The organism is Natronobacterium haloterrestre, assembly GCF_900112205.1.
Lineage (GTDB): Archaea > Halobacteriota > Halobacteria > Halobacteriales > Natrialbaceae > Natronobacterium > Natronobacterium haloterrestre.
This window is the reverse complement of the sequence record NZ_FOKW01000001.1, coordinates 504,818-617,371: the sequence shown is the minus strand read 5'-3', so window position 1 is coordinate 617,371 and position 112,554 is coordinate 504,818. Positions and strand designations below refer to the sequence as shown.

105 protein-coding genes and 1 pseudogene (2 of these 106 only partly in view) are annotated in these 112,554 nt (G+C 67.8%); 40 read left to right on the top strand and 66 right to left on the bottom strand.

Annotation, left to right across the window (positions count from 1 at the left end):
* Positions 1–566, bottom strand: partial view of a hypothetical protein gene (locus tag BM113_RS02950; protein ID WP_089785182.1) — the 5' portion only. The gene continues 34 nt to the left of window position 1, outside the view; the window shows 566 of its 600 coding nt (coding positions 1–566); its start codon is at positions 564–566; its stop codon lies off the left edge, out of view.
* A 15-nt stretch (positions 567–581) separates the two neighbouring features.
* Here BM113_RS02950 and BM113_RS02945 point away from each other — a divergent pair, with 15 nt between their 5' ends.
* A complete protein-coding gene (locus BM113_RS02945; protein WP_089785180.1) occupies positions 582–1,703 on the top strand; it encodes a hypothetical protein in 1,122 nt (373 codons plus the stop codon).
* A gap of 103 nt (positions 1,704–1,806) precedes the next feature.
* Positions 1,807–2,802: an NAD-dependent epimerase/dehydratase family protein gene (locus tag BM113_RS02940; protein WP_089785178.1), complete on the top strand. Its 996-nt coding sequence runs from the start codon at positions 1,807–1,809 to the stop codon at positions 2,800–2,802.
* Between the two features lie 36 nt (positions 2,803–2,838).
* Here BM113_RS02940 and BM113_RS02935 read toward each other — a convergent pair.
* Positions 2,839–3,198 (bottom strand): annotated as a pseudogene (locus BM113_RS02935) (MFS transporter); the annotation flags it as partial.
* A gap of 165 nt (positions 3,199–3,363) precedes the next feature.
* Between BM113_RS02935 and BM113_RS02930 the strand changes: the two are divergent.
* From BM113_RS02930 to BM113_RS02920, 3 genes are all read left to right on the top strand, one after another.
* On the top strand, positions 3,364–4,425 hold the full coding sequence (locus BM113_RS02930; RefSeq protein WP_089785177.1) for an NAD(P)-dependent glycerol-1-phosphate dehydrogenase: 1,062 nt from the start codon (positions 3,364–3,366) through the stop codon (positions 4,423–4,425).
* Positions 4,426–4,503: 78 nt separating this feature from the next.
* Positions 4,504–6,330, top strand: a complete 1,827-nt coding sequence (locus BM113_RS02925) for an aldehyde ferredoxin oxidoreductase family protein (RefSeq protein WP_089785175.1) — start codon at positions 4,504–4,506, stop codon at positions 6,328–6,330.
* Positions 6,327–7,097 (top strand): DUF7124 domain-containing protein, encoded by a 771-nt coding sequence (locus BM113_RS02920; RefSeq protein ID WP_089785173.1) that lies wholly within the window; start codon positions 6,327–6,329, stop codon positions 7,095–7,097. Before BM113_RS02925 ends, BM113_RS02920 begins: the two co-directional genes overlap by 4 nt.
* A gap of 83 nt (positions 7,098–7,180) precedes the next feature.
* Here BM113_RS02920 and BM113_RS02915 read toward each other — a convergent pair whose 3' ends face one another.
* The 5 genes from BM113_RS02915 to BM113_RS02895 form a co-directional block, all read right to left on the bottom strand.
* Positions 7,181–7,360, bottom strand: coding sequence for a hypothetical protein (locus BM113_RS02915; RefSeq protein WP_089785171.1), 180 nt, complete (start codon positions 7,358–7,360; stop codon positions 7,181–7,183).
* Between the two features lie 102 nt (positions 7,361–7,462).
* A complete protein-coding gene (locus BM113_RS02910; RefSeq protein ID WP_089785170.1) occupies positions 7,463–8,557 on the bottom strand; it encodes a cytochrome b/b6 domain-containing protein in 1,095 nt (364 codons plus the stop codon).
* Entirely contained in the window at positions 8,554–9,198 is a 645-nt protein-coding gene (locus tag BM113_RS02905) for a hypothetical protein (RefSeq protein WP_089785168.1), read from the bottom strand. The genes BM113_RS02910 and BM113_RS02905 overlap by 4 nt, the downstream gene beginning before the upstream one ends.
* Positions 9,195–9,890, bottom strand: coding sequence for a 4Fe-4S dicluster domain-containing protein (locus tag BM113_RS02900; protein ID WP_089785166.1), 696 nt, complete (start codon positions 9,888–9,890; stop codon positions 9,195–9,197). The genes BM113_RS02905 and BM113_RS02900 overlap by 4 nt, the downstream gene beginning before the upstream one ends.
* Entirely contained in the window at positions 9,887–13,204 is a 3,318-nt protein-coding gene (locus BM113_RS02895) for a molybdopterin-dependent oxidoreductase (protein WP_089785165.1), read from the bottom strand. Before BM113_RS02895 ends, BM113_RS02900 begins: the two co-directional genes overlap by 4 nt.
* A gap of 253 nt (positions 13,205–13,457) precedes the next feature.
* Here BM113_RS02895 and BM113_RS02890 point away from each other — a divergent pair, with 253 nt between their 5' ends.
* Both BM113_RS02890 and BM113_RS02885 read left to right on the top strand, forming a co-directional pair.
* The gene (locus tag BM113_RS02890; protein ID WP_089785163.1) at positions 13,458–15,608 is read left to right on the top strand and encodes a hydrogenase iron-sulfur subunit; all 2,151 of its coding nucleotides are present in this window, start codon (positions 13,458–13,460) and stop codon (positions 15,606–15,608) included.
* On the top strand, positions 15,605–16,237 hold the full coding sequence (locus BM113_RS02885; protein ID WP_089785162.1) for a TorD/DmsD family molecular chaperone: 633 nt from the start codon (positions 15,605–15,607) through the stop codon (positions 16,235–16,237). Before BM113_RS02890 ends, BM113_RS02885 begins: the two co-directional genes overlap by 4 nt.
* Positions 16,238–16,259: 22 nt before the next feature.
* Here BM113_RS02885 and BM113_RS02880 read toward each other — a convergent pair whose 3' ends face one another.
* The 5 genes from BM113_RS02880 to BM113_RS02860 form a co-directional block, all read right to left on the bottom strand.
* On the bottom strand, positions 16,260–16,457 hold the full coding sequence (locus tag BM113_RS02880) for a hypothetical protein (RefSeq protein ID WP_089785160.1): 198 nt from the start codon (positions 16,455–16,457) through the stop codon (positions 16,260–16,262).
* Positions 16,458–16,550: 93 nt separating this feature from the next.
* Positions 16,551–16,916 carry a hypothetical protein gene (locus tag BM113_RS02875; RefSeq protein WP_089785159.1) on the bottom strand — a complete coding sequence of 122 codons (366 nt, stop codon included), beginning with the start codon at positions 16,914–16,916 and terminating at the stop codon, positions 16,551–16,553.
* Positions 16,917–17,023: 107 nt separating this feature from the next.
* Positions 17,024–17,284, bottom strand: a complete 261-nt coding sequence (locus BM113_RS02870; RefSeq protein ID WP_089785158.1) for a hypothetical protein — start codon at positions 17,282–17,284, stop codon at positions 17,024–17,026.
* A gap of 88 nt (positions 17,285–17,372) precedes the next feature.
* Positions 17,373–17,771, bottom strand: a complete 399-nt coding sequence (locus BM113_RS02865) for a hypothetical protein (RefSeq protein ID WP_089785156.1) — start codon at positions 17,769–17,771, stop codon at positions 17,373–17,375.
* A gap of 136 nt (positions 17,772–17,907) precedes the next feature.
* Complete coding sequence (locus tag BM113_RS02860; RefSeq protein ID WP_089785154.1) at positions 17,908–19,830, bottom strand: S9 family peptidase; 1,923 nt, start codon at positions 19,828–19,830, stop codon at positions 17,908–17,910.
* 233 nt (positions 19,831–20,063) lie between these two features.
* On the opposite strand from BM113_RS02860, the gene BM113_RS02855 reads away from it, so the two are divergent.
* From BM113_RS02855 to BM113_RS02840, 4 genes are all read left to right on the top strand, one after another.
* Positions 20,064–20,774 carry a hypothetical protein gene (locus BM113_RS02855; RefSeq protein ID WP_089785152.1) on the top strand — a complete coding sequence of 237 codons (711 nt, stop codon included), beginning with the start codon at positions 20,064–20,066 and terminating at the stop codon, positions 20,772–20,774.
* A 431-nt stretch (positions 20,775–21,205) separates the two neighbouring features.
* Positions 21,206–22,450: an AAA family ATPase gene (locus BM113_RS02850; protein WP_177209081.1), complete on the top strand. Its 1,245-nt coding sequence runs from the start codon at positions 21,206–21,208 to the stop codon at positions 22,448–22,450.
* A gap of 312 nt (positions 22,451–22,762) precedes the next feature.
* On the top strand, positions 22,763–23,824 hold the full coding sequence (locus BM113_RS02845) for a glycosyltransferase (RefSeq protein WP_089785150.1): 1,062 nt from the start codon (positions 22,763–22,765) through the stop codon (positions 23,822–23,824).
* A 91-nt stretch (positions 23,825–23,915) separates the two neighbouring features.
* Positions 23,916–24,356 (top strand): HIT family protein, encoded by a 441-nt coding sequence (locus tag BM113_RS02840; RefSeq protein ID WP_089785149.1) that lies wholly within the window; start codon positions 23,916–23,918, stop codon positions 24,354–24,356.
* A gap of 25 nt (positions 24,357–24,381) precedes the next feature.
* Here the strand turns inward: BM113_RS02840 and trpB (BM113_RS02835) are convergent, their stop codons facing one another.
* The 7 genes from trpB (BM113_RS02835) to BM113_RS22180 all read right to left on the bottom strand — a co-directional run bounded on the left by trpB (BM113_RS02835) (position 24,382) and on the right by BM113_RS22180 (position 30,903).
* The gene (gene trpB / locus BM113_RS02835) at positions 24,382–25,548 is read right to left on the bottom strand and encodes a tryptophan synthase subunit beta (RefSeq protein WP_089785147.1); all 1,167 of its coding nucleotides are present in this window, start codon (positions 25,546–25,548) and stop codon (positions 24,382–24,384) included.
* Between the two features lie 236 nt (positions 25,549–25,784).
* Complete coding sequence (locus BM113_RS02830; RefSeq protein ID WP_089785145.1) at positions 25,785–26,678, bottom strand: phosphate ABC transporter ATP-binding protein; 894 nt, start codon at positions 26,676–26,678, stop codon at positions 25,785–25,787.
* Between the two features lie 8 nt (positions 26,679–26,686).
* Positions 26,687–27,547: a PstA family ABC transporter permease gene (locus BM113_RS02825; RefSeq protein WP_089785564.1), complete on the bottom strand. Its 861-nt coding sequence runs from the start codon at positions 27,545–27,547 to the stop codon at positions 26,687–26,689.
* 5 nt (positions 27,548–27,552) lie between these two features.
* A complete protein-coding gene (pstC, locus tag BM113_RS02820) occupies positions 27,553–28,494 on the bottom strand; it encodes a phosphate ABC transporter permease subunit PstC (RefSeq protein ID WP_089785143.1) in 942 nt (313 codons plus the stop codon).
* 8 nt (positions 28,495–28,502) lie between these two features.
* Positions 28,503–29,483: a PstS family phosphate ABC transporter substrate-binding protein gene (locus BM113_RS02815; protein ID WP_089785142.1), complete on the bottom strand. Its 981-nt coding sequence runs from the start codon at positions 29,481–29,483 to the stop codon at positions 28,503–28,505.
* 269 nt (positions 29,484–29,752) lie between these two features.
* Positions 29,753–30,751, bottom strand: a complete 999-nt coding sequence (locus BM113_RS02810) for a YeiH family protein (RefSeq protein WP_089785141.1) — start codon at positions 30,749–30,751, stop codon at positions 29,753–29,755.
* An 11-nt stretch (positions 30,752–30,762) separates the two neighbouring features.
* On the bottom strand, positions 30,763–30,903 hold the full coding sequence (locus BM113_RS22180; RefSeq protein ID WP_177209080.1) for a hypothetical protein: 141 nt from the start codon (positions 30,901–30,903) through the stop codon (positions 30,763–30,765).
* A 109-nt stretch (positions 30,904–31,012) separates the two neighbouring features.
* Between BM113_RS22180 and BM113_RS22560 the strand changes: the two genes are divergently transcribed.
* Positions 31,013–31,330, top strand: coding sequence for a DUF7553 family protein (locus BM113_RS22560; RefSeq protein ID WP_245757960.1), 318 nt, complete (start codon positions 31,013–31,015; stop codon positions 31,328–31,330).
* Positions 31,331–31,351: 21 nt separating this feature from the next.
* Here BM113_RS22560 and BM113_RS02800 read toward each other — a convergent pair whose 3' ends face one another.
* From BM113_RS02800 to trpC, 6 genes are all read right to left on the bottom strand, one after another.
* Positions 31,352–33,049, bottom strand: a complete 1,698-nt coding sequence (locus tag BM113_RS02800) for an NADH-quinone oxidoreductase subunit D (protein WP_089785139.1) — start codon at positions 33,047–33,049, stop codon at positions 31,352–31,354.
* 336 nt (positions 33,050–33,385) lie between these two features.
* A complete protein-coding gene (locus tag BM113_RS02795; RefSeq protein ID WP_089785137.1) occupies positions 33,386–34,201 on the bottom strand; it encodes a hypothetical protein in 816 nt (271 codons plus the stop codon).
* Positions 34,202–34,391: 190 nt separating this feature from the next.
* A complete protein-coding gene (locus BM113_RS02790; protein ID WP_089785135.1) occupies positions 34,392–35,189 on the bottom strand; it encodes a 2-amino-3,7-dideoxy-D-threo-hept-6-ulosonate synthase in 798 nt (265 codons plus the stop codon).
* A 24-nt stretch (positions 35,190–35,213) separates the two neighbouring features.
* Positions 35,214–36,140 (bottom strand): tryptophan synthase subunit alpha, encoded by a 927-nt coding sequence (gene trpA, locus BM113_RS02785; RefSeq protein WP_089785133.1) that lies wholly within the window; start codon positions 36,138–36,140, stop codon positions 35,214–35,216.
* The gene (gene trpB, locus BM113_RS02780; protein ID WP_089785131.1) at positions 36,137–37,492 is read right to left on the bottom strand and encodes a tryptophan synthase subunit beta; all 1,356 of its coding nucleotides are present in this window, start codon (positions 37,490–37,492) and stop codon (positions 36,137–36,139) included. Before trpB (BM113_RS02780) ends, trpA begins: the two co-directional genes overlap by 4 nt.
* Positions 37,489–38,301, bottom strand: coding sequence for an indole-3-glycerol phosphate synthase (gene trpC / locus BM113_RS02775; RefSeq protein WP_089785129.1), 813 nt, complete (start codon positions 38,299–38,301; stop codon positions 37,489–37,491). The genes trpB (BM113_RS02780) and trpC overlap by 4 nt, the downstream gene beginning before the upstream one ends.
* A gap of 105 nt (positions 38,302–38,406) precedes the next feature.
* On the opposite strand from trpC, the gene BM113_RS02770 reads away from it, so the two are divergent.
* Entirely contained in the window at positions 38,407–38,889 is a 483-nt protein-coding gene (locus BM113_RS02770) for an MGMT family protein (RefSeq protein ID WP_089785127.1), read from the top strand.
* Positions 38,890–38,910: 21 nt separating this feature from the next.
* Here BM113_RS02770 and BM113_RS02765 read toward each other — a convergent pair whose 3' ends face one another.
* The 8 genes from BM113_RS02765 to lonB form a co-directional block, all read right to left on the bottom strand.
* The gene (locus tag BM113_RS02765; protein ID WP_089785125.1) at positions 38,911–39,534 is read right to left on the bottom strand and encodes a helix-turn-helix domain-containing protein; all 624 of its coding nucleotides are present in this window, start codon (positions 39,532–39,534) and stop codon (positions 38,911–38,913) included.
* A 218-nt stretch (positions 39,535–39,752) separates the two neighbouring features.
* Positions 39,753–40,301: a TorD/DmsD family molecular chaperone gene (locus BM113_RS02760; protein WP_089785123.1), complete on the bottom strand. Its 549-nt coding sequence runs from the start codon at positions 40,299–40,301 to the stop codon at positions 39,753–39,755.
* Positions 40,298–41,674: an NrfD/PsrC family molybdoenzyme membrane anchor subunit gene (nrfD, locus tag BM113_RS02755; protein WP_089785121.1), complete on the bottom strand. Its 1,377-nt coding sequence runs from the start codon at positions 41,672–41,674 to the stop codon at positions 40,298–40,300. Before nrfD ends, BM113_RS02760 begins: the two co-directional genes overlap by 4 nt.
* Entirely contained in the window at positions 41,671–42,408 is a 738-nt protein-coding gene (dsrO, locus tag BM113_RS02750; RefSeq protein WP_007139893.1) for a sulfate reduction electron transfer complex DsrMKJOP subunit DsrO, read from the bottom strand. The genes nrfD and dsrO overlap by 4 nt, the downstream gene beginning before the upstream one ends.
* A complete protein-coding gene (locus tag BM113_RS02745) occupies positions 42,405–44,894 on the bottom strand; it encodes a molybdopterin-dependent oxidoreductase (protein ID WP_177209079.1) in 2,490 nt (829 codons plus the stop codon). The genes dsrO and BM113_RS02745 overlap by 4 nt, the downstream gene beginning before the upstream one ends.
* Positions 44,887–45,147 carry a 4Fe-4S ferredoxin N-terminal domain-containing protein gene (locus BM113_RS02740; protein ID WP_010546512.1) on the bottom strand — a complete coding sequence of 87 codons (261 nt, stop codon included), beginning with the start codon at positions 45,145–45,147 and terminating at the stop codon, positions 44,887–44,889. The genes BM113_RS02745 and BM113_RS02740 overlap by 8 nt, the downstream gene beginning before the upstream one ends.
* 112 nt (positions 45,148–45,259) lie before the next feature.
* Positions 45,260–46,369: a CPBP family intramembrane glutamic endopeptidase gene (locus BM113_RS02735; protein WP_089785117.1), complete on the bottom strand. Its 1,110-nt coding sequence runs from the start codon at positions 46,367–46,369 to the stop codon at positions 45,260–45,262.
* Between the two features lie 3 nt (positions 46,370–46,372).
* Positions 46,373–48,613, bottom strand: coding sequence for an ATP-dependent protease LonB (lonB, locus tag BM113_RS02730; RefSeq protein ID WP_089785115.1), 2,241 nt, complete (start codon positions 48,611–48,613; stop codon positions 46,373–46,375).
* A gap of 242 nt (positions 48,614–48,855) precedes the next feature.
* On the opposite strand from lonB, the gene BM113_RS02725 reads away from it, so the two are divergent.
* From BM113_RS02725 to BM113_RS02715, 3 genes are all read left to right on the top strand, one after another.
* A complete protein-coding gene (locus BM113_RS02725) occupies positions 48,856–49,374 on the top strand; it encodes a nicotinamide-nucleotide adenylyltransferase (RefSeq protein WP_089785113.1) in 519 nt (172 codons plus the stop codon).
* Positions 49,375–49,451: 77 nt separating this feature from the next.
* A complete protein-coding gene (locus BM113_RS02720) occupies positions 49,452–50,288 on the top strand; it encodes an SAM hydrolase/SAM-dependent halogenase family protein (RefSeq protein WP_089785111.1) in 837 nt (278 codons plus the stop codon).
* 36 nt (positions 50,289–50,324) lie between these two features.
* Positions 50,325–50,825, top strand: a complete 501-nt coding sequence (locus tag BM113_RS02715) for a GNAT family N-acetyltransferase (protein WP_089785109.1) — start codon at positions 50,325–50,327, stop codon at positions 50,823–50,825.
* A 31-nt stretch (positions 50,826–50,856) separates the two neighbouring features.
* Here BM113_RS02715 and BM113_RS02710 read toward each other — a convergent pair whose 3' ends face one another.
* Positions 50,857–51,222 carry a HalOD1 output domain-containing protein gene (locus BM113_RS02710; protein ID WP_089785107.1) on the bottom strand — a complete coding sequence of 122 codons (366 nt, stop codon included), beginning with the start codon at positions 51,220–51,222 and terminating at the stop codon, positions 50,857–50,859.
* Positions 51,223–51,339: 117 nt separating this feature from the next.
* Positions 51,340–52,884, bottom strand: a complete 1,545-nt coding sequence (gene thsA / locus BM113_RS02705) for a thermosome subunit alpha (protein WP_089785105.1) — start codon at positions 52,882–52,884, stop codon at positions 51,340–51,342.
* A 225-nt stretch (positions 52,885–53,109) separates the two neighbouring features.
* On the opposite strand from thsA, the gene BM113_RS02700 reads away from it, so the two are divergent.
* Positions 53,110–53,973, top strand: a complete 864-nt coding sequence (locus BM113_RS02700; RefSeq protein ID WP_089785103.1) for an amidohydrolase family protein — start codon at positions 53,110–53,112, stop codon at positions 53,971–53,973.
* Between the two features lie 182 nt (positions 53,974–54,155).
* Entirely contained in the window at positions 54,156–55,118 is a 963-nt protein-coding gene (locus BM113_RS02695; RefSeq protein WP_089785101.1) for a DUF368 domain-containing protein, read from the top strand.
* Positions 55,119–55,158: 40 nt separating this feature from the next.
* On the opposite strand, the gene BM113_RS02690 is transcribed toward BM113_RS02695, so the two are convergent.
* Entirely contained in the window at positions 55,159–56,064 is a 906-nt protein-coding gene (locus tag BM113_RS02690; RefSeq protein ID WP_089785099.1) for a glycosyltransferase family 2 protein, read from the bottom strand.
* Between the two features lie 153 nt (positions 56,065–56,217).
* Positions 56,218–56,925, bottom strand: a complete 708-nt coding sequence (locus tag BM113_RS02685; RefSeq protein ID WP_089785098.1) for a class I SAM-dependent methyltransferase — start codon at positions 56,923–56,925, stop codon at positions 56,218–56,220.
* A gap of 233 nt (positions 56,926–57,158) precedes the next feature.
* On the opposite strand from BM113_RS02685, the gene BM113_RS02680 reads away from it, so the two are divergent.
* From BM113_RS02680 to BM113_RS02665, 4 genes are all read left to right on the top strand, one after another.
* On the top strand, positions 57,159–57,440 hold the full coding sequence (locus tag BM113_RS02680; RefSeq protein ID WP_006672122.1) for a MarR family transcriptional regulator: 282 nt from the start codon (positions 57,159–57,161) through the stop codon (positions 57,438–57,440).
* A 109-nt stretch (positions 57,441–57,549) separates the two neighbouring features.
* On the top strand, positions 57,550–58,347 hold the full coding sequence (locus BM113_RS02675) for an MBL fold metallo-hydrolase (protein WP_089785095.1): 798 nt from the start codon (positions 57,550–57,552) through the stop codon (positions 58,345–58,347).
* 29 nt (positions 58,348–58,376) lie between these two features.
* A complete protein-coding gene (locus BM113_RS02670; protein WP_089785093.1) occupies positions 58,377–59,261 on the top strand; it encodes a YkgJ family cysteine cluster protein in 885 nt (294 codons plus the stop codon).
* 147 nt (positions 59,262–59,408) lie between these two features.
* Positions 59,409–60,173: a geranylgeranylglyceryl/heptaprenylglyceryl phosphate synthase gene (locus BM113_RS02665; protein WP_089785091.1), complete on the top strand. Its 765-nt coding sequence runs from the start codon at positions 59,409–59,411 to the stop codon at positions 60,171–60,173.
* Positions 60,174–60,392: 219 nt separating this feature from the next.
* Here the strand turns inward: BM113_RS02665 and BM113_RS02660 are convergent, their stop codons facing one another.
* Together BM113_RS02660 and BM113_RS02655 are read right to left on the bottom strand one after the other, a co-directional pair.
* The gene (locus BM113_RS02660) at positions 60,393–60,803 is read right to left on the bottom strand and encodes a TRAM domain-containing protein (protein ID WP_089785089.1); all 411 of its coding nucleotides are present in this window, start codon (positions 60,801–60,803) and stop codon (positions 60,393–60,395) included.
* Positions 60,804–60,944: 141 nt separating this feature from the next.
* Positions 60,945–62,717 carry a radical SAM protein gene (locus BM113_RS02655; protein WP_089785087.1) on the bottom strand — a complete coding sequence of 591 codons (1,773 nt, stop codon included), beginning with the start codon at positions 62,715–62,717 and terminating at the stop codon, positions 60,945–60,947.
* 193 nt (positions 62,718–62,910) lie between these two features.
* Here BM113_RS02655 and BM113_RS02650 point away from each other — a divergent pair, with 193 nt between their 5' ends.
* The gene (locus tag BM113_RS02650; RefSeq protein ID WP_089785085.1) at positions 62,911–64,275 is read left to right on the top strand and encodes a winged helix-turn-helix transcriptional regulator; all 1,365 of its coding nucleotides are present in this window, start codon (positions 62,911–62,913) and stop codon (positions 64,273–64,275) included.
* Between the two features lie 109 nt (positions 64,276–64,384).
* Here the strand turns inward: BM113_RS02650 and BM113_RS02645 are convergent, their stop codons facing one another.
* Positions 64,385–64,798, bottom strand: a complete 414-nt coding sequence (locus BM113_RS02645; RefSeq protein WP_089785083.1) for a HalOD1 output domain-containing protein — start codon at positions 64,796–64,798, stop codon at positions 64,385–64,387.
* Between the two features lie 125 nt (positions 64,799–64,923).
* Between BM113_RS02645 and BM113_RS22175 the strand changes: the two genes are divergently transcribed.
* Both BM113_RS22175 and BM113_RS02640 read left to right on the top strand, forming a co-directional pair.
* A complete protein-coding gene (locus tag BM113_RS22175; RefSeq protein WP_007143794.1) occupies positions 64,924–65,082 on the top strand; it encodes a DUF7559 family protein in 159 nt (52 codons plus the stop codon).
* 304 nt (positions 65,083–65,386) lie between these two features.
* On the top strand, positions 65,387–65,884 hold the full coding sequence (locus BM113_RS02640) for an Hsp20/alpha crystallin family protein (RefSeq protein ID WP_089785081.1): 498 nt from the start codon (positions 65,387–65,389) through the stop codon (positions 65,882–65,884).
* Positions 65,885–65,894: 10 nt separating this feature from the next.
* On the opposite strand, the gene BM113_RS02635 is transcribed toward BM113_RS02640, so the two are convergent.
* From BM113_RS02635 to BM113_RS02610, 6 genes are all read right to left on the bottom strand, one after another.
* Complete coding sequence (locus BM113_RS02635; protein ID WP_089785080.1) at positions 65,895–67,100, bottom strand: NAD(P)/FAD-dependent oxidoreductase; 1,206 nt, start codon at positions 67,098–67,100, stop codon at positions 65,895–65,897.
* Entirely contained in the window at positions 67,097–67,882 is a 786-nt protein-coding gene (locus tag BM113_RS02630) for a creatininase family protein (RefSeq protein WP_089785079.1), read from the bottom strand. The genes BM113_RS02635 and BM113_RS02630 overlap by 4 nt, the downstream gene beginning before the upstream one ends.
* A 74-nt stretch (positions 67,883–67,956) precedes the next feature.
* Positions 67,957–68,739: a DUF7388 family protein gene (locus tag BM113_RS02625; RefSeq protein ID WP_089785077.1), complete on the bottom strand. Its 783-nt coding sequence runs from the start codon at positions 68,737–68,739 to the stop codon at positions 67,957–67,959.
* A gap of 144 nt (positions 68,740–68,883) precedes the next feature.
* Positions 68,884–69,504: an NUDIX hydrolase gene (locus tag BM113_RS02620; RefSeq protein ID WP_089785076.1), complete on the bottom strand. Its 621-nt coding sequence runs from the start codon at positions 69,502–69,504 to the stop codon at positions 68,884–68,886.
* A gap of 3 nt (positions 69,505–69,507) precedes the next feature.
* On the bottom strand, positions 69,508–69,981 hold the full coding sequence (locus BM113_RS02615; protein ID WP_089785073.1) for a DUF7109 family protein: 474 nt from the start codon (positions 69,979–69,981) through the stop codon (positions 69,508–69,510).
* 30 nt (positions 69,982–70,011) lie between these two features.
* Complete coding sequence (locus BM113_RS02610; protein ID WP_089785072.1) at positions 70,012–71,619, bottom strand: alpha,alpha-trehalose-phosphate synthase (UDP-forming); 1,608 nt, start codon at positions 71,617–71,619, stop codon at positions 70,012–70,014.
* 109 nt (positions 71,620–71,728) lie between these two features.
* On the opposite strand from BM113_RS02610, the gene folP reads away from it, so the two are divergent.
* Positions 71,729–72,910, top strand: a complete 1,182-nt coding sequence (folP, locus tag BM113_RS02605; RefSeq protein WP_089785070.1) for a dihydropteroate synthase — start codon at positions 71,729–71,731, stop codon at positions 72,908–72,910.
* A gap of 240 nt (positions 72,911–73,150) precedes the next feature.
* Positions 73,151–73,321, top strand: coding sequence for an HVO_0758 family zinc finger protein (locus BM113_RS22170; protein WP_007143785.1), 171 nt, complete (start codon positions 73,151–73,153; stop codon positions 73,319–73,321).
* Positions 73,322–73,458: 137 nt separating this feature from the next.
* Here the strand turns inward: BM113_RS22170 and BM113_RS02600 are convergent, their stop codons facing one another.
* The gene (locus BM113_RS02600) at positions 73,459–74,682 is read right to left on the bottom strand and encodes a DHH family phosphoesterase (RefSeq protein ID WP_089785069.1); all 1,224 of its coding nucleotides are present in this window, start codon (positions 74,680–74,682) and stop codon (positions 73,459–73,461) included.
* Between the two features lie 79 nt (positions 74,683–74,761).
* Entirely contained in the window at positions 74,762–75,652 is an 891-nt protein-coding gene (locus tag BM113_RS02595) for an SDR family oxidoreductase (RefSeq protein ID WP_089785067.1), read from the bottom strand.
* Positions 75,653–75,805: 153 nt separating this feature from the next.
* On the opposite strand from BM113_RS02595, the gene BM113_RS22165 reads away from it, so the two are divergent.
* Positions 75,806–75,955: a hypothetical protein gene (locus BM113_RS22165; protein WP_177209078.1), complete on the top strand. Its 150-nt coding sequence runs from the start codon at positions 75,806–75,808 to the stop codon at positions 75,953–75,955.
* Positions 75,956–76,082: 127 nt separating this feature from the next.
* Here BM113_RS22165 and BM113_RS02590 read toward each other — a convergent pair whose 3' ends face one another.
* Positions 76,083–76,520, bottom strand: a complete 438-nt coding sequence (locus BM113_RS02590; protein WP_089785065.1) for a DUF5791 family protein — start codon at positions 76,518–76,520, stop codon at positions 76,083–76,085.
* Between the two features lie 140 nt (positions 76,521–76,660).
* Here BM113_RS02590 and BM113_RS02585 point away from each other — a divergent pair, with 140 nt between their 5' ends.
* The 7 genes from BM113_RS02585 to BM113_RS02555 all read left to right on the top strand — a co-directional run bounded on the left by BM113_RS02585 (position 76,661) and on the right by BM113_RS02555 (position 85,416).
* Positions 76,661–77,743, top strand: coding sequence for a tubulin/FtsZ family protein (locus BM113_RS02585; RefSeq protein WP_007143777.1), 1,083 nt, complete (start codon positions 76,661–76,663; stop codon positions 77,741–77,743).
* Positions 77,744–77,829: 86 nt separating this feature from the next.
* Positions 77,830–79,791: a glycoside hydrolase family 2 protein gene (locus tag BM113_RS02580; protein ID WP_089785063.1), complete on the top strand. Its 1,962-nt coding sequence runs from the start codon at positions 77,830–77,832 to the stop codon at positions 79,789–79,791.
* Positions 79,792–80,136: 345 nt separating this feature from the next.
* Positions 80,137–81,018 carry a coiled-coil protein gene (locus BM113_RS02575; RefSeq protein WP_089785062.1) on the top strand — a complete coding sequence of 294 codons (882 nt, stop codon included), beginning with the start codon at positions 80,137–80,139 and terminating at the stop codon, positions 81,016–81,018.
* Positions 81,019–81,407: 389 nt separating this feature from the next.
* On the top strand, positions 81,408–82,403 hold the full coding sequence (gene sppA, locus BM113_RS02570; RefSeq protein WP_089785060.1) for a signal peptide peptidase SppA: 996 nt from the start codon (positions 81,408–81,410) through the stop codon (positions 82,401–82,403).
* A gap of 227 nt (positions 82,404–82,630) precedes the next feature.
* A complete protein-coding gene (locus BM113_RS02565) occupies positions 82,631–84,091 on the top strand; it encodes a DUF373 family protein (protein ID WP_089785058.1) in 1,461 nt (486 codons plus the stop codon).
* 45 nt (positions 84,092–84,136) lie between these two features.
* Positions 84,137–84,865 (top strand): diphthine--ammonia ligase, encoded by a 729-nt coding sequence (locus BM113_RS02560; RefSeq protein ID WP_089785056.1) that lies wholly within the window; start codon positions 84,137–84,139, stop codon positions 84,863–84,865.
* Between the two features lie 80 nt (positions 84,866–84,945).
* Complete coding sequence (locus BM113_RS02555; protein ID WP_089785054.1) at positions 84,946–85,416, top strand: YciE/YciF ferroxidase family protein; 471 nt, start codon at positions 84,946–84,948, stop codon at positions 85,414–85,416.
* A gap of 34 nt (positions 85,417–85,450) precedes the next feature.
* On the opposite strand, the gene BM113_RS02550 is transcribed toward BM113_RS02555, so the two are convergent.
* The 3 genes from BM113_RS02550 to pyk form a co-directional block, all read right to left on the bottom strand.
* Positions 85,451–86,161, bottom strand: coding sequence for a hypothetical protein (locus BM113_RS02550; RefSeq protein WP_089785560.1), 711 nt, complete (start codon positions 86,159–86,161; stop codon positions 85,451–85,453).
* A 108-nt stretch (positions 86,162–86,269) separates the two neighbouring features.
* Complete coding sequence (locus tag BM113_RS02545; protein ID WP_089785052.1) at positions 86,270–86,743, bottom strand: DUF7312 domain-containing protein; 474 nt, start codon at positions 86,741–86,743, stop codon at positions 86,270–86,272.
* Positions 86,744–86,801: 58 nt separating this feature from the next.
* On the bottom strand, positions 86,802–88,619 hold the full coding sequence (gene pyk, locus BM113_RS02540; protein ID WP_089785050.1) for a pyruvate kinase: 1,818 nt from the start codon (positions 88,617–88,619) through the stop codon (positions 86,802–86,804).
* 117 nt (positions 88,620–88,736) lie between these two features.
* On the opposite strand from pyk, the gene BM113_RS02535 reads away from it, so the two are divergent.
* Positions 88,737–89,024, top strand: a complete 288-nt coding sequence (locus BM113_RS02535; RefSeq protein WP_089785048.1) for a GYD domain-containing protein — start codon at positions 88,737–88,739, stop codon at positions 89,022–89,024.
* A gap of 83 nt (positions 89,025–89,107) precedes the next feature.
* On the opposite strand, the gene fdhF is transcribed toward BM113_RS02535, so the two are convergent.
* Complete coding sequence (gene fdhF, locus BM113_RS02530) at positions 89,108–91,198, bottom strand: formate dehydrogenase subunit alpha (RefSeq protein ID WP_089785046.1); 2,091 nt, start codon at positions 91,196–91,198, stop codon at positions 89,108–89,110.
* A 228-nt stretch (positions 91,199–91,426) separates the two neighbouring features.
* Here fdhF and BM113_RS02525 point away from each other — a divergent pair, with 228 nt between their 5' ends.
* On the top strand, positions 91,427–93,142 hold the full coding sequence (locus tag BM113_RS02525) for a formate--tetrahydrofolate ligase (RefSeq protein ID WP_089785044.1): 1,716 nt from the start codon (positions 91,427–91,429) through the stop codon (positions 93,140–93,142).
* Between the two features lie 166 nt (positions 93,143–93,308).
* Here BM113_RS02525 and BM113_RS02520 read toward each other — a convergent pair whose 3' ends face one another.
* The 10 genes from BM113_RS02520 to BM113_RS02475 all read right to left on the bottom strand — a co-directional run bounded on the left by BM113_RS02520 (position 93,309) and on the right by BM113_RS02475 (position 103,709).
* The gene (locus BM113_RS02520) at positions 93,309–93,689 is read right to left on the bottom strand and encodes a DUF7344 domain-containing protein (protein ID WP_245757959.1); all 381 of its coding nucleotides are present in this window, start codon (positions 93,687–93,689) and stop codon (positions 93,309–93,311) included.
* A gap of 399 nt (positions 93,690–94,088) precedes the next feature.
* Positions 94,089–94,559 (bottom strand): Lrp/AsnC family transcriptional regulator, encoded by a 471-nt coding sequence (locus tag BM113_RS02515; RefSeq protein WP_089785041.1) that lies wholly within the window; start codon positions 94,557–94,559, stop codon positions 94,089–94,091.
* Between the two features lie 282 nt (positions 94,560–94,841).
* Positions 94,842–96,956 carry a methionine--tRNA ligase gene (gene metG, locus BM113_RS02510; protein ID WP_089785038.1) on the bottom strand — a complete coding sequence of 705 codons (2,115 nt, stop codon included), beginning with the start codon at positions 96,954–96,956 and terminating at the stop codon, positions 94,842–94,844.
* A gap of 269 nt (positions 96,957–97,225) precedes the next feature.
* Complete coding sequence (locus BM113_RS02505; RefSeq protein WP_089785036.1) at positions 97,226–97,546, bottom strand: hypothetical protein; 321 nt, start codon at positions 97,544–97,546, stop codon at positions 97,226–97,228.
* 100 nt (positions 97,547–97,646) lie between these two features.
* Positions 97,647–97,862 carry a YgaP family membrane protein gene (locus BM113_RS02500; protein WP_007143762.1) on the bottom strand — a complete coding sequence of 72 codons (216 nt, stop codon included), beginning with the start codon at positions 97,860–97,862 and terminating at the stop codon, positions 97,647–97,649.
* 113 nt (positions 97,863–97,975) lie between these two features.
* Positions 97,976–99,127, bottom strand: a complete 1,152-nt coding sequence (gene mfnA, locus BM113_RS02495; protein ID WP_089785034.1) for a tyrosine decarboxylase MfnA — start codon at positions 99,125–99,127, stop codon at positions 97,976–97,978.
* A 144-nt stretch (positions 99,128–99,271) separates the two neighbouring features.
* A complete protein-coding gene (gene ppsA, locus BM113_RS02490; RefSeq protein ID WP_089785032.1) occupies positions 99,272–101,623 on the bottom strand; it encodes a phosphoenolpyruvate synthase in 2,352 nt (783 codons plus the stop codon).
* Positions 101,624–101,857: 234 nt separating this feature from the next.
* Positions 101,858–102,052: a cold-shock protein gene (locus BM113_RS02485; protein WP_006672078.1), complete on the bottom strand. Its 195-nt coding sequence runs from the start codon at positions 102,050–102,052 to the stop codon at positions 101,858–101,860.
* 224 nt (positions 102,053–102,276) lie between these two features.
* On the bottom strand, positions 102,277–103,191 hold the full coding sequence (locus BM113_RS02480) for a PhzF family phenazine biosynthesis protein (protein ID WP_089785030.1): 915 nt from the start codon (positions 103,189–103,191) through the stop codon (positions 102,277–102,279).
* A 74-nt stretch (positions 103,192–103,265) separates the two neighbouring features.
* Positions 103,266–103,709 carry an SPW repeat domain-containing protein gene (locus tag BM113_RS02475; RefSeq protein WP_089785028.1) on the bottom strand — a complete coding sequence of 148 codons (444 nt, stop codon included), beginning with the start codon at positions 103,707–103,709 and terminating at the stop codon, positions 103,266–103,268.
* Positions 103,710–103,917: 208 nt separating this feature from the next.
* On the opposite strand from BM113_RS02475, the gene BM113_RS02470 reads away from it, so the two are divergent.
* Complete coding sequence (locus BM113_RS02470; RefSeq protein ID WP_089785558.1) at positions 103,918–105,087, top strand: zinc-dependent alcohol dehydrogenase; 1,170 nt, start codon at positions 103,918–103,920, stop codon at positions 105,085–105,087.
* Positions 105,088–105,178: 91 nt separating this feature from the next.
* Here the strand turns inward: BM113_RS02470 and thiC are convergent, their stop codons facing one another.
* A complete protein-coding gene (gene thiC, locus BM113_RS02465) occupies positions 105,179–106,651 on the bottom strand; it encodes a phosphomethylpyrimidine synthase ThiC (protein WP_089785026.1) in 1,473 nt (490 codons plus the stop codon).
* Positions 106,652–106,824: 173 nt separating this feature from the next.
* Between thiC and BM113_RS02460 the strand changes: the two genes are divergently transcribed.
* On the top strand, positions 106,825–107,523 hold the full coding sequence (locus tag BM113_RS02460; protein ID WP_089785024.1) for a phosphoribosyltransferase: 699 nt from the start codon (positions 106,825–106,827) through the stop codon (positions 107,521–107,523).
* 75 nt (positions 107,524–107,598) lie between these two features.
* Here the strand turns inward: BM113_RS02460 and BM113_RS02455 are convergent, their stop codons facing one another.
* Positions 107,599–110,385 carry a heavy metal translocating P-type ATPase gene (locus BM113_RS02455; RefSeq protein WP_089785022.1) on the bottom strand — a complete coding sequence of 929 codons (2,787 nt, stop codon included), beginning with the start codon at positions 110,383–110,385 and terminating at the stop codon, positions 107,599–107,601.
* 142 nt (positions 110,386–110,527) lie between these two features.
* Between BM113_RS02455 and BM113_RS02450 the strand changes: the two genes are divergently transcribed.
* On the top strand, positions 110,528–111,214 hold the full coding sequence (locus BM113_RS02450) for a glycosyltransferase family 2 protein (RefSeq protein ID WP_089785020.1): 687 nt from the start codon (positions 110,528–110,530) through the stop codon (positions 111,212–111,214).
* 54 nt (positions 111,215–111,268) lie between these two features.
* On the opposite strand, the gene BM113_RS02445 is transcribed toward BM113_RS02450, so the two are convergent.
* A protein-coding gene (locus BM113_RS02445; RefSeq protein WP_089785019.1) for a PAS domain S-box protein crosses the window boundary here: on the bottom strand, positions 111,269–112,554 show its 3' portion. 1,030 nt of this gene lie beyond the right edge of the window; only the last 1,286 of its 2,316 coding nucleotides appear in the window; its start codon lies off the right edge, out of view; it ends in the stop codon at positions 111,269–111,271.

The window sequence follows — 112,554 nt, the reverse complement described above, 5'->3', positions numbered from 1 at the left end:
GTCCGATCCTCGACGTCGTCGGTCGGCGGCCGATCGTGGACGTGCCGGCGGTTGCTCATGTCGTCGTCTGTCCCCTCCTGACGGTCGCCGCGCGTGTCACGCTCGTGGTCGCGGTCGTCGGAACCGGGTTCCGAGTCGGTCCAGTGGCCGCTCTCGTCGCGGTGGCCACGCTGTCGATACCGGAGGCCGCCCCCGGACTGGGGAGTGTCCCCTTGTCGCCCTTCCGGTCGCCCGGATTCGAACTCGTCCGTTCCGGTGTCGCCTCTGCCGCGGTCGTACTCGCCACGGCCCTCGCCGCGGCCTCGAGAGCGGTGCTGGTCTCCCTGCCCGCGGTCGTTGCCGCGGCGGCCTCCGCCCCGATCGCGGGAGCGGGGCTGGTCCTCTCGCCCTCGCCCTCGCCCGCGGTCCTGGCCACCGCGGTCGCCGCGTTCGTGGCGGGTCCCCCGCTCGCCGCGTCGCATGGATCGCTCGTCGTCGCGGTCGCGTCCGCGGTCCCCGCCCCGTTCCGGCGGCCTGCCGGCCGGTTCGCCGCCGTATTCGGTCGGGACGTCGTCGCGGTCGGGCATCCCCTGACTACGCTGGTGGCGGCCGCCCCGGGGCTGTCCCTGTCGCGGGCGTCCCTCGCGCCCGCCGCCTCGCTCGTGACCGCCGCGCTGTTCGACCTCGCCACGGGGCCAGCGCTGTTGCATGCCGCGTCGCTGATCGCCCTCGCGACCGCGGTGCTCGTCTCGGCCGCGATCGGACCGACCTCGAGGCGGCCGCATCTCGTCGTGCGAGCGGGTCTCGTGCCCGCGCCGGCGTGTCTGGCCCTGCCGTCGATCGCGGTCGCGATCGCGGTCCTGGTCCTGACGACCGCCGCGTTCGTACCGTCCCTCGCTGGGCCGCCCGGGCGCCTGGGCGTGTCCCTCGCGGCCCGATCCGCGTTCCCGTCTGTCTCGGTCACCGTGGCCGCGTTCCTGCCCGCCCTGGACCCTGCGGCCGCGTTCCTGCTGGCGCGGACGGTGACGCGACCGGCCGCGGTCACGTCCGCCGCCCCCGCCTTGCGTTCGGCCGCGGTCGCGACCCATGTCGGCTTCCTGCCCCCGACCTCGAGTCCGGTCTCGAGGCCGCGACTCCGAGCGCCCGGAGTCCCGACCGCCTCGAACCTCCGCACGATCATCGCGCCGGTCGTCGTGCCGTGCTTCGCCGCCGTACTCGAGCGTCCCCTCCCTGCGCGCGTTCGTCTCGAATCCACTTCGATCGCCGCCGCGGCCGCCCGATCCGGAACGCCGCCGATCGCGGTCGCCGCCGCGGCCCTGGATGTCGCCGTGCCCGCGGCCGGACCCGCGTCCGCCTTCGCGTCCCCGTCCGCCTTCGTGTGTCCGTCCGCCGCCTTCGCGGCCGCTCCCGCGCGGCGAGTGGTGCATCCGTCCACGGCGGTCCTCGCCGCGGTCACGGCCGCGATCCCGGTGCCGGTCGCCCTCGCCGACGTTCCCGCGCTCGGACCGCATCGGGCCGCGGTCCCGATCGGATCGTCGATCGCCTTCCCGACCGCGGTCCCGTTCGGATCGTCGGCCCCGTCGGTCGCGCTCGTCCGCTCGATGCTCCCGTTCGCGCTCGTCCCGCCGCCGATCGTCGTTTCGGTCGCTCATGGTTGTAGTGGAATGGTCGACGCGCTGCTGATGGCGCTTCGGCGGTATCGGCTACCCCGAGCGAGCGGTTAAATCCGGAGCGTGCGTTCGCTTGCATCGCGGGAGGACGCCGCCCCGTCTCGAGTCCGGCGGCGCGGTCCGTCGTCTTTTTCTCCCGAAGCGACGACCCTCCGACATGGACGACGCACTCGTCATCGGCGGCACGCGATTCATCGGCCGCCACCTCGTCGACGAACTGCTCGCACACGACTACGAAGTCACGCTGTTCAACCGCGGCAACCACGAGAACCCGTTCGCCGACGACGACCGCGTCGATCACGTCGAGGGCGACCGGACGGACGACGACGCCCTCGAGGCGGCCGGGCGCGAGGTCGATCCCGACGCCGTCTTCGACTGCGTCGCCTACTACCCCGACGACGTCCGGACCGCGACCCGGATCTTCGCCGACTGCGAGGCGTACGTCTACGTCTCGAGCGGCGCGGCATACGGCCGCGAGGACATCCCCAAGCGGGAGGACGAGACGCCCCTCGCGGACTGTACGGACGAGCAGGCGACCGACGACTCCCACGCGACCTACGGCAACCGGAAGGCCGAAGGCGACCGTGCCGTCTTCGAGGCCGCCGAAAACGGAGTGAACGCGATGTCGCTTCGCCCGCCGATCGTCTACGGCCCCCACGACTACACCGAGCGGCTCGACTTCTGGATCGACCGCGTGAACCGCTTCGACCGGGTGGTCGTCCCGGGCGACGGGACGAACCTCTGGCACCGCGTCTACGTCGAGGACGTGGCAAGCGCCCTGCGGATCGTCGCCGAGCGCGGCGACCCCGGCGAGGCGTACAACACCGGCGACCGACGGCTCGTCACCATAGAGGAGATGGTCGAGTTGATCGCCGACCAGCTGGATGGCGCGGCCGACCTCGAAGTCGTCCACGCCGGTCCCCGCGAACTCGCCGCCGGCGGGATCGAACTCGATGACTACCCCCTCTACCGGGAGTACCCCCACGTCATGGCGACGAACAAGCTCGCGGACCTGGGGTGGGAGTCGACGCCGCTCGAGGAGGCGATGAGCCGCGCCGTCGCGGATCACCTCGAGAGCGACCGCGACGGCCGCGACCAGGGGCCGGACCGCGAGGACGAGGAGCGAGTGCTGGGCGTGTTGGATACGCTCTGAGGTGCTTCCGGGACGCACACGGGTTCAAGCGTCGAGCTACCACGACGACAGTGCGGACCGCCCGTGGACCCGCCACAGCGCCGCGAGGAAGAGCACCGCTCCCACGAGGACGAACGCGCCGCCGAAATAGAAGGCATAGGCCACGCTGTAGTCGGTCAGCACGCCCGCGATCATCGGTCCCGCGACGCTGCCGGGACGCCAGACCAGTTCTCGAACGCCGAAACTCGAGGCGACGCCGCCCCCGTCGCTTGTCCCTTCGTCGGCGAACAGCGCCATGCTGGCCGGTTCGCGGAACGCGTCGGCGACCCCGAGCAACCCGCTCAGCCCGACCAGCGGGAGAAAGCCCGGTCCGAGCGCGGCGACCGCCGCGGCAGCGGGGACCCCGGCCGACTCTCCCGACCTCGCGGATCGCCTCGAGTCGCCCGCCGCCGTTCAGTCGTTCGAATCCGGCACGACCACCACTCTCGAGGGGTCGCCATGGCAATTGCGGTTCGAAACAGGGTCCCGTCGGAGCCGCGACGAGGAAAAACACGTATGGTCGCCGCGTGAGTCGGTCAACGTATGTTCGACAAGTCGACGTGGATCCGGCTCCCGCGAAACGTCGTCGTCGGTCACGGCGTCGTCGACCAGGTCGTCGACGTCGTCGACGACGTCCACCTGCAGGGACGCCCGCTGTTCGTGACGAGCCCGACCCCCAAGGAGGTCGCGGCGGATCCGATCGCCGCCGACTTCGAGGCCGCCGGGATCGACCCCGCGGTCGTCACGGTCGAAACCGCGACCTTCGACGCCGTCGAGCGGGTGATCGGGACCGCCGAGGCCGAGGAGGCCTCCTACCTTGTCGGGATCGGCGGCGGCAAGGCCATCGACATCGCGAAGATGGCCAGCCACCACCTCGAGATGGGCTTTCTCTCGGTCCCGACGGCGGCGAGTCACGACGGAATCGTCAGCAACCGCGGCTCGGTCCCGGACGGCGACACCCGCCACAGCGTCGCGGCCGAACCGCCGCTGGCCGTCGTCGCCGACACGGAGATCCTCGCGGACGCCCCCTGGGAACTGACGACCGCCGGCTGTGCCGACATCATCTCGAACTACACCGCCGTGATGGACTGGCGGCTGGCGAGGCGGCTCAAGGACGTCGAACACTCCGAGTACGCCGCCGCGCTCTCCGAGATGACCGCGGAGATCCTGGTCGACAACGCCGACCTCATCCGGCCCGGCCTCGAGGAGTCGGCCTGGATCGTCACGAAGGCGCTGATGTCCTCCGGCGTGGCGATGAGCATCGCCGGCTCCTCGCGGCCGGCCAGCGGGGCCGAACACCTCTTCTCCCATCAACTCGACCGGCTGGCCCCGAACGCGGCGCTGCACGGCCACCAGGTCGGCGTCGGTTCGATAATGACCGCCTACCTCCACGGCGGCGAACGTGGCTTCTGGCGTGACATCCGGTCGGCCCTGGAGAGCATCGACGCGCCGACGACCGCCGCGGAACTCGGGATCGACGAGGAGACGCTCCTCGAGGCGTTGACGACCTGCCACGAGATCCGGGACCGGTACACCATCCTGGGCGACGGCATGAACGAGCGCGCCGCCCGCGAGGTCGCGACGAAGACGGGCGTCATCGACTGAGTCGACCGGTCGGCCCAGGCGCTTGCCGCCGCCAGCGAATACTTCATTGCCGGCCGCCGTTTAGACCCCTGGAACCACATGGCACGGCGAGATGCGATCGTCCGCGTCGATCTGGGCGACGAGTCCGCGACGAGCGAGCCGGTGCCCGAGGCGTGGCTCCGGTCGTATCTCGGGGGGAAGGGACTCGGCGCTCGCTACCTCTACGAGGAACTCGAGCCGGGGACCGACCCGTTCGGCGACGACGCCGTCCTCCTCTTCCTCGTTGGCCCGCTGACGGGCTACCTGCCAGGCGAACAGCGGTACGTCGTCGTCACCCGGTCGCCGCTGACCGGCACCTTCCTCGACTCCTACGCGGGCGGGGAGATGGCGAGTCGGCTCGCGGGCTCGCTCGAGGACCACGTCGGCGTGCTCGTGACCGGGCGGGCGGAGCGGCCGGTCGCCCTCTCGGTCGCCGCCGGCAAGGTGACGGTCGAACCGGCCGGCGACCTGTGGGGGCTCGACGCGCGCGAGACCGACGAGCGGTTCCCGGACGCGGCGGTCGCGTGTATCGGCCCCGCCGGCGAGCGACGCGTCTCGTACGCGACGATCGCGTCCGAGGGCGGCGACCACCACGCCGGCCGCGGCGGCGCGGGCGCGGTAATGGGCGCGAAGCGCCTGAAGGCCGTCGTGGCCCGGGACGGGCCGCCGACGCCGACCGACGACCTTCGTACGCTTCGCCGACGGGACGAGGCCGCCTTCGCCGACGACGACATCGGTCGCTGGCAGGCTGCCAGCGAGACCCTCGAGACTGTCGACTTCGCGGACGAGGTCGGCGTGCTCCCGACCCGGGGGTGGCAGGAGGGCGCGTTCGACGGCGCGGAAGACGTCGGAATCGAGGCCGCTCGCGCCGCCGCGTCCGGGCGGGAACGGGGCGACGACCCGGTTCCGGGCGGGTTCCGGGTCCGGAGCGCGAGCGGAGCCGACGGCGAGTCCGGGGAAGGGGAGGACGGAGAGGAGACCGTCCCCCGCGGCGCGACCCCCATCTCCCTCGGCTCTGGGCTCGGGATCGACGACTTCGACGCCGTCGCGGCGCTCGGATCGATCTGCGATCGGCTCGCTCAAGACGTGATCTCGAGCGGCAACGCGGTCGCGTGGGCGATCCGCGCGAGCCAGGAGGACCACCTCGAGCGCGATCTCGAGTTCGGCGACGAGGCGGCGGCCCGCGACCTCATCGAGGAGATCGCCGAACGGTCGACCCCGCTGGGCGACGCCCTCGCAGACGGCGTCGAGGCGGCGGCCGCGGAGTACGGCGGCGAGGACCTGATCCCGTCGGTCAAGGGGATGGCCCTCTCCTCCTACGATCCCCGCGGCGCGTCGGCGATGGCGCTCGCGTACGCGACCAGCGACCGCGGGGCCTGCCACCGGCGGGCGCGGCCGGTCGAAGCCGAAGCGCTCGCGGGCGCGGACTGGACGACGGCCGACCGCGTCGCCGCGGTCGTCGAGGAGCAGAACCGGCGGGCCCTGTGCTGGAGCCTCGTTGCCGACGACTTCGTCGCCGATGCGCTCCCGCCCGCACACATCGCGGAGTGGCTCGAGGCCGTCGGCCGCGAGCGTGAACCCGCCGCCCTCGAGCGTATCGGCGAGCGGGTCTGGACGCTCGTCCGCCTGTTCAACGTCCGCGAGGGATTCTCCCGCGCGGACGACGCCCTCCCCGAGCGGTTGACCGAACCGCTCGAGGGCGGCCCCAACGACGGGGCCGCGATCGATCCCGACGCGTTCGAGACGATGCTCGATCGCTACTACGAGCGACGCGGCTGGGACGAGCGGGGGCGGCCGACCCGGGCGACGCTCGAGCGACTGGGGCTGGCGGATCTCGCGGTGCCGGAGTCGATCGGCGACGGGGAACCCGGAGGTGACCGCCCGTGACCGACCGAATCGACCTCGACGACCTCGAGACCGACGCCGACGAAGAGGAAGAGCCCGACGCGAACCGCGGCGACTGGTTCTGGCGCGGCGAGGGAACGCCGGAGGAGGAACCGGAGCCGACCCGCACGGCAGGTGCCACGACGGAACCGGGGACGGCCGATTCCGGGGACGACGACGTGGACGCGACCGAGCCCGACTCCCAGCCAGCGCCCCGGGTTCCGCGGGACGACGCGAGCAAACCGGCCGGCATCCCGACCGAGCACGGCGGGGCCGGTGCGGGTGCGGTCGCCGGAACCGGGACCGGAACGGACGTCGGAACCGGAGGCGAACCGAACGGCGAACCGCGAGCCGCCGGCTCGGCCGCCGAAGGGCCGCACGGCGGCGGCGTCGACGACATGACGATGGCGTTCACGTACGACGCGCTCGGGCGACTCGCCGACCCCGCGGCAGTCTTCGCGGCCGCATCGGGGTGGGCCGACTGGATCGGCATCGTCGGCGACGTCGAGACCCACCGCATCACGAAGTTCCAGCGAACGCACGGCGTCGACGCCGACTTCTTCACCGGCAGCGGCAGCGACCCCGCCGAGCGACTCCGGGGGATCGACCGGACGTCGATGTTCTACGCCGAGCGGATGGTCGTCGTCGGCCTCGAGGACGCCGACAACGATCGGCCCGACTCGAGCGATGAGGCGATCGCGGACGCCGCCGACTGGGAGTTCGTCCCGCTCGAGACGGCCGCGGAGAAGGCGGACTGGGAGCTAGAGTAGCCGGGAGTCGGCCGTCTTCCCGGCGGTCCACCCTCTCGAGATCGGCTCCGCTTGCGGCGCGAATTCGTCGCCTGCCTCGAGCCCTACAGCAGAAAGCTCCCGACGAGCGCGACGACGAAGAGCGCTCCGAGGACGCCGAGTAGCTTGGAGCGGTAGCCCGGCCCATCGCCGGCGGTCGGGGTTCCGAAGACCACGCCGAGGAGTCCGACGACGGCCACGATCAGTACCGCGACGGCGTAGACCGAGTACAGGAGGCTCGCCATGGGCGCCATTCCGCATCCGATCACGTAAACCCCAGCCCGGCAAGGCGAGGGTCCGACGCTGGCACTCGAGGGGGGACGGACGAAAAGGGGCCGGATCGGGGGTTAGCCGTCGCTGGTGCCGTCCTCCCCGTCACCGGGGTCGCCGCGCTCGTCCCGTTCGGTTGGTTCGCCGCCGTCGGATCGCGCCGTTCCGCCGGGGTCGCCGCCGTCGGCGGCCGTCCCCGAGGGCTGTCGTTCCCGCTCCCGTTCCCGTCGCTGGCGCAGGTACCGCGCCCGCAACACGTTGCCGTACATCGAGAGCACGAGGCCGAGCAGCAACACGAAGATGCCGGCGTTGATCCCGATCGTCCGGAGGACGCTTCCCTCGCCGAACACCAGCCTGTCGGGGACCGGATAGCCGCCGTACTCGAGGCTCGCCATCATCACGCTGACGATCCCGACGACAGCCAGTACGGCCGTCACGTTCATCGCCCACCCCCAGGAGGGGCGGCGGCGGAGCCGTTCGATCCCGGTCGTCTCGTACTCGTCGGGGTCGTCGTGGAAGTTCGGCGTCTGGTCTTTCGGGAGGAACGCCTTCATCTCGACCGGGTAGAACGCGGGGTGGAGCCCGTGCTCGAACGTGTGGAACATCACGCCCATCAGCATGATGATCCCGAGCAGACCGTGGAACGCCACGAACGCCATCGCGGCCGACTGGGAGTTGTAGGCGTCGATCAGCCAGGTCTTGCGCCAGATGAGCAACCCGGTGATCATCAACAGGATCAGCTCCACGGTGAAGATCCAGATGACGCCTTTCCCGATGTAGGATATCAGCGGCGTCTCTTCGGCCTTGAACCCCGCGAACTGGCGTGCCGCGGGGTGGCGCTCGTCGGCCATCCCGAGGGCGAACTTGACGTCCTGGAGGAACGCCCACAGGTCGTCCGGGCTGGGGAGGATCGCACTGAAGTTCCCCCTACTCGAGGATCGGAGCAGCATGAACGGAACCCAGAACCCGGTGAGGGCGATCAGCGCGAAGCCGGCCGCCCGGTGGATCGAGAGCACCCCCTCGTTGCCGCCCATCAGTTCCACCAGCCACCACAGTTCGGTGTTGAACGCGATGGCGTACCCCGTAAAGAACAGGACGAACACGGTCAGCGCCAGCAGCGAGTGGAAGGTCGTGGTGACCCGCGAGAACTTGCCGTGATCGAGGTTGGTCACGGGCGATCACCCCCGCGCTCTCGACCGTCGCCGCGGTCGTCGCTTCGGGTCCGGTCCCCGCCGTCCGTCGCCGCCGCGGCCTCCTGCGTACGCGTTCCGCCCGGCGGTTGCATCCGCGCGCCGAGCCGCCGGAACGCCGCCCAGTGGATGAACACCATCAGGAGGATGAAGATCCCCATGACGACGTCCGCGAGGTGGACGAGCACGATCAGCCACTCGAGGACGGCTTCGGTGTTGCCGGCGACCCAGTCGGCCCCGATCCCACCGCCCTCGACGGAGGGGCGGATCCGCAGGATCTCCTCGAAGAAAGGGGCCCATCCGGAGACGAACGCGATGGAGCCGGCCGCAAGCGCCAGGCCGATCAGCGCGCTGATCCAGAACGCGATGCGATCGGAGCGACCGCCGGACGCGGCGTCGGCGTGGTCGGGTTCGCGCTCGGGTTCCGGTCGTTCGTCCGACTCCGGCGTCGACTCGTCCGTCTCGGGTCGTGACTCTCCCTGTTCCGGTGATCGTTCCTCGCCGCGGCCGCCGTCGGGCCGTTGCCCGTCGGTCCGGTCGTCGGCGCTCGAGGCGTCCCCGGGTGCGTCGTCCGCGGCGTCCGCCGTGCGGTCGCGGTCGTCGGGCGGTCGATCGTCGCTCATCCCGCATCACCCGACTCGAAGAACTGCGCTTCCTCCTCGCCGAAGATGATCTCCATCGCCTCCCGGTTGAAGAACGGCTGGCTGTCCCGGGACTCGAGTTCGTCCGCGATCTCGCCCGCGCCGCCGACCAGGATCGCGTCGGTGGCACACTCCTCGGCGCAGGCCGGCCCTTTCCCGACGTCCTGTCGCTGGCGGCAGCCGGTACACTTGTCCATGATGCCGCCGGTGCCGAAGATCTGGGCCGACCCGTCGTCGCTGTCGGGGAACTGCGGCGCGCCGAACGGACAGCCCGACAGGCAGTACTGACAGCCGACACAGAGGTCCTCGTGGACGGTCACGAACTCGTCGTCCTCCTTCTGGAGGGCGTTCGTCGGGCAGACCGAGACGCAGGGGGCGTTGTGGCAGTGGTAACACTGCATCGGCAGGCTCGTCTCGCCGGGGTTCTCGCCGGCCTCGAGGCGACCGGTCTTGTCGGCGTTTTCGCCCTGCGGGCCGGCGGTCCCCTCGGCCATGGTCATGATGTCGATGCGCTGATTGTCGATCTCGCGGTCCCAGGTGCGTTTACAGGCGACGACACAGCCGCCACAGTCGATACAGGCCTCGACGTCGGGGAAGATCCGCATCCCCTCCCCCGTGCTCATCACGCCCTGGCTCATCACCTGTCCGGTCCGGTCGCTCCGTTCTTGGGTCATAGTCGTTCGCCTCCTTCGTACAGATCCCACTCGCGGACGTCGTACTGCTTCTGCGTGCCGAGCCCGTTCCGGTCCTGCGGGTAATCGATGAACTCCATGTCGTGGGCGTCGACGACCTCCTGGGTCGCCTTCTGGACGTGGACGACGCCCGACTTCGTCTCCTGCATCTGGGTCTCGGCGTCGAACCCGCTCGGCGTGATGATGTTCGCGCTCTCGCCGATCGCGAGCGGTTCGGTGCCGTCGGGCCAGTTCGGACTCCGGTCCTCGCCGTGGAAGACGCCGCCCCAGTGGTACGGCAGGAAGATCTCCTCGTCGTTGACGCGGTTGGTCACCTTCGCCTTGACGAGGATCGTCCCCTTATCCGCGGACTCGACGACGACGTGGTCCTCGCCCCCGACGACGTCCAACTCCTCGGCCAGGTTCGGGCTGATCTCCGCGTACATGTGGGGCTGGCGGTCGGCGGTGTACTCGTTGTTCCGCGTCTCGGCGCCGCCGCCCTGATGTTCGACCTGCCGGCCGGAGGTGAGGATCACCGTCCGGCCGCTCTCGGTGTCGCTGCCGAGTTCCGTGTGGACGGCCTCGGTCGCCCGCTGCTGGACCGTGGCGTTGTTCTGGTCGAGCCGCCAGAAGTTGTTCTGCTCGCCGTTGGCCGGCCACTCCTCGACGAGGTCCGGCCGGGGGCTCTCGACGGGTTCGCGGTGGACCGGGACCGTATCGAGGAAGTTCCAGACGACGGCCCGCGCCTTGCCGCGTCCGGTCGGCGGATCCGGTTGCGGGTTGTCGTACTCCTCGTACTCGGAGGGATCGACCTCGATCTCGTCGCCGTACTCCTCGTCGACGGCCTGTGCCGCGTCGTACACCGACTCCTCCTCGTCGAGGGCCATCTCGACCGGGGTCGTCTGCGTCGACGGGTTCGTCAGGTCGTCCGGCAGCAACGTCGCGTAGCCCGGATACGACGGGACGCCCTCGATCTCACGGTCGTCCCACCACGGCGCCTCGAACGAATCGGCGATCAGGTCGAGGCCCTCCTCTCCCCGCTGATCGTAGGTCTCCTGCATCGGGTACTCCTGGTCGACGTTCATCTCCTCCCACTCGTCGGGCGTCGGGGCCTGCGTCCCCCAGTTCTCCCGGAAGTCGTGGCCGCCGTCGCGGGGGTCGGCCTCCTTCGTCCAGATGATCGGCGAGCCGGGGTGGTCGTCGCCCCAGTAGGGCCAGGGCAGCGACCAGTAGTCGCCGTCGACGGGCGTCCCCGTGTTCTCGGCCCGCAGATCGTCGGTGTTGAACGCCCAGTCGTACTCGTGGTGTTGCTGGAGTTTCTCGGGCGATTGCTGGTAGCCGATCGACCGGACGCCGAGGTTGATCTCCCGGAGCGTGTCCTCGTAGGAACTGCGGCCGTTGTGGACCGCCTGCCCGGTCCCCCAGTCGAAGTGTTCGCCGAAGCCCATGTACTGGGCCAGTTCCTGGAAGATCTGGAGGTCCGGCTTCGAGTTGTGTGCCGGCGTCGCGACCGCCTCGCTCCACTGGACCGACCGGTGGGAGTTAGTCACGGACCGCACGTGCTCGTACTGGCTCGAGGCCGGCAACAGGAGGACGTCCGCGTCGTCCGGGAGGGTGCCGGCGACCGCGGGGAAGACGTCGACGACGACCAGCAGGTCGAGTTCCTCCATCGCCTGTTTCATCCGGTCCATCTCGGAGATGGAGTTCGCCGAGTGGCCCCAGAAGAACGCCATCTTCAGCGGATCGGGCTGATAGAGGTCCGACTCGAGCAGGCGATCCTCCTGTCCGAGTGCGGCCTCGTACCAGCGGGCGACGGTCAGCCCCTTCTGGAACATCATCGACTGCGGGTCCGGTTCCTCGAGTGCCGTCTCCTGGTCGAGGCCGCCGTCCTGGCCCTCCTCCTCGGCCTCTGTTTCGGGTTCCTCGCCCTCGCCCTCCGGATCCGAGTCCTCCTCCTCGACCTGGGCCGGCACCTCGAGACCCTGCCACATCTCGTCGGGCATCCGCTCGAACCGGTCGTACAGTTCCTCGAATGAGGTACTCCCGCTGGTCCAGGGGCTGCGGTCCCAGACGTCGGCCCAGTGCTCCCACGATCCGGGTGCATCGACGCCGTAGTAGCCCGGCAGGATGCTCGCGTCGACGCCCATGTCGGTCGCACCCTGCACGTTCGCGTGGCCGCGCATCACCTGCAGGCCGCCGCCGGACCGGGCCGCGCTCCCGGTCGCGAGGCTGAAGATGGCGTACGCGCGGATGTTCTGGGTCCCGTTGTTGTGCTGGGTGCCGCCCATCGCCCACTCGACCTGGATGTGCGGGCTGTTCTCGACGATCAGGTCGCCGATCTCCTCGAGGTCGCCCTCGTCGATCCAGGTGATATCGGAGACCGTCTCGAGGTCGTACTGGTCGAGTTCGGACTCGACGTCGGGCCACCCCATCACGCGGCCCTCGAGGAACTCGTTGTCGAGTTCGCCCTGCTCGCGAATGTAGTTGAGCAGGCCGAAGACCAGGGCGACGTCCGTCCCCGGCCGGAGGCGGTAGAAGTAGTCGGCGTGGGCCGAGGTCTTCGTGTACCGGGGGTCGATGGAGACGATGGTCCCGCCGCGGGCCTGCCCCTCGAGGATGTGCTGCATCGCGATCGGGTGGGACTCGGCCGGGTTCTGCCCGAGGATGATGAGCAGATCGAAGTTGCGGTAGTCGTTGATCGTGTTCGTCATCGCGCCGAAGCCCCACGTGTTGGCGAGGCCGGTGACGGTCGGCGAGTGACAGATCCGCGCCTGGTGGTCGACGTTGTTCGTCCCCATGAACGCCGCGAACTTGCGGCTGGCGTAGGCAGCCTCGTTCGAGTGGTGGGCGCTCCCCATCAGCATGACGCTCTCGCGGCTGTACTCGTCGATCGTCTCCTCCCACGTGTCCGCGATCTCCTCGTAGGCGTCCTGCCAGGAGACCCGACGCCACTCGCCGTCGACCTTGCGCATCGGGTGTTTCAGTCGCTTGGGCGAGTGCTCGGTCTCGAGGATGCCCGCCCCCTTCGAACAGAGCGAGCCGTTGTTGATCGGGTTCTCGAACCACGGCTCCTGACCGACGAAGGAGTTGCCGTCCTTGACCGCCTTGAAGCCACAGCCGACGGCACAGTAGTTACAGATAACCTTCTCGGTCTCGGTGTCGCTCGAAACGCCGTCGTCCGCGTCCGACTCCTGGGTTCCGCCCAGCGCGTGCCCGGACGCGCCGCCGCCGAGGAACAGCCCTCCCGCGAGGGCGCTGGCTTTCATGAACGAGCGCCGGTCGAGGTCGATGGTGACCGGATCGTCCTGCACGCTCATAACGCGCCCCCGATCGCTACGTCCCGCGTCGTTCGTTCCGACGTGTTATAGAGACCCATACCTAGCGCCAACGTCCGGACCGAGGGTTATGAATATTCACACGGGAAGTGCGTGCAAGGGCTGCAGTAGTAACACGTTATCTACAATTTTCCATGAAATACGCAAAGTAATACGGGATATAAGTTCAACTACGAGTCATTTTCACGTTCGAGTGACACAACGCTATTACATTGCCACGGTATAGCGCAACGAGATGAACGTAGGGAGCTTCGTCTGTTCCTGTGCCGACACGTGCGAGGTCGACCTCGAGGCTGCGCGCGAGGGCATCGAAGGCGTCGACGTCGCGGCGAGTTCGAGCCTGCTCTGTGCCGACGGGTTGCCCGCGATGGAGGAGGTGATCGACGAGTACGACCTGGACGAGGTGATCGTCACCTGCCCCGAAGAAGGCGTCCAGCGGAAACTCGAGCGCGTCGCGGAAGCGCAGGGCGTCCACCCGGACGCAGTCTCGTTCGTCGACCAGCGCGAGGGCGCGGGCTGGGTCCACGACGAGGCGGGCGCGACGGCAAAGACTGCGCGCATGATCAACGCCCGCACGGCCGGCCTCGAAGCCGAGTCGATTCCCCGGACGATCACGAGCGACGCCGGCGACAGCGTCGCGGTCGTCGGCGACCCCGAGACGGCCGCCGCGCTGGCCGACGACGCCGACGTGACGCTGATCGCCGACGGCCGCGAGTACGTCGACAGCGGGGCCGACCTCGGGGACGTCACGATCGAGCGGGGCCGCGTCGTCGGCGTCGACGGCCGCTTCGGCGAGTTCACCGTCCGCCTCGAGTCCCGCGTCACCGAGGACTGCATCTCCTGTATGAAGTGCGTCCACGATGGCCCGGACGGAAAGGTCACCCGCTACCCCGTCGACATCGATCCCGACGCGCCCGACGGCGCGTGGACCGACGTCTGCCCCACCGACGCCATCGAGATGGACGGCGTCGAACGGACCCTCGAGTTCGACCAGATCGTCTACCCGGCCGCCGACCGCCGTACGCGGGGCGGTCGCGTCGGGTTCTACACCGCGCCCATCGACCCGGCGACGATCTCGGCCGTGCGAAAGCACCTCGGCGGGATCGAGAAACCCGCCCACCTCGACCTCGAGATGGACGTCTGCGCCGCGGGCGACTCGAGCCAGATGGGCTGCAACGAGTGCGTCGAGGCCTGCCCTCACGACGCCGTCGAGCGGTCCCGGATCGACGAGGTCGAGTTCCACGAGGACATGTGTCAGAACTGCGGGGCCTGTACCAGTTCCTGTCCGACCGGGGCGACCCGGCTTCGCGAGCCGTCGAACGAGCGCATCGCCCGCGAGGTCGAGGCGCTGTGCCGGCCGACCGACGAGGAGGGCGGCTGGCTGCTGGGCCGGTCCGAGTCGGACGTCGACGCACCGATCGTCGCCTTCGTCTGCTCCGAGGAGGCCGACGACGCGCTCACGGAGTACGGCCGGCTCTCGGCCGCGGGGAAGGTCGACGTCGAGTACCCGCCGATCCTCCCGGTGCGCGTGAACTGTACGGACACCGTCGGCGAGGCCCACGCGATGCACGCGCTCGCCTGCGGGGCCGACGGCGTCGCGATCGTCGGCTGTGGCGGCGACTGCCGACACTCCGGCCCGGAGCCGAAGGCCGACCTCGTCGACCGGCTCAACCGGGCGACCCGGGACCTCGACCTCGGCGAACGGGTCGCGTTCTTCGCGCCCGACGCGGCCGACCCGGGCGCGTTCGTGGAAGCGATCTCGACGTTCGCCGTCGAACTCGAGCCCTCGCCGATCCCCGACGGCGAGCACGAGGCAACCGGGGGGATAGAGACCGATCCCGACCGGGAGAACCCTCCCTTCGACAGCCACGGCTGGACGTTAGAGAGCGTGCGGGCGATCCTCGAGCACGTCGACCCCGACCGCGAGGTGATCCGCGGACTGAAGGACTTCGGCCGGATGGCCGTCGACGACGCCTGCACGTTCACGCCGACGTGTTCGACCATCTGCCCGACCGACGCGATCCGGCGCGACGAGGACGAGGCCGTCCTCGAGTTCAACCACGAACGCTGTGTCAACTGCGGGCTCTGCGAGGAGGGCTGCGTCGAGGACGCCATCACGATGCACGACGGGCTCCACCTCTCCCTGCTGCCGGAACGCAGCGACGGCGAGCCCTGGACCGAGGTCTACGAGGGGGAGATGCGGGAATGTCTCCACTGCGGCGAGCCGTTCGCGAGCGAGGGGACCGCACGGAAGATCGAGGGGGAGGTCGGCGACCGCGTCGCCGGGCTCGTACCGACCGCGTCGGGCAGCGTCTTCGACTACTGCGACGACTGCCGCGCGCAACTGCTGTACGACCGCGGCGAAGCCGGAGGTGAGAGCCGATGAGCGTCGACCAGGAGGCCCTCTACGAGGCGCGGCTCGAGCTGGTGAACTTCCTGATCGACGCGTTCGCCGACGTGCCGAGCCGGGAGTTCGTCGAGACGCTGCTGGACGACGAGATCGCCGTCCCGGACGGGAGCGTCGGCGAGCCGCTCGATCGGGGGTTCGAGCGACTCGAGGCGTTCGTCGCGGACAACGAGGGCCGCGACGTCGAGGCGGTCCGGGACGACCTCGAGCGGGAGTTCACCCGCCTGTTCGTCGGGCCGCGGCCGCCGATCCTCCCCCACGAGACCTACTACCGCGAGGACACCGACTTTCGCGGAGCGGGGCTGGCCGAGGTCGAGGCCAGCTACGGGGCCGCCGGCTGGTCCCCGCCGGAGGACTACCCCGAGGAGAACGATTACGTCGCCGTAGAGCTGGCCTTCCTCCGGAATCTCGTCCGGCGACAAGGCGAGGGCTACGAGGAAACGTTCGGTTACCAGCGGGTCTTCCACCAGGAACACCTCTCGGAGTGGATCGACGACCTCGCGGACGACGTCCGCGAGCGAACGGACGAACCGTTCTACGCAGCGGTCGCCGACGTACTCGAGGGCTACGTCGCGTTCGAGGAGGAGATCGCGACCGGGATGGCCTGAGTCGGGGCTGGTCGCGCCCGGATTACCGCTCGGCCGCCGTCTCCTCGGCCTCGTCGTCCGATTCCTCGTCGTCGACGAACCCGGCGAGCACCTCCTCGGAGAACGAGACCTCCCCGTCGCACTCGCCGTCGTTGACGTAGTGGGGAGCCGTGTGCGTCCAGACCTTCTTGCTGCGCTTCTCGTCGACGCCGGCGGTCGTCTCCCAGTTCGTGTGACCCATGGTGTACGTGTGAGCCGCTCGCACGGAAATAGTTGGTTGACGGTTCGCCCGTATTTCATCCCCGGCGACTGGTTCGATCCGCTCGAGCCGGCGCTACCGACCGGGACGGGGGTCGTCCGGCGTCGATTCCGCCGCGTCGCCCCCGTCCTCGAGGAACGCCCGCGCGAACAGGTCGACGTGCATCTCGAGGACCGCCGCGGGGTCGACGCCGTGTGCGTTGGCCTGGCGCTCGAGGAACGCGGCGAGGTCGTCGCTCGGCTCGTGGCGGATCGTCCCGCCGTCGACGTCGACCTCGAAGGTGACGTCGGTCTCGCCGGCCACGAGGTGTTCGATCTCGAGCAGCGCCTGTTCGGCCTTGACCTCGAGGGCGTCCTCGACGTCCATGAGGCGGTCGTCGCCCCACTCGGCCGCGGCATCACGGAACCGGTCGCTGACGGAGATGGCGATCGGCGACGTCATCCCGGCGCGGCACCTCCGTCGGTCGCGCTCGAGCGGCGTGGTTCGTCCCGCAGCGGGCGGGACCGGCGAGTCGCCGGTTCGGGGCCTGGATCAGCGGCCATCGAGAATCACTCCTCCGGCGGCCACTCCGCCGGCGCGGGATCCGGCTCGCCGAGTTCGGCGAACGCGACGAGGACGAGCGCCAGGAACGCGCCCATCACGATCAGGCCCATCAGTCCGCCGAATCCGTGCTGGCCGACCCAGCTACCGGGCGTGACCCCACGCATCTGGCTGACGATCTGAACCCCGACGACGCCGGTCCACACCGCCGCGAACAGGAGGCCGAACGCGACCAGGGGGTTGTGCTCGACTGCGGTTCGAAATCCCATGGGCTCCCTACTCCGACCTCCCTGAAAACGATCGGCGTTACCGTTGCAACCCCGACCGTCTCGAGGCGGACCGGCGACCCGGTACGCATCAGGTGAGGATCTCCGCGCTCTCCGGGGAGAGTTCGACCGAGACGTCCTGGCGCGTCTGATCGGCGATCTGGTCGAGGTTGCGCGTCAGCACCTCGAGGATGTCCTCGGGTTCGGGATAGACGAGGACGTTGTCGTCGTCGTCCTCCATGACGAGTTGCGTGTCGTTGATCTCTACCTGGTTCTCGCGGATACTCGCGACGTAGACCGACAGCGCCTCCGCGCCGCCGCTGTCGCCCTCCTCGACCATCGTCACGTACAGCGAGTCGATCTCGATCAGGTCCTTGTACTCCCGGATCGTCCGGGCACATTCGACCATGTCGTTCGTCACCGCCGTCTTCCGCGGATTGCCGTGGTCCCCCTCGTAGCAGTGCTTGCAGACCCGGAGCTCCATTCGCATGTGGTCCGCTACCAGAAAACCGCTGATAAGGGTTCGCCCGGAAGGAGCACCCTATCGGTCCCCGACGGTCCGGACGGATCGCTGCCGTCCCCCTCGATGCCCCGACAGCCCGGACGAACCGACGCCGCGAACGCGATCAGACGTGTTCGTCCAGGAAGTCGGCGATCTCGGAGTAGGCCTCGATGCGGTTCTCCAGCTTCGAGAAGCCGTGGCCCTCGTCCTCGAAGATCAACTTGCGTACGGGGACGCCCTGCTTCTCTGCCTGCTCGGCGATCTGCTCGGCCTCGCCGACCGGCACCCGGGGGTCGTTCTCGCCGTGGAGGACGAACAGCGGGGCCTCGATGTTCTCGACGTTGTTCGTCGGCGAGATCTCCTCCAGGAACTCGCGGTCGTCCTCGAGGCTGCCGTACTCGGCCTCGCGGAGTTCCCGGCGCCAGTCGCCGGTGTTCTCGAGGAAGGTGACGAAGTTGGCGATGCCGACGACGTCGATGCCGGCCGCCCAGAGGTCCGGATACTCGGTCAGCGCGGCGAGCACCATGAACCCGCCGTAGGAGCCCCCCTTCGCGGCGATCCGGTCGGGGTCGATCGCGGGGTGATCCCCCAACCACTCGACGCAGGCCTCGATGTCCGCGACCGAGTCCATCCGGTTCTCGACGTCGTCGAGCGCGGCGTAGTCGGCGCCGTAGCCCGAGGAGCCGCGAACGTTCGGTTCGAAGTAGGCGTAGCCACGGTCGAGGAAGTACTGCTTGACGCTCGAGAACGAGGGTCGGCGCTGGCTCTCGGGGCCGCCGTGGATGTCGACGATGACGGGCGCGCCGTCGCTCCCGTTCCAGGCGGGGTCGTCCGGAAGCGTGAGGAAGCCGGGCACCTCCAACCCGTCGAAGCTCTCGACGTGGACCAGTTCCGACTCGTCGAAGGTTTCCGGCGGAATGCCCGCGGTCGGCGCGTCGGTCCAGCGTTCGGTCTCGCCGGTCTCGATATCGACGACGAAGACGTTCGTGTTGACCGTATCGCCCGTCGTCGACACCGCGAACCGTTCGGCGCCTGGGTCGAAACTCACGCCGCCGGAGACGCCACCCGGCAGGTCCGGTTGGGGGAACGTCTCGAACGCAGTCGGGTCGTCGGCGTCGAACTCGCCGACGGTCAACTCGGTGTACCCCTCGACGTTCCGCGAGTAGACGAACCGCCCCGTCTCGTCGTCCAGCGCGATGCCGTCGACGTTCCACCCGTCCCCCTCGACGACCGTCTCGAGGGTCTTCGTCTCGAGGTCGAGATAGGCGAGATAGAGCGTGTCCGCGTCGCCGTGGTCCGTAACGAGGTAGATCCCCTCGCCGTCGGGCGCCCAACTGGCGCTCTGATACCGGACGTCGCCGTCGTGGGGCGTGAGGTGCTCGAGTTCCTCCGTCTCGAGGTCGAGCACGTACAGGTCCTGATCGAAGTTGGAGTACGCCTGCGAGACCAGCAGCCGGGAGTCGTCGGGGCTCCAGCCTGCAAGCGAGAGCCAGCCGTCGCCTTCGTAGACCAGTTCGGCGTCAGCGGGAGACGACGTCTCTCGAGCAGACGGGCTCCCCCCGTCGACGTCGCCCGTCTCGTCCCGTCGCTGTACGTAGATGTCGAAGACGGACTCGTCGCGGCGGTTCGAGGCGAACGCGAACCGGTCGCCGTCGTGGCTCCAGCCGCCCCAGCGGTGTTTGGCCTCGGGCTTCGCCGTCAGGTTCTCGATCTCGCCCGTGTCGGCGTCGAGCCGGTAGAGCTGGGCGCGCTCGTTGCCGCCCTCGTCCATCCCGAAGATCAGTTCCGGCCGCTCGGGCGACCACGAGGCGAACGATACCGCGTCCTCGTAGAAGGTCCGCTGCTCGGGCCACTCGCGGGGGCCCTCGAGCGTCCAGACCTGGGCCGTCCCGGTCGTGTTCATCAGGAACGAGAGTCGATCGCCGTCCGGCCCGAACGACGCGCCGTAGGCGCTGCGAACGTTGAGGTACCGCTCGATGGCGTACGGTCCGGCGGCGTCGCCGCTCGACTCGGAATCGACGTCGTCGGCCTCGGAAGGCGAACTCATACCCGGTCCCTATCGACTCGAGGAGGTAGTCGTTTGGGTTCCGGCGGTTCGGACCGTCGCCGTCCGCTCGCCGATATCGACCGATACGGCGGTGTAGTCCGGACCTACATCCGTCGACGGTGATCGGTCTCCGCTGTGGGGCGACGCTACTCGAGTCGGCGGCGAACGGTTGCCGGCGGTCGCCGAGCCATTGCTGTGCTTAACAAAGCCCTCCCGGGGCACAGTCCGGACCGATGGGAAACGCCAACGCAGCCCTGGAAACGCGCGACGTGGCGACGGTGCTGGTGACGGTGGTCGTCGTTCTGTTCGCGTTCGGCGCGACGGTTGCGGTGGTCGGACCCGAGTTCGCAAGCACCGATCCGACCGCGTCGACGGACGGAGACGTCGAGCAGATCGGCGCGGACGACCCGGCCGGCGACGCCGGGTCGCCCGCGACGAACGAGAGCGGCTTCGACGACCCCGATTCCGAGAGTGACGACGAAGAAAGCGACGAGGACGCCGGAGGTGGCGAGGACTCGAGTTCGGACGATGACGTCGACGATGCCGACGCTGACGGCGAGAACAGCGAGGGACCGTCTGACGACGAACGGGACGGTGATGAGGAAGACGAGAGAGGGGACGAAGCCGATGACGAGGACGAGCAGGAGGAAACTGAAGCCGAGGATGAAGACGAAGACGAACGCGAGGACGAGGACGAGGACGAAGACGATCGTGAAGACGAGGATGAAAACGAGCGGGAGGACGAGGATGAAAACGAAGACGAACGCGAGGACGAGGACGAGGACGAAGACGAAAACGACGCCAACACCGTCGACGAAACCGATTCGACGCCCGAATCAACCGAGGGAGACGACGGCGACGAGGACGACGGCATAGAGTCCGTCTTCGACGACCTCGATTCTATCGTCGACGACGTTCTCGAGGAGGCGGAACAGGACGACTAACCCTCCCCACCCCCGGCCCAGCCGAAAATTCCGTCCGTGCTGTCCGCGAAGTAATATCGCATCGATCACCGTTCGCGCTCGCTGCAAGGCCTTCGAGTGATCGTAAGCGAGGTCGCGTCCTCGAGCAGGGATTCTATCACGGATTTCCAGGCCGTCCGCCGACATGTAACGGTACTAAACGACGGTCCGGATCGTTTCATCTCGTCCAATCCAAACTTGGGAGTGAGCTTTCTCGTGCTTTTCCTTTCTATTGAAATAACACTGTACAAAACCACGGTCGGTCGTGTGCTGTCTGCCGACCATAACAAAGTGAAACTCGACTGTGAATTGTACCGGCGTTCGGTATCATGAGAGACACAGAGCCATCGCACAGGAAACGGGGAGGACCAACACCCGCGCTACCGAAACCGTCGCTACTGCTGGTGACGACGATGCTGATCGTGGGCATGACCGCCGCGACCGCTGGGGCGGCGGCAGGGGGAGCCGCCCAGGCGACCGAGCAAGAGGTCGGGGACGACCTCCCGGTGACGGAGTGGTGTGACGACGGGACGAACTATCTACTCGTCGAGAACCCGACGACCGAAGCCGTAGACGTGAGCACGGCCTGGACGGGGGACGGTGACGACGCGACCTCGATCCAGGTCGAGAGCGAACGGTTCTCGGAGGCGGGTGCTGAAGCCGATGCGCAATCGGCACGGACCCAGCTTCGGACCGACGTCGACACCGACGCTACGGGCACGACGTACACGCTTACGCTCACCGTTCCGGCCGACGGCTACCTGCTGTTCGTCGACCTACCGGACGGGGCGTACGAATTCTCGACGGAAAGCGAGGACGCGACGCTCGAGCGAACCGAGATCGAACTCGAGTGCGAGACGGCGGCCGACGACGGGAGCGAGACGGAAAGTACGGTCGACGACGTCAACGTCGACGTCGACGTCGAGATACCGCCCGCGGTGACCGAGGGAATCGACGCGTACGAAGACGAGATAGCAGCGGTCGAGTCCAGCGGTTCGTTCCTCGTGCTGTCGGCCGATTCGGATCTGAAGCACGTCACGAAGTATGTCATCACGCTCGAGACAGTGGACGTGACTGACGCGGTTACGGGCCTCGAGAAGGTCGACGAGGACGCAAAGAAAGGTGATAGCGTGAAGAAAGTAGACGAACGAGCCGTCGCCGAGCAGAAAGACAAAGGAAAAGTCAGCGTCGAAGATCAGGGAAGCGACGAGAAACCTCTCGAGAAGAAAGCTGAGAAAGAGCCCGCTGAGGAGAAGATCGAGAAAGACGACAAGAAAGAGTCCGCTGAGAAGAAGATCGAGAAAGACGACAAGAAAGAGTCCGCTGAGAAGAAGATCGAGAAAGACGACAAGAAAGAGCCCGCTGAGGAGAAGATCGAGAAAGACGACAAGAAAGAGTCCGCTGAGAAGAAGATCGAGAAAGACGACAAGAAAGAACCCGCTGAGGAGAAGATCGAGAAAGACGACAAGAAGGAGCCCGCTGAGGGGAAGTCCGAGAAAATCGGGAAGAAGTCCGCCGAGGAGAAAACCGAGAAAGACGACCAGAAGAAGCCTGCTGAAGAGAAGACCGAGAGAGACGATCAGAAGAACGACGACGAGTACGATGAGAAGGACGACAAAGAGGGTAAATCCGTTGAAGACTCCCCGGAAAAACGGTAACGGGGACGACGAACTCGAGATCGCAACCGAAATCGACGAGGAACCCGAGGGCGCGATGGAGAAAATCGAGGAACCGACGTCGACCTGATCACTCGCGATCGATCCCGTTTTTTGTAAAGCGGTGGACCGTGAGGGGAGCTTCGTAGCGCCCGGAGTCGACTCGGATCCGTTCCGATACCGCCCCAATACGGCGGACAGCGCCGCTGTAGCCGTCACGGCTGGAGACGAAAACGGGGCGAGGCGGCGACGAGCCGTAATGACTCATTGCACGAAAGAAGTGACTTTTTATCCCGTCGCTACGTGCCGCGGCATATGCGCGTCGCCGTCGTCTCGCTGGAAACGGTTCACCACCGCGATACCGAGACGAACTGGCGACTGCAGACGGTCCTCGAGTTGCTTCGGGACGCCGGCCACGACGTCCACGTCTTCTGCGCGCGGTTCTGGGACGGCGACGGCCGGACGTTCGAGCGCGACGACGTAACCTACCACGGGCTCGCGGCGCACGTCGACGCCCGGCACTCGTTCGTCGCGCGGCTCCCGATTGCCCTCGCCTCCCTCGGCCCGGACGTCGTCCACGCGGGCGAGCGGCCGCCGAGCCAGGTGCTCGCCGCGAGTTGGGGCGCGACCCTGGCCCGCGTGCCCTTCCTCCTCGAGTGGTACGGCGACGACGCGCCCGCGAGCGACGGCTGGACCGACTGGGTGACGCGGCGGGCCGATCGGCTCGTCGTTCCGTCGGAACTCGTCGCGACCTGGGCCCGGGAACGGGGCGTCGACGGCGACGACATCGAAGTCGTCCCGAACCCGATCGACGTCGACCGTATCCGGGACACCTCGGCGGGCGACGCGGTCGACGTGATCTACGCACGGCGGCTCGACGAGGGGGCGAACCTCGAGAGCCTCCTGCTGGGGCTGGCCGAACTACGGGACCGGGAGTGGACCGCGACGGTGATCGGCGACGGCCCCCGGCGCGAGGAGTACGAGGGGCTGGCGAGCGACCTGCGGATCGACGACCGGATCACGTTCGCCGGGGAGTGTTCGCTCGAGGAGCGGATCGCCGCCTACCGCGGCGCACACGTTTTCGCCCAGACGGCCGAACACTGCGTCTTCCCGACGGAGATGCTGCGGGCGCTCGCGGCCGGCTGTGTCGGGATCATCGAGTACCACGTCGACTCGAGCGCCCACGAACTCGTGGAGGGGTGGGACCGCGGGTTCCGGACCACCAGCGAGGAAGAACTGGCCGACGCCATTCTCGAGGCCGGCGACCTCGAGCGCCGCGAGTTCGACGAACGGTTCGCCGACTACGACCGGGACGTCGTCCGGGACCGGTACCTGACGATCTACCGGTCGTTACAGGAGTCCAAGGGCCTGTTCTGAGCGACGGGCGGGAGCCGAACGTGGGATCCGAAGCGCCTCCGGACCGTACACGTAGAGGTACTTATATGTCGGTCCGCGAGATGTCTCGAGTATGGGTGACGACAGCATCGACCGCGACTGCGAGTTCTGCGAGATCGTCGCCGGCGACCGGGCGGCGAACGTCCTCTACGAGGACGAGACGACGATCGCGTTCCTCGACGACCACCCCGCAGTGACCGGCCACAGCCTGATCGTTCCCCGCGCCCACGAGGGGGAAGTGCTGACGACGGGCGATGCGTCCGGCGTCTTCCGGACGGTCCGGATCGTCGCCGCCGCGCTCGAGGAGGCACTCGAGCCCGAGGGGTTCAGCGTCTTTCATACGAGCGGTCCGCTCGTCGGGACCGTCGACCACGCACACGTCCACCTGCTGCCGCGGTTCGAGGACGACGGGGTCTCGCTGTCGCTGGCGCGGGATCGGCTCCGAGACGACGAGGCCGATCGGCTCACCGCGGCGGTTCGGGCGGCGATCGACACCGACGACGGCCGCCCGTAGCCGTCGGCCGCCGACGTCGTAAGCGTTAGAGGTCGAACTTCGCGGCCGCGGTCTCCATGTCCTTGTCGCCACGGCCCGAGAGGTTGACGAGGATCGTCTCGTGGTCGCCCTCCTCCGCGAGCTGGATCGCCCGGGCGACGGCGTGGCTGGACTCGAGGGCCGGGATGATCCCCTCGGTCTCGCTGAGTTCCCGGAAGGCGGCCAGCGCCGCGTCGTCGGTGATCCCGGTGTACTCACAGCGACCGACCGCGCGGAACATGGCGTGTTCGGGGCCGACGCCGGGGTAGTCCAGCCCGGCCGAGACGGAGTGGACGTCGACGTCGTCGTCGATGACGCGCGTTTTCATCCCGTGGATGACGTCGTCCGTGCCGCTGGCCAGGGGCGCGGCGTGCTTGCTCGAGTCCGCACCCTCCCCGCCGCCTTCGGCGCCGTAGAAGTCCACGTCGTCGTCCCGGAACGCGTGGAACAGGCCGATGGCGTTCGAGCCGCCGCCGACGCAGGCGACCGCGGCGTCGGGCAACTCGCCCGTTCGCTCGAGGAACTGGTCGCGGGCCTCCTCGCCGATGACCGACTGGAAGTCACGGACCATCCGCGGGAACGGGTCCGGCCCGACGACGCTGCCGACGAGGTAGTGCGTGTCGTCGACGTTCTCCGCGAAGTCCTCGAGGGCGGCGTCGACGGCGTCGGCCAGCCCCTCGTCACCCCGGGTCACTTCGTTGACCTCCGCGCCCATCAGGCGCATCCGGAAGACGTTCATCTCCTGGCGCTCGACGTCTTTCTTCCCCATGTAGATCTCCGTCTCGAGGTCGAACAGCGCGCCGGCCATCGCGGTCGCGACGCCGTGCTGTCCGGCTCCGGTCTCGGCGATCAGCCGGTCCCGCCCCGTCCGCTCGGCGAGCAGCGCCTGGCCGAGGACGTTGTTGATCTTGTGTGCGCCGCCGTGGAGGAGGTCCTCGCGTTTGAGGTAGATGTCGGCCCCGTAGCGGTCGCTCAGGTTGGCCGCGTAGTACAGCGGCGTCGGCCGGCCGGCGAACTCCTCGAGGTGGTCCCGGAAGTCGGTCTGGAACGCCTCGGTGGTCGCCACGTCGTCGTAGGCGGCCGCCAGTCGCTCGAGGGGCTCCTCGAGCGGTTCCGGAACGTGTCGGCCCCCGTATTCGTCGAACGCCCCCGTCTCGTGTGCACCGTCGGACATACCTGGGGTGTGGCGGTTCACCGTAAAGTAAGTTCCGCGGGTCGCGGTTCGGGACGAAGAGAGACGATCGCGTCGGTGCAACCCCGACCGGGGTAGTATCCGCTCGTTGGCCGGTGATAAGCGCAATGCCGACGGGAGCGCGGCGGCCGTCCCCGAGGTCCGGTCTCGAGTGGTCGGCACCCCGAATCGGCACCTCGAGCCGGGACGAAGCGCCGAGAGTCACGAACCGAATTGGGCTACCGCTCGGCGACGACCGGTTCGCCGGGTTCCGTGTCCGTGGTCGTGGCCCGTTCGTTTCCGTCGCCGTCGCCGTTCGCTTCCCCATCGACCGCTCCCGTCGTCGGGATGGCGGAACCGTCGACGAACGCCCGGGTCCGTTCGTGTTGCGGGTTCTCGAAGAACGTCTCCACATCGTTGGCTTCGACGACCTCGCCGAGGTAGAGGAAGACCACGTCGTCGGCGAGCCGGCGAGCCTGGTCCATACTGTGGGTGACCATGACGATCGTGTACTCCTCTTTCAGGTCTGCCAGCGTCTCCTCGACCGTCTCGGCGGAGACGGGGTCCAGCGCCGAGGTGACTTCGTCACACAGCAGGACCTCGGGCTCGACGGCCAGCGATCGCGCGAGACAGAGCCGCTGGATCTGGCCCGTCGAGAGCTCCGCCCCCGGTGCATCGAGTCGGTCCTCGACTTCCCCCCAGAGGTTGACCTTCCGAAGGTATCGCTCGACGCGCTCGTCGAGGTCCGCCTTCGACTCGTAGTCGCCGTGGATCCGCAGGCCGTAGGCGACGTTCTCGTAGATCGACAGCGGCAGCGGCGTCGGCTCCTGGGGGACGTAGCCGATCCGTCTGCGGATCTCCGGGACCGGTTCGTCGGCGTCGTAGACCGACTCCCCGTTCAGCCGGACGTCGCCGCCGATCTCGACGTTCGGCTGGATCTCGTGGAGTCGGTTGAGCGACTTCAACAGCGTCGACTTCCCACAGCCCGACGGGCCGATGATGGCAGTCAGTCTGTTCGCGGCGAACTCGAGGCTGACGCCTTTGACGGCCTCGACTTCGCGGTTTCCGGTGTACGTTACGGCGAGGTTCTCGGTGGTGAGCGTCGCGTTCGTCGTGGGTGATGTCATCGTCATCGGTATCGTTACGAGTGTCTCCCTCCCGGTGCGAATCGAGCGTAGCGGCCGGCCAGCAGTTTCGACGCGAGGATCAGTCCCAGCACGGCGACGATGAGGACGAACGACGCCGCGTACGCGTGGGATCGGACCTCGGCGTTGAACGACATCGCCTGGTCGAAGATCAACACGGGCAACGTCGTCGCCGGCTCGAAGGGGCCGGCGGGCATGTTCGTGCTCCGGCCGGCGGTGAACAGCACGGTGGCGGCGTCGCCGATGCCGCGGGCGAATCCCATGACGATCCCCGCGACGATGCCCGGCAATGCGGCCCGAACGGTGATCAGCGCCGTCTCGAACCGCGTCGCGCCGAGCCCGTAGGTCGCCTCGCGGACGGTGTCGGGCGCGGCACGCAGCGCCTCGTCGGTGTACCGCGTCATGATCGGATACTGGAAGATCGCGATGGCGACGATCCCGAAGAACAGGCTCGTCTGGGCGCCGACGGCGATGATCACCGTCAGCACGAACACGCCGTAGACGATCGGCGGCGTCCCCCAGAGCACGTTGAGGAACATGTTCACCGTCTCGGAGAACCGCTCGCTCGAGTAGTCGCTCTGGAGGTAGATCGCCGTGGAGACGGCCAGAATCGCCGAGACGACCGTCGCCGGGCCGACGATGAACACGCTCCCCAGGACGGCGTGGAAGAAGCCGCCCTCGGCCTCGAGCATGTATCGCGACCCCGGCGGCGTGACCGCGATCGCGGGGTCGGTAATGAACACCCGTCCGCCGCGGTAGATCGTCACGGCGACGACCAGGACCATCACGGCGACGACGAGCGCCGCCGCACCGCGGGCGAGCCAGCCGAACAGGCGCTGTCTGGCGTACCGGTCCAGGACCATCAGTACTGCCACCTCCGTCGGAGCCGGCGGCGGACGACCATCGCGCCGAAGTTGAACAGCCAGACGACGACCACGAGCAGCAGTCCGACGAAGATCAGCGCCGACTGGGTCAGCGGCAGGCTCATCAGTTCGCCGAAGTCGTTGACGATCAGCGTCGGGAGCGTCTGGCCGGTCGCGAGCGGCGATTCGGGAAGCTGGGTCTGGCCGCCGATCAGCATCGCCGGCACGATCGTCGCGCCGAAGACCCGGCCGAAGCCGAGCAGGACCGCCGAGAAGATACCCGGCCCCGCGGCACGGAGCAGGACCGAGCGGATCGTCTCCCACTTCGTCGCGCCGACGCCAAGCGAGGACTCACGGAGTTCGTCCGGCAGCGCCTCGAGGGACTCGACGGCCAGCGAGATCATGAAGGGGGTGACGACGATGGCCATCACGAGACTGACCGTGAAGATCCCGAGCCCGGTCGCGTCCGATCCCACGGCCGGCGCGAGGTAGTCGCCGACGAAGGGGACGACGACGAGCAGGGCGACGAGCCCGAAGATGACGCTCGGGATCGCCGCGAGCACGTCGATGAACGACGAGACGATCGTCTTGGTCCGCCCTTCGGCGTACTCGGCGATGTAGATCGCCGCGAGGATCGCGATCGGCGTCCCCATCGCCATCGAGAGCAGCGTGACGTAGACGGTGCCGACGATCGCCGGCAGGAACCCGAACTCGTTGTGCGCGGGATCCCAGTTCGACGAGGTCAGCGCCTGGACGACCGAGTACTCGGCGAGCAACGGTAGCGACTGGTACAGCAGCGTCAGGACGATCAGGGCGAACAGCGCGACCGCGAAGTAGCCGGCGCCGCCGAACCAGTAGCCGCTCAGCCGCTCGGCGAGCAGCCGTCGACCCAGGCGGCTCGAGCCGTCGGCCGCCGATTCCGTTTCGGTCGAACCCGTCATCGCTGGGTTCACGGCCCCTCGGCCAGATTCTCCCGTGCCTCCTCGAGCCGCTCGTCCTCGAGCGGCACGTAGCCGTTCTCCCTGACGTACTCCTGACCGTCGGTGAGGACCCACTCCACGAAGTCGTAGGCCTCGTCCTCGAACGGGCCGTCAGAGGCGAGGAACATCTCGCGGGCCGGCGGGGCCGGGTACTCGCCCGCCTCGACCGCGGCGAGGAACTCGTCGCGGGTCTCGTAGAAGTCCTCCTCCTCGGAGAGCCCCTCGCCGTCCCGGTCCAGCGGGACGGGCCGGATATCGCCCTCGAGTTCGCCGCTCGAGAGGTCGTAGACGTAGTTGATGTTGTTCAGCGAGATGGCGTTCTCGTTGCTGCCGACGGCTTCGGCGACCGGCTGGTCGCCATTGTGGTTGGCGTCGGCGAGCTCCTCGAGTTCCGACTCGGTGTACGCGCCGTCATCGCCGGCGAGGAAGTCGCCCCACTGCTTGTACGCGGCCGAAGCGTCCGAACGGCCGTAGACGGTGATCTCCTCGTCGACGTCCGCGTCGACCAGGTCGCCCCAGTTGGTGATCTCCTTGGTGAAGACCGCCTCGAGTTGCTCGCGGGTCAGGCCGTCCTCCTGTAGCGCCTCGAGGACGGGGTTGTCGACGTTGACCGTGGCGACGACGGTGTCGATGAGCATGGGGACGGCGAACAGCCCCTGGTCGATCTCCTCGGGTTCGGGCTCCCGACCCATCATCGCGATGTCGACTTGGCCGTTGAGGACGTCGGAGACGCCGACGCCGGTGCCGCCGCCGGAGATGTCGAACGAGGCGTCCGAGCGGTCCTCGTACATGTCCGCCCAGACTTCGACCATCGGCAGCGGCCCGACGCCCCCGGAGATGCGGACGGTGGTACCGCCACCGCCCAGCGAACCGGTACAGCCCGCCAGCGAAGCAAGAGAACCGACGCCTGCGAGACGAAGCACGGAACGACGCGAACAGTTCCTGTCCATGAACTGTCCCACACTACTGGCGATATCCTTGTATCATCACCTCCCGCTGCAATTATTTGGCGTTCAACCCGAAAGGGGCAACACTCTCCGACGGCGGAAGCCGGGGCCGACCGTGGCCTCGGGAAACGGCGACGGCCCGGCCCACCGGCAGTCGACCGGCTCGAGCGGGCACACGTCGACACACGCCCACGCGACGAACGAGGGTCGCGATTGCAACGGCTCGAGGACGGGTACAAAATTTGCACGCGACGGTGACGGGCAGGGTTCGCTCAGAACAGCGCGGTCAGCACGGCGAGCGACAGCCCGCTCGCGAGCACGAGCGCAGCGAGGACGACGAGCACGGGGGTCAGGCCGGTGCTCCGGAGTTCGGCGAGTTCGATCTCCGTCCCGAGGCCGACGAACGCGAGGACGAACAGCCAGTTGTAGGCGTTCTCGATCGAGGCCTGCTGGGCGGGCGAGAAGACGCCCGCGCTCGAGAGCGCGACGAGCGCGAGGAACCCGAGGACGAACTTCGGGAACTCGTCCCAGAGGAGCCGCGGGGAGAGGCCGGCCGTGGCTCCGTCGGCGTCCGCTCGAGCGTAGTAGCTCGCGTAGCCGACGACCACGAGCCCGATGAGGGCGTTGCGGGCGAGTTTGGTCATCGTCGCCCACTGGCCGGCGGCCTCGGAGTGGGCGAACCCGACCGCGACCACGGGCCCGGTCGAGAACATGCTGACGCCGGCCCAGACGCCGAAGACGACGTCCGAGAGGCCGAGCAGGTCGCCGACGATGGGGTAGACGACGACGGTGATCGCGTCGAACAGCAGGATCGTCGCCGCAGCGTACGCGATCTCGCCCTCCCTGGCACGGATCGCGCCGGCGACCGCGACGATCGCCGAGACCCCGCAGATGCTGCTGCCGGCAGCGAGCAGCGAGCCCAGCCGCTCGGAGAGGTCGGCTCCGGTGACGGTCCGCGAGAGGAGTTCGACCGCGACAAGCGTCGTGGCCGTCACCCCGACCACCACCAGGAGGACGACCCCGCCGACCTCGAGGATCTGCTCGAGGGTCAGCGACGCGCCCATGAGGACGATGCCCGCGCCGAGCCAGAGCTTGTGGGTCGCGATACCGGGCGCGAGCCGATCCGGGAGGCCGACCGCATTCGTCAGCAGGAATCCAGCGCCGATGGCGACGAGAAGGTGGTTGACGCCGACGACCAGGCCGACGCCCCGGGCGAACAGCGCGCCGAGACAGAGGACGGCGAGTCCGGGGAGGAAGCGACGGAGGGGCACGCGTCTCACGCTCACCAGGGGATCTGAAGATCGAGCGCGACGGTCACGGTGACGATCGCGGCGCCGACCGCGACGCTCCGCCAGTCGCGCTCTATGGACTGCCACTGAGCGCGTGCCGCTGCGAGCCCTGCCCGTAGTCGATCGATCGCCATTCGTACGGAGCCTCCGGTGTGGCGTATTTACGGTTGTCGATCCGCGCCGTCGGGCGGAACCATCACCGGCAGGCCGGAGGCCTACCACTGTCGACGACGTACCGTCGATATGGCCGACGACCACGGGCGAACTCCATCAGAACGGGGCCCCGAAGAGCACCTCAAACGCGTCCGGGAACGGCTCCAGCGGGCGACCGACGGCGCGGACCGGACGGTAAAGTCACAACTCGAGTCGCTGACCGCGGGCGTCTTCGAGCAACAGGACGGTCACCTCACCCAGTCCGAGCCGGGACCCAAGGACGAGCGAATCGCCGAAATCGCGGAGAAACTCGACGGGCTGGCGGCCGAGGCGTCGGGGGAGACGACCGAACACATTCGGATCGCGCGCGACCGGTGTCTCGAGTACATAGACGAGAGCGACACGTAGGCGCGCAACCGGGGATCGGGATCAGCGGTCGACGCTCCCGAGCACGATGTCCAGGCTTCCAAGCGAGGCGATCAAGTCCGGAACGTACCCGCCTTCGGCCATCTCCGGCAGCGCCGAGAGGTTGTGAAAGCAGGGGCTGCGGATCTTGAACCGGGCCGGGGAGTTCGTGCCGTCCGATCGGACGTAGATCCCGAGTTCACCCTTCGCCGACTCGACAGCGCGGTAGGTCTCGAGGTCCGCGTCCGGTTTGAGGGTTCGCGGGACGTTGCTCTGGACGGTCCGCTCGTCCTCGGGCCAGTCCTCGAGCAGGTCGAGACACTGCTGGATGATCTTGGCCGACTCCTCGACCTCCTCCATTCGACAGAGTACTCGCGCGTGGTTGTCACAGCCGTCCCGGGTGACGACGTCCCAGTCGAGGTGCTCGTAGTAGCCGTAGGGGTCGTCCCGCCGAACGTCGTAGTCGACGCCGGAGCCGCGGGCGACGGGGCCCGTACAGCCGTAGTCCTTGGCCACCTCGGGCTCCAAGATGCCGGTGTTCACCGTCCTGACGCGGAAGATCTCGTTCGTGACGATGAGGTCGTGGTACTCGTTGATCTTCGCGGGCAACTCGTCGAGGAAGTCCCGGCACTTCTCGAAGAACTCCTCGCGGGGTTCGGGCAGGTCCCAGCAGACGCCGCCCAGCCGGAAGTAGTAGAACATCATCCGCTGGCCCGTCAGGTCCTCGAGGATGTCCTGGACGACCTCGCGGTCGCGGAACGTGTACTGGAAGATGGCGGTGAACTCGCCGAAGACGTCCAGCGCGAAGGTTCCCAGCGCGAGGAAGTGCCCGAGCATCCGTCCGAACTCGGTCGCCATCGTCCGCAGGACCTGGGCGTACTCGGGGACCTCGATATCAGCGATGTCCTCGATCGCGCGGGCGACGGCCCACTCGTTGGGCAGGTTCGCGGTGTAGTCCCAGCGATTGGAGTAGGGGATGATCTGGTGGCGGTAGGTCCCCTGCTGGCACATCTGCTCCTCACAGCGGTGCAGGTAGCCGATGTCGGGTTCGACGTCCGCGACGGTTTCGCCGTCGAGGATCGTCTTGAGGTGGAGCACGCCGTGGGTCGCGGGGTGGTGAGGACCGATGTTGAGTAACATCGTGTCCGACTCTCCGCCCGATTTCCGGTGGTCCTCCTCCAGGGGGTTCCGGTGTTCGGCGTACCGGATGACCTGGGGCTTCTGTTGGTCGTATCCCAGCGAAAGCGGGTGGCCCTGCCAGGACTCCGGGAGCAGGATGCGCCGCAGATCCGGGTGGCCCTCGTACTCGATGCCGACGAGGTCGTAGGCCTCCCGCTCGTGCCAGTCGGCCGTCCGGAAGACCGGTTCGGCGCTCTGACAGACGGGATCGTCCGTGGGTAACTGGACGACCAGCGTCACCTCGTGGCTGCGCCGGTCGTACTTCGTCAGGTGCAACAGCGACTCGTAGCGGTCGTCGTACTCCTGGGGCGTGATACACGATAGATGGTCGAAACCGGCCTCCTCGCGCAACAGCGTCAACACCTCCTGGACGTCGTCGGGCCGGATCACGAACGCGGGCGCGTTCTCGTGGTCGTCCCTGCCGAGCGCGTACTCCGACAGCAACTCCTCGAGACGGCTCTCGTCGACGCCCTCCTCGCGGCGATGGTCGTACTCGGGGTCGATGCTCGGTCGTTCCCGGTCGCGCTGTGGTGTCTCGCTCATGTCGATCGCCGACGCGCCAGTGCCAGCAGTTGGCGCGGTTCGTGCCACCGTACGGCTGTCACGGAAATGAGGGTTTTCCGCGCTCGAGGAGAGTGTCACCGACGCGAATAAGTGTCTCGGAACTCCTCAGCGGCCCGAATAACCGCTTCCCACGGCATCCACGGTGGGCTATCGAAACTGATCGCGTCGCTCGGCGACGGGGGAGAATACCGCGTGTAAAGTTTCCGGACGGAGTGTCGACCGCCGGAGACCGGCAAAACGAGTGTGTCGGTCGTCGGTCACGACCCGTTCGAGACGAGCGGGGTCGGCGGCCCGGCCGGACGGCGGACGCGTCGATCAGGCGTCCTCCGCATCGGCCTCGTCCTCGCCGTCCTCCCCGTCCGTCCAGTCTTCGCTGGCCTCCTCGCGGTCGTTCCCGTTCGATTCGGACTCGTCGTCCGGCTCGACTTTCATGTGGGAAGCGTCCTCGTCGGGCGTCTCCTCGGGTTCGATCGCGTCGGTCTGGGCCGGCTGTGCCTGCTCCGGGTCCGGGCCGGTCGCCTCGGAAGCTTCGTCGGCCATGGCCGAATCCGAGACGTCGATCTCGACGCTCTCGTCGTCCTCGGTCCGGCGCGGGTCCAGACCTTCGTCGCCGCCCGGCCTCGAGCGTGGCTCCGCCCCCTCGTCGTCGGTAAATTCGACGTCGGTCCCGGCGTCAGAATCCTCGTTCGCCAGGGAGTCGCTCTCCGAACGGGGGCCGCGTCCGTGGTCGGGACGCGTCCCTGCTGCGTGAGCCTGATCCGAGACCTCTTTGCCGTCGGTACCGTCGTCGACGTCGTCGAGGTCGGGTTCGAACGTTCCCGATCCCGATTCCGACTCGCCCCTTTCCCCGGCTCGTCCGAGTCCGTAGGCGAGCAGTCCCGCTCCACCGGCGGCTTTCGGGATGGCCCGGAGCTGTCCGCGGCCCAGCGACCGCAACGCCGAGAGCAACAGGAGCCCACCCCCGGCTGCGGCCGCCGCGTTCGCCCCTCGAGGGATCCGGTCCCCGAGTGCAGCCGACGCCACTGTGTCGATCGGTTCCGCAGCGTCGATATCCCCGATCGGGCTCGGTGTGTCGCTCGAGACGTCGGGTATCGCGTCGTAGTCGTGGTCGTGATCGTGATCCTCAGTCATGGAAACCCTCTCGTTGTACGCTACGCTCCCTACAGCCGCCGGACGGTTGAAGTTTGGACCGGCAGATGAATAGTCTCGGAACGCCCCGCTCGAGCGGCGAGCGGGCAGCCGTGCCGCTGGCGAGCGGGAACGGGGTCGGGAACCGTCGGAAAAGCGAACGGAGAGAAGAGAGCGAGAAGCGGAACTCGGCTCAGGCCTCGAGCGCCAGCCCGGCTTCCCGAAGCGCCTCGTCGACGGAGAGATCGTCGTGGACGACGCCGGAGACGGCCGTCGCGATGGCTTCGGGGTTCTCGTGCTGGAAGATCGAGCGGCCCATCGAGACGCCGGAACCGCCGGCGTCCATCACGCCCCGGACCATCTCGATCGTCTCGCGGTCCGTGCCCTTCGAGCCCCCGGCGATGACCACCGGGAGTCGGGTCGACTCGACGACGTGCTGGAAGCTCTCGGCGTCGCCGCTGTAGCCGGTCTTGACGAGGTCGGCCCCGAGTTCCTCGGCGAGTCGGACGGCGTGACCCAGCGCCTCGGCGTCCTCGGAATCGACGCCGGGCCCGCGGGCGTAGGCCATCGCCAGTACGGGGATCCCGAACCGGTCGGCGGCCTCGGTGACCTCCGCGAGCTGGGTGATCTGGTCGGGCTCGTGGTCGGAGCCGACGTTGATGTGGAAGGAGACGGCGTCGGCACCGGCCCGGATGGCCTCCTCGACGGTCCCGGTCATGCGCTTGTCCCGTTCGTCCGGGCCGATCGTCGTCGAGCCGTTCAGATGGACGATGTACCCCTGTCCGTTCTTGTTCTCGTGGACGCGGGGGGCGATTCCCTTCTGCGTGAGGACGGCGTCGGCCCCGCCGCGGGTGACCCCGTCGATCGTCGATTCGATGTCCTTCAGCCCCTGGACCGCACCCATCGTGATGCCGTGGTCCATCGGGACGATGACGTAGTTACCGTCCGTACCGATCCGCTCGAGTCGTGCCTGTGTTCCTGTGGTAGTCATTGCGAGAGTGTAGCAAGCTCGTAGTTATGGCTGTTCTGGTTCCGGTGCATCTTCCCCATCGACCGTGAGGGAGTCCGCGCCCCGACGCGCGCCGCGCTTGAGCTCGGCGGCCTTGGCCTCGAGTCGTTCGGCGGCCGCGCCGGTATCCGAGCCGTGCTCCGCGATGATGTCGACCAGCGCGCTACCGACGATGACGCCGTCGGCCCCGGCCTCGACGATCTCGGCCGCGTGATCGCCCTCGCTGACGCCGAAGCCGACCGCCTTCGGGACGTCGTACTCCTCGAGGCGCGCGAGGCTCTCGTGGGTCGCCGACGAGACGTTCGCCCGGGCGCCGGTGGTCCCGAGGCGGGCCTGGACGTAGGCGAAGCCCGAGACCTGCGACATGATGTCGTCGAGACGCTGACCCTCGGTGGTCGGCGCGATGATGAAGACGAGATCGAGGCCGTGGTCGTCGCAGGCGGCCCGCAGCGGGCCGGCCTCCTCGGCGGGCAGGTCGGGGACGATGATTCCCGACAGTCCCGCACCGGCCGCACGCTCGACGAAGGGACGAACCTCGGGCTTGTCTCGCGGCTTCGCCGCTCGACCGTCCGAGGCGCGTGGCGCCTCGCTTCCCCCATACTGGAGGATCATATTGTAGTACGTCATCACCAGCAGCGGGGCCTCCGTCTCGAGGTCGTCGACCAGCTCGAAGAACCCCTCGGGGGTCGTGCCGGCCGCGAGCGCGCGGTTGATCGCCGCCTGGATCGTCGGCCCCTCGGCGATCGGCTCCGAGAAAGGAAGCCCGAGTTCGATCAGGTCCGAGCCGCCGCGGTCCAGGGCCTCGACGTACTCCTTGGTGTCCTCGAGCGAGGGATCGCCCGCGGTGATGTAGGTAATGAGCGCGGGGTGGTTCTCGCGGATGGCGGCCTCGACGTCGCTGTCGTACTCGTTCTCGGTTACTGCGTCACTCATGCATCGAACACCTCCACGTCCGGCGCGGCCTCGAGATCGCGCTTCTCGGTCTCCTCGAGCACCGTCTCGAGGTCCTTGTCGCCCCGGCCGGAGACGTTGACGACGACGAGGTCGCCGAGTTCGTCCGTGTGCTCGTCTCGCGGGCGCTGCCCGCTCGACGTATCCGCGGCGGTCCCCGCCGCGCGCTCGAGATAGCCCAGCGCGTGACTCGACTCCAGCGCCGGGATGATCCCCTCGAGGTTCGACAGCCGGTGGAAGCCGTTCAGCGCGGCGTCGTCGTCGACGTTGACCGGCGTCACGCGGCCGGTCTCGACGAGGTGTGCGAGTTCGGGGCCGACGCCGGCGTAGTCCAGGCCCGCACTGACGCTGTGGGACTCGACGATCTGGCCCTCCTCGCTCTGGAGGAGTTTCGTCATCGCGCCGTGGAGGACGCCGTCGGTCCCCGTCGAGAGCGTCGCGGAGTTGGGCGCGAGTCCCTCCTCGGCGTCGATCTCGAGGCTCGAGCCGCCGGCCTCGACGGCGTACAGATCGACGTCGTCGTCACGAACGAACGCGTGGAACGTCCCCATCGTGTTCGAGCCGCCGCCCGCGCAGGCGACGACGCTGTCGGGGAGCCGACCCGCCTCCTCCCGGATCTGCTCGCGGATCTCGTCGCCGATGACCGACTGGAAGTCCCGCACGAGTTTCGGGAACGGGTGCGGGCCGACGATCGAGCCGATGACGTAGTGGGTGTGCTCGACGGTGGTCGCCCAGTCGCGCATCGTCTCGTTGATCGCCTCCTTCAGGGTTCCCGACCCCGCAGTTACGGGGTTGACCTCCGCACCGTTCATCCGCATCCGGTAGACGTTCGGCCGCTGACGGTTGATGTCCGTCCGGCCCATGTAGATCTCACAGGGCATGTCGAGGTGGGCCGCGGCCATCGCCGTCGCCGTGCCGTGCTGGCCGGCCCCGGTCTCGGCGATGATCCGCTCTTTGCCCATGTACTTCGCCAGCAGGACCTGTCCGAGCGCGTTGTTCAGTTTGTGTGCGCCGCCGTGAAGCAGATCCTCGCGTTTGAGGTAGATCTCGCGGTCGTATCGTTCGCTCAATCGATCCGCGCGCTGCAGCGGCGTCGGGCGCCCACCGAAGTCCCGCATCCGCTCGTGGAACTCGTCCATGAACCCGTCCTCGTTCTCGAGCACGTAGCGTTCGTAGGCGTCCTCGAGTTCCTGCAGGGCGGGCATTAGCGCCTCGGGGACGTACTGGCCGCCGTAGTCGTCGCCGAAGGTGGCGTCGGCGTTACGCTCCCGTTCCCGTTCTCGCTCTCGCTCCCGGTTCGATTCGTGCGTCCGTTCGTGATCTCCCGTGCTCATGCGTTCTCACTCTCGTCGTGTGTCGTCTCCGCTGTGGCGGTCGCGGTCGTCAGCCGTCGCGTGTTCGCGGCGACATCGACCTCGTGGTCCGCACCGTGGTCCATGATCGCGCTCCCGACCAGCAACGCGTCGGCACCAGCGGCCCGCATCCGGCGAACGTCCGCCGGACTCGAGACGCCGCTCTCGGCGATCAACGTCACGTCCTCGGGCGCGTGTGGCGCGACGGACTCGAAGGTCGCCAGATCGACCTCCAGTCGCGCCAGGTCCCGGTTGTTGACCCCGATGATCGCGGCCCCGGCCTCGAGGGCGGCCTCGAGTTCCCCCCCGTCGTGGACCTCGACGAGCGGCTGGAACCCGCGCTCGCGGGCCGCCGAGACGAGCCCCTCGAGATCGTCGACGAACCGTGCGATGACCAACACGAGGTCGGCCTCGACGACGTCTAGGTGTGCTTCCCGAAGGAGGAAGTCCTTGCGCAAAACGGGGACGTCGACCGCCTCGCGAACACGCCGGAGCGCGTCGGTCGAGCCGCCGAAGTGGGACGGTTCAGTGAGCACCGAGATCGCCGCCGCGCCGCCGTCGACCATCGCCTCGGCGAGATCGACGGGGTCGGCCTCACGAGTCCCCTCGGCGGTCGGGCTCGTTGGCTTCACTTCGGCGATGACAGGGACGCGCCCGTCGGCCTCCGCGCGCTCGAGCGCTTCGGGCAGCGAGCGCGAATCGACGTCGACGCGCTCGTCGCCGCCCGGCCGCTCCCGGGCAGTCTCGAGGATCGACTCCACCGCGGGAGCGAGCGCCGTATTAGAGGTCATTATTGTACATCGACGTACTCATATGTACAAAAGCCTTGCGCATCCTCGGCTCCAACGGCCGGCGGGACCGGCGAATATTCATGCCCGTCCCCCGTATCCCGGCGCATGGAGGACGTTACCGACGCCGGCATCTACGCGCGGGAATCGTCGTATCTCGACCGTTACGTCCAACTCGGCGCCGCCAGCGGGCGCGTCCTGAGCGTCTCGTTCCCCGAGGAACCCGACGAGCAGGCCACCGAACCCGCGGAGGGGGACCAGCCCGTTCTCGATCGGCTCTTCGAGTACCTCGAGGGCCTCGAGGAAGTGACGTTCGGAGACGTACAGGTAGCACTGACCGTACCGACCGACCAGCGGGCCGTCCTGGAGCAGGTTCGCGAGATTCCCTACGGCGAACAGGTCGGCGTCGAGGCGCTGACGCGGATGACGCCGGGGCTCGACTCGGACGACGAGGACGACCGAATCCAGGTCCGGACGGCACTGGATGCGAACCCTGCTCCGATCCTGATCCCCGATCACCGGGTACGCGACGGTCCCAGCGCCGCACCGCCGGCCGTCGAACAGAAACTCCGCTCGCTCGAGGGGCTGTGACCGCGTTCGGTTCCCGGCGGCTCACTCCTCGAGCAGATCGATCAGTAGCTTCGACTCCGCGGATCGCAGGCGCTGTGAGAGCGCGGACTTCGACATCTCGAGCCGATCGGCAAGCGCCTCGAACTCGATAGTTCGGGGTTCGTCGTAGTAGCCAGCAGCGATCGCGACGCTGAGTACTTCCTCCTCGCGGGCGGTCAGTAGCGAGAGGTCGGCGGTCCGTACGTCGGTAAACTCCGAGGAATTCGACCGCGTCAGCCGGCGCAGCGACACGCGACCGACCACCTCGCGGAGGTCAGCAATCAGTTCCCGGAGAGCCTCCCGATCCGCGGGGAACGTCGTCACGACGACGCGCCCATCGTCGACCGAACTGAAGTGAGGAACACACTTGTGGCGATGAAACGCCGAACAGACGCACTGCTCGCGGGACGAGAGGTCGGTCTCGAGTTGGGTAACACCGTCGTCGTCCTCACAACAGGAGACGACGTAGCAGGTGTCCCCGTGGACGTGGTGGTCCAGGAGGGCTTCCTCGTCGTGCTCGGCGATCGGACACCCGGTCTCGCTGAGATCGAACTGAAGTTCCGCACGAAGGTCTCGTTGTCTCTCGTCGGAGACGGCGGGCTGCGTTTCGCGCACGTTACTCGTCATACTCCACAGTCGGCAGCCCCGTCATAAGGCTTCGCGTCTCGCTCCTATTTAGCAGGAATGACCGTTAATCTGTAAACTCGATTCCGACTCTAGCGATCAATCGTGTGGTAAAAGATGTCAAAATATCTCAAATGGTAATTTTTGTCGGCGGTTCGGCTCCGGCCGGACGGGACACCCGTCGACGAGCGACGATCCCGTCCGACGACGGGCAGGCTGGATCAGCGCTGCTCCGCGCTGATCGCGGCCTCGGTCGCCGTCGCCAGCGCCTCGTAGTAGGGCTCACGCGTCTCCGCGCGCACCCGCTCGCAGAACTCCCCGGTCCACTGGCGGAGGTGTTCGTCGAGGAACTGCTCGCAGGCGTCGACCTCCCCGCGCTCGAGCAGGTGTGCGACGAACTCGAGTTCGGTCGCGATGTGGTCGGGCAGGTCGGGCCAGTCCGGCTCGAGGCCCAGATCGTAGGCGCGATACCACTCGACGGCCGCGCGGGTCGTCGGCCCCAGCACGTCGCCGTCGTCGCGGTAGACGCTCTCGTAGGGCGGACACGGTGGGTCACCGGGACCGACGAACAGCCGTGCGTGTTCCGTCCGAAGGCCCGTAACGTCCGTAGTTGCGGTCGAGGAGTCGACCTCCTCGAGCAGTTCGGTCGTCACCGCGTCGACCACGTCAGCGGTCGGTTGCCGCCAGCAGCGGGCCAGCATCGCGTAACCGGTGGCCAGTTCCGCGGCCGCGGGTTCCGTTTCCGCCCGTTCGGGACGCGCGCCGCTCATCGGCGATCACCGTCGGTCCCGTCGACGACGTAACCGCCATCCGCGACGGCCGCGTCCGGTGGCGTTTCAGCGTCGGACTTCTCAGTTTCGCCAGCTTCGACGGCCGAGGGTTTTCGGCCGCCGGGCTGGACGGGCAGGAACCGCAGGCCGAGCGTGACGATCATCGCACCGACAGCGACGATGCCGAGCGTCACCAGCAACTCGATCAGCGTCGGCGTGTAGCTGCCGACCGTCGCCCAGACGTCGGAGCCGATGCCCGTGTAGTCAGTACCGGTCGTAACACCGGGGGAGGCGTCGATGTTCAGGTCACGGTAGCCCGTGAAGATCAGGTACACCCCCTCGAAGAGGATGCCCACGATCGCCGCGACGCTGGCCGCGAAGACGACGCCCACCTTCCGCCGCCAGGACGGCACGGCGAGCAGGGCGATCGGCACCGCGCCGCCGACGACCGTCCACAGCCAGAAGTGGACCGTGTCGCCGACCAGAAAGGCGCTCGTGATCGACCAGAACTCGAAGTTCGCGGCCCACGCGTGGGGCAGCCGCTCGGCGGCCACCAGGTAGACGATGTGGACCGCAACGAAGATGCCGAGTACCTTCCCGAGTTCCGGGACCAGCTCGCGAGGCATCCGGAACCGCGTGACTCGGTCGACGACGATCGCCGTCACCAGCAACAGCGCCAGTCCAGACACCAGCGCCTTCATGATGAACATCGGCGCGACCAGCGGGTTGAACCAGTCGCCGCGGCCGATCTGGGTCGCGAAGATCCAGCCCGTCACCGAGTGCAACGCGATCGCCAGCGGCATCGCGACGGCGGCCGCCCAGAAGGCGAGCTTTCGGTCGCGCTCGCGGCCTGCGGGAGTATCCTCGACGCCGAACGCCAGTTGCGACCCCATCTTCGCGAGGTCGCGCCGGGTCAACAGCCAGAGGTAGCCCACGTTGAACAGCCCATAGAGGAGCACGATCCCGAAGTCCCAGACCATCGGCGACCGGAAGTCCGGCGAGGTCAGGAACCCGGTGACGCGACTCGGCTTGCCCAGATCCGGCAGGATCAACAGTCCGGCGACGACGATACAGCCCAGGCTCACCAGCACGCCCAGCGCCGCCAGACTGTCGTAGCGCTTCGAGTGGAAAAACTTCGGCGCGCTCGAGATGATCAGGCCGCCGGCCGAGAGGCCGATGAAGAAGACGAACAGCATGATGTACAGCCCCCAAGAGAAGACGTTGTCCATGCCGGTGACGGCGAGCCCGCGGCTAAGCTGGTAGCCCCAAGCGGCGAGGCCCGCGACGATGACGATCCCCAGCAGAGCGAGCCACGCTTTCCCTCGGGTGCCGAACTGCGGGACGACGACACCGGAATCCCGTCGGGTACTCATTCGCTCTCACCTCCGTCGGTTGCGACACCGTCAGGGTTGCCGACTTCCTTCTTCTCGGTCCCCTCGAGTTCGTTTCCGTGTCGCTTCCGACCGGGGGTCATGTCGCCACGAACGTAGTAGGTGTTGGGGTCGGTCTCTAGCTCCTCGAGGAGTTGATCCGTTTCGTACTTGTTGATGTACCGCGAGACGGTGCTTTCCTCGTCGTCGAGGTCGCCGAAGATCCGGGCGTCGGCTGGGCAAGCGACGGTACAGGCTGGATCGAGGTCCTCCTCGACCCGGTGGCTACAGAACGTACACTTCTCGACGACGCCCTGTTCGCGCTGCTCGACGTTGCCCGTGCCCTCGGCAGGGAGCGTCTCCGGCTCGTCGTAGTTGAACACCCGCGCGTTGTACGGACAGGCGCTCATGCAGTAGCGACAGCCCATGCACTTGTCGTAGTCGATCGCCACGATGCCGTCGTCGCGCTTGTAGGTCGCGTTGACCGGGCACACCTTTACGCAGGGTGCGTTCTCACAGTGCTGGCACGCCATCGGCAGGTGGTTCATCGAGAGTGTTCCGTCCCGACCGTCTTCGGGGTACTTGCCCTCCGGCGTATCCATCGAATCCCCGCCCTCGGTGAGGATCCGGTTCCACTGCTGGTCAAGCGAGACGTTGTTCTCCTGGCTACAGCTCACGGCACAGGCGTGACAGCCGATACACCGCTCCAGATCGATTACCATTCCGTAGTTCGTCATTGTGCATCACCTTCGCTGGGGTAGTCGCCGAGCCAGTCGGCTGACTCGGGATCGGTGTACATGCTCGTGTCCACGTCGGGCGCGGGTTCGATCTCCGCACGGACGTCGTAGAACGCGAACGTCGGCGCGAGATCGTTGACTTCCATGTGGGTGAGGTCCTGCAAGCTTCCCTCGACGAAGTCCTCGGCCCACCAGCCCTGATCGATGTTGATCAGGCCCGGCTGCATGCCCTCGTTGTACTCGGCGCGCACGACGACCTCGCCGCGATCGTTGTAGACGCGGACGTAGTCGCCCTCGTCGATCCCGCGTTCCCGGGCATCGGACGGGTGGACGTCGAGGGTCGGCTCGGGGTTCATCTTCCGGACCATCGCGTTGTCCGCCCACTGGGAGTGAATCCGCCACTTCGAGTGTTTCTGCATGAACATGAGCGGATACTCGTCGGCGAGCTCGTGGTCCTCTGCCGTCCGGTCCTCGATCGGGCGGGGGAGGTCGAGGACCGTCCCCTCTTCCTCGACTGGCTGGTCCTCGTCGTAGATCTCGATCCGGCCGGTGTCGGTCGGGAACGGATCGGTGTATTTGACGACGTCGACGTCGATTCTGACGTTCCCTTTCTCGCGCAGTTCGTCGAAGTCGAACCGGTCGTCGTTCGACGCGATTTTCTCCAGTTCACCGCGCTTGTCGTCCAGGAACAGGTCTTCGTATCCCAGTTTCTCCGCGAGATCGTTGATGATGTAGTAGTCGTCACGAGCGTCCCACAGCGGATCGTGGGCTTTCGCTCGATACGAGATATGTGGGTGCGATCCCCAGGCGTCGGTAATGTCCTCCCGCTCGAACCAGTGGGCCGCCGGCAAGAGGATGTCCGCGTGCTGGACCGTCGGCGTCCGGTGGATGTCCGCCATCGCGAACATGTCGACGTTCTCGAGCAGGTCCATCCAGCGCTGGCGATCGGGGAACTGGTTGACCAGCATGTTCGACTCCATCCCGTAGATCGCCTTGATCGGGTACGGCTCCCCGTTCTCGAGTGCATCCGGAACTTCGTGCATCCGGAGGTACTGGGCTCCTTCGGCACCCTCGGGGCTTCCATAGTCGCCGCTCGAGAGCGAAGCGCCCAACGGGTGCTGGGCGTGAATAGTGCCGGATTTCCCGTAGTCGCCGGTCAACGCGAGCAGGATCGCGTACGTCTGCCCGAACACGTGACCGTACTTGTACCGGCCAAGCGCGTAGCTCGAGGCGATTCCGCCGGGACCTCGAGTTGCTAACCACCGAGCGGCGGTTCGAATGTCCTCCGCATCGAGCTCCGCGACGTCAGCGACGGTTTCGGGCGAATACTGCTGGACGTGGTCCTCGAGCAGCGTCAGTCCCGTCGTCGCTTCGATGCCGTCGACCTCGTACTGGCCGAACAGTTCGACGTCGGCGTAGGTATCGGGCTCGAGCGGAACCGGCTCGCCGGTTTCGGAGTGAACGCCGACGACGCGATCGTCGTCGCTGTCCTCGATGTCACCCATTCGGAGCAGTTCCTCGGTATCGTTCCGGACGAGCGCGCCGGCAGTCGTTCGCTCCCGGAGGAACTCAGCGTCATAGATCCCCTCAGTGAGCACCGCGTTGATCATCGCGAGTGCCAGGTGCGTGTCTTTCCCGGGCTTGATCGGCAGCCAGAGGTCGGCCTTAGCGGCCGTCGTCGTATAGACGGGATCGACGACGACGAGTTTGGCGCCGTTTTCCATTGCGTCCAGCACCTTCGACGCGTCGTTCTGGAACTGGCTCGCCAGCAGGTCGGAGCCCCAGACGATGATCGTGTTCGCATTGACCCAGTCCTCGGACTCGTTCGTCGGAGGTAGGAAGTACCCGTGTCCGGTAACGCGGTTGAAGCCCATACCGACGTTGGAGTCGATCGACCACCCTTGCTGGGTGCCGCCGAACATCGACGCGAGGCGACCGAAGATCGTCGTCCCCATACCGTTGTCGCCGGAGCCCGTGTGGAAGAAGACGCTCTCGGGGCCGTACTCCTCGCGGACCCGGAGCATTTCCTCGGCGACGTAGTCAAGCGCCTCGTCCCAGGATACCTGCTCGAACTCGGCACCCTCGCCGCGGCCTCCGGGGTTCGGATCGCCCGGCGACCAGTCGCTACGTACCATCGGGTACTTCAGCCGTTTCGGGCTGTAGACCCGCTGGACGTGGGACTGACCCAGAAGACACCCGCGTCGATACTGTTCGTCGTCGGTCATCTGGGGTTCGACGAACTTGATCTGTCCGTCCCTGACGTGGACGTTGAGCGGGCACTTCCCGCGACAGTTCGGTGCACACGCCGTATTGAGGACCTGCGTTTCGTCGAACAGCCCGTCGACGGATCCGCTCGTTGCGTCTCGAGTGAGCGAGTCGAGCGTTTGTTTGCCACCGATCCCCAGCACCCCAGCGGCTGCTCCAGCCGAGAGCAATACGGACCGTCTGCTCACTCCTGATTCAGTCCGCTCTTCCTGCTTACTCATCGTCGTCACCCCCCTCGAGCGGCCGGTCGTCGACGCCGAACTCCTCGAGGACGGCGTCGTGATATTTCTCGTGGAACTCCGCTTCCGACATGCGACCCGCGCTGACCCGCACGGCGTCCCTGCTCATCTCCTTGCCGAGGTCCGTATCGTACGGACTCTCCTCGAGGAGGTCGTCGGCCGTCTCCTCCCAGACCGCGGGATCGACGCCGACGGCGTCCTCTTCGATCGGTTGCTCGTCGTCTGATGTTCCCATCGTCGGCTCACCAGTCGTGGATAGCGGTCCTCGGCCGGAACCCCCGGCGGCAAACAGTTCACACTTTTATATAGGGTCGCGTCTCTGGGCCGGATGCCGGAGCCGACGGCAATTACTCCGCGACGGTGCCCGCCCACTCGAGGCCAAGCCCCTCGTGGACGAAGAACTCGAGGGCGTTGATCAGATAGTGAGCGATCACGACGACCAGGAAACTCCCGGTAACCACGAATATCGCGGCGAGGACGAATCCCAGCAGGCCGGTGACGACGACGCCGACCGAGCCCTGCATCCCGTGGCCGACGCCGAAGGCGATCGAAGAGAGGACGGCCAACAGCCAGGGGTCGATTCCGAACCCGGTCGAGAGCGCCCCGATCAGTGCCGCTCGAAAGAGCAGTTCCTCGAAGACCGCGATGACCGGCAGGACGCCGACCAGGAGAACGAACCACCCCTGGAGCGTCTCCGGCGCCAGCAGTTCCCGGAGCCGTTCGTCGTGGTCGAAGCCAAAGCGCGTGGCCGCGGCGGCGGCGATCTCGTTGCCGACGTACAGCGGGAGCCCCGCGAGGAGGCCCACGACCAATCCGGTCTCGAGGTAGGCGACGGAGAGTTCGATTCCCAGCGCCTCGAGCGGAATCCCCGTGTAGACGACCGCGCCGATCAGGACGAACAGAAACAGCCCCTGTGAGAGCGCGACGTTGGCGAGGAGCGCGCCGGTCGACAGCGATTCGGGATCGATCTCGCCCTGTCCACCCCCTCCACGCATTCGGGGGCGTTCGCGCCGCTCCGGCGGGTGCGCCCGCGTTCGCGGTTCCGATTCCGGGGTGTCCGTGGTCGGCCGACCGGACTCTCCGGACTCTCCTCGAGCGTGGCGGTCGCGCGGGTCGGACGCGTCGTTTACGGGCGACTCGCGGCCGGGAAGCAGGTCCGGGTCTTCGGGTTCCGGACTCGAGTCAGTGGGTTCGACGCCGGAGTCGGAGTCGGAGTCGGGGCCGGGTCTTCGGCCCCGTCGCTCGTCGTCACTACGGCCGTTCCGGTTCGAGCCCGAATCCCGCGGGACGCCGATCGACTCCGACTCGAGGTCGACGCTGGTGGGGGAATCGGTAGTTTCCTCGGAGCGGTCGTCGCCGTCGCTCTCGGAGAACGTCGACTGCGTCAGATGCGATAAAACGAGCAGCAACACGAGGACGACGCCCGTTATCCCGGCGAACGTCGTCCAGTCTGGCATCGATTACTGCGGGCTCGGATTCGATCCGCCGACGGGCTGTTGTTTGTCCAGCGCCGTTCCGGTGATCTGCTTGAGCCGATCGACCAGCGAGTCCTTCTTCGGTTCGCCCTCGAGGGCAACGTCGAGGACTTCGCTGATGTTCGCACACGGGATGATGTCGACCATCTCCTCGTACTCGTCTTCGATCATCACGTCCTGCTCGTTGGCCTTCGGGATGATGACCGTTTCACAGCCGGCCTTGGCGGCCGCTTCGATCTTGTGGGTGACCCCACCGACCGGGAGCACGTCGCCCCGGACCGACAGCGAGCCGGTCATCGCGACCGACTGGTCGACCGGGATGTCCTCGAGGGCGGAGATGACGGCCGTCGCCACCGTGATGGAGGCGGAGTCGCCGTCGACGCCCTGCTGGCCGGCCTGGACGAACTGGATGTGGATGTCCTTCTCCGAGAGGTCGACGTCGGAGAACTTCTTGATGATCGCCGAGACGTTCTGGACGGACTCCTCGGCCATCTCCTGCAGTTTGCCGGTGGCGATCACCTGACCGCCGCCCTGTGCGGGTGCGATCTCGGCCATAACGGGGAGCATGATACCCGAATCCTCGCCCATGACGGCGAGCCCGTTGACCCGGCCCTCGACGCCGGTGTCGGTGACCTGCAACTCGTAGTCCTTGCGACGCTCGATGTAGTCGTCGGCGAGTTGCTGTTCGATCGAGCGCGAACGCTCCTTGGCCTGCAACACGTCGTCGCGGGTGGTGAACTCCCGATCCTCGGCGCGGGCGATGTCGCCGGCGACGCGGACCAGGCCACCGAGGCTGCGGAAGTGCAGCGTGAGGTGGTTTTTCCGACCCGAGCGTCGCTTGGCCTCGAGGATGAGCTCCTCGACGGCGTCGTCCGTGAAGTGGGGAAGACGGCCGTCGCGCTCGACTTCCTGGGCGACGAACCGGGCGTACTTCCGGCGCATCTCGGGGGTGTCCTCGATGGTGTCGTCCATGTAGACCTCGTACCCGTACCCCTTGATACGGTTCCGGAGCGCCGGGTGCATGTTCTCCATCGCGTCCAGGTTCCCCGCCGCGATCATGATGAAGTCACAGGGGACGGGCTCGGTCTGGACCATCGCGCCCGAGGAACGCTCGGACTGGCCCGTAATGGAGAACTCGCCCTCCTGGATGGCCGTCATCAGCTTCTGCTGGGTGCGGACGTCGAGCGTGTTGATCTCGTCGACGAACAGCACGCCCTTGTTGGCCTTGTGGATCGAGCCGGGTTCGACGCGGTCGTGGCTGGGCGTCTCCATGCCGCCGGACTGGAACGGGTCGTGGCGGACGTCGCCCAGCAGCGCGCCGGCGTGGGCACCGGTCGCGTCCTCGAACGGCGCCTGGCGCTGATCGCCGTTGTCGACGATCATGTTGGGCACCATCGCGTCCGTACCGCGTGAGGTGTACCGGAAGATCAGCCAGATGATACCGGCCGCGAGGATGCCAAGCAGGATGTTCGCCGTCAGGAGCGCGTACCCGATGACGATCGCGATGATGATCCACATCAGGATCGATCGCATCTGGTTGCGCTTGCGGGCTTCCTCCTTGTGGGCGTCGATGATCTGTTCGCCCTTCCCCGCGGGGACGGTCCGCACCTTCGGCGCGTTCCCGTCGTCGGGGTTGTGGTAGACGAGGACGTCCTGGAGGTCCTCCTGGGGCAGCAGTTGGCTCATCGCCTTCGCCAGCATCGACTTGCCCGTCCCGGGCGAGCCGATCATCATGACGTGGCGACGCTGCTTCGCTGCCTTGATGATGATATCTCGTGCTTCGTCCTGACCGATGACCTGGTCGACGAGCCGGTCGGGAACCTCGATGTCGTCCGTCGTATCGATCTGGAGCCCGCCGAGAAGATCGTCTTCGGCGTTCTCCTCGTCGATCTCGACGCCCGGATCGACGTCGACCTCGCTCCCGAGGTCCTCGACGGTCTCGATATCGTCGTCGCCGCCGTCGTCGGTCGGAGACTCCGACTCGAGCGTCGACCTCGTTCCTGACTCGACGATGTCGGTCGAGTCCTCGTCGGCCCGGTCACCGTCCTCTTCGAGCGGCGACCGTGCTCCCTGACGCTCCGACTCGCGGTCGCTGTCAGCGCCGCGGTCTGGCTCCCGGCCGTCCGCCTCGGAACGGTCTCCCTGCTGGGGCCGTTCCTCGTCGGAGTCGGCCGCGGGCTCGGAGGCGTCTTCGGGAGGATCGTCAACGTTCGTATCGTTGCTCATAGAACTCTGTTCGGTACCTGATTCGAAGGGATTGCGACTGATATACTTTCTCCATGCGGAGCATGGTGTCGATTGCCCAAACCGATGCCCTCAGGCCTCGAAAAGGCCGATCTGTGACAGCGGATCGGACCGTCCAGAGACCTAACCTGCGGCGTGGCACGGACGATCCGTCGGTGGGCCGCCTCGCTGGCGGCGAGCCGGAACTCGCCATCCTTAAGCGCCGCGCTCCTGCAGTGTTCGTCATGACCCGGGGGTTCTACATCGGCCGGTTTCAGCCGTTTCACAACGGCCACCGCAATATGGTCGAACGGATCGCTGAGGACGTCGACGAACTCGTACTCGGCATCGGGAGTGCCGACGACTCCCACACCGTTCGGAACCCGTTCACGGCGGGCGAACGGATCATGATGATCACCAAGTCGCTGGTCGACATGGATCTGGTCACCTACGCCGTCCCCATCGAGGACCTCGAGCGCAACTCCGTGTGGGTGAGCCACGTCCAGAGCATGAGTCCGGACTTCGACGTCGCGTACTCGAACAATCCGCTGGTCATCCAGCTGTTCCGAGAGGCGGGTATCGAGATCCGTCAGTCGCCGATGTTCAACCGCGAAGTCCTCGAGGGCTCGGAGGTGCGCGAGCGGATGATCAACGACGGGGACTGGCAGTCGCTGGTCCCGGACCCGGTCGTCGAGGTCGTCGACGAGATCGGGGGGATCGAACGCATCCAGATGGTCAGCGATTCGGATTCGAACGGCGACTGACACCGAACGATCCGGCCCGCTCGAGATCCGCGCCGCGTACCGCATCGACTTTGATCGCCGCACCCGATGAGTCGCGTATGATTACGCTCACGTCGGACTTCGGGACGCCGTATCCCGCGGCGATGAAAGGCGTCGTCCTGCAGCGAACCGCATCGGAACCGCGGCTCGTCGACATCGGGCACGACTTCCCCCGGCAGGACGTGCGGGCGGCCGCGTTCTGGCTCCGCGAAGTGCTCCCGTACTATCCCCCGGCGACCCATCTGGTCGTCGTCGATCCCGGTGTCGGTACCGACCGGAACGCGCTCGTCGTGCGGGCCGGCGACCACGTCCTCGTCGGGCCGGACAACGGCGTGCTTCGACCCCCGGCGCGCCGGCTGGCCGCGGAGGACGAAATCGAGGCCTACGTCGTCGACGAAACCGTCCTCGAGTCGCCCGATCCGGCCGGCGGCGCGGCGACGGTGCCGACCGCCGACGCGGGCCCCGTCGGCCCCGCGAGCAACACCTTCCACGGCCGCGACGTCTTCGCCCCTGCAGCGGCCGACGTTCACGGCCTCGAGCCGGATGCCCTGGAGACGGTCGAGTTCCTCTCTCCCACCGACGAGTGGGTCGACCTCGAGTTTCCGGAGCCGACCGTCTCGGAGGACCGCGCGACCGGCGAGGTGCTGGTCGTCGACGACTTCGGCAACGCGATCACGAACGTACCCGGCTCCTTCCTCGAGGATCGGGACCGGATCGCGGCGAACGACGAGATCGTGCCCGTCGGCGAGACGTTCGCCGCGGTGGGCGTCGGCGAGCGGCTGGCGACGGTCGGCAGCCACGGCTACGTCGAACTAGACGTCAACCAGGGTCGCGGTGACGAGGCGTTCGGCCTCGCGGTCGGCGACCGGGTCGTTCTCGAGGGACTCGAGTCCTAACAGTGATTTGTCAGTCGGACGTATTGGCCAGTCGATATGGAACTGGCCGTGCGTGAGGCGGTCGCTGGCGATGCCCACGACGTTCGCGACGTTCATCTGACGTCGATCGAAGGGCTAGCTGGACAGGCGTACACTGATGAGCAGATTCGAGCGTGGGCACACGACCGTGACCCGGAACAGTACCCGATCGACTCCGAGAAAACCGTGTTTCTCGTCGCCGAACACGACGAAGAAATCGTCGGCTTCGGCTGGATGAAGCCCAACGCAGACGACTACTTCCGGGCGGATATCGATGGGGAGATTACGGCGATCTACGTCCATCCGACAGTAGCTCGTAACGGCATCGGGACACGCATTTACGACGAGTTAGAAGCACGGGCCGTTCGAGCGGGCATTACGTCGCTCGGGTTGTGGGCATCACTCAACGCCGTCCCGTTCTACCAGGCACAGGGATACGCCCGCGTGACAGACCACGTTCACGAGTATCACGGCGAAACGCTCACGCTCGTCGAAATGGAGAACCGTTGTCTCCGGTAACAATTGAAGGAAGACGACCGGTTCGTACCTGTCAGGCTCGAGCCCGAACCGGAACCGCGGCCGCGTCGATCTCGATCTCGCCGTCGGCGCTGACCGTCACCTCGCAGTCGGCGAAGGTAAACGAGATCGACCCCATCGCGTCGCCGTCGTGGGTGTGCCAGTGCTCGACCAGCGAGTTGAGGGCGTCCGGATCGACCGCCGACGGCAGCGGCTCGAGTTCGTCCGGTTCGACGCCGCGGATCGACGCGACGGCGACGAGCACGGCCGTGCTCACCGGTTCGTAATCCCCCTCCACGCACCAGATCCGGTACGTGTCGGTAGCGGAGTCGTAGTACACTGTCCGTCCGGTACTGTCGTCGAACGGAGTCAGCCGCTCTGTCGGGGGAGTTCCGGACATATAATCGAAGAGATACCATGTCAACACTTAACACTACTGGCCGACTGACCTATCGACGCGTTTCGACGAAAAATTCGGGATTCGGGCGACGAGACGTCTTCGAACGACCGGCTCGCGTTACTCGGCCGCGATGACGTCGTCGATACGGGCGATCATCGTCGCCGCCTCGGTCGCGCTCTCGACGGCCTCGCGCTTGACGTCTGCGGGGTCGACGACGCCGTGTTCGAACGGATCGGCGATCGTGACCTCTTCACCGTCGGTCACCAGGCCAGCACGGCCCTCGGACTCGTGGGCGGCACGGAGATCCACGAGCGAGTCGATGGGGTCGCGGCCGGTGTTGGCGGCAAGCGTGCGCGGGACGACGTCGATGGCGTCCGCGAAGGCGTCGACGGCCAGCTGCTTCCGGCCCTCGATGCCTGCGGCCTCCTGTCGGACCTTGTCCGCGATGGCGATCTCGGTCGCACCGGCACCGGGGACGACCTCGCCGGACTCGAGTGCCGTCGCGGCGACGTCGAGCGCGTCGCCGATGGCGCGCTCGAGTTCGTCGACGACGTGTTCGGTACCGCCGCGGACGAAGACGGTGACGGCCTCGGCGGCCGCGCCGCCCTCGACGAACGCGAGGTCGTCGTCGCCGAAGTTCTCGGAGCGGACGCGGTCGGCCTCGCCGAAGTCCTCCGTCTCGAGGTCGTCGAGGTCGCCGACGCGGCGGGCGCCGGTCGCGGAGGCGATGTCGGCGGCGTCGCTGCTGCCGATGTCGTCGAACAGGAGGACGCCCTCCTTGGCGAGCGCGGAGGCGACGCGGTCGGCGACGTCGTCGGTCGTGAAGACGACGTCGGCGCCGCTTTCGGCGATGGTCTCGGCGTAGCCCTGGAGTTCGCTCTCCTCGGCGTCGATGGCGGCGTTGAGCTGGTCGATGGAGTCGATGGCGTACTCGGCGTCGACCTCGCCGGTACGGACGTCGAGTTCGACGTCGAGGATGGCGATCGAGGCGTCCTCGACCTCGTCGGGCATGCCGTCGTGGGCGGGGTCCTCGTCGACGACGATGCCGGGGACGAGTTCGGTCGCGTTCGAGGACGCGCCGATCTGGGTGTGGACGGTGACGTTGTCGCGGGCGACGCCGTCGTCGGTCTCGACGTGGCGGACGGCCTCGACGACCGTCTCGGCCAGCGACTCGGCGGTCAGGCCGCCGGTGCCCTTGCCGGTCATACTGGACTCGGCGACCTCCTTGAGCACGGCGTCGTCGACCTCGGCATCCCCGACCTGCTCTGCGATCGCCTCAAGGGCGATCTCGGCGGCCTCGTGGTAGCCCTCGACGATCGTGGTCGCATGGACGTCCTGCTCGATCAGGTCCTCGGCCTCGCCGAGCAGGTTACCAGCGATCACGGCGGCGGTCGTCGTCCCGTCGCCGACCTCCTCTTCCTGGGACTCGGCGACTTCGACGATCATCTGGGCCGCGGGGTGCTCGATGTCCATCTCCTCGAGGATGGTCGCCCCGTCGTTCGTGATGACGACCTCCCCGCCGGAGTCGACGAGCATCTTGTCCATGCCGCGGGGCCCGAGCGTCGTCCGTACCGACTCGGCGACCGCCTTGCCGGCCATAATGTTGGACGACTGGGCGTCCCGGCCCTGGGTTCGCTGGCTGTCCTCGCTCATGATGAACATAGGCTGACCGCCCATGCGTCCCTGTTGTGCCATAGTTGAATCCTCAGTAACTATGTCGTCAGCACTTCTATATAAGCGTTTCCCTACCAGGGCCACGGCGTCTTGCGATTATCGTGCCAACCGTCGCCACACCGGGCCGATCGTCGACCGTCTCAATCGGGCCGGTCACAGGCCGTGAACGAAGTCGGTACCAAAATATGGATCGACGCGAAAGGGTGGCATGGGATGCTGGAGCTGGAACACGGGTTTCGCGTCGTCGATGTCTACACCCGCCTCACGCCGGACGAGGGGGACGGAATGGCGGGACCGTGGGGTCGCACGATCACGAGCGATAGACTCGAGCGGGAGATGCATCAGGCGGGAATCACCCGGTCGGTCGTCTTTCCCCCGGCGAGACCCGATACGAGCTACGTGGCCGCGAACAACGGCGTCGCGCGCCGTAGCGTCGATCGCCCGTTCGTCGCCTTCGCCCGGATCAACGGTACGCGACACCCGGAACACACCGCCCGCGGCCGGCTGCGCAACGCCGTCAGCCGCCGCGAGGACCACCACACGACCCCCGAAGACGTCGAGAAGTACGCCTACGACGACCGGTTCCACGGCTTCGTCCTCGACCCCACCGTCGACGACTACCCCGACGAAGACGTCCTCGCGACCCTCGAGGACGTCGGACTTCCCGTGATCGTCCGCGGCGGCACCGACGCGCCGCCGGAGGCGCTCGCCGACGCCGTGCTCGGCCGCTCGTTCCCCGTCGTCGTCGCCCACTTCGGCGGTCACCCACTGGATCGATCGCTCATGCACGAGATGATCGACCTCCTCGAAGAGTACGACGACTGCTATCTCGAGACGAGCTTCGTCCGGTTCCGGGACACCCTGGAGCGGGCGATCCTGGAACACCCCGACCGCGTGCTGTTCGGCAGCGGCGCGCCGACCTGTCACCCGAACGTCGCGGTTATGGAGGCACTGACCCTCGACGTCTCCGAGGATATGTTCCGGCGCGTATTTTCGAAAAACGCCTGTCGCGTCATCGACGCGCTCGCGCCCGACGCCCGTCTCCACGGTCGCGGCCGCAGTCACGGCCGACGGTAACCCACGATACCCGGTTCGCCCGCTGCAGCGAGTCTGTTCATTTATGGTACTCCCCCGATATCCGGTAGGTATGAACGCGGACCTAGAATCGGCCCCCTTACCCACCCCCGCACCCGCCCTCGCTCCGGCGCCGAACCGCTCGAGTTCGTCGACCGACGGACGCCACGCCCCCGCCACGAACGATGGGGTATAGCCTCGAGAACTGGGCCGTGGATCGGCTCGAACTGCTCCGGATCTACGCCTACGGGCTCTGTATGGGGACCGCGGACGCCCTCCCCGGGGTCTCCGGCGGCACCGTCGCCCTCCTGTTGGGCTTCTACGGGCGACTCATCGCGGCCATCACGGCGCTGACTCCGGGGCGCGCCCTCGACGTGCTTCGAGGCTACCGCCCCGCACGCCGCGACCGGGCGCGCGAGGCGCTGCTCGAGATGGACCTGCAGTTCCTCCTGCCGCTCGGCGTCGGGATGGCGACCGCGGTCGCGTTGATCGCCGGCAGCGTCTCCGCGCTCGCGGAGTCACACCCGGTCGCGCTCTTCGGCTTCTTCACGGGGCTGATCGGTGCGTCGGCGGTCGTCCTCTTCCGGAGCCTGCCGTTCTCCTCGGCACAACACGCGGTCGCCGCCGCTACGGGGACCGCCGTCGCCGCCCTCGTCGCGAGCGGCGTGATCGAACTGCCGGGCAGCGGCGCGGTCCTGATCCTCCTCTCGGGCGCGCTGGCAGTCAGCGCGATGATCCTGCCGGGCATCTCCGGCTCGCTCATCCTCATCCTGCTGGGCCAGTACGTGTTCCTCTCCGGCGAGTTGACGGCGTTTCTGTCGTCGATCGGCTCGCTCGTCTCGGGCGCCGGAAGCCTCGAGGCCGTCGTCGAGCCCGGTACGACGGTAGTGCTTTTCCTCCTCGGTGGGTTCGCCGGACTCGTGACGATCGCCAGGGTCGTCCGCCGAGCGCTGGATCGACGCCGGGAGGTGACGCTGCTGTTCCTGGTCGGTCTCATCGCGGGCTCGGTGCCGGCACCGCTGCACAACATCGGCGAAACTCACGCCTGGACGGCCGATGTCGTCGGGCTCACGGTCGCGTGGGCCGTCGTCGGCGTCGTCGTCCTGTACGGACTGGATCGGCTCGCTGGCGGGTTCGATCCGGAGTAACGACCCGCCGACGGCTCAAAAAACGGGGTCCGGGACGAGCTTATCGTCGATCGTACACTCGAACCGCTCGATCGTGGCGCACCGACAATCCGTTCGGGTTCCGGCGGGCCGACCGGTCCGAGTAGCGGGCCCGAACCCCGTCGCGCAGGCCGGCCGCGGCGTTGGCGACCACGTCCGTCCCGTTCGACAGCCAGTCGGTCGGCGTCGCCTCGCCCGAGACGATCCCGCGTACCGAAACCGCGCCGTCGCGGATCGCGCTGCCGACCGTCCGCGCGAACACCGTCGGACGCGGGCCGTAGTTCTTCGCGAGCCGGTACCCCAGCGCCCGGTAGGTAACCCCCCAGTCGGGTTCGGTCTTCCCGCCGTCGGTGCCGACCTCGCGCCTGGCAGCCATCTCCATCGCCCAGTCGACGTCGAAGCCGAGCCGTGCGACCCTGTGGGCACAGTCCCGTGCCCCGTCGCCCTCGAGGTACTCGTCGAACCCGTCCAGCGCCTCGAGGACGGTCCGGTCGAAGGCGACGTTGTCGCCGTCGAACAGGGTCACCTCCCGCCCGGCGATGGTCCGTGGCGTGCTCGGATCGCCGGCGTCGAACCGGTCTTCGCCGGTGATCGGGCCGGTGACGACGTCCGCGCCGTCGTGGATCGCACGCTCGACGGCGGCGTACCAGCCCGGCTCGACGGCGTACTCGCCGCCGAGGAAGGCGACGACGTCACCCGTCGCGACGCTCAGGCCAGCGTTCCGGGAGACGTTCGGGTTCCGTTCGGAGATTTCGACGAGAACGTCGACGTCCTCCCGGTCCCGGACCATTCCGGTCGTTCCGTCCGACGACGGGCCGTTGACGACGACGACTTCCGTCGAGGACGGCGTCGCGTCGTGGAGGGCGTCGAGACACGACAGCAACTGCTCTCGGTCGTTGAGCGTCGAGACGACTACCGAGAGCTCCATACGCCAGGGTACACACCCCGATACTAAAAATGGGACGGGAAGGCGACCGACGATTCGGGCCTCGAGGCGGTCGAACGGCTCGAGCGATGGGACGGATCGACGACTAGCTCGAACGCCCCGTCCCGGTTCCGTCGCCCGTCGCGACGCTCGACCTTACCGGAGTTCCGTGTTCCAGTACGAAACCGAGGCGAAGTGGTCGGTGATCGGGTGACCGCCGACCGCCTCGTCGAGTGCCCGGATCGGTGAGGCGAGCGCGTTGGGGATCGACCGGTAGAGCCCGTACGGCGCGAGGAAGTCGTCTTCGACGTCGACAAGCGTCAGGTTCGTCTTCGCGAGGAGTTCACTGACCTCGCTTTTCGAGTAGAGTCGCGATCCCATCGGCAGCGCCCAGTTGTAGACGCTGCGGGCGCTGAAGCGGTTGAACGTGTCGAAGACGATCTGGTCCCGGGAGACGCGACGCATCTCCCGCAGGAACGCCTCCGGATCGTCCGCGAGGTGGAAGAACCGCATCGCGATGACGGTGTCGAAGTGATCGTCCGGGAACGGCAGTCGCCCGGCGTCTCCCCGCAGGAACTCGAGAGTTCCTTCCGGATCCGCCTGCTGTGCTTTCGATCGTCCCTGCTGTAGCATCGCCGCCGAAATGTCGAGTCCGACGACGTCCGCACCCTGCTCGGCGAGCATCACCGTGAATCGCCCGGTACCACAGGCGATCTCGAGGACGCTCCGGTCCTCGACGGGCATGATGGCCTCGAGGACCGCCTCCTTCTCCCGGCGGTCGATCAGCTGACCGCCCTTGGAGAAGCGCTTGTCGTCGTACTCCTGGGCGACGTCGTCGGCCTGGTACCACTCCTGTCCTTTCACACTGGGCGCAACTACTGTAGCCGTGGAATAAAACGATACTGGAGTTAGTCGACCGACGATCGACCGACGGGAGTCTGCGACGCGAGTCCGCGCCGGCGTTCGGGCTCGGGTCAGCGGCTCGAACCCCGATATTCGGACTGTGTTAATACATCATTCCTACTCCTTATACAAACTGGATTATTCGTATCTACATATAGGGAAGGTTTACCAACGACGACTCCGCTCCGTGAGACATGAGCATGAGTACCACTGAGGACGGCGGCGGTGCGGCCGAAGCAACCCTCTCCGAGGAGGAGTACCGCGAGCGCCTTCGCGATCTCCCCCCGAGCGCCAAACTCGTCGCCAAGGTCCTCGAGACCGACTCCCCGCTCTCGCAGGGCCAGCTCGCCGAGGAATCGCTGCTGCCGGACCGTACCGTCCGCTACGCGCTGAATCGCCTCGAGGACGTCGGCCTCGTCGGCTCCCGATACAGTTTCCGCGACGCGCGCAAGCAGGTCTACTTCCTGAAACACTAATCCGGACGGCCTGCGCCGGTGTGCTCTCCCGAGAGGCCCGATCACGGTCGAGCACGGATCGACGCGCCGGTACCCACATCCCCTTTGTGCCGCGCCCGTATCTCGACGTATGGACGTCCGTCGTCGCAGTCTCCCGGCCGCGACCCGCGCGCCGACCGGCGAGACGAACGCCTACCTGCTGTCGCACGGCTCCGAGACTGCCCTCGTCGATCCCCCCGACGGCGACGCGGTCGCGGGCCTCCTCGAGGACCGGACGATCGATCACATTCTGGTCACACACACGCACCCGGACCACGTCGGCGGCGTCGAACGTTGCGCGGCGGAGACCGGCGCGACCGTCTGGGCCCGGGCCGGTCGGATCGACCGCTTTCGGGAAGCGGCCGGCCGCGAACCCGACCGGACGTTCCAGCCGGGGACGGCGATCCCCCTCGGCGAGGACCGAGTGCGAGTTCTCGACACCCCCGGCCACGCTCCGGACCACGTCGCCTTCGAGGCGGGCCGCGACGGGCCGATACTCTGTGGCGACTGCGCGGTCCGCGAGGGTAGCGTCGTCGTCGGCGCGCCCGAGGGCGACATGCGCGCGTACGTGACCACCCTCCGTCGGCTGTGGGCGATCGATCCCCCGGCGCTGTACCCGGGACACGGGCCGACGATCGACGCGCCGCGGGAGACCCTCGAGCGCCTGCTCGAGCATCGATTCCGACGGGAACGCCGGGTCCAGGTAGCAGTCGACGGCGGGGCCGGGACCCCCGAGGAGGTCCTCGAGGGGGCCTACGAGAAGGACCTGACCGGCGTCCGCGACCTCGCGCGGGCGACCGTCCGGGCCCACCTCGAGAAACTCGCCGTCGAGGGACGGGTCGACTGGGACGGCGAGCGGGCGCGGCCGGCGGGTCGCGCAAACGACTGACTTTTCCCCGTCGGGGCGTAGGTACGGCCGTGCAATCGCTCGAGGAGGAACTCGCGCGGGCCCGCGACCTCGCAGTCGACGAACTGGCCGACGCCATCGAGTCGATCGGCTTCGAGTGCACCCGCTGTGGCGCGTGCTGTACGGGTCACGGCGAGGACGAACACACGGCGACGGTGTTCCCGGACGAAGTACGGGAGTTGCAGGCGGCCGAGGTCGACGCCGAACCCGACCACGACCGCGACGCCGAACCCGAACCCGACCACGACCGCGACGCCGACGCCGACGGCGACCGCGAGTGGCGCGACGTCGCCCGCCCGATGCCGTACGGCCTCCGGGAGGGCGACGCGGGCCTCGAGGGCGAGACCTTCGAGTGGGCGCTCCAGACCGACGGCTGTGGCGACTGCGTCTTCTACGAGGAGACCGACGGAACGGGAGCCTGTACCGCCCACGACGACCGGCCGCTGATCTGTCGGACCTATCCGTTCAGCGTGGCGCTTGCCGGGACCAGCCAGCCGATGGGCGAGGCGGTCGACAGCGTTGCGCTGGAAGCGCAACGGGAAGCCGGCGATAGCGCGGAGCAAAGCTCCGCGGACCATTCGAGCGGGCTGCGAGGCGGCGAAGCCGCCTCGAACGGGACGGCGAAGCCGTCCCGCGGCCCGCGAGAAGAAGCCGGCGACGAGGAGGGAATCGTCCGCGCCCACGAGTGTGAGGGGCTCGGCAGGGACATCTCGCGCGACGACGCCGAGGAACTCGCGGCCGCGTTGAAAGAACGGGCCGTCAGGGAACTCGAGGAGGCGATCGCCGTCCGGGACAACTACACGCCCGCCGATCCGGGCCCCGGAGAGGTCGTCGTCCACGACTCCGAGGGGGCGAAGGGGATCGACGGCCGCCCGCTCGAGAATCGGGACGAGTAACGAGGACGGGGACGGTCGGGCCGATCACCCGTCGCGCGTTCCCTGTATCGCATGCCGGAACGGTCGGGAACGCCCCCAGGTGCCGGCCGTGTGAACCATGGCCACGAAACCGGTAGGAAATTAACGTCGCTCTTCGAACGGGTCCGCATGACACCCGACTGGGACGGCGTCACGCACGTCACGAAGGTCGATCCGGCCAAATCGTTGCCGGGCGACCTCGACGTCCTCGAGGGAACCGACCTGGTGATCGTCGGCGGCTCGGACGGCGTCACCGCCGGGAACACCCTGGAGACGATCCGGACGGTTGCGGACGCCTTCCCCGACCTCCCGATCTGGCAGGAGCCGTACAACGCCGACCACGTCTCGAGCGAGACCCTCGAGGGGGCGGATCACCTGTCGGTGCCGGCCGTCTACAACGGCGACCGCGAGCACTTCGTCGGCAAGCACGTCGACCTGTTCACCGAGGTCGGCCGCAAGCCGGAGACGGTACTCGGCACGAGCGTCCCGCTGGTCGGCGACCTCATCGCCTCGAAGGGCCGCGAGGCCGTCGCCGAACTCGCCGCGGACCTGATCGGCGAGGGGTACGTCGTTCAGCACCTCGAGTCGGCCGCAGCCGAACGCGCCTGCGTCGAGACCACCTACAGCCCGGACCAGGTCGCGGGCGCGGCGCTCGCGACCGAGTCGTTCTACGGCTTCCCGGTCTTTTACGTCGAGTACTCCGGGACCTACGGCGGGCCGGAGGACGTCGCGGCCGCAGCACCGTACCTCGAGGAGACGGCGCTGCTGTACGGGGGCGGCATCGACAGCCGGGAGAAGGCGACCGAGATACTCGAGGCCGGCGCGGACGCGATCGTCGTCGGCGACTGTTTTCACGACGATCCTGAGACGTTCCGAGAGACGATTCCGGAGTAGGGCAGTGTGGTCACGCGGTGTGACCGCCGCCGGTCCGATAGCCGGTAACCCGCGATCGACGGTCGTCGACGAAAACGGTCGGGAGTCGGATACGAGGCGCTTCCCGTTTCACTCTCCGAGCGCAACATGGCGCGCTCGGCGGTTCGCTCGACGCTCGAGTTTACCCGGCCTCGAACGCGGCCCGCTGCCGCGCGAGATGCCGGGTGCGAGCGATCGGCTTCAGAACGTGTCTTCGATGATTTCGCCGACCGCGAAGTTCGATTTCACTTCGGTGACTTCGATCTTGACGCGTTCGCCGACGTCGGCACCGGGAACGATGATGACGTACCCCCGTTCCACGCGGGCGATCCCGTCGCCCTGCTTGCCGATGTCCTCGATCTCGACGTAGCGCGTTTCGCCGACGTCGACTGGCGGCTGGGGTTCGGAGGGCGCAGTCTCCGGCTGCGTCGAAGACGACCCTTCCCCCTCGGTATCCGCCTCGTCTCGAGAAATGAGCGCGACGCGGTACACTTCGTCCGGATCGATGTCGCCGGTCTCCACCTCTTGCCGTGGCACTTCGATGACGTATCGGTCCTCCTCTGCCGAAACCTCCGTACTGAACAGACACAGGAGTTTTTCAGATATTTCCACAGGTAGACCCTCATCACTTTCTCTACTCCCCCTGCATAATAGAACTACCGACCGAACGGCTTCGCCGAGCACCGCGGACGCCCCGTGTCGCGTCTCTCGCCCCCCGTATCGAGGTCGCTCGAGAGACAGTGTCACGGCGGGCTAGTCGGCCCACTCGCCCGCCCGAGCCGTCACGAACCGCGAGAGATCGACGCCCGCCTCCGTCTCGGTGTCGATCCCGAGCGCGGACGCCGCGTCCGCGTCCGCGTCCGCGTCTCCGTCCTCGAGGTCGTACGGCCGATTGACGACGATGTCGCCCGCCGTCCGATCGCCGACCCCCGGAATCGCGGTGAGTTCGTCCATCGAGGCGGCGTTGATGTCGAGCGGGTACGGGACGCCGGTTACCGAGCGATACCCGTGATCGACGACCGCGACGTCGATCGTCCGCCCGAGTTCGCGTTCGCCCGGAATCCCGACGAGCAGCGGATAGGTTCCGAGCTGGCGGCCGAACGTCTTCCCGTCCTGATGGTACTCGAGGTGGACGTCCGGCAGGACGGTCCCCGGCGGGGCGACCCGCTCGAGCATCGGGTTGTCGATCTCCTCGCGGACCCGGCTCTTGTAGCTCTTGAACAGTTTCTTGTGCTCCTTCGCGATCTCGGCACCCGTATCGGACATGTCGGTGCCGTCGAACGACATCACCTGCCGGATGTTGACTCGTCGCAGCATGTACCCCTCGTCGTAGACCCGCTGCAGAAAGTCCATGTTGCGCTCGTAGGTCTCCTCGCGCTCGCCCTTGAGCCCGTGCAGGAGGTTGATCCCGGGCAGTAGTTTCGGAAGCCGACGCGGTGCGTCGTCGCCGAAGGTGGGACCGTCACCGGGATCCTCGCCGGGTCTCCACCCCGCCTCCTCGTTGACGATCTTGACCGCCTCGAAACACTCCTCGGCGGTGACGTTCAGGTTGTTCTCCTCCTGGACGACGGGATCGGCGGACTCGAGCCCGAACGCGGCCGTGTCGCCGGGCGTGTTGTGCTCGGCGATGATCCGGATCCCCTCGCGGCTCTTTTCGGGCCACTCGACGATCGTGATGGGGTTCATGTTGTCCAGGTGGAGCGTCTCGAGGTCGGGGGCCACCTCGCGGATGCCGCTGTACAACTGTCGCAGCGCGTCGGGGTTGGGGGCTTCGCCGTCGCCGCCGTACGCGAGGATGTCGGCCTGGCGACCCAGCCGGAAGTGACGAACGCCGTGGTCCGAGAGCGCGTCGACCTCGCCGACGACCGTCGGTGCCGGTCGGAACTCGGGATTGCCGTACAGCGGCTCCGTACAGAACGAACACCGGTAGGCACAGCCCCGAGAGGTCTCGAGTTCGGCGATGAGGTAGTCGGGGTGGTTGGGGTGTTGCTCGACGATGAACGCACCCTCTCGTGCCCACCGCGAGACCTCGTCGACGTCGCGCATCCGGTTGTTGAACCCCTCGAGGCCGCTCTCGACGAGGTCGTGGACGGCTGCTTCGACGTCGCCTTTCGCGACGAAATCGAAGTCCAGGTCCTGCCGTTCGGTTTCCGTGGCGCCCGCGTTCTCGTCGCCGACGCCGAACTTGACGGGGCCACCCATCAGGCTCGTCCCGTTGGCGGTCCAGGCGAGTTTGCGGACCTCGTCGGGTTCGGCGGGCGTGCCGCCGACGTACTTCCCGGGGACGGTCATCCCGCCCAGATAGATCATGAGGTCGGCCTCGTCGACGTCGCGCCAGCGGTCGGGTTCGTCCCTGAGGCCGTCGATCGTGTGGTACGTAATTCGCTCTCGCGGGACGCCCGCGTCGACGAGCGCGCCCGCGGTGTAGCGCGGATACGTCGAAACGTACGGCGGCACCCCGAAGTGTGCGGGCTCGTCGACGTAGCCGTCGACGATGGTCACGGAGAGCCGTTCGGGGTCGGTCATAGGGGCCGATAGCGCCTCGAGTGATAAAACGGTGACTACACGGGGCGTCTCGAACGACTGCGAACGACCCGAAAAACTCGGGCGCGCTCGAGTAGATTTAAGGATCCGATCGTTCAACGTAAACGGACGTACCGATCGCGCGGACGCCGCCGATAGTGTCCCGTTCGGGCCGTGATCGAACCCACTCGAGATCATGAGCGGACGTACCGGTCGAGGACGGCTCGTCTGTGCGATTGCCCTCCTCGTGCTTTCGAGCACGCTCGTTGCGGGGACGGCTGGGGCGAGTGCCTACTCCGGGCTGGGTTCCACGGGCGAGTTCGTCGCGGTGTCGTCGCCGGAGGTCGTTCCGGTTCTCGAGGGCCAAAGCGGAGTCGAATACGATGTGGACGATTCGGATGATCCGGACGATCCCGACGATCCGGACGATTCGGATGATCCGGACGACTCCGACAACCCGGATGATCCGGACGATTCCGACGACCCGGACGATGCCGACGACTCGGATGATTCGGACGATGCCGACAACCCGGACGACTCGGATAACCCGGACGACTCCGACGACCCGGATGATCCCGACGACCCCGAGGATGCCGATGACCCAGACGACTCCGATGATCCGGCCGATTCCGATAATTCAGACGACTCCAACAATCCCGATAATTTCGATGATCCCGACGACTCGGATGCTCCGAACGACTCCGACCGCCCCGATGATCCGGACGACCCGGACGCCCCCGACGACCCCGACGACTCCCGTGACGTCGATACCGGGACCGACAGCGACCGGCCGGACTCGCAAGCGAACGCGAGCACCGCGGCCGATGACACCGACGATACCGTCGACGTCGCCACGCGGGACTCGAGCGGCTCCGCCACGGCCGGGACCCTCCTCGGACTCACGACGGCGACCATCCTCACCGCAGTCGGCGGCGCCTCGACGTCCGGAAGCACCGCTGTATTGACCCTCCACAACCCGATCCTCCGCCGGTCGGTGGTCCGAACCGGGACGGTCTACGCCCGGGGGATCGAGTTCGCCCTCGAGCGACCCAGAGAACTGCCGCTCGCGCTGCTTCGGTACAGCCGGTTCGACGACTCCGATCCGCTCGAGCACGACGCGCGCCGCGACCTCTACCGGGCGATCACGAACGCGCCGGGCGTCCATCTCTCGGAACTCGAGTCGGCGACCGAGGCGTCGCTGTCGACGATCCGACACCACCTCCGAATCCTCGAGGAGGAGCGGCTGGTGACCTCGGAGAAGATCCGCGGGAAGCGCCGGTACTATCCCGTCGATACGACCGCGGACGTCGACGTCGAACTCCGAACGGCTCTGGCCGACAGGTCCACGCGGCGGCTCCTCGAAACGCTCGCGGCCCGCGGCGGGATGCAGACGTGCGCGCTCGCGGAGGCGCTCGAACTGGACCCGAGCACGGTCTCGCACCACCTCTCGTCGCTGGAGGAGGACGGGCTCGTCGTCCGGGAGCGCGACGGACCGGCGATCGTCAATCGGGTCGCGCCCGAGGTCGAACCCGCACTCGAGCGGGCGGAGCCGGCCGACTGACCGTCAGCAGGCTCGCCCGGTTGGCCAGTACGCGGTTCGATTCACAGTCGGGTTACGGTCGTTCCTCTCCCCGCTGCTCCCGTTTTCGTCTTCGTTCTCGTTCTCGTCCTCATCCTCGTCCTCGTTCCCGCCCTCCCTGTGAATCCTGCCCCCCATCGTCCGCCCGGCCGTCGCCGCTCGAGCCGACACGGAACGGCTCCGCCGATCCGTTCGCCGCCCGCGGATCGAAGACGAGTTCGCCGTCGCCGTAGACGGTCAGCGAGAACCGGCGGAATCCGATCCGGACGCCGCCGGATCGCCGGCAGTCGCCGGACGTCGGTTCGAACAGGGCGTCGAGTGCCTCCGGATCGACGGCGTCGAACAGGCGCTCGTCGTCGGCGAACTCGAGTTCGGGGACCGCTCGAACGACGGCGACGATACAGGTCGATATCGGCCGTGGATCCGACCAGTCACACTGAACGTGGATGGTCCCGGTCTTTGCGTTCCGGCGGATGGTCGGCTCGAACGCACTATCGTCGGTCATGTATCCGCTCGGTCGACGATCGGATTGAAAGCGGTATGGACAAACGCGTCCAAACGGGACCGGTTCCTCGAGGATGGTCCGGGAGCCGAATGTTGATTAGTTCGGCACCCGGAGTAACGACCGAAATGCCACCGACGGAAGAGATCGTTTGTACCGCGGAGGACTGTTTTCTCGACCTGTTCGAGAACCACTACACGTACGACGTACCCGAGGAGTTCGACGTCTCGGAGCTCTCGTGTCCGGTCTGTGGCGGCACGGACTGTCTCGAACCGGTCGAGCTTTGAGCGACCGAGCGCTCCGGGGTGATCGTTGCCGAGGAGGGGACGCCTGCCGGCCGACGCGCCTGGCGACCTCGTGTATCAAAATCAATAATAGCGTGGTCGTCATAGGTTCCGGTCCGGCCATGTCTTACGCGTACTGCCAGATCCAGGCGTCCGCTTCCGGTCGTCGAGTCGGGCCGGTCGCAGGTTCGGACGGGCGTTCCGTCCCGACCGCGTCCGCATCCGCGGCTTCGTCCCCCCTCTCGCCCTCCCTCCGATCGTCCCGAACCCCGGCGAGCGCGCCCCGCGCCGCCGGAGGTGACCGGGAGTGAGCCCCCGCGACTTCGTCGAATCCGTCGGCCGCTTCCTCTACCGACAGGTCGGGCGCGCGAACGGGCGCGCCCAGAGCTACCGGTCGCTCCCCGTCGACGTGCTCGAGGACGATACGTCCTATCTCGTGGTCTTCGACGCACCCGGGGCCGAACCGGACGACGTCCAGGTGCGGTACCTCGGCGGCAACGTCAGGATCAGGATCGAACGGTTCCGCCAGTATCGCGAACGCTTCGAGATGCGGTTCCCCGGCCGTGGAATGGAACTGGGCGGTGAAGCCGAGTTGCCGCCCGACGCGATCGTTGACCCCGACGCGGGCACCGCCACGCTCACGGAGACGGGTACACTGAGCGTCGAGATTCCGAAGGATACGTCGGGTTCGCCCTCGGCTACGGACGACGATACGATCGAGGAGACGGACGACTCGAGTGCCGAGACGAAAGCGAACGCAAATCCGAATCCGAACCCGAATCCCAACCCCGACGCCGACGACTGACCCGTCTCCGTCACTCCCCGTCGATACGCATCCCTTCTTCCACTGCGAACTCCTCGTCCCCGTCGAACCGCGTCGGATCGAAGGCGTCGATTCCCTCGCCGCCGACGATCTCGGTCGCGATCCGCTCGCCGATCGCCGGCGCGCGCATGAAGCCGTGGCCCTGGAACCCTGTCGCGACGTAGATCCCGTCCCGGAGTTCGCCGACCAGCGGATCGCGGTCAGGCGTCGCCGTACAGAGCCCGGCCCAGGCTCGCTCGAGGTCGTCCGGTCCGAGTTCGACGTCCAGCCGGCCGGAAACGCGCTCGAGGAGGTCCGCGGCGAACCCGTCGTTTGCGTCCCGGTCGTAGTCGTCCGGGTCGGCCTCGCGCTCCTCGGTGCCGTCGCCGGCAAGGAGCCCGTCGGGGTGCGGACGGACGTAGAATCCCTCGCTTGCGTCGTACCAGGTCGGCTCCTCGAGGTCGCAGTCGGCGACCAGCGCCTGGACGCGATAGGGTTTCATCGCGATCGGCACGCCGGCGTCGGCGAGCACTGTCTTCGTTCGCGCGCCCGCCGCAACGAGGACGGCGTCGACCTCGCGTTCCGTGCCATCGGGTTCGACGACCCGTGCGGGGTCGGTTCGGACCTCGACCGCCGTCTCCGGCGCGAGCGTCGCGCCCGCGCCGTCCGCCGCGGCTGCGAGACAGGCCGTGTAGCGGGCGGGGTCGGTGTAGCCGGCCGCGCCCGCGATGCCGGCGACCGCGACGTCGTCCGTCCACAGTGCCGGGAACCGGTCGGCCAGCGCGTCGCCGTCCATCTCGAGGGCGACGACTCCGTGGTCCTGCATCCGGCTCACCTGTCGGCGGATCGCCTCGGCCCGTTGCTCGTCGCCCTCGCGGGCGAGCCAGACGTAGGGACACTCGACGAACTGGAAGGTGTCGTCGCCGGAGAGCCGCCGGAAGCGTTCGATGGCGTCGCCCGCGATCTCGGCGTCCAGCGGGTCCGCGTAGGCGTCGTAGCAGATTCCCGCGGCGCGGCCGCTCGCGCCGCTTGCGATCCCCTCGCGGTCGTAGAGGGTGACGTCCGCGCCGGCCCGGGCCAGGTCGTAGGCCGCGGTCGCGCCGACGGCTCCCGCGCCGACGACGGCGACCTCCATGCCCGCGCCCTCGTCGACGAAGGCGTCCGCGCCGACGGCGAGTTCGGGGTCCGAGTCGCCGTCGGGGTCGATCCCCTCGCTCATTTGTGGGCCCGCGGCCAGCAGTCCTCGAGCGGTCGCTCGGCGAGCCAGTCAAGCAGCGTCACCAGCCGATCACAGCCGGTTTCGAACAGCTGGCGGCCCTTCTCGGGGTCGGCCTGGGTCGGCCGGCCGACCGCGCCGCTCTCGGAGAAGTCGATCGTGTCGAACCCGGTGGGCGCGCCCTGGACCGTCTCGCCCCAGTCCTCGCTGGCTCCTTCTTCGGCGGCCTCGAGTTCGTCGGGGACGACGAGGTCCTCGCGGAGGTGCCACAGCAGGCTCGACTCCATCGCGTCGGCGTGGCCGCCCTCCTCGTCGAACAGGTCGTCGGCGAGGTCGTCGACGGCGTCCCACCAGTTCCACGGCGGGGCGAACGCGGTGTGGTCGTCCCGGAGTCGGCGGGCCGCCCGCCGCAGTGCCGCGCCGTTTCCTCCGTGGCCGTTGACGACGACGGCCTTCTCGAGGCCGTGTTCGGCGAGGCTCGAGAGCGTCTCCGCGACGTATCGCTCGAACGTCTCCTCGGAGACGTACAGCGTGCCGTCGAACTGGCGGTGGTGGACGCTGACCCCGACCGGCACGGTCGGGAGAGCAACGGCGGTAGCGCCGTCGTCCGAGTCGTTCGTTCGCTCGACGGCCGTCCGGGCGAACGCCCGGGCGGCCATGTGGTCCATCCCGAGCGGGAGCGCCGGCCCGTGCTGTTCGGTGCTTCCCGTCGGGAGTACAGCGACGTCGGCCGCCTCGAGGGCGTCGGCGGCCGCGGTCGTCGTTCGTTCGGCGAGCAGCGTCATACCTGCCCGTGGTTCCCGGAGTAGCTTATAATCTCGGGAAGGGGCGGCTGAAGAAAACTGAAGGGGACGGCGCGTTACTCGCGGAAGCGCTCGAGTCCCCGCGCGGGGTAGCCGACGACGGTCGTCGCGCCGGCCTCGCGGAGCGCCTCCGTCCGTGCGCGAACGTCGTCTTCGGTCCCGACGAGCGCGTAGTCCTCGGCCGCTGCAAGCAGGACCTCGCGGGTGCGGCCGGTCGCGCTCGCGTCCGCGTCGGGGTCGTCGTCGGGCAGGGCCGAGGCGACGGGCCGTCGGCGCGCGACGTAGTCGCCGACCGCCTCGAGGATCGCGTCCTCGTCGTCGGAGAGGACCGTCGGCGCGTAGACGGCGATCTCGCCCTCGAACCCCGCGGCCCGCAACGCCCGGAGTTCCCGTTCGGTCGAGCGCGAGAGCAGGTCGTACTGGGTCGCGCCCGTCGCCATCGCGATCCGTTCGACGCTCTCGGTGCCCACCCAGGCCTCGGGTGCAGTCTCGAGCGCCGCGCCGAGACGGGGCGCGACGGCCCGCCCTCGTTCCTCGTCGGAGAGGTACGCGGGGTGACCCGCGACGACGACGCGGCCGACCGATTCGGGCAGGTCCGCAAGCAGCGAGTCGTCGCCGAGGGGGTCGTAGCCGTCGGCGCGGACGGGGGTCGTGACACGGACCTCGGCGTCGTCGGCCAGCGCCTCGAGCGTTCCCGGGTCGGGAACGTGCTCGCGGCCCTCGTAGTCGATGGCGAAGGCGTCGGCCGGGATCGACGTCGCGGCAGTGACGTCACACTCGGTCGGTTTCAGCGCGATCGCGTCGAGGCCAGTACGGGCTACGGTACTCGTCGTTAGCATCTACGATCACCTCGCAGGACAAAGGAGAGACGGTTACAGTCGGTGCGGAACTCGATCCATCGTCTGTGCGACCATAGGCGTGCTGGGCGGCGCGAGTCCAAAAGCCTGACGCTCCATCGAGTTTTTGCACCCGCCCAGTTCGCGCTACTCGAGGGCGTCGGCGTCCCCCTCGGTGCCGCCCGGCCGGTCGATCCGCTCGGGCGCTTCGAACTCCGTCGCCAGTTCGAGCAACTGGACCAGAATGCGGCCGGTCGCGCCCCAGACGGTGTAGCCGTCGACGTGGAAGTAGTGGATGACGATGTCGCCGTAGTAGGGGTGGTCCCTGCGCTCGTACTCGTAGTTCTCGGGATCGAGCAGCCCCGATAGCGGGAGCAGGACGATCTCGGCGACCTCGTCGTCGTCGCGCTCGTACTCCCGGTCGGGCACCCGGCCGACGAACGGCGTGACGGCGTACTCGGTCACGGTCCGGATGTCGTCCAGGCGGCCGACGACCTCGGCTTCGTCGGGTTCCAGGCCGATCTCCTCGTTTGCCTCCCGCAGCGCCGTCTCGAGGATCGAATCGTCCTCGGGTTCGGCGCCACCCCCGGGGAAGCTCATCTGGCCCGGGTGTTCCCCGAGGTGGTCCGCCCGCCGGGTAAACAGCAGGTAGTCCTCGCCGTCGCGTTCGACGATCGGCGCCAGCACCGCGGCGTCGTACTTCTGGTCGTCGATCGCTTCGGGTTCGTGTGCCGCGACCGGCTCGAGGGTGAGCGTCCGCCGAGCCATGCGTTACTCGAGCGCCTCCTCGAGTCGTCGCCGTTCGTCGGTCAACTCGATCGGGGCCCAGGACTCGACGTCGTAGCTCACGTCGAGCAGTTCCCGGAGGCGGTCCTCGTCCCCGTCGTCGATCGCCGCCTCGAGGTCCGACCGGAACCGTTCGCGAACCGCCTCGCCGAGCGCCTCGCGGTCCGGGCGGCGACGCTCGATATCGAGGATGTGGGGGACGTCCTCCGCGTACTTCGGTACCGACGGGAACGCGGTTGGGCCGGCGACCAGCAGGGGGTCGTCCGGGTCGGCTTCCCGGTACCGGACGAGCGCGAACGCCTCGATTGCCGCCTCGATCGCCGTCTCGACCGCCGCCTCCTCGATCGACTGTCCGTCGGCGCGGAAGGCCGCCTCCGAGAGCGCCCGCTCGAGTTCGGCGCGGGTCAATCCGCCGAACAGGTCGACGATACCGGCCAGTTCGTCGGCGGTCGCGTCCATAGCGCCGTCAACGCTCGCCTGAAAGATTAATCAACCGGAATCCCACCCGGCGCCGGCGTCCCCGCGGGCCCCAGCGTCGGTCGCGAGGGCTGTGACCTCCCGGTCGAAGCTTCGAACCCACTCGCCGACGTCGTGTCGGCGGACGGACTCCCACAGGGACTCGAGGCGTTCTTGGGCCTCGTCGGGATCGTCTGCCTCGTCTGCCTCGTCGGCCTCGTCGCCCTCGTCGATCTCGAGCGAGAGCGCGCGGTCGATCGCCGCCGCCGTCCCGGCCACGTCGTAGGGGTTGATCTCGATCGCGCCCTCGAGGATCTCGCTCGCGCCGGCGAGTTCGCTCAGGACCAGCGTCCCGGTCCCGCCCGCGTTCGCGGCGACGTACTCCATCGCGACGAGGTTCAGCCCGTCCCGCCGCGAGGAGACGACGAGCGCGTCGGCCGCCCGGTAGAGCGCCAGCAGGCGCTCCCAGTCGACGGCGGCGTCGACGTGGCGAACCGGCGTCCAGTCGTCGGTCCCGAACCGGTCGTTGATCGCCGCGACCTGCTCGCGGACGCGCCGTTGGTACCGCCGGTACTCCGGGATTCGCTCCCGCGTCGGGCCCGCTACCATCAGGTGTGTGACCGATTCCCGCCACCGGGGTTCGGTCTCGAGGAGGTGTTCGAACGCCCGCAACCGCTCGCGGATCCCCTTCGCGTAGTCCAGTCGCTCGACGCCCAGCAGGAGCGAACGGGCGGGATCGAGATCGTAGGCCTCGAAGACGGACGACGGCTCCTCGATCGGCTCCGCCCGCCGGACGCTCGAGACGTCGATCCCGATCGGCCGGGCGTAGACGCGGGTTCGCTCCGTTTCGGACGAACCGGAGCCCTCGAAGCGGACGATCCCCGCCTCCCGGTCGACCGACGCACCCGGAAGCAGCCGATCGACCGTCTCGAGGAAGTTCCGTCGGTACGCCGGGAGGTGAAAGCCCAGCAGGTCGTTCCCGAGCAGCCCCTCGAGGAGCTCGCGGGCGTGAGGCGAGACGCGGACGGCGTCGGGCGAGGGCCAGGGGACGTGCCAGAACTGGGCGATCGTCGCCGCGTCGGGCAGCCCCGAGCGGGATCGAAGCCGGTCGGGAAGCAGGGCGAAGTGGTAGTCCTGGATCCAGACGATCGGGGCGGCTCCCCCCTCATCGACGTCCCCCTCGACGCTCCCGACGACCGCGTCCGCGAACCGCTCGTTCGCCCGTTCGTAGGCCGGCCAGTGGGACGGTTCCGAGCGGATCCGGCCCAGATCGCCGTGACAGAGGGGCCAGAGCGTCGAGTTGCTGTAGCCGTAGTAGTAGTCCTCGACCGTCGACTCCGCGAGGAAGACGCGCTCGAGGTCGTAGGCTGGCTCGGCCGGCGGCACCCGCACGGTCCCGTCGTCGGCGACGGCCGCGTCGGCGTCGCCGCTTCCCCACGCGACCCAGGTGCCGCCGAGCCGTCGCAGGACGGGATCGAGAGCCGTCGTGAGCCCGCCCGCCGAGCGTTCGACCGCGATCCCGTCGCCGGTTCTCGAGTGGACGTACGGCTCGCGGTTCGAGACGACGACGAGGTCGCGCTCCCGCAGCGGCGACGACGCCGACAGCGTCCAGGCCGGGCGGGACGATGGGGACTCGGGCACTGGCTACGGCTGAGGAGTCGCGAGTAATCATCCTTTCGTCCCCGACGAGAAGCCGGCAGCGTCGTACTGAACCGGCAACGTTTTTCGGGCTACTTCCTAACCCCGCGGTATGCGTACCGTCGAGATCGGCGATATGCCCGTCGGAGACGGCCATCCGCCGCGAGTGATGGGTGTGTTGAACATGAGCGTCGAGTCGAACTACGACCCCAGCGTCCACGGCGGCGTCTCCGAGGCCGTCCGCCACGTCGAGGAGGAGATGGTCCCCGAGGGGGCCGACATCATCGACATCGGGCTCCAGTCGGCGAACCCGAAAAACGACTGGCTCCCCGAGGAGGTCGAACGCGACCGCCTCGCGAAGGCGCTTGCCGTCGTCGACGAGGTCGACGCCGACGTCGCCTTCTCGATCGAGACGCGGTACGCGGGGGTCGCCGAGGAGGCGATCCAGGGCGGCTTCGATCTCGTCAACGACGTTTGCGGCTTCGCCGATCCCGAGATGCCGAAGGTCTGCGAGGAGTACGACGTCCCCGTCGTCAAGATGGCCAGCCCCCCGGACATCAAAAAGCCGGGTCACCTGAAGACCATCGACGATATCTTCGAGGCCCTGGAGCGGGGCGGGTTCACCGACAAGACGATCATCGACCCCGCTTTCGGCGGCTGGTACGACGAGCGCACCTACGAGGACAACTGGGAGATGTTCCGCCGCCTGCGGGAGTTCCGCGCGTTCGGCCGCCCGATCCTCACCGCGACCAACCGCGAGGACTTCCTCGGCGACCTGGCCGGCCGCCCCGAGACCGAAGACCAGTTGCCCGTCAGCCTGGCCGCCGCCACGATGGAGGTCGAGCGCGGCGCTCACATCATCCGCACCCACGACGTCGCCGCGACCAAAGATGTGGTCCAGGTGGCCCACGCGCTGGGCGACGAGCGCTCGATCCGCGACGACGAACCGCGGGTCGTCGAACTCCGCAACGTCTCGGAGCGCGAACTCGAGCGGACCCTCTCCCTGCGCGAAAACGCGACCGGGCGGGAGCCGTCCTCGACGCTGTGCTTCCAGGTCGACGGCCTCGACGAGGCGACCGAAGCCGCCCTCCGAACGTGGGCTGACCGCCACAGCCTCGCCCTGGCGATCGATCCGGGCGCTGACGCTCTTCTCGTCGGCACCGCGGGCGAACTACGCGACGCCGTCGCCGACGGGGACGCCGACGGCGGTGTCGACGACCGCGACCGCGGACCGCTCGCACCGATCCTCGAGACCGTCGGTTCGGCGCTGGATCGACGCGGTTCAGACGACTAACGTGACGGAGGGCATAGTTCGGAAGCGTGCCCGGCCCCCGGCCCCCGGCCCCCGGCTCTCGGTCCCCGGCCCCGTTCGAAGCGTCGCGAGCACGAGTTGGTATCCGGGACTGTCTCGATCTGCGAGGGAAATCCGGATCGAGCGGGCGACTACCGACCTAATCCGGCGGTACCGGGCAAACGTCGACGGCGGCCGCCGAAGCCCCGGTCTTTTTCTTCCCTACCTTCGTAACGAATGCACATGAAATCAGTCCGGAAGGCACTCCGTGACGGGGAACTCGACAAGGACACCTACGATCGACTCGTCTGTGGCGAGTGCGAAAAGCCGCTGAAGACCGAGAACGACCCGGACCAGATCAAGACGGTGCGGATCTGTCCGGACTGCGACCAGGAGTGGAAGGAGATCAGATAGTCGAGGACGGAGTCGAAGGGCGGTCTGGGGCCTGAACGGGGCATCGGCCCACCGGATACCGCAGGACACGGACGTTTTTCGGACGTATACCCTCCTCGAGCGTGGCGTCTCGGGTCCGTCGTGCCATCGCGAGGGGCTTACGACCGCTCGCCCGCCATCGCCGAAAAGAGCCGTTCCTCGAACTCCTCGCGGCCGATCCCGTCCGAGGGGCCGAGTCCCTGCATGTGATCGACCGACACCTGTCCGCCACCCATCCGGGCGTGGCCGCCCGCATTTGCCATCGGAATGTCGCTGACGGCGTGGCGGAGCGTCTCCCCCATGTGCACGCGGTCGTCCCGGGACCGGCCCGACAGGTGGATCGTCCCGTCGTTCTCGCCGTAGACCACGACCGCGGTCACGCCCTCGAGGTGCATGAGTTCGTCCGCCGCCTGCGGGATCGCGTCGACGTTCGAGATGGTCCCCACGTCACAGACCGCGAAGGGGCCTTCGACCCGCTTCTCGGTGATCGCGGTCGCTTTGACCTGTAACACGTCGTCGCTGACCTGCGGATTGGCGATGCGCTCGAGCAGGTCCTCGTCGATCTCGTCGAAGAGGTACGCGGCGGCGTCGAACTCGGCCTTCGAACAGCCGTTCGTCAGGTGATTCGTGTCGGACTGGATCCCGTAGAGCAGGCCCGTCGCGAGTTCGGGCGTGAGTTCGAGGCCCGTCCCATCGTCCTCGCCCGTTGCCGCGCCGAGTTCCTCGAGGTACTCGACGAAGATCGTCGACGCCGCGCCGTACTCCGTGCGGACGTCGGTGAACCGCGTCCCGGTACCGTTGCCGGGATGGTGGTCGATCACCGCGACGGGTTCGACGTTCTGTGCGCCGGTGAACCCGCGAGGCGTGTTGTGATCGACCAGGACGACCGTGTCGGCGGCCAGCTCCGAACTGGATTCGATGCTCTCGAGGTCGAGGTTTAACACGGTGCGGAACGCCCGGTTTTCCTGATGGCGGATCTCGCCGGAGAACTGCAGCGTCGTCTCCGTGTCGACGGCGTCGGCGATGGCCTCGACGCCCATCGCACACGCCATCGCATCGGGATCCGGGTTCGGATGCATCAGTACGGCCACGTCGTCGTACTCCTCGAGTACACGCTGGAGGTGGGCGCCGGGTGGGCGACGGAACCAGCGGACGGCCCACCACCCACCGAGGACGACCCCCGCGACGAGCAACACCAGCAGCGAGAGGACGAGCGGATCGAGCGCTCGCAGCGAGTCGACGGCTGCGTCGACGACCAGCACGTCCGCCTCGAGCCCGCCGTCCACGCTCACGTCGGCATCGACGCCGACGAACGCGGGCCTCGAGGCGTCGCGGTAGCTCATACCGGACACTCAAATCGAACCACAAAGAATTTTCCGCCGATTTACCGGTTCGACCGGGGGGATCGAGGTCCCTCGGGACTCACTCGGTCCGATATTCCTCGATCGCCGCCCGATATCCCTCCCTGAATGTCGGGTACGCGAACTCGTAGCCCAGCGCGCGCAGTTTCGCGTTGTCACAGCGCTTGCTCGTCAGGATGCGCCGTCGCGCGGCCGCCGAGAGGTCGTCCTCCGCCAGCCGCTCGTCTTTCGTCCGTTTGGGCGGTTCCGGCCGACCGCACTGCTCGGCCAGCCAGTCCGCGAACGTCCACTTCTCGACGGGTTCGTCGTCGACGACCTGGACGACGTCGCCCCGGGCGAGGTCCTCCTCGAGCAGGTAGCGGACCGCGCCCGCGGCGTCGTCGCGGTGGACCATGTTCAGGTATCCCTCCGTGACGGGGCCCTCGAGGTAGCGCTCGAGACGGTATCGATCGGGACCGTAGAGGCCGGCGTAGCGGGCGACGGTCCCCTCGAAGCCGTGTTCGGGCGGCAGTTCGCGGGCGATCCGCTCGGCCTCGGCGAGCACCTCGGTCTTCTCGGTGGTCGGCTCGATCGGCGTCCCCTCGTCGACCCAGTCGCCCTCGTGATCCCCGAGGACGCCCGTCGAGGAGGTGTAGACGAGCCGCTCTGGCGCGTTCTCGCGCTCCCCGAAGGCCTCGATCGCGGTCCGCAACCCCTCGACGTAGATCTCGCGGGCGGCGTCGGGGCCGCGGCCGCCGCTGCTCGCGGCGAAGACGACGGCGTCGACGTCCGGAACCGACTCGAGCCCCTCGGGATCGGTGATGTCCGCCCGAACGGCCTCGAAGCCGGCCGATTCGATCGCGTCGATCCCCGCGTCGGAGCGGCGGACGCCGACCGCGTCGTGGCCCCGCTCGACGATCTGGCGGCCCAACTCGAGGCCGACGTACCCACAGCCCAGAATAGCGACGTGCATACCCGAATTCGCGGCGGACGTCACATAGGTGCACCGCTCGCCGCCGCCGTATCGGCCCTCCCGGTCGCGAGGGGATCGCCCGATGCCGTCCCGTCACATCGCGAACCGGGGCAAAGCGATATGGTTCGTGTTAACGTACTATTACGAACGAGCATGTCCGAAACGTGTGCCAACTGCGGGAGCAGGGTGCCGGCCCGGCGGTACCACATCCACCTCTCGTCGGCGGAGGTACTCGAGTTGCCGCTCTGTGAGGGGTGTCGGTACAAGTTCGTCACCGCGGACTGGGTCGACGCGGTGGTGTGACGGGCGCGACTCCGTCGGTCGCGCCGCGGTCGACGGAGCCGAGCGTCGGATAGGAAGAGCGATATCTGCGACCTCCGATCCCCGAGGGCGTTCGGAAGCCGAGTCCGAGAGTCAGTGTCCCGGAAACTCAGGGAATGTTGTCCACGATAACGTGCTGGAGGTGGACGTACTCCTCGAACGACATCGGCGCACGCCGTTCGATCTTCTGTTGAACCTCCTTGGCGTCCATCTCGATCTCGAGTTCGCTCTCGACGGCTTCGACGTCCATGACGGCCGTGGACATGCCCATCAGCAGGTGCTCGGTGGCCATCGTCACGACGGTCTCGGGGTCCCGGACGCCGTCAGCGAGCGCGAGGACCTCGGCCGCCTCCTCGAGTGAAATGTCGGGCAGGTCGCCGTCGCCGTCGCGGTCGGCGAGCGCCTCGAGGTCGTCGCGCGGGAGGGTCGTCTCCTCGGCGGCGGTCTCGAGGCCGCGGTCGTCGACGACGGCGGCGAGTTCGTCGCGGTACTCGGCGCGGAGTTCGGCGGGGGTCTCGGGAACGGTCGTCCGCTGTTCGTGGAACATACGGGAATCCACAGCGGACTGCCTCAAGTGCGTTGCTATCGCCGGAGTCGTCCCGTCGACGCCGGACGGTCGAAAATACGCGTACTCCGACCGGGAAATTCATCGGAACGTTAAACAAGTTACCCTCATATGATAGCCGCATGAAAGTTGCCCTGATCGGAGTCGGTCAGGCCGGTGGGAAGGTAACCGAACGGCTCGCCCGGTTCGACGCGGACATGGGCTTCGACGCCGTTCAAGGTGCCCTGGCCGTCAACTCCGCAGAACCCGACCTCCAGTCCCTCGAGTTCGTCGACACCCAGTTGATCGGTGCCGACCGCGTCAACGGCCACGGCGTCGGCGGCGACAACGAACTCGGTGCCGAGATCATGCAGTCCGACGCCCAGCAGGTCCTGAGCGGCCTCGACGGGCGAATCACCTCGAAGTCCGAGGCGATCTTCGTCGTCGCCGGCCTCGGCGGCGGGACCGGCAGCGGCGGCGCGCCGGTGCTCGTCCACGAACTCCAGCGAGTCTACGACGTCCCCGTCTACGCGCTCGGCGTCCTCCCCGGGCGCAACGAGGGCGCGCTCTACCAGGCCAACGCCGGCCGCTCGCTGAAGACGCTCGCCCGCGAGGCCGACGCGACCCTGCTGATCGACAACGACGCCTGGCACGAACAGGGCGAGAGCGTCGAGGGTGCCTTCGAGACGATCAACGGCAAGATCGCCCAGCGGGTCGGCCTGCTGTTCGCGTCCGGCGAGGCCGTCGAGGGCGTCGGCGAGAGCGTCGTCGACTCGAGCGAGGTCATCAACACGCTCCGGTCGGGCGGCATCGCTACGCTGGGGTACGCAAGCGAGGTGGCAAGCGACGACAGCGCCCAGAACGTCCGCACCGTGATGACCGTCGCCAGGCAGGCCCTGCTGACCGGGACGAGCCTCCCGGACGCGACGACGGCCGACTCCGCCTTGCTCGTGATCGCCGGGGAACCCGACACCATCCCGCGAAAGGGCGTCGAGAAGGCCCGTCGCTGGCTCGAGGACGAGACCGAGAGCATGCAGGTCCGGGGCGGCGACTTCCCGCTGGACAGCGACCGCCTCGGTGCGCTGGTCCTGCTGGGCGGCGCGGAGCGATCCAGCCGCATCGAGGAGTTCATGGAACGCGCCCGGGAGGCCAAACGGGCCGCGGAGGGCGAGCGAACCGATCCCGCCGAAGAACTCACCGACGACCGGCTCGAGAACCTCTTTTGAGTCGTTGACTCAACCGTTTCTCCGATCGGGCCAACGGTCGTGAACCGTCGGAACTACTTTTAATTTCTGGCCACGTGGCCAGGGTAATGACCGACGAGTGGACCGGCGGGCGCATCGTCGACTGGGGGGAGGCAGACACCGAGGGGCCGCCGACCGTCGCGGAGTGGCGGCCGGTCGCGGTCCCGGCTCAGCGACCGGAGTTCGGCCGCGATGGGGACGAGGAGCCGGGACCCGACCTCGAGGCCGTCGCGTACCGGACCACCCTGGCGGACCCGCGCTCGAGCGACCGCGCCGACGAACGGGCGCTGCTCGAGATCCGTGGCGGCTACGGCCGGATGGCGGTCTGGTTCAACGGGACGAAACTGGGCGAGTCGGACCCACACTTCGTTCCCGCACGATACACCGTCGACCCGGAGCCGACGAACGACCTGGTCGTCGCCTGCGAGCGGCCGGACGCGTTCGCCGGTATCCGCGCGACGGACGAGGTGCCGGCCTCGTTCGCGACGCCCGGCGTCCGATGGAACGTCGACCTCGAGCCCCGTCCCGCGACGTTCCTGCGGCGAGTGAAAGCCCACCCGCGCCTCGAGCGCGGCGAGCGCGGCGAGGGAACCGACGACCCGCGGGGGGAGATCGACGTCGAGATCGAAATCGACGCGGGAACCGCGGTGGACGACGCGATTACCCTCTCCGTGCGGCCCGAGGAACGCGGCGGCGGGGCGACCATGGAACGGATTCCGGTGACCGCCGAGGCGGGCGAGCGGACGACCGTCTCGCGGACGGTCGAGGTTCGAGACCCCTCGCTGTGGTGGCCCCGTGGGTACGGCCCGCAACACCGGTACGCCGTCCGGGCAAAACTCGGGGCCGACGCCGCCGAGCGGACCGTCGGCTTCCGGCGAGTCGAACGCGACGCCGACGGCTTTCTCGTCAACGGAACGCGGGTCCGGGCGCGGGGGTTCACCAGGCTGCCGGGCGGCGACCCCGAGGCCGACGTTCGGCGGGCGCTCGAGGCGAACGCGACGCTCGTACGCGCGCGTGGACACGTTCCATCCCAGGCACTGCACGAGGCGTGTGACGAGGCCGGATTGCTGGTCTGGCAGGATCTCCCCGCCAGCGGTCCAGAGTTCGCCGCGCGGCTTTCGGACGCCGACGAGGGCGACGACGTAATCGAACGCGGCCGTCGCCTGGCGACCGTCCTCGCCGACGAGTACGGCCACCACCCCTCCATCGCCTGCTACGGAGTCCAGGACGAGCCGGCGACCCCTTTCGACGACCCCGTCGGGAGCGGGTTCACCGGGAAACTCGCGGTCCGATACCGCGCGTGGCGGACCGCGATCGACCGTGCTCCCGCCGAGGCGATCGCCGAGGCCTTCCCCGGGGACGTCCCCGTCCTGCCGGTCGCCGGCCAGCCCGGCACCGACCCCGACGCGGCCCACCTCTTTCCGGGATGGCAGTACCTCGAGGCGACGGATCTGTCGTGGCTGCTCGAGACCTATCCCTCGCTCGGCGAGGTCGTCGGCGGGTTCGGTGCGGGCACGCTCGCGGACGAGGTCGATCCGGCGTCGGTGCCCGGGCTCGACGCGGACGCCTATGCCCGCCGGGCCGGGGAACCGGCGGCTTCCCGGGAGTATCAGACCCGAACGCTGAAGACGCTCGTCGAGACGCTTCGCCGCCGGGAGTGTGGAATCTTCGCCGGGCCGCCGATCCGCGACGCCGCGGCGGGCGGCGGCATGGGTGTGACGACTGCCGAGGGTGAGCCGAAGCCCGCCTACGAGGCCGTTTCGGACTCCCTCGAGCCCGTTCAGGCGGTACTGGACGACCCGCCGACGCCCGGCGACTCGGTCGGCATCACCCTCTGTAACGACACCGACCGATCGCTCGAGGCGGCGGTCGGCTGGCGGGCCGGCGACGAAACGGGCGAGACGACGGTCCCGGTCGGCGCGCTCGAGACGACCCCCGTGGGATCGCTGACCGTTCCGACCGACGCCAGCGCAGTCGAACTTGCCGTCGAGGCCGGCAGTCGATCGGCGACGAACCGCTACAGTTTATAGGTTCATGGCATTCCGTGCCAAGGTGTGACCCGGCGTTATGCGGCCCCTGCTAACGGTTTTCGCACCTTTCGTGACCGGTACCTTTAAATTGGAGGCGACAGTAGCTATCGGTACCAGAACGCCGCCGGGGCGCGTATAGCTCGACGATCGATGACAGGGAATCTTATTCACCGAGGTTTCGCAGATCGTCAGCGTACGCTCCGTGCGGCCGAACGGGACGAGAAACGCGATCGCGGCACCGCCGACTCGCCGGTTTCCGGCGAACGACGGTCGCCGGGGTTGCCGACCTCCGCTCCCGTCCGGCCGCGTTCCCGGCGCGGGTATGGCACAGAGGCTTGAATAATTATGGTAGACGAATCGAAAAACATCGAACTGACAGAGGACGACCTAGAAAACAAATCGAAAGGCGAGCTTATCAAGAAGGCCGGACAGCTCCGAGACCGGCGAAACGAGCTCAACCAGATGGCCTCCGAACGGGCCTCCAAACGCGACGACCTGAACGCGAAGACTCGCGAGAAGGTCGACGAGGCCCAGGAGCACCGCGAGAAGCGCGACGAGCTCAACGAGCAGGTCCAAGAGCACAAGGAAAAGCGCAACGAGCTCAACGCGGAGGCCAACGAACTCTTCGACAAGGTCGAGGAGCTCAAGTCGGACATGGAACTCGACGAGGGGAAAGACCTCGAGGAACTCGAGGAAGAGATCGAAGAACTCGAGTTCAAACAGCAGACCGAGGTCCTCTCCAGCGAGGAAGAGCAGGAACTCATCGAGAAAATCGAGTCCAAGCGCGAGGAGTACGAGGAGCGCAAGGAAAAGCTAGAGCAAAACGAGGACTTAGAGGAACTCGTCGAGAAAGCTGAAGAGGTCCGATCGGAAGCCTCCCAGCACCACCAAAAGGTCACGGAGCTTGCGGACAAGGCCCAGGAACATCACAACCAGATGATCGAGGCCTACCGGGAGGCCGACGACATCCGTGACGAGGCCGACGAGATGCACGAGAAGTTCGTCGAGGCCCAGGAGGCGGCCGACCGTCACCACGAGGACTTCGTCCGCGTCCAGAAGCGCCTCCGCGAACTGGACAAGCAGGAAGAAGAGGAGCGCAAGTCCGAGCGCGACAAGAAGAAAGAGGAGGCCAAGGAAGAGGCCGAAGAGATCTATCAGAAGTTCAAAGAAGGCGAAACCCTCGACACCGAGGACCTGATGAAGCTCCAGAAGACGGGGCTGCTCTAAGGTCGTCCCCAGGTTCGATTCGTCCCCGCGTTCGGATCGCGGGTCCGGCGTTCGCATCTGATTTGGGTTTGTGTTCGCGGTCGCGGCCACGGTCGTAGTCGTAGTGGTAGTGATAGTGATAGTGATAGTGAGAGAGGTCGCGCGATTTTCGGCCGACCCAGGACGACCAACAGCGTACGCTGGAGCCTGCGTTCCGTCCCGAGTGCGGGGGATCGTGGCCCGGGTCCGTTCGTGGCCGTGATTTCCGTCGTTTTGGGGGACGGGGAACGTGAGAACGTGAGCCGAGAGTCCGATAGCGACGCGGCCGATGCTCGTGAGACGACGAGCCGCGACGACAACGGTTAACAGGTCAGCACACGGACCTGACGCTATGAGCAGAGGTGACTACCGTGGTTAGTACGGCAGACGTCGGACGGCTTGCCGTCGTCACGCTGGGGGCGGTGCTGTTCGCCGCCGCCGGCGTCGGCCTGTTCGTCGTCTACCCCGAGACGCTGTCGGATCTGTTCGGGATCGCGTTCGCGATCGTCGTCGCCCTCGTCGGGCTCCGGATCGCGGGCAACGTCGCCGCGTCGCTGTTTCCCGACTACGACGTGGCCGAGGTAGCCGTCGAGGGGCCGATCACCCGCGACGGGGGAGGCGGTCCGCTCCCGCAGAATCCGCGGGGAACGCCGGCCGACGACATCGTCGAACAGATCGACCGGGCTGACGACGACGGGGCCGTGGACGCACTGCTGTTGAAACTGAATACACCGGGCGGCGAGGTCGTCCCCAGCGACGACATCCGGCTCGCGGCCGAGCGGTTCGACGGGCCGACGATCGCCTACGCGACCGACGTCTGTGCGAGCGGCGGCTACTGGATCGCAAGCGGCTGTGACGAACTGTGGGCCCGCGACGGGTCGATCGTCGGCTCGATCGGCGTCATCGGCTCGAGAGTGAACGCGAGCGAACTCGCCGACAAGGTCGGCCTCTCCTACGAACGGTTCGCCGCCGGCGAGTACAAAGACGCCGGCACGCCGCTGAAGGACCTCGAGGATGACGAACGCGAGTACCTCCAGGGACTCATCGACGACTACTACGACACGTTCGTCGAACGCGTCAGCGAGGGCCGGGACATGGACGCGGAGTTCGTCCGGGACACGGAAGCGCGGATCTACCTCGGCGAGTCCGCCCACGAACTGGGTCTGGTCGACGAACTGGGAACGCGCCGCGAGATCGAGGAGGAACTGGCGGACCGCCTCGAGACCGACGAGGTGGCGATCGAGGAGTTCGAACCCGAGCGGCCGCTGATGGCACGCGTCGGTGCGGGTGCCCGGACGGTCGCTTACGCGTTCGGTGCCGGTCTCGCGGGAATCGCGGCGGAGCGGGAGTTCAGACTGCGAACGTGACCGGGTCGTCACCGAACCCACGGTGACGCGGGCGGCCCGATCGCATCGTTTTCGGGACGTCCCCATCCCATCGACTGCGAGACGTACGGAGGTTCGCCGAACCGCTGGTACCCGTTTCTTCTCTGGCGTCTCGAGGGGGTCGAACCCGGTTCAGGCCTCGGTCCCGCACGGCGCTGGGGTCGAACGAGTAAGTGGGTTTTATCGTCACACAGCAAGGAACGACTACCGTGACAACGCTGGTCGTCTGTCTCGACCGGACCGACGACGTGGGCCGCAAGACCGGGCTCCGGTCCCCTATCGTCGGCTGGGAGGCAGTTCGCGCGCTCGTGACGGATATCGGGCTCGCGGATCCGGAGGATTCGGGAGTCAACTCCCTGCTCGAGACGCTGCGGGTCGCCCAGGACCTGCGCGACGAGAACGAGGACACCGTCGTCGCGGTCGTCTCGGGGGATCGGGAGTCGATGGTGTCGGCCGACAGGGCGGTCGCTCGCCAACTCGACGAACTCATCGCCGAGCACGATCCCGACTCGGCGGTGGTCGTCATCGACAGTGCGGAAGACGAACGGCTGGTCCCGATCGTCGAGAGCCGGGTTCAGGTCGACTCCGTCGATCGGGTCGTCGTTCGCCAGGCCCGGGACATCGAGTCTACCTACTATCTGCTGAAGCAGTTTCTCGCCGACGAGGAGCTACGTCAGACGATCCTCGTCCCGCTCGGGCTGACCCTGCTCGTGTTCCCGATGCTCGCGACCGTCGTCGGTCCGGCCGAGGGCGCGGCCGCGATTACGACCGTCATCGGCCTTTTCCTGCTGTACAAGGGGTTCAACGTCGACGAGATCGTGACCGGCGTCGCCCACCAGGCCCGGGAGGCGCTGTACTCCGGCCAGGTGTCGGTCGTCACCTACGTCGTCGCCGCCGGGCTGACGCTGGTCGGGCTGTTCGCCGGCGCGCTCGGGGTCTCGAGCCTCGAGGACCCACAGAGCGTGCTCGTCCCGACGATGCAGTTCCTCTTCGACAGCGTGCCGTGGCTCGCGATGGCCGGGATCACGGCCAGCGCCGGCCGCCTGCTGGACGAGGTGATCAGCGAGGAACCGGTCCGGCGGTCCTACCTCAACCTCCCGTTTATCCTGCTTGCGGTCGCGCTGGTGCTTCGCGGGTTCTCGGCGTACTTCCTCGAGCAACAGGCGGTGATCGGATCGCTCGAGGTGCCGTCGGCCGCCTACGGCCCGCTGGCCATCGAAGGGTTTGCGCTGGCAGTGGAGGAACGGCTGGTGCTGTACGTCGCGACTGCGATCGCGGTGAGCCTCGTCGGGGCCCGAGTCGCCTCGTCGCTGAGCGGCACGGACGACCTCGAGTTGAGCGAGGAGAGCGGGTCGAACGCGGAAGCGGAGGCCGATGTGGAGTCGGGGCTGACGGACGGTGGGCCGGAGCCGGCGGGTCCGAACGCCGACGGAGGGGTCGAGACGGTTCGTGGAGGCAGTTCTGGTGCCGGTGCCGGTTCCGGTGCCGGTGCCGACACCGAGACTGAGCCGGAAGCCGACGGACGCCCCGACCCCCGTCCGGAAACAGAAACCGAGACGGAGCCGTCGAGGTCCGACTCCAACGCCGACGCCGAACCTGACTCGAGCGCGCAGGGCGACGAGACCGATCCGGAGGGCGAGAGGGAAAGCGAAGGGGACGATTCCCGATAATCGACGACTCGTCACCCCTTTACCCTCGGCCCCCAACCCTCGAGCATGAGCGACAACGGCGCGTGGGTGAGCCTCTTCTCGGGCGGCAAGGACTCCTCGTGGGCGCTGTACCGGGCGCTGGAGGAGGGACTCGACGTGCGACGGCTCGTCACCGTCCACCCCGAAGGCGACTCCTACATGTACCACGTCCCGGCGACTGATCTTGCCACCCTGGCGGCCGAGAGCGTCGGCATCGAACTCCTCGAGGTCGAGCCCGACGACTTCGAGGCCGACGCGGCGACCGACTCGAGCGTGCAGGGCGACGACGAACTCGAACCACTCGAGGCGGCGCTTCGGACCCTCGACGACGAACTCGAGGGGGGCATCGCCGGCGTCACGGCGGGCGCGGTCGAGAGCGAGTACCAGACGAGCCGAATCGAGGGAATGTGCGACCGGCTGGACTGTGAGCTGTTCGCTCCGCTGTGGCAGGAAGACCCCCGCGAGTTGGCCGACGCGATGCTGGACGCCGGTTTCGAGATCGAGATCATCCAGGTCGCGGCCCACGGCCTGGACGAGTCCTGGCTCGGCCGCACCCTCGATCGGGCGGCGCTTGCGGATCTCGAGCGCCTCAACGAGGAGTACGGCGTCCACGTGCTGGGGGAAGGCGGCGAGTTCGAGACGCTGGTCGTGGACGCCCCGCACATGGATCGGCGGATCGACCTCGAGTACGAAACGGAGTGGGAGGGGACCCGAGGCCGACTGCGGATTACGGACGCACGACTCGAGGACGGCTGACCGGCAGCCACGCGCGGAACCCGAGGCGTTTCAGGCGACGGGCCAACCTCTTTGCGTTTCCGAGTGGAGACGTCCACCGGATGATCGACAACGAACGCGACCTCTTCGTACGGACGCTCGAGGAACTGTACCACCTGGAACGGGAACTCGAGGAGCTCCAGCCGGAACTCGCGGAGGCCGCGACCGACGAGGAACTGGAGGAGTTCTTCATGGCTCACGGCGAGCGGACGACGGAACAGATCGGCCGGCTCGAGCCGATATTCGACGCCATCGAGGGTGAGGTCGAACCCGGCCCCGTCGAAAGTCCATCCCTCGATGGGCTCCGGAGCGAGCGCGAGGACCTCGTCGACGACCTGCAAGACCCCAACTTAGGCGACCTCGTCGAGGCGGAACTGGGACGTACGATCGAACGCCTCGAGATCAGCAAACTCGAGACGCTGTTGACACTCGCGCAGCGAACCGACCTCCCTAGCGAGGTCGTCGACCCGCTCGAGACGACGAAGGCGGAAGCCGAAGACGGACTCGAGCGACTCCGGCAGCTGACGCTGTGACGGTCGGCAGGGGCGTCCCCTGTGGGCGACCGCCCTACGCCGGCTCGAGGTCGTCGGGCTGACGGATCGCGAGGACCGCCGTGCGGTCCTCGGGGTCGGTTTCCCGCCACCACGCGATGCGATCGAGGTCGATCGGTCGGTACGACGAGACGAGCGACAGCCACTCGCAGGAGGCGATCGTCCGGCGTGGCTCGCTCGTGTCGATCGGCGCGGAGTCGAGGTCGGCGGCGATATCCTCGAGGAAGGCCACGACGGTCGGGTCCGGCCGCACCGCGTCGACGCCCGCGAGCTGTCTGAGGTACTGGAAGGTCGCGGGGCCGACGCCAGAGATCGATCCGATCGGATCCTCGGCGTACCGGTAGTGGTCGGCCTCGGCAGCCCACCCCTCGAGCCCGGCGAGGTCGTCGTCCTCGGGGCGGTCGGCGAGTGTGGCCGCGGCCTCGAGCAACACCCGGCGTTTCCGCTGTGCGCCGAACGCCGCCACGAGGTCCTCGTTCTCGAGGTCGATGGCCGCGAGGTCGGCGAACGAGCCGACCCGGCCGGTTTCGACGAACGCCTCGCGGAACCGTTCGACGGTCGGGTAGATCCCGGCGCGGAACCCCTGTCCGGTCGTCGAGGCGGCCGCCTCCGCGAGCAGCAGACGGGGGTCGTCGCCGGTCCAGCGATCGTGCTCGAGAAACGCCCGTGCGAGGGTCTCGTAGGGAACGTCCGCGGCGTACCGGTCGAGGGCCGACTGGACGGACATCGGTTCGTTTCGACACATCACACGGTGTACCTATAGCTGTTGTGTCGATTCGATAGCTGTTCGAGCCGTCGGGCACGAATCGGACGGACCGGATCAGAGCGACACGAGTCAGAGCGGCAACGCGATCAGCCGGGCGATCACGAGCATCATCGCGAGGGCACCGAGGACGACGAACACCGCGTTCTCGAGGTCGGGATCGCCGGCCTCGATCGGGGTCGAGCCCGGTTCGGGCGTGTACTGGTCGTCGTCGGGTTCGTCCTCGGCGGGGTCGCGAGCCGATTCCTCGTCACTCGAGAGGTCCATGCGGATCCGGTCGTGGGCGTGCTCACGATCGGGATCGGGATCAGAATCAGGCTCACGATCGCCGTCGATCCCATCGGGGCTCGAGCGTGGTACGTTCGTGTCCGAGTTCCGATTCGTGCTCGCGTTCCCGTTCTCGTTCTCGTTCCCGTTCCCGTTCACGTTCACGTTCGAACCCGAATTCGGATCCACACTCGTGTCCGACGAAGCGGACGGCGGTCGGTCGGGTCCGTTCTCCTCGTCTCCCCCGCCGCCATCCGTTCCGGTCCCGTCGTCTGCCATGCACGTTCGTAATAGACCTGCAGTCAAAAACCCGTGGGACGCGGGTCGGTCCTCCGTCTCAGGCGCGCTCGGTCCGGTCGCCGATCTCGCCGCGATAGACGACCCCGCGCTCGGCGTCGAGCGTCACCGTCGTCCCGACGTCCGTCTCGGAGACCGCCGCGTCGCTGATCATCGGGATATCCATCTCGCGAGCGACCAGCGCCGGGTATCCGGTCATCCCACGCTGGGCGTTGAGGATACCGCCGATCTTGCTCACGTCGCCGTCGAACTCCTCGTCGAAATCCGCCGGGAGTGCGAGGATAGCGCCCTCGGGGACCTCGGAGAGGTCGCCGTCCGGGGCGCGTGCGATCGGCCCCGTCGCCCGACCGTCGACGACGACCCGGCCGGTCGTCAGCGCCTCCGCGGCGACGTGGACCTTCATCATGTTCGTCGTGCTCGCACCCTCGAGGTCGGTCATCATGCCACAGAGGACGACGACGGTGTCGCCGCTCTGGGCGACCCCGGCATCCAGGGCTGCCTGGACGGCCTTCTCGACGACGGCGTCGGCCCCCTGGTCGGAGACGCGGGCGTACAGCGGGGTGACGCCCCACGAGAGCGCGAGCCGACGGCGCACCTCGTGGCTCTGCGTGGAGGCGACGACGGGGACGCCGGGCCGGTACTTGGCCGTCTTCAGGGCCGTGTAGCCGGACTCGGTGGCCGCGACGACGGCCTCCGCACCGACGTCGCGGGCGAGAAAGCGGGCCGAGCGTGCGAGCGCGTCGGTCCGGGCCTCCCCCGCGGTCGGGACGCGCTGCTCGAGCAGTTCCTCGTACTCCTCGGAGTTCTCGACCTGGCGGACGATGCTGTCCATCGCATCGACGACGGCGACGGGGTGGTCGCCGATCGCGGTCTCGCCCGAGAGCATCACGGCGTCGGTGCCGTCGAGGACGGCATTCGCCACGTCCGACGCCTCGGCCCGCGTCGGGCGGCGGGCGGTGACCATCGAGTCGAGCATCTCGGTGGCGGTGATGACCGGCGATCCGGCCTCCCGACACTTGCGGATGATCCGCTTCTGGATCATGGGGACGTCCTCCATCGGACACTCGACGCCCAGGTCGCCGCGGGCGACCATCACGCCGTAGGCGGCCTCGATGATCTCGTCCAGGTTCTCGACCGCGCCCGCCCGCTCGATCTTGGCGACGATCGGGATGTCGGCGTCGAGCTCCTCGAGGACCTCGTTGACCGCGTAGACGTCCTCGGCGTCCCGGACGAAGCTCGCGGCCACGAAGTCGACCTCCTTCTCCGCGGCGAGTTCGAGGTCCTTCCGGTCGCTCTCGGTGACGATGTCGAGGTCGAGGTCGACGCCGGGGACGTTGACCCCCTTCCGGCCGCCCAGTTCGCCGCCGGTGTCGACGCGGGCGAGGACGGCGTCCTCGCGCTCTCGCGACTCCCCTTCGCTCGAGGAATTCGAGGAGCGTCGCTCCTCGTGGTCCAGGTCGGTGTCGACGACGGTCGTCTCGATCAGCCCGTCGTCGAGCAGGATGCGGTCCCCGGGCTCGACGGCGTCGATCGGAAGCGAGAGCCCGACCGTGTCCGGAGCCACCTCGTCGCCCTCGACGAAGCGGATCTCGGAGCCGGTCTCGAGGGTGACGGTCTCGCCCTCCGGGAGGGGTGCGGTGCGGATCTCGGGACCTTGCATGTCGAGCATGACGGCGACCGGTTCGTCGCGCTCCTCGTCGACGCTGCGGACGCGGTCGATGAGGTCGGCCCGATCCTCGCGGCTGCCGTGGCTCGCGTTCAGCCGGGCGACCGACATGCCGGCTTCGGCGAGGTCCCGGATCGTGCGCTGGTCGCTCGAGGACGGCCCCAGGGTACAGACGATCTTCGCGTTTCTCATGGGCTGAAATAGCGCGAGCACCCCCAAAAAGCCTCTTCTTTACTCGGTCCCGAGTTTGGATTTCTGCCGTCCTGTGCCACGTGAACCGTTTTCCGTCGACCGGTGTTGCGAACGAACGTGCCCACGTACGTGTCCCTCATCGACGTCACCGATCGCGAGGTCCAGAACACGCAGGAACTCGCCTCGATCTGGGGCGAGATCCGGACGGAGTTCGAGCAACACGAGGCCGAACTCGTGGACTCCTACGCCATTCTCGGGCAACACGACTTCCTGGTGATCTTCGACGCGGACGACCACGAGTCGGCGTTCAAGTCGGCGCTGACGCTTCGCCGGCACGGGCTCGCCGGCGAGACGATGGAGATCGTCGACACGGACGACTTCGCGCACCTGGTCGACGAGATCTAGCGCTCGCGACCGGAGCCGGAACCGACGGCGGCTCGAGGGTGAGCGGGTGTCCGCCTCGAACTCGAGCGCGGGCGACGACGAACTCAGACCCGCTCGACCGTCACCGCGCTGTGTTTGTACTCCGGAATCTTCGCCACCGGGTCGAGCGCGTCGCCGGTGAGGACGTTGATCAACGGCTCCGCGTAGTGGAACGTGGTGAAGACCGTTCCCCGCGTGATCGCCGGGGTCACCTCCGCCGTGACCGTCACGCCCCCGCGCTCGTTCGAGAGGCGTACCTCGTCACCGTCCTCGATCCCCCGGGCTTCGGCGTCCTCGGGGTGGAGCTGGACGACGTCCTCGCCGCGCAGTCGCATCAGGGTCCCCGAGCGGCGGGTGAGCGCGCCGCTGTTGAAATGCTGGAGGACCCGGCCCGTCGTGAGCACCAACTGGTCGTCCGCGAGGTCGTCGGCGGGCGGGACGTGGTCGACGGGGGCCAGTTCCGTCCGCCGGTCGCCGCTCGCGAACGCGTCCCCGTGGAGTACGTCCGTCCCCGAATCGGCTCCGGGCGGGAACGGCCATCGCTGGTAGCCCTCGCCGATCTCCGCGTAGGACATGCCGCCGTAGATCGGCGTCACCTCGGTCAGTTCCGCGAAGACGTCCGCGGGACCGTCGTAGTCGAACGCGAGGTCGTGATCGGTGAGCCGACGGCCCACGCGCCGGAGGATCTCGAGGTCGCGACATGCCTCGCCCGGCGGGTCGGCGGCCGGGCGCATCCGCTGGACCCGGCGGTCGGTGTTCGTGACCGTGCCCGCCTTCTCGGCCCAGGAGCTACCGGGGAGCACGACGTCCGCGAGTTCGGCCGTCTCGGTCTCGAAGAGGTCGATGACCGCCAGGAACTCGAGGTCCGCGAGCGCGTCGGCGACCTCGTTCGCGTTCGGTTCGGTGACGACGGGGTTCTCGCCGAAGACGACCGCCGCGCGAATTCCGTCGTCGTCGCCGACCGAACGGGCCCACTCGACCTGCGTGCGGCCGGGCTCGGCGGGGGGTTCGAACCCCCAGACCTCGGCACACCGCTCGCGGGCGTCGGCGTCGGTGACGGGATCGTACCCGGGGAGGTCGCCGGGCCGTGCGCCGACGTCGTTGGCCCCCTGGACGTTGTTCTGGCCCCGCAGCGGGTTGATCCCGGTGCCGGGCTTCCCGACGTTGCCGGTGAGGACCGCGAGGTTGATCAGCGCGTGGACGTTGTCCGTCCCGCAGTGGTGCTGGCTCATCCCCATCCCCGTGAACGCGGCCGCGCGGTCGGCCTCGCCGTAGGCTCGCGCCGCCGCCCGCAGGTCGTCCGGATCGACGCCCGCCTCCCGTGCGTTCGCCTCGACGTCGACGTCCTCGAGGTGGGCCTCGAACGCCTCGCGGCCCTCGGCGCGCTCGGCAAGGAACGCCTCGTCGACCAGTCCCTCCTCGACGATGACCTTCGCCATCGCGTTCAACAGCGGGATGTCGTAGCCGGGCGTGACCGGCAGGTGGACGTCGGCCTCCGCGGTCGTCGGGTTCTCGCGGGGATCTACGTGAATCAGCGTCGTGTCGTCGTCGACCGCCGGGGAGAGGTACGACTGGAACGCGATCGGGTGCTGTTCGGCCGGGTTCGCGCCACAGACGAGGAAAGCGTCGGCCTCGCCGACGTCCTCGAGCGTGTTGGTCATCGCGCCGGCCCCGAACCGCTCGACCATCGCCGCGACCGTCGAGGAGTGACAGAGCCGCGCGCAGTTGTCGACGTTGTTCGTGCCGAGCGCGCGAGCGATCTTCTGGACCAGGTAGTTCTCCTCGTTCGTGCAACTCGAGGACGCGAAGAAGGCGACCGACTCCGGACCGTGTTCGTCGACGACCTCGCGGACGCCGGTTTCGATCCGCTCGAGGGCTTCCTCCCACGGCGCGACGACGTGGGTGCCGGACTCGCGGACGAGCGGCCGGACGAGGCGCTTCTCGTGGCGGACGGGTTCGAAGGCGGCGACGCCTTTCGGACAGACCTCGCCGCGCTGGTTGACCGATCCCTCCCAGCCGGTCGCCGTGTCGCCGTTCGCGTGTTCGATCCCGCAGCCGACCCCGCAAAACGGGCAGACGCTCTTGCGTGACTCGAACTCCGGGGGTTCCGGGTCCGACCCCAGGAACGGACTCGGCGGATCGTCGGCGGTTCCCATACGCGGTCGTTCGGGCGGAATCGCGGTTAAGTGTACCTCCGATTCCGAGCGGGCGACAACGCGGGCAAGGGCGGGGTCGGTGGGACCGGCGGGACCGACCCACGAGGAACGACCAGGACCGTTCAGCGATGTACACGTTCGCTGAACGGCCCGCAAGACGACACACGTGTTCCCATGCCGTGGTAATCAGGTAGTGGATTTGACCCCGGACACGGCGAAGCTACCCGTATGTCAACGCCACCGCCGGAGCAGACGATCCCATCAGACGCGGAGATCGCCCGAAACGCGACGAACCGACCGATCGAGGAGGTCGTCGCACCGCTCGGCCTCGAGCCCGCGGACCTCGAGACGTACGGCGACCACGTCGCCAAACTCTCCCCGGAGACGACGGCCAGACTCACGGACCGGGAGCGCGACGCGCGGTACGTACTCGTCACCGGAATGACGCCGACGCCCCGCGGCGAGGGGAAGACGGTGACGAACGTCGGGCTCGCCCAGGCGTTCGATCGCCTCGGGAAGACGGCCGTCGCGGCGGTCCGGGAGCCGTCGCTGGGCCCCGTCTTCGGTATCAAGGGCGGCGCGGCGGGCGGCGGCTACTCACAGGTGCTCCCGATGGAGGACATCAACCTCCACTTCACGGGCGATCTGCACGCGATCACGTCGGCGCACAACCTCATCTCGGCGACGCTTGACAACCACGTCCACCAGGGCAACGACGCGGGGATCGACGTCACCGAGGTCGTCTGGCCGCGCGCGATCGACGCCAACGACCGGGCGCTGCGCGAGACCGTCGTCGGCCTCGGCGGCTCGACGAACGGCCCGCCCCGCGAGGACGGGTTCGTCCTGACCGCGGCCTCGGAACTGATGGCCGTCCTCTGTCTCGCGGACGGCGTCGCCGACCTCAAAGAGCGGATCGGCCGCATCGTCGTCGCCTACGACGCCGACGACGAGCCCGTGACGGTCGACGACCTCGGCGTCACCGGCGCGGTCGCCGTCCTGCTCAAGGACGCGTTCCAGCCCAACGTCGTCGGGACGATCGAGGGTACCCCGGCGTTCGTCCACGGCGGCCCGTTCGCGAACATCGCCCACGGGACGAACTCGATCGTCGCCGACGCGGTCGGCGGCGCGCTGGCCGACTACGTGGTGACCGAGGCCGGCTTCGGCGCCGACCTCGGCGCCGAGAAGTTCTTCGACATCGTCGCGCCCGCCGCCGACATCGAACCCGCGGCCGCGACGCTCGTCGTCTCCGTTCGCGCCCTGAAGTACCACGGGAAGGACATGTGGCCGGTCGAGTTCGACGACCTCGAGGGGCAAGACGTCGACGCGGTCCGCGCCGGCTTCGAGAACCTCGACCGGCACGTCTCCGTCCTGCGGAAGTACGGCGTCCCCGTCGTCGTCGCGGTCAACCGGTTCCCCGGCGATACCGACGAGGAGGTCGACGCGATCCTCGAGCACTGCCGGGAGGACCTCGGCGTCCGGGCGGCCGAATCGACCGTCTACCGGGACGGCGGCGAAGGAGGGATCGGCCTCGCGAAGGCCGTCGACGCCGCCGTCGCGGACCACGACGGCGAGTTCGCGCCGCTGTACGACCGGGACGCCCCAGTCGAGGAGAAGATCCGAACCGTCGCGACCGAGGTGTACGGCGCCGACGGCGTCACCATCACCTCCGACGCCCGCGACGACCTCGAGCGTCTCGAGCGGGTCGACCTCGAGCGGGCGCCGGTCTGTCTCTCGAAGACGCCCTACTCCTTCAGCGACGACCCGTCGAAAAACGGCGCGCCGGAGGGCTGGGAGCTGACGGTGCGCGAACTCCGTCCGTCGGCGGGCGCGGGCTTCGTCGTCGCGCTCACCGGCGACGTGCTCACGATGCCGGGACTGCCGTCCGAACCGGCCGCGCTCGAGATGGACCTCGAAGCGGACGGGACGGTGACGGGGCTGTTCTAGGTACCTGTAGTCGGTAGCCCGATTTTATCCGGTTTCGTGATCGAACTGAAACCGGGGTCGCCAGGGTTGCTCGTCGATTACTGCGAACAGTATCAAAGGAGGGTACCGCTCCGGAGGGCGGTCGATACGGACACCGGACCGGACACGCCGTCGCGCCGACGGATTCCTACTCGCGGAAGGCGGTGAACGGGCCGGTGACGGAGCGGTCCGTTCGCTGGTTCTCCATCCGTTCGAGAACCGGTTTTATTTCGTCGAACCGGGGCCCCCTCGTCACGAGACCGTTCTCCGGATTCCACTCGATGAATCCATACTCCGCCAGTTTGGGGAGGTGGACGTGGTGTTTCTGGATGAGTTCTACGTCCACTCCGGCTATCTCTAACTGCCCAGAGAAAACCTGCTCGAGGAGTGCGTCGTGGGCGTTTGTCAGTTCCCGGGACGTGCCGGAGAGATCCGCTACCCGTTGCAGATCGCAGTCGAGCAGGTCGAGGAGCAGTCGACGCCGCTGTCCGTCCGCCAACGCATCGAATATGTCATCGGCTTCGGCCACCTCGCCCTGAAGATACTGATCTGGGGAATGCGCAATCATACATGATAGTACGTGCCACACATGGAAGAGTTCCTGTTACATCCACAGTTACATGCACTTCGGATTAAACAGAATACAGCCGAGAGCTACGGGAAAGAACAGCCTGCAGGTAATCACGATCCCCGACCCCATCGACTCCCCCACTACTGGCCAAATGTCAGTACACACCCGATCGCGTCTCGAGTGCGATCGCTGTGGGCACTGTGTTGTCCGGCAGTATCAGCCCTCCCCGTGTCGCACGGGGGAGCTGGTCGTACGGATGGCTCCGGGCCGTTCGACGAGACACACCCGTGGCGCTCCGGCAGACACTCGGAGAGCATATGCGGCCAGAAGGGGACGGGAGAGATACGCGCCGGGGGATCAGTCCTCGAATAGATCCTTTCCGAAGTGATTGAACGGTTGAACGTGGTACTCTTTGATGACTTGACTGGAGACGATTTCGAGGCCGAGGTCCTCGATTCCCGTGAGCGTCTCGTCTGCCGTCTCGGAATCGACGGCCACCGACTCGACGTGGACATTGTGGGTGCCAGTCGTCAGCTCACGAACGTTGATCACGCCGGGGAGATCCAAGGCCTTCCGGGCCAACTCGGTCCGTTTTGCGACCGGCGCTCGACAGACGACGAACAGATGGAGGTCGAACCCCGCCCTCTCGTAGTCGATCTCGGGGTGGTAGCCGCGAATCACGCCCTCCTCGAGGTACTCGATCCGGTTTCGCACTGTGCTAGCCGAGGTGCCGACCATCTCGGCCATATCTGCGGCCGTAGCCCCTCGCGCGTTCTCCTGGAGAAGGTGGAGGATGCCCCGGTCGACGTCGTCGAGATTGTGAACCATGGATACGAAAACGGACTCCCGCTCGAAAGAGTTTTTCTAGCCCTCCTGTACGGTGGGCACCTCCGGCGAACGGGTGATCAGACCGGGACGGCACGACGACCGTGGGGGCGCTGGCTGCACTCACCCTCCGCATTTGATACGCAACTCCCGACAACCAGTCCACGGATCGACGGTTCCGCTGGCAACGCTTCCGCCTGTACCGGCGGCGGGTTTCACGCCACGGTCCGAACGAAAAATCGTGTTACCGCTACCCGCTAACCGCTACCTGCTATCCGTTACCCGTTACTGCACCTTCTCGCCGACCTCGGCGTCCCCGTGGGTCGTCAACAGGTCCGCCTCGTCGCCCGCGGCGAGGATCATCCCGTTGGACTCGACGCCGAACAGTTCGGCGGGCTCCATGTTGGCAAGCAGGATGCACTTCTCGCCGGGGAGTTCCTCGAGGTCGTGCAGTTGCTTGATGCCCGCGACGACCTGGCGGGTCTCGAAGCCGATGTCGACCTCGAGGCGCGCGAGGTCGTCCGCGCCCTCGATCCCCTCGGCGGTCTCGATGCGGCCGACGCGCATGTCGACGTCCTGGAACTCCTCGAAGCCGATACGATCCTCGGCCAGCGGCTCGAGGTCGTCTACGTCTGCCATGTCGTCGGCTTCGTCCCCGTCGGTGTCGTCGTTTTCGGTTTCCTCGTCGCCGTCGTCTTCCTCTTCCTCGTCGTCCGCCGCGGCAGCCACCCGCTCCTCGAGTTTCTCGTTGAGTTCCGCGACCCGGTCGTCCTCGATCTTCTCGAAGAGTTCGCCGGGTTCCTCGAAGGTCCGCGGCGGAGCCTCGAGGGCGTGCTCGAGGTGGGCGTCGGCGATCTCGCCCTCCTCGCCCAGTTGCTCCCACAGCCCCTGGGCCTTGTCGGGGGCGATGGGCTCGAGGAGGACGGCGACGGCCTTGGCGATCTGGACGCAGTCGCGGATGACCTGTGCGGCCTGCTCGGGGTCGTCGTCGGTGAGCTTCCAGGGCTCGTTGCGCTGGATGTACTCGTTGCCGAACTGGGCCAGTTCCGTGGCCGCCGCGCCGACGCCGCGCAGCGAGTAGTCGTTGACCGCCTCGCGGACGTCCTCGATCGCGCCGTTGATCCGGTTCTCGACGTCCTCGGAGACGTCCGCTTTGGGCGTCCCCTCGTAGTTGCGGTAGGCAAAGAGCAGCGAGCGGTACCAGAAGTTGCCGACGGTCCCCACGAGCTCGCCGTTGACCTTCTCCTGGAAGGCGTCCCAGGAGAAGTCGACGTCCTGCTGGAGGCCGCCGGTCGTCGTGAGGTAGTACCGCAGCAGGTCGGGGTGGAACCCTTCCTCGAGGTACTCTTTGGCCCAGACCGCACGATTCCGGCTGGTCGAGAGCCCCTTGCCGTTGATGGTGATGAAGCCGGTCGCGGCGACGCCGCGGGGCTTGTTGTAGCCGGCGCCCTCGAGCATCGCGGGCCAGAAGATCGTGTGGTGCTGGATGATGTCGCGGCCGATGAAGTGGACGATGTCGCCTTCCTCCCGCCAGACCTGCTCCCAGTCGTACTCGTCGCTGCCCACCCGCTCGGAGTACTGCTTGGTCGAGGAGATGTACTCGATCGGGGCGTCGACCCAGACGTAGAGGACGAGGTCCTCGCCCTCGTCGCCGGGGTAGTCGATCCCCCAGTCCATGTCGCGGGTAATACACCAGTCCTGCAGCCCGTCCTCGATCCACTGTCGCGGCTGGTTGCGCGCGTTCGAGGTGCCCTCGAGGTCGTCGAGGAAGTCCGTCAGGAACTCCGCGAACTCGGAGACCTCGAAGAACTTGTGGGTCCGTTCGCGGTACTCCGCAGGGTTGCCGGTGATGGTACTCTTCGGGTCTTCGACCTCACCGGGCTCCAGGTGGCGCTGACAGCCCTCGTCGCACTCGTCGCCGCGGGCCTTCGCGCCGCAGTAGGGACAGGTCCCCTCGACGTAGCGGTCGGGGAGGTACTGGTCGGCGTCGGGGTCGTAGGCAACCTGGATCTCCTTCTCGTAGACGTAGCCCTGTTCGTCGAGGGTACGGACGATGTCCTGGGTGAGTTCGGTGTTGGTCTCGTCGTGGGTGTGTCCGTAGTTGTCGAACTCGACGTTGAACTTCGGGAACGTCTCCTCGTACTGTTCGTGCCATTCCAGCGCGAAGTCTTCGGGGTCGACGCCCTGCTGTTCGGCGTTGACGGCGACGGGCGTGCCGTGCATGTCCGAGCCGCAAACGTAGATGGATTGCTGGCCCAGGGTCCCCAGCGCGCGGTTGTAAGCGTCTGCGCCGATGTACCCCCGGAGGTGGCCGATGTGCAGGTCCCCGTTCGCGTACGGGAGGCCGCAGGTCACCACCGCGGGACGGTCCGTCGGAAACTCGTCGGTTCCGGTGCTCATGTACGTAGTCTCTCGGTGGCGGGCGTAAAACCCGCCGGTTTTCGGTCGATTTCGCAAGCGATGCCGCTATCGGTCGGACCGCACGCGTCGGGTTTCGCGTCGCCCGCACCCGTATGATCGGGCCCGGTATCGATCCATGGCGACGCTCCCCCCGAGGACAGCGACGGCTACATCGGCATCGAGTAGAACGAGTCGACGGCCGGATGATCCGTCATTCTCGAGTCCAGGTTACGGCCGAACGTGTATAACGGTTGCCATGCGACGGCAACTCAGCGGTCCGTCGTCCAGACGTCCGCCAGCACGTCGTACCGGCCGCCGAGCAACAACATCGCGCCGAGGACGCCCGTGCCGACGAACGCCACCGCGAACGTCGCCGTCGGCAACTCGAGGACGACGACCGCGGCGGTCCAGACCCAGACGAACCAGCCCAGCGCCTCCCAGGGGCGGCCGCCGTACAGCCGCCACAGCGACAGCGACAGCAGGAAGCCGCCGAACGCGGCCGCGACCAGGACGGGTTCGAGCGAGAGCGCCGTCGCGGCGGCAGCGAGCACGAGCGAGCCGGCGACGGCGACGCCGTCCAGTCGATCCATCGGGCGCTACTCCCGGCGCAGCGACAAAACGTGTATCGGTTCCGACCGTCGCTCCCCGGCCGCGACTCGAGCGGACTCGAGAGTTCGAACGCCGACGGGATCAGTCGCCGCAGGTATTGATTCCCAGTAGTCGGTACACCGGACAGAGCTGCGTCGCCCCCGTCCCCAGCAACACGACGCCGACGACGAGCGCGACGGCGCCGACGACGGGCGCGGTCGCCAGAACACCGCCGAGAGCGGCGATTCCGACGGCCGCGAGGACGGCCCCCAGCGAGAGTCGAACGGTCCGATCGATCGAACAGACGTTCGTTTCCATACCGCACGGTTCGACGCGACGGTCGATAATGGATGTGGTACGATCGTCGAATACTGTACGTCGAGCGCCGACCGGTCCCTACTCGCTCATTCGAGTCGAACCGATCCGACCCGTCACTCACCGGGACTCGGAACCGCCCGCGCGGCCCGGGACTCGAGTCGATCCAGGTCCGCGAGGAACGACTCGAGCATCTCGCGGGTGACGTGGGGCATACAGACGAACCGCACCCGCCGGTCGTCGCCCGTCCGGGAGAGTCGCCACCCCTCCGCGCGCAGCGACTCGAACAGCGGCGTGGGGATCGACGCCGCGACCAGCGGCAGAACGGGCTCGACGACCTCGTAGCCCCGGACCTCGAGTTGGTCGGCGAGCCACTCGGCGTTGTGCTGTGACCGGACGTACTGGTCGCGGTAGCCGTCGGGCCACAGTTCCTCCATCGCCGCGACGGCGCTGGCGACGCCCGCACCCGATCTCGTTCCGGTGAGCGTCGCCTGTGAGGTCGACTCGAGGTAGGGCGTGTCGACGGCCAGTTCGTCGAGCAGGTCGGTCGACCGTACGAGCAATCCGCCGGCGGGGACGGCGGCCTGGCCCATCTTGTGCGGGTCGATCGCCATCGTGTCGACCGCGGCGTGTCCGAAGTGCCACTCGCGGTCGGTAAAGGGCAGGGCGAATCCGCCCCAGGCGGCGTCGACGTGCAACAGGGCGTCGACCGACGCGGCGATCTCGCCGAGTTCCGGGATCGGGTCGACCCGGCCGTACTCGGTCGACCCTGCGACGCCGACGACGGCCGCGGTATCCTCGTCGACAGCGGCGCGGACGGCCTCGAGGTCCACCCGGTGGTCCGCGGTCGTGGGAACGACCTCGAGGTCGACCTGCAGGAGGTCCGCGGCCTTCCGGAAGCTGAAGTGCGCCGATTCGGGGACGACGACGGACGGGCGGCCGGTCGCGGACGCGGCGCGTTCGCGGGCGATTCGCACGGCCTGAACGTTCGCCTCGGTCCCGCCGCTGGTGACGTAGCCGGTGGGCTCGCCGCCCCGGGCCCGGGCGTCGTCGCCGGTTCCGATGGCGTCGGCCGTATCGATCTCGAGGCCGACGATCTCTCCGAGCATGGCGACGGCCCGGTCCTCGAGGGCGGCGGCGCTTTGATACGTGCCGGGGTCGCCGGGATTGGTCGCGAGGAACCGTTCTGCGGCCTCGCGGGCTGCCGGGTGCGGTTCGGTACACATCGAGGAGAGCACCCGGTCGAACGACTGTGGCTCGGCGCGCATATTATCGTAGACGGGAATCGGTCGGATATTCGTTGCGTTTCGAGACCCCACGAAACGTCCGGAAACGGGGAGGGAGTGGTCCCAGTCCGTGGGAGCGGAATGCGGTCGGGGTCGAGGTCGGGTTCGGCCCCCCCGCTCGAGATTTCAGCGAACCGAATCGAGCAGCAGTTTCTGCTCGACGCGCTTGACCTCGTGCTGGACGTCCCGGACCGCGTCGATGTTCGCCGAAATCGAGCTGATCCCCTCGTTGACGAGGAACTGGACCATCTCCGGCTTGGAGCCGGCCTGGCCGCAGATGCTCGTATCGACGCCGTGCTCGCGGCAGGTCTCGATGACGTCACCGATCAGCCGCAGCACGGAGGGGTGTAACTCGTCGAACCGGTCGGCGACGTTCTCGTTGTTGCGGTCGACCGCCAGGGTGTACTGCGTGAGGTCGTTCGTCCCGAAGGAAGCGAAGTCGATGCCCGCGTCGGCCATCTCCTCGACGGCCAGCGCCGAGGCCGGCGTCTCGATCATCACGCCCCACTTGCGCTTCTCGGGGTCGATACCCGCCTCGCGCATCAGCGACTTCGCGCGGTAGACGTCCTCCGCGTCGTTGACCAGCGGGAACATGATCTCGACGTTGTCGTAGCCCATCTCGTAGAGCCGGCGGAACGCCTCGAGTTCGTGGGCGAAGACGTCCGGCCGGTCGAGCGAGCGGCGGATGCCCCGATAGCCGAGCATCGGGTTGTGCTCGTCGGGTTCGTCCTCCCCGCCCTCGAGCTGGCGGAACTCGTCGGTCGGCGCATCGAGGGTGCGCGTACGGACTGGCCGCGGATAGAACTCGTCGGCGACGCCCCGGATCCCTTCGACGAGTTGCGTGATGTAGGCGTCCTCGCCTTCCTCCTCGATGAATTTCGCGGGCGTGCGGTTCAGCGAGAGAATCATGTGCTCCATCCGGAGCAGGCCGACGCCGTCCGCTCCCGTCGCGGCGGCGCGTTCCGCGGCTTCGGGAATGGAGACGTTGACCTTGACCTCCGTCGCGGTCATCGGCTTGACCGGCGACTGTGGACGGACCTCCTCGACGGGTTCGGTCTCCTCTTCGGGTTCGACGGCCTCGCCCTCGAGAACCTGGCCCTTGTCGCCATCGAGCGTGACGACCTGGCCGTCCTCGAGGACGGTCGTGGCGTTCGTCGTGCCGACGATCGCGGGGACACCGAGTTCGCGGGAGACGATCGCTGCGTGGCTGGTCATGCCGCCCTCGTCGGTGACGATCCCCGAGGCGCGTTTCATCGCCGGCACCATGTCGGGCATCGTCATCTCGGTGACGATGACGTCGCCCTCGCCGACCTTGTCGAGATCGTCCAGTTTTTTGACGATCCGGGCGGCCCCGCTGACGGTGCCGGGACTCGAGCCCAGGCCGTCGACGATGACGTCACCGGCCTCGTCGGCGCTCGCGGTTCCGGAGTCGGCCCGGCTCTGGGCGGCTTTCGCGCCGCTGCCGTCGGTGACGCCCTTCGTCGGGTCGATGCCCGCCTCGGTCGGGTCCGCGACGTCACCGGCCCCGCTCTCGCCCTCGCTGATCGTCGTGATCGGGCGCGACTGCAGCATGTAGACCTCGCCGTCCGCGATCGCCCACTCGACGTCCTGTGGGTTGTCGTAGTGGTCCTCGACGCGCTCGCCGAGTTCGACGAGCGCGTCGATCTCGTCGTCGTCGATGACCCGTTGCTCGCGCTTGTCCTCGGGCACCTCGCGCTCGACGGTCTCGCCGGTCTCCTCGTCTTTGACGTGCATCACCTTCTTCTCGGCGACGGTCACCTCGAGGTCGCCGTCGTCGCGTGGAACGACGTAGTTGTCCGGCGAGACGGCCCCGGAGACGACGGCTTCGCCCAGCCCCCAGGCGGCCTCGATGATCATCGTCGGATCGCCGGTCGAGGGGTGGCTGGTGAACATCACGCCGGATTTGTCCGCGTCGACCATCTGCTGGACGACGACGGCGATGTTCACCGCGGAGTGGTCGAACCCCTGCTCCTGGCGGTAGTAGATCGCTCGCTGTGTAAAGAGCGAGGCCCAGCACTCCCGGACGCGATCGAGCAGGGCCTCTTCGGTGACGTTGAGGAACGTCTCCTGCTGCCCGGCGAAGGAGGCATCAGGCAGGTCCTCCGCGGTCGCGGACGAGCGGACCGCGACGAACGCCTCCCCGTCACCCACCTGGTAGTAGGACTCGAGGATCTCCTCCCGGAGCTCGTCCGGGAACGGCGTCTCGAGGATCAGTTCCTGCGCGCGGTCGGCGGCGTCGGCGAGGGCGCTCGAGTCGTCGACGTCGACGTCGACCGCTTCGAACAGCTCCTCGTCGATTCCCGCTTCCTCGATGAACGATCGGTAGGTCCCGGCCGTGACCACGAATCCGGGCGGAACGGGCAGTCCCGCACCGGTAAGCTCCCCGAGGGAGGCACCTTTGCCGCCGACCTTCTCGAGGTCGCCGGCGCTGATCTCGTCCAGCCAGAGTACAGCCATTGCTATTTGGGTGGTCAGCAGACCGAATAAAGAAGGTTGCGAACGGTCGCCATGATTCGAAACTCGGCTTCGAATGAGTATCTCTGCGGTCCGGCGATATTCGCCGCTCGGGACCAGTACTGCACGGGTGATCGACGCCACTACTGAATCGACGGCGTCGGAACTCTGGATCGGTATGCGTCGCGAAAAATCGAAGCACACAGTATCGCCTGGCGGCGACAGCGGTGAGCCTGATTACTGCCGAACGACGTTCGTCGCGCGGGGGCCCTTGGGGGCCTGTTCGATGTCGAATTCGATCTCGGTTCCTTCGGTCAGATCCTCGCCGCCAACGTCCTCCATGTGGAAGAACACGTCGTCGTCGGAGTCCTCAGTCTCGATGAAACCGTAACCGCCAGTGTCGTTGAAGAAGTCAACCGTACCGTTTGCCATTGCAACTATCCAAAACCCCGATACACGGTTAAGTGTTCCGCATTCGTTTCCTATTTCTCGAAACCGAGCTACGAATGTTTTTCTTATTCGGTTCGAGTGAATATTCGTCAACCATCGGTCGGCGATTCGGGAAATCCTGTCCGATCCGTCGGGTTCCGGCGAGGAGACCGCCGAGTCCCAATTTCTACCCCCGGGAACGGCCCGATCGCCGACTCCGTCCGGGCTCAGGCCTCGAGGATCTCGTCTTCCTCGTCGTCCGGGACGACCAGTGACCCCTCGAGGGCGACGACGCCGCGGCCGCCGACCCGGACGCCGTCCCCGTCGCCGACCCGAACCCGAACCCGGACGATCCCCGGCCGGTCGACGTAGTGACCCTGCTCGAGGCGGAGTTCCTCGGGAAAGTCGTCGTCGAACGCGCCGAAGCGATCGAGGTACGCGCCGACGGCCCCGCTCGCGGTCCCGGTGACTGGGTCCTCGGGCACGCCCGCGCCCGGCGCGAACATCCGCCCGTGCAGCGTCGACTCCCGCTCGAGCGCGTCGAAGGTGAAGAGGTAGACGCCGGCCGCGTCGACCGCGTCCGCGAGGTCCTCGACCGCGTTCATGTCGGGGTCGGCGCTTCCCAGATCCGAGAGGTACGTGATCGGGACGATCAGGAAGGGAAGCCCCGTGGAGGAGACCGCCAGCGGAATGTCGTCGCTGGCCCCCTCGAGTGCGGCCCGGTCGACGCCGAGGGCGTCGGCGACGCGGTCGTAGCCGACGTCGACCTCGCGAATCCGCGGGGCGTCCTGGGTCATCCAGACCGTCCCGTCCTCGGCGACCTCGATCTCGAGGACGCCGACGTTCGTCTCGAGGGTCGTCGTCCCGGGGTCGAGATCGTCACGCTCGTAGAGGTAGGCGAACGAGCCGATCGTCGCGTGGCCACAGAGGTCGACCTCCTGGGTCGGGGTGAAATAGCGAATCCGGCGGTCGGCCGCCGCGCTCGAGCGCAGGAACGCGGTCTCGCTGACGGCCATCTCGTCGGCGATCGCTTGCATCTGCTCCGTCGAGAGGTCGTCCGCGTCCGGGACGACGCCGGCGGGGTTGCCGGCGAGCGGTTCGTCGGTGAACGCGTCGACCTGGACGATCCGAGTCGTCTCCATACGACGTGGATCGGGCGACCGGCGTATGAATCCTCGGGCACGAGAGCCGTCGTCGGCCTCGAGACCCGGACGGTTTAGACTCGAGCGCGAGCGTGCTCCGGGACGTCGGCCTTGCTGTTCGCGTAGGCGCTGTACGCCGAGAGGGCAGCCGCGAGCAGGCCGCCGGCGGCGGTGGCCGTCGCGAGTTCGCTGCTCCCCATTTCGATGACTGCCGGGGAGGCAAGCGCCCACAGCCCGAGGATGGCGGCCAGCGAGGCGACCCCGACGCTGGCCAGCCGGTCCCTGCTCAACCGGTAGAAGTTGTACCCGCCGAGCAGGAAGATCGCCGTTCCCACGAGGGTGTCGTTCCAGATCGCCGCCTCCGTGGCCTCGAACATGAACGGGTAGGCCACGAGTCCCAGCCCCGCCAGGGCGACGATGGCGCTCACCCACTGCATCACGTCCGTGTTGAGCGTGTCGTGTCCGGTTTCGGTACCACGGGTCGTTCCGGCGTCGGTGTCGGTCGGTGTATCGCTCATGAGAACTCACGTTACCGTCGCCCTGGCGCGGGGAAAACGACGATGCCTGCAGTTGTCGAGAGGGTGCGGCGCGGTCCGCTCGCCGGCCACGTGGCGGAACTGTCGGTCCGGACCCGGTACGGCTCCACTCGGGCGCACAAACAGGCCCCCGATTTACCTCCCGGGTGGGTGAGGGTTGTGACTGAGTGACTCCACGATGGACGGCACGATGACGGCTCTCACCTGGCACGGCGAGCAGGACGTCCGCGTCGAGGAGGTTCCCAAACCCGAGATCGTCAACCCGACGGACGCGATCGTCGAGATCACCGCCACCGCGATCTGTGGATCCGACCTGCACCTCTACAACGGCTACATGCCCTCGATGCGGGAGGGCGACGTGCTCGGCCACGAGCCGATGGGCGAGGTGGTCGAGGTCGGCGAGGAGGTCGACCGCCTCGAGGTGGGCGACCGCGTGGTGGTCCCGTTTACGATCAGTTGCGGCGGCTGCTGGTTCTGCGAGGAGGACCTGTACTCGCTGTGTGACAACTCGAACCCGAACGCCGAACTCGCCGCCAAGATCATGGGCCAGTCGCCGGCGGGGCTGTTCGGCTTCTCGCACATGCTCGGCGGCTACGCGGGCGGGCAGGCGGAGTACCTCCGAGTCCCGTACGCCGACGTGGGCCCGGTCAAAATCGAGTCGGACCTGCCGGACGAGCAGGTCCTCTTCCTCTCGGACATCTTCCCGACGGGCTACATGGCCGCCGAGAACGCGGAAATCGAGGAGAACGACACCGTCGCGGTCTGGGGCTGTGGCCCGGTCGGCCAGTTCGCCATCCAGAGCGCCCGGATGCTCGGCGCGGACCGAATCATCGCGATCGATCGGATTCCCGAGCGCCTCGAGATGGCCCGCGAACACGCCGACGCGGAGACCATCGACTTCGAGGAGGCCGACGTCTACGACCGGCTGATGGAGATGACCGGCTACCGCGGCCCCGACCGCTGCATCGACGCCGTCGGAACCGAGGCCCACGGGACCGGCGTCGTCGGGGCGACCGACGAAATCAAACAGGACGCGATGTTGCAGGACGACCGCCCGGTCGTCCTCCGGCAGGCGATCAGGTGCTGTCGGAAGGGCGGCACGCTCTCGATTCCAGGCGTGTACCTCGGCCGCTCGGACAACGTCCCGACCGGCCCGCTGATGAACAAGGCGCTGACGGTCAAGACCGGCCAGACCCACGTTCAGCGCTATCTCGACCCCCTGCTCGAGAAGATCGAGGACGGCGAGATCGACCCGTCGTTCGTCATCACCCACGAGGCGTCGCTCGAGGACGGGCCGGGGCTATACGAGACGTTCAACGAGAAAGAGGACGGCTGCATCAAGGCGGTACTGACGCCCTGATCCCGTCGGCGGTCACACGATCCATCGTAGTTCTGGACCGGTGATCGCCGTCCCGCCGGAGCGATCACCGGAAAACGCTACGAGATCCGTCTCAGTCGTCGCTCGCGGTGCCGGGTTCCGCGTCGCTCTCGTCTCCGAACGCCTCACAGTCCTCGATCGGCGGCAAATCGGCGGAGTCGTGGACCCCGACTGGCGGCCGATTTACCTCGGCGGCGCGCGAGGACTCGAGGTCGGTTCCGGCGTCGTCGGCCCCGGTCGCCAGTTCCTCCATCCCGCCGTCGCCCGCCCGGGCGTCCTGGTCGATCCGCATCGAACAGAACTCGATGCCGCACATCGAGCAGAAGCGCGCCTCCTTGTAGTTGTCCTCGGGCAGCGTCGCATCGTGGTACTCGCGGGCGCGGGCGGGATCGAGCGCCAGGTGGAACTGCTCGCGCCAGTCGAACTCGTATCTCGCTTCCGAGACCGCGTCGTCCCAGTCTCGAGCGCCGGGCCGTTCGTTCGCCACGTCGCCCGCGTGGGCGGCGATCCGGTAGGCCGCGAGTCCGTCGCGGACGTCTCCCTCGTCGGGGAGCCCGAGGTGTTCCTTCGGCGTGACGTAACACAGCATCGCCGCCCCGGCTTGCGCGGCCGTCGCGGCCCCGATGGCGCTCGTGATGTGGTCGTACCCCGGCGCGACGTCGGTCACGAGCGGCCCGAGCACGTAGAACGGTGCGCCGTCACAGACCTCCTGCTGGCGCTCGACGTTCTCGGCGACCCTGTGCAGCGGCACGTGGCCCGGCCCCTCGACCATTACCTGCACGTCGTGAGCCCAGGCGCGGCGGGTCAACTCCCCCAGGGTGTCGAGTTCGGCGTACTGGGCCTCGTCGCAGGCGTCGGCGATCGAGCCCGGACGGAGGCTGTCGCCCAGGCTGAAGGTGACGTCGTGCTCGGCGAAGATGTCGCAGATCTCGTCGTAGACCTGAAACAGCGGGTTCTGTTCGCCGTGTTCCTCCATCCACGTCGCCACGATCGAGCCGCCCCGCGAGACGATACCGGTCTTGCGGCCGTCGGTCAGCGGCAGGTGCTCGGCGAGAATCCCCGCGTGGATCGTCATGTAGTCGACGCCCTGCGTCGCCTGCTTCTCGATGATCTCGAGCAGGAGGTCCGTCGTGATCGCCTCGGGGCTGCCTGCCCGCTTGACGGCCTCGTACAGCGGGACGGTCCCGATCGGCACCGGCGAGTGCTCGACGTGAGTCTCCCGGATCTCGTCGAGGTTTCCGCCCGTCCCGAGGTCCATCACGGTGTCCGCGCCGTAGTGGACCGCGGTGTGAAGCTTCTCGAGTTCGGTCTCGAGGTCGCCCGTCTCCTCGCTGTTGCCGATGTTGGCGTTGACCTTCGTGGCGAACTCGCGGCCGATGATCATCGGATCGAGCGCGTCGTGGTTTCGGTTCGCCGGGATCACGGCCTGTCCGTCGGCGATCCGTTGCCGGACGAATTCGGGCTCCCGATTCTCGCGCTCGGCGACTCGCTTCATTTCGTCGGTGATCGTCCCCTCGCGGGCGGCTGCGATCTGGGTTTCTGCCATCGATAACTAGGTTATAGTAGTGAGTTATAAATCTAGGCGATAGCGAGAGTTCCGTAGAGAACACCGCGGACAGCCGTCGAAGGCGCCGATGATGCCCTCGAGCGCATACGTCGGCTCCGTTTCAGCCCACTTATGAGGATAGCAATCCAGTCTCCCGAACAGGTGGCCACCAGATGTCCGACCTACCGGACGACTTCGACTGTACGATCACGAACTGGGAGTACATATACAGCCTCTGTCGGGACGTCAGCGACGACGTGCGACGCGACGAGTTCGAGCCGGACGTCATCGTCGCGCTGGCGCGTGGCGGCTGGTTCGCGGGGCGATGCCTCTGTGATTTCCTCGGAATGGACGACCTGACCAGCCTGAAGATGGAACACTACGTCGGCACCGCCGAGAAATCCGGCGAGCCGACCGTTCGCTACCCGATGCCGGAGGGCAGCGTCGAGGGGAAAGACGTCCTCATCATCGACGACATCGCCGACACCGGCGGCTCGATCGAGCGCGCCTACGAGTACGTCGAGGACCGCGACGCCGGCGAGGTCCGGACCGCCACGCTCCAGTTGCTCGGCACCAGCGAGTACGACCCCGATTACGTCGGCGAACGGCTCGAGGACTGGACCTGGATCGTCTACCCGTGGAACTTCATCGAGGACATGGTCGATCTCATTTCCGGCGTGATGGAGCAGGCCGACGCGGAGGCGTTCACCCAGGAGGAGATCCGCCACTACCTCGCCGAGTTCCACGGCATCGACCGCATCGAGATGGAGATCGCCCAGCCGGACCGCATCCCGGAGGTCCTCTCGGAGATGGAGCGTCGGGACGTCATCGAGTCGGCCGGACCCGGCGAGTGGACGCTCCTCGAGGAGTAACCGTCGTCCCGGTCGACCCTCGAAAAACCGACCGAGACGCGTCGTTTTCACGCCCTCGAGCGACGTCGCCCGGCGTCACTCGAGCAGCGGCCGGGCCGCGTTGCCCGCGACGAGAACGGCCGTGGCGGCGACCGCGGCCGTCGTCACGAGCGGGTTCAGCACACCGAGCAGGGCAGCGGGGAGGACGACGGCGTTGTAGCAAAGCGCCAGCGCGAGCGTCCCGCGGATCCGGCGCCGCGCCGCGCCGGCCAGTTCGAACGCCCGTTCGACCGTCGGGAGCGTGTCCTCGACGATCGCGAGGTCCGCCGCGTCGGCCGCGAGCGCGGTCGCACCGCCGAGCGAGATCCCCAGGTCCGCCGCCGCGAGCGCCGGCGCGTCGTTCGTCCCGTCGCCGACCATCGCGACCCGCCCCCGTTCTTTTAGCCGGCGGATCGTCGCCGTCTTCCCGTCCGGCGGCACCCCCGCAAAGGCGTGATCGACCGCCGGGTGGGCCGCGAAGAACGCCGTCGCGGCCTCGTCGTCCCCGGTCAACACCACGACCTCGAGGTCGCGTTCCCCCAGACTCGAGAGGGCCTCGTCCCAGTCCTCTCGCGGCTCGTCGCCGACGACGACGAACCCCTCCGCGCGCCCGTCCCGGCCGACGACGACGGGAAGCCGGCCGAACCCGCGTTCCTCGCGAACCCGTTCCCCCAGGTCGCTCTCGAGCGTCCAGCCGCGATCCCGGAAGAGGTCGGGGTGCCCGACCAGGATCCGGCTACCGTCGACCCGTCCCGCCACGCCGGTTTCGAGGCCGTCGAACGCCTCGACGCGGGTGACGACCGGACCGTCGCCGCCGTCCGGCAGGAACTCGCCGCCGCCTGCTTCGCCGGTAGCGAACGCGTCCGCGAGCGCGGCCGCGACCGGATGGGACGCCCGCCGCTCGAGTTCGCCGGCGGCCGCGAGCAGGTCCGGTGGCCCCTCGGCCTCGAGAACGCTCATCTCGCCGGTCGTCAGCGTCCCCGTCTTGTCGAAGACGACGACGTCGACGTCCCGGAGCCGCTCCAGGACGGTCTCGTCGAAGACGACGATGCCGCTGTCCAGGGCCTCCCGGAGCCCCGCGCCGACCGAGGCGGGCGTCGCGAACCCGAGCGCCCACGGGCTCGCGACGATGATCGCCAGCACGATGGCCTCGGCGGCGTCGATGGCCGTTCCGCCGCGGAGAAGGGTTGTGACGCCGACGGCGACGGCGGCGGCGACGACCAGCGGCGCGAGCACCGCGGCGACGGAGTCGGCCCGGCGCTGGACGCCGTGGGTCGCGCTCTGGAGGTTCCAGACCGCTTCCGTCAGCCGGTCGATACTGCTCGTTGTCTCCGCACCGACGTCGACGACGGCCGCTCCCGACCGAACGACCGACCCGCCGACGACGGGATCGCCTTCGGCCTTCGATATCGGGAGTGACTCGCCGGTGACGACCGCCTCGTCGACCGTACAGGCCGTCTCGAGGACGCCGTCGACCGGGATCCGTTCGCCCTCGCGGACGAGCAGGCGTTCGCCGCCCTCGAGGTCCTCGACCGGGACGGTTCGGGTGGGTCCGGTAGCCGTCCCGTCGCCGTTTCCGGTCGCTTCCTCGCGTCGACCTTCCCCCGACGCTGTGTCCCCGTCGGAGTCCCGCCCGGACCCGTACACCCGCGCCGTATCGACCTGTGAAATCGTCAGATCGGTTAGCCGATCCCTCGCGCGGCGTTTGACCGTCGCCTCGTAGAAGACCGCCCCCATCACGAGGGCGGCGACGACGATGGTCAGGTCGTAGTAGACTTCGATCCGACCGCGGAAGATCGCCAGCGTACCGTAGGCGAAGCCGGCCAGGATCGTCAGCGCGGCCAGCAGGTGGGTGTTCGGCCGTCGCAGTTTCAGGCTGACGTAGGCCCCGCGCAACAGCGGCCCGCCGGTGAGATAGAGGACCACCCCGGACACCACGAGAAACAGCGGCAGGACCAGCAGGCCGTCGAAGCCGGCGAAGGCGTCCTCGTACCGGGCGAGCATCGGCCCGTCGAAAAACGACGAGAGGTAGACCGGGTAGAGAACCGCGAAGTACGGCACGAGCAGAAACGAGCCGAACACGATACCGACGATGTACCGGACCTCGAGCATGGTGTCCGAACGGCGCTTGCGGAGGCCGGTCATCTCCCTGGAACGGTGCGTGGGACCGGTGTCGTCCGAGGGGCCGTACTCGCCGTCCGCCGTCGCGTCCTCGGTTCCGGTCCCACGCTCGCCGTCGCTCGCCTCGTCGGCCGCCGAATCCGCCGTGGCCGCCGACCGGAGATACGCGGTATACCCCACCGTACTCAGGGCGTCCCGAAGGTCCGACGCCGAGACGCAGGCGGGGTCGTGGTCGACGCGGACCGTCTCCGTGACGTAGCTCGCAGCGGCGTCGGTGACGCCGTCCCGGCGCTGGGCGACCGACTCGAGGAACGCCTCGCAGGTCGCCGAGTGCATGCCATCGACCCGGAAGAACGTGCGGACGTGGGGGTCGTCGCCGTCGTTCTCGAGGGGCGTGCCTTCCCCGGTCCCGGCGTCGGTTCCGTCCCCTCCCCCCGCCGTACGACCCTCGAGCGACGAGGCCGGGATCGACTCCGCGCCCCGTTCCCCCGACCCGTCCGCACCGCGCTCCGAGGACGGCGACTCGAGCGTCCGGTCGACGTCGCGACAGCCAGTCGAGCAGTAGCGCTCGTCCGGGCCGTCCTCTCCCTGGCCCGTGGGTCCGCCCGCGGATCCGTAAACGCGACTCGAAGGGACCGACCAGTCCTCGGAGTCGGTGCCAGAGCCGGGCAGCGGCGCTCCACAGAGAGCGCATCCTCGTTCGTCGGAGCGGCGGTCAGTCACTAGTCGTCCGTCCACCGCCAACCACATTAACGATACCCGTAGTTCGGGGGGTCGACCGCCGCCGGGCCCCGGTAACGGGGCCGGAGACGGCCGGCTCCCGCAGCGCCAAGCGTTAATGAGCGCCATTGTGACCACTCGAGTGATGACCGAGACGGCGACCGACGGGGTCGAACCGGACGTGAGCTTCGTCGTTCCGGCCCGAAACGAGGCCGACCGATTGCGAGGGGCGCTCGCGAGCCTCGCCGGTCTCGACACGTCCTACGAGTACGAGATGATCGTCGTCGACGGCGACTCGACAGACGGGACCCCGGCCGTCGCCCGCGAGCACGGCGCGACCGTCGTCGACGGCAGCGCCACGAGCATCGCCCGCGCCCGGAACCAGGGTGCGAAACGGGCTCGCGGCGAGTGGCTCGCCTTCGTCGATGCCGACACGCAGGTCCGCTCGACGTACCTGACCGAACTGCTCGGCTACGCCGAGGCCAACGGCCTCGCAGCCGCGAGTTCGTACTGCCGGATGACCGGCCCTCGACGCGCCAAGATCGTGGAGGCGACGATCAACTACCTCTTCCCGCGGCTCGAGCGCCCGATCCTCCCCGGGTTCAACGTCCTCGTCCGCGCGGAGGCCTTCGAGGAGACCGGCGGCTTCCCGGACGTCCCGAACGAGGACACCGCGTTCAGCCGCCGGCTCGCCCTCGAGTACCCGACGGGCTACTGCCCGCAACGCCTCGTCGAGAACTCGGGCCGTCGGATCGACCGGCTCGGCCTGACCGGGACGCTCGTCTACTACCTCCAACTCGACCTCGAACGGATGCGGGCGACCCGTGGGTGAGGTCGCACTCCGGGCTGTGAACCTCGAGAAGGCCCCGAGAGGCGGCGGTCCGGTCTACGGCTGCGAAACGCCCGTGATCTCGAACCGAGCACCGCCCGACCGGCTCTCCGCGGCCGACAGCCCCCAGTCGTGGGCCGCCGCGATCCGCTCGACGATGCTCAGCCCGAAGCCGGTCCCGTCCTCCGCGGTCGTGAACCCCGTCTCGAAGATCCGATCGCGCTCGTCGGCCGGAATCCCCGGGCCCGTGTCGGCGACGTAGAAGCCACCGGCTTCGTCCGATCCGTCGTCCGGTTCGAGCGTGTCGACCGTCACCGTCAGCCCTGTGCCGTCGTCCGTCGTGGCATGGTCGAGGGCGTTCCGAAACAGGTTCTCGAGCAACTGCTGGACCCGCTCGCGGTCCGCGTGGATCCAGCACTCGTCGGGGACCTCGAGCGTCGCCTCGCCGGTCTCGACCATCGTCCAGGCGGTCGTCGCCACTTCGGAGAGCGGGACCGGCTCGAGTTCGGTCACCGTCGATCCCTGCTCCGCGAGCGCGAGCAGGTCCTCGATGAGCCGGCCCATTCGGTCGAGGGCGCGTTCGCAGTCCTGGAGTCGGGCGGTCCCGTCGACCTCGTTTCCGCCCTCCACCGCCACCTCGAGTGCACCCCGGGCGACGTTCAGCGGGTTTCGCAGGTCGTGGCTGACGACGCTCGCGAACTCCTGGAGTCGCTCGTTCTGTCGCTCGAGGGCGTCACGGGACCGCTCGCGTTCGGTCTCGTAGCTAACCCACTTGGCCATCAGCTTGACCAGCGTGCGCTCGGTCTCCGTGAACCCGCCTCCCTCGCGGGGCTCGCTCGAGGCGAAACAGAGCGTTCCCCACAGCGTCCCGTCGACCGTCACCTTCGCACCGACGTAGCTGCCGAGTTCGAAGGTCTCGTATGCCGGATCGTCCGTCCAGCCGTCCCCGTCCGCGTCGGCGACCGCCAACAGCCCGTCGTTTTCGACCGTCTTCCGACAGTACGCCTGGGAGAGCGGACAGGAATCGTCCTCCTGGAGCAGGGGGTGGGTGCCCTGGGACTGGACGATGGTCTGGGTCTCGGCCTCCGTGTCGATCCGGCTGAGGAAGGCGTAGGGGAGATCGAGGTACTCCCGGCCCAACTCGAGTACGTCCGAGAGTTTCTCCTCGCGCGAGGCGTCCGTCCGGGTCGACAGATCGTACAGCGTCTGGAGGACCGTGACGCTGGCCTCGAGGCTCTCCTCGGCGCGGATCTTCTCCGTCACGTCGGTCAGGAAGATCGACAGCCCGTCGTCGGCGGGGTACGCTCGGATCTCGAACCACTTCGCGAGCGACGGGACGAACT

What these genes read in the sequence shown, in the direction of transcription:
- BM113_RS02580 (WP_089785063.1), top strand. Translation starts at nt 77,830, where the DNA reads ATGACCGACGAGTGGACCGGCGGGCGCATCGTCGACTGGGGGGAGGCA.
- BM113_RS02795 (WP_089785137.1), bottom strand. Translation starts at nt 34,201, where the DNA reads ATGACTGAGGATCACGATCACGACCACGACTACGACGCGATACCCGAC.
- BM113_RS02650 (WP_089785085.1), top strand. Translation starts at nt 62,911, where the DNA reads ATGAGCGGACGTACCGGTCGAGGACGGCTCGTCTGTGCGATTGCCCTC.
- BM113_RS02690 (WP_089785099.1), bottom strand. Translation starts at nt 56,064, where the DNA reads ATGGAGCTCTCGGTAGTCGTCTCGACGCTCAACGACCGAGAGCAGTTG.
- BM113_RS02625 (WP_089785077.1), bottom strand. Translation starts at nt 68,739, where the DNA reads ATGCTAACGACGAGTACCGTAGCCCGTACTGGCCTCGACGCGATCGCG.
- trpA (WP_089785133.1), bottom strand. Translation starts at nt 36,140, where the DNA reads ATGAGTGACGCAGTAACCGAGAACGAGTACGACAGCGACGTCGAGGCC.
- BM113_RS02885 (WP_089785162.1), top strand. Translation starts at nt 15,605, where the DNA reads ATGAGCGTCGACCAGGAGGCCCTCTACGAGGCGCGGCTCGAGCTGGTG.
- pyk (WP_089785050.1), bottom strand. Translation starts at nt 88,619, where the DNA reads ATGAGAAACGCGAAGATCGTCTGTACCCTGGGGCCGTCCTCGAGCGAC.
- BM113_RS02560 (WP_089785056.1), top strand. Translation starts at nt 84,137, where the DNA reads ATGAGCGACAACGGCGCGTGGGTGAGCCTCTTCTCGGGCGGCAAGGAC.
- BM113_RS02525 (WP_089785044.1), top strand. Translation starts at nt 91,427, where the DNA reads ATGTCAACGCCACCGCCGGAGCAGACGATCCCATCAGACGCGGAGATC.
- mfnA (WP_089785034.1), bottom strand. Translation starts at nt 99,127, where the DNA reads ATGCGCGCCGAGCCACAGTCGTTCGACCGGGTGCTCTCCTCGATGTGT.
- BM113_RS02840 (WP_089785149.1), top strand. Translation starts at nt 23,916, where the DNA reads ATGGGTGACGACAGCATCGACCGCGACTGCGAGTTCTGCGAGATCGTC.
- BM113_RS02675 (WP_089785095.1), top strand. Translation starts at nt 57,550, where the DNA reads ATGGACGTCCGTCGTCGCAGTCTCCCGGCCGCGACCCGCGCGCCGACC.
- metG (WP_089785038.1), bottom strand. Translation starts at nt 96,956, where the DNA reads ATGAGCACCGGAACCGACGAGTTTCCGACGGACCGTCCCGCGGTGGTG.
- BM113_RS02695 (WP_089785101.1), top strand. Translation starts at nt 54,156, where the DNA reads ATGGGGTATAGCCTCGAGAACTGGGCCGTGGATCGGCTCGAACTGCTC.
- BM113_RS02555 (WP_089785054.1), top strand. Translation starts at nt 84,946, where the DNA reads ATGATCGACAACGAACGCGACCTCTTCGTACGGACGCTCGAGGAACTG.
- BM113_RS02865 (WP_089785156.1), bottom strand. Translation starts at nt 17,771, where the DNA reads ATGCGAATGGAGCTCCGGGTCTGCAAGCACTGCTACGAGGGGGACCAC.
- BM113_RS02845 (WP_089785150.1), top strand. Translation starts at nt 22,763, where the DNA reads ATGCGCGTCGCCGTCGTCTCGCTGGAAACGGTTCACCACCGCGATACC.
- folP (WP_089785070.1), top strand. Translation starts at nt 71,729, where the DNA reads ATGCGTACCGTCGAGATCGGCGATATGCCCGTCGGAGACGGCCATCCG.
- BM113_RS02870 (WP_089785158.1), bottom strand. Translation starts at nt 17,284, where the DNA reads ATGGGATTTCGAACCGCAGTCGAGCACAACCCCCTGGTCGCGTTCGGC.
- BM113_RS02930 (WP_089785177.1), top strand. Translation starts at nt 3,364, where the DNA reads ATGTTCGACAAGTCGACGTGGATCCGGCTCCCGCGAAACGTCGTCGTC.
- BM113_RS02720 (WP_089785111.1), top strand. Translation starts at nt 49,452, where the DNA reads ATGATTACGCTCACGTCGGACTTCGGGACGCCGTATCCCGCGGCGATG.
- lonB (WP_089785115.1), bottom strand. Translation starts at nt 48,613, where the DNA reads ATGAGCAACGATACGAACGTTGACGATCCTCCCGAAGACGCCTCCGAG.
- BM113_RS02515 (WP_089785041.1), bottom strand. Translation starts at nt 94,559, where the DNA reads ATGGTTCACAATCTCGACGACGTCGACCGGGGCATCCTCCACCTTCTC.
- BM113_RS02680 (WP_006672122.1), top strand. Translation starts at nt 57,159, where the DNA reads ATGAGCATGAGTACCACTGAGGACGGCGGCGGTGCGGCCGAAGCAACC.
- BM113_RS02480 (WP_089785030.1), bottom strand. Translation starts at nt 103,191, where the DNA reads ATGGAGACGACTCGGATCGTCCAGGTCGACGCGTTCACCGACGAACCG.
- BM113_RS02710 (WP_089785107.1), bottom strand. Translation starts at nt 51,222, where the DNA reads ATGTCCGGAACTCCCCCGACAGAGCGGCTGACTCCGTTCGACGACAGT.
- trpB (WP_089785131.1), bottom strand. Translation starts at nt 37,492, where the DNA reads ATGAGCACGGGAGATCACGAACGGACGCACGAATCGAACCGGGAGCGA.
- BM113_RS02630 (WP_089785079.1), bottom strand. Translation starts at nt 67,882, where the DNA reads ATGACGCTGCTCGCCGAACGAACGACGACCGCGGCCGCCGACGCCCTC.
- fdhF (WP_089785046.1), bottom strand. Translation starts at nt 91,198, where the DNA reads ATGGGAACCGCCGACGATCCGCCGAGTCCGTTCCTGGGGTCGGACCCG.
- BM113_RS02645 (WP_089785083.1), bottom strand. Translation starts at nt 64,798, where the DNA reads ATGACCGACGATAGTGCGTTCGAGCCGACCATCCGCCGGAACGCAAAG.
- BM113_RS02790 (WP_089785135.1), bottom strand. Translation starts at nt 35,189, where the DNA reads ATGACTACCACAGGAACACAGGCACGACTCGAGCGGATCGGTACGGAC.
- BM113_RS02890 (WP_089785163.1), top strand. Translation starts at nt 13,458, where the DNA reads ATGAACGTAGGGAGCTTCGTCTGTTCCTGTGCCGACACGTGCGAGGTC.
- nrfD (WP_089785121.1), bottom strand. Translation starts at nt 41,674, where the DNA reads ATGAGTACCCGACGGGATTCCGGTGTCGTCGTCCCGCAGTTCGGCACC.
- trpB (WP_089785147.1), bottom strand. Translation starts at nt 25,548, where the DNA reads ATGTCCGACGGTGCACACGAGACGGGGGCGTTCGACGAATACGGGGGC.
- BM113_RS02550 (WP_089785560.1), bottom strand. Translation starts at nt 86,161, where the DNA reads ATGTCCGTCCAGTCGGCCCTCGACCGGTACGCCGCGGACGTTCCCTAC.
- BM113_RS02880 (WP_089785160.1), bottom strand. Translation starts at nt 16,457, where the DNA reads ATGGGTCACACGAACTGGGAGACGACCGCCGGCGTCGACGAGAAGCGC.
- BM113_RS22165 (WP_177209078.1), top strand. Translation starts at nt 75,806, where the DNA reads ATGTCCGAAACGTGTGCCAACTGCGGGAGCAGGGTGCCGGCCCGGCGG.
- BM113_RS22180 (WP_177209080.1), bottom strand. Translation starts at nt 30,903, where the DNA reads ATGGCGATCGATCGACTACGGGCAGGGCTCGCAGCGGCACGCGCTCAG.
- BM113_RS02925 (WP_089785175.1), top strand. Translation starts at nt 4,504, where the DNA reads ATGGCACGGCGAGATGCGATCGTCCGCGTCGATCTGGGCGACGAGTCC.
- thiC (WP_089785026.1), bottom strand. Translation starts at nt 106,651, where the DNA reads ATGGCAGAAACCCAGATCGCAGCCGCCCGCGAGGGGACGATCACCGAC.
- BM113_RS02765 (WP_089785125.1), bottom strand. Translation starts at nt 39,534, where the DNA reads ATGACGAGTAACGTGCGCGAAACGCAGCCCGCCGTCTCCGACGAGAGA.
- BM113_RS02895 (WP_089785165.1), bottom strand. Translation starts at nt 13,204, where the DNA reads ATGAGCGTGCAGGACGATCCGGTCACCATCGACCTCGACCGGCGCTCG.
- BM113_RS02575 (WP_089785062.1), top strand. Translation starts at nt 80,137, where the DNA reads ATGGTAGACGAATCGAAAAACATCGAACTGACAGAGGACGACCTAGAA.
- BM113_RS02500 (WP_007143762.1), bottom strand. Translation starts at nt 97,862, where the DNA reads ATGGAAACGAACGTCTGTTCGATCGATCGGACCGTTCGACTCTCGCTG.
- BM113_RS22560 (WP_245757960.1), top strand. Translation starts at nt 31,013, where the DNA reads ATGGCCGACGACCACGGGCGAACTCCATCAGAACGGGGCCCCGAAGAG.
- BM113_RS02620 (WP_089785076.1), bottom strand. Translation starts at nt 69,504, where the DNA reads ATGGCTCGGCGGACGCTCACCCTCGAGCCGGTCGCGGCACACGAACCC.
- BM113_RS02450 (WP_089785020.1), top strand. Translation starts at nt 110,528, where the DNA reads ATGACCGAGACGGCGACCGACGGGGTCGAACCGGACGTGAGCTTCGTC.
- BM113_RS02875 (WP_089785159.1), bottom strand. Translation starts at nt 16,916, where the DNA reads ATGACGTCGCCGATCGCCATCTCCGTCAGCGACCGGTTCCGTGATGCC.
- BM113_RS02745 (WP_177209079.1), bottom strand. Translation starts at nt 44,894, where the DNA reads ATGAGTAAGCAGGAAGAGCGGACTGAATCAGGAGTGAGCAGACGGTCC.
- BM113_RS02665 (WP_089785091.1), top strand. Translation starts at nt 59,409, where the DNA reads ATGACACCCGACTGGGACGGCGTCACGCACGTCACGAAGGTCGATCCG.
- BM113_RS02590 (WP_089785065.1), bottom strand. Translation starts at nt 76,520, where the DNA reads ATGTTCCACGAACAGCGGACGACCGTTCCCGAGACCCCCGCCGAACTC.
- BM113_RS02815 (WP_089785142.1), bottom strand. Translation starts at nt 29,483, where the DNA reads ATGGACAGGAACTGTTCGCGTCGTTCCGTGCTTCGTCTCGCAGGCGTC.
- BM113_RS02700 (WP_089785103.1), top strand. Translation starts at nt 53,110, where the DNA reads ATGCTGGAGCTGGAACACGGGTTTCGCGTCGTCGATGTCTACACCCGC.
- BM113_RS02475 (WP_089785028.1), bottom strand. Translation starts at nt 103,709, where the DNA reads ATGAGCGATACACCGACCGACACCGACGCCGGAACGACCCGTGGTACC.
- BM113_RS02740 (WP_010546512.1), bottom strand. Translation starts at nt 45,147, where the DNA reads ATGGGAACATCAGACGACGAGCAACCGATCGAAGAGGACGCCGTCGGC.
- BM113_RS02735 (WP_089785117.1), bottom strand. Translation starts at nt 46,369, where the DNA reads ATGCCAGACTGGACGACGTTCGCCGGGATAACGGGCGTCGTCCTCGTG.
- BM113_RS02905 (WP_089785168.1), bottom strand. Translation starts at nt 9,198, where the DNA reads ATGAGCGACGATCGACCGCCCGACGACCGCGACCGCACGGCGGACGCC.
- BM113_RS02900 (WP_089785166.1), bottom strand. Translation starts at nt 9,890, where the DNA reads ATGACCCAAGAACGGAGCGACCGGACCGGACAGGTGATGAGCCAGGGC.
- ppsA (WP_089785032.1), bottom strand. Translation starts at nt 101,623, where the DNA reads ATGGCTGTACTCTGGCTGGACGAGATCAGCGCCGGCGACCTCGAGAAG.
- BM113_RS22170 (WP_007143785.1), top strand. Translation starts at nt 73,151, where the DNA reads ATGAAATCAGTCCGGAAGGCACTCCGTGACGGGGAACTCGACAAGGAC.
- BM113_RS02800 (WP_089785139.1), bottom strand. Translation starts at nt 33,049, where the DNA reads ATGAGCGAGACACCACAGCGCGACCGGGAACGACCGAGCATCGACCCC.
- BM113_RS02850 (WP_177209081.1), top strand. Translation starts at nt 21,206, where the DNA reads ATGCTGATCGTGGGCATGACCGCCGCGACCGCTGGGGCGGCGGCAGGG.
- BM113_RS02655 (WP_089785087.1), bottom strand. Translation starts at nt 62,717, where the DNA reads ATGACCGACCCCGAACGGCTCTCCGTGACCATCGTCGACGGCTACGTC.
- BM113_RS02615 (WP_089785073.1), bottom strand. Translation starts at nt 69,981, where the DNA reads ATGGACGCGACCGCCGACGAACTGGCCGGTATCGTCGACCTGTTCGGC.
- BM113_RS02470 (WP_089785558.1), top strand. Translation starts at nt 103,918, where the DNA reads ATGACGGCTCTCACCTGGCACGGCGAGCAGGACGTCCGCGTCGAGGAG.
- BM113_RS02485 (WP_006672078.1), bottom strand. Translation starts at nt 102,052, where the DNA reads ATGGCAAACGGTACGGTTGACTTCTTCAACGACACTGGCGGTTACGGT.
- BM113_RS02860 (WP_089785154.1), bottom strand. Translation starts at nt 19,830, where the DNA reads ATGAGTTCGCCTTCCGAGGCCGACGACGTCGATTCCGAGTCGAGCGGC.
- BM113_RS02940 (WP_089785178.1), top strand. Translation starts at nt 1,807, where the DNA reads ATGGACGACGCACTCGTCATCGGCGGCACGCGATTCATCGGCCGCCAC.
- BM113_RS02855 (WP_089785152.1), top strand. Translation starts at nt 20,064, where the DNA reads ATGGGAAACGCCAACGCAGCCCTGGAAACGCGCGACGTGGCGACGGTG.
- BM113_RS02505 (WP_089785036.1), bottom strand. Translation starts at nt 97,546, where the DNA reads ATGGATCGACTGGACGGCGTCGCCGTCGCCGGCTCGCTCGTGCTCGCT.
- trpC (WP_089785129.1), bottom strand. Translation starts at nt 38,301, where the DNA reads ATGACCTCTAATACGGCGCTCGCTCCCGCGGTGGAGTCGATCCTCGAG.
- BM113_RS22175 (WP_007143794.1), top strand. Translation starts at nt 64,924, where the DNA reads ATGCCACCGACGGAAGAGATCGTTTGTACCGCGGAGGACTGTTTTCTC.
- BM113_RS02595 (WP_089785067.1), bottom strand. Translation starts at nt 75,652, where the DNA reads ATGCACGTCGCTATTCTGGGCTGTGGGTACGTCGGCCTCGAGTTGGGC.
- BM113_RS02600 (WP_089785069.1), bottom strand. Translation starts at nt 74,682, where the DNA reads ATGAGCTACCGCGACGCCTCGAGGCCCGCGTTCGTCGGCGTCGATGCC.
- BM113_RS02915 (WP_089785171.1), bottom strand. Translation starts at nt 7,360, where the DNA reads ATGGCGAGCCTCCTGTACTCGGTCTACGCCGTCGCGGTACTGATCGTG.
- dsrO (WP_007139893.1), bottom strand. Translation starts at nt 42,408, where the DNA reads ATGACGAACTACGGAATGGTAATCGATCTGGAGCGGTGTATCGGCTGT.
- pstC (WP_089785143.1), bottom strand. Translation starts at nt 28,494, where the DNA reads ATGACGGGTTCGACCGAAACGGAATCGGCGGCCGACGGCTCGAGCCGC.
- BM113_RS02830 (WP_089785145.1), bottom strand. Translation starts at nt 26,678, where the DNA reads ATGACGATGACATCACCCACGACGAACGCGACGCTCACCACCGAGAAC.
- BM113_RS02715 (WP_089785109.1), top strand. Translation starts at nt 50,325, where the DNA reads ATGGAACTGGCCGTGCGTGAGGCGGTCGCTGGCGATGCCCACGACGTT.
- BM113_RS02460 (WP_089785024.1), top strand. Translation starts at nt 106,825, where the DNA reads ATGTCCGACCTACCGGACGACTTCGACTGTACGATCACGAACTGGGAG.
- BM113_RS02545 (WP_089785052.1), bottom strand. Translation starts at nt 86,743, where the DNA reads ATGGCAGACGACGGGACCGGAACGGATGGCGGCGGGGGAGACGAGGAG.
- BM113_RS02770 (WP_089785127.1), top strand. Translation starts at nt 38,407, where the DNA reads ATGGAGGACGTTACCGACGCCGGCATCTACGCGCGGGAATCGTCGTAT.
- BM113_RS02725 (WP_089785113.1), top strand. Translation starts at nt 48,856, where the DNA reads ATGACCCGGGGGTTCTACATCGGCCGGTTTCAGCCGTTTCACAACGGC.
- BM113_RS02585 (WP_007143777.1), top strand. Translation starts at nt 76,661, where the DNA reads ATGAAAGTTGCCCTGATCGGAGTCGGTCAGGCCGGTGGGAAGGTAACC.
- thsA (WP_089785105.1), bottom strand. Translation starts at nt 52,884, where the DNA reads ATGTTCATCATGAGCGAGGACAGCCAGCGAACCCAGGGCCGGGACGCC.
- BM113_RS02760 (WP_089785123.1), bottom strand. Translation starts at nt 40,301, where the DNA reads ATGAGCGGCGCGCGTCCCGAACGGGCGGAAACGGAACCCGCGGCCGCG.
- BM113_RS02635 (WP_089785080.1), bottom strand. Translation starts at nt 67,100, where the DNA reads ATGAGCGAGGGGATCGACCCCGACGGCGACTCGGACCCCGAACTCGCC.